The following is a 114925-nucleotide window of genomic DNA, read 5'->3' as shown; positions in this document are numbered from 1 at the left end:
TCCCAGTAGGTAACGGAGTTGTCTGCATAGCTGCGAAAGTTCGCGCTGCTCAGCAGCAGACCCACGGCGTGCAGGTGATGCAGGTAATGGCCGGCGCGGTCCAGCCCAATAAAGTCGTGTTGTACCGCCTCCTCAGCGGTACGCGGCACGCCATGCTCGCGAACCCAGCTTTCGGACGCATAAAAACAGGCAGAACTCTGCCGCACCAAGCGACCAATCAGCTCCGGTTGTTCTGGGCGCACATGGCGGATGGCAATGTCGGCCTCACGCCGCAGCAGGTCACTGAAACCGTCCGAAGCGACCACCTCGACCTGGATGCCGGGTGCGGCCTGGCGGATCTGCAGGAGGATCTTCGGCATCAAGTACGCTGCCACCGCGTCGCTGGTGGCCACGGATACCACACCCTCGACCTCTTCCGAGCGCCCGGTTGCGGCCAGGCCCAGCTCGTGCGCCGCCGCGCCCATCACGCGGGCATGGCCCAACAGCTCCCGCCCTGTGGTGGTCAAAGCCATGGCTTTGCCAACCCGCTCAAACAGCGTCACGCCCAGGGCCAGCTCCAGCGCTGCGACCTGGCGGCTGAGGGTCGGTTGCGACTGCCCCAGCTTACGCGCGGCCGCTGACAACGAGCCGGTCTCTGCCGTCTCGAGAAAGGCACGCAACTGGTTCCAGTCGACCTTATCCATACGTAAATGCATATGTTGTCTGCAATTTATCGCAATACCCCGTGGTGATTCGCAAGGATAGCATCCGCACTGTGTTGGCTTTCGCCTTACATCCATGCACAGGACGCGCCCCATGCACACACCCATCACCTCTACCAGTGAACATTGCGCTGCAGCTGCAACACCGGCTGCCATGGCGGACAAGGCGCGTTTCTGGAACCGGATTGCGCGTAAATACGCGAACGATCCGATTGCGGATCTGGCGGGTTATGAGCGGACGTTGCGGCGCGTACAAGCCTTGCTGTCTAAGGAACATGATGTGTTGGAAATCGGTTGTGGCTCGGGCACTACCGCACTGCGTCTGGCTCCAGCTACGCGGCGGCTAGTGGCTAGCGATGTATCCGAGCAGATGATTGCCATCGCATGCCAGAAGCTCGCCAGCCAACCCATGCCGCAACTGCACTTCAGGCTGGCCGACGCCGACGCACCGGCGGCCGAGCAGGGTACCTACGATGCTGTGCTGGCGTTCAACATGCTGCATCTCGTGACAGATCTGCCGCAGGCGCTGAGTTCAGCCATCAATGCCTTGAAACCAGGCGGCTTATTGATCTCGAAGACGCCGTGCCTGAATGAGATGAACCCACTGATCCCCAAGCTGGCCCTACCGCTGATGCGCGCCATCGGCAAAGCGCCGCCTGTTTTGTGTTTCGACGCCAGCCAGTTACAGGCCGCCATGACCGAGCAAGGTCTGCAAATCCTTTCCGTCGAGCGCCATGGCAGCAAGGGCAAAGACTGGCGGGTGTTTATCGTGGCGCGCAAGCCCGATGCCCCGCCGTTAGGGGCCTGATCAACGCCTGCCTAGCTCGCCCTAACTGACGATTTTCACCACCCGGACCTGCTGGTCCGTCCCTTTGTTGCACCCCAAAAAAACATTGGAGCTTGCCATGTACCTTCGCCCAATCACCGCCTTGACCACTGTTTTACTACTGTCCGGCTGCGCCGCCACCATCAACCAAAGCGGTCTGGAGCAACGTACGGCCCAGGCCATCGGCCAACCCACCGGGCAGTTCACCATCACTGAGCGCACCGAGGAAACCGGCGGGCGCATCAACTACAACGTCAACACCAAGGACGGCGGCACCTACCGCTGCTACATGTACTCGGCCACCGGCTTCCAGAAGGCCATGAGCTTTGGCATGACGCCGCATTCGGACGCTATCTGCACGCCTATGACAGGTACGCCAGCAGCCAGCGGACAACGTAACAACAGTTCCGGCAGCACCTGCAACGCCCTGCTGCAAGCGGCAGGGCGCTGCTGATTACTTGGGTTTCCCGCTGAGCGCTGGCGCAGTCAAGCGCTCAGCGGGAAGTGCGTTCGCTCGTAGTTATGATTCGCGCGGTCAACTATTTGGATGTTGATGCCATGAAAAAACTGTCCGCCCATCTGCCTCTGCTGTTAGTCCTGCTGATACAGACAGAGGCCGACGCTGAGGGATGCGGAAGAGACGGCACTGCGCAATTGTGAAAAGCCTACGACCAACTGCGGTCTCTATTATTTCGCATGCAGTTATGCCGAAAGCGTGCGCTGATGCGCGCTTATAGATGACGTACCCGTTCGCCCATTGAAGCGTTATATCCGCGTAGTCTTCAAACAGAAGGAAAGCACAATGCAAGTACAAAAACTCGTCATCGTTCTATTTGCAGCCATCGCGCTTGCTGGCTGCGCCAGCAGCCAGAACGTCCATATATACACGCCAGAAGAACAAGCAGGGATGACGGCGGACGGCGCTATCGCGACAATGCTCACGCCCTCCGAATTACGCGGCCACTTTGAGAATGCTGGCAAGGTTGCCAAGCCAACCGGGCATGTTTCTTACTGCAACGCAGGGGTCATGAGTGGCTCAGCAAGAGGTGATGCGCTCGCAACCATTGGTGGTGTATGTGGTGGCGCGAATCAATTCACCATTGTACGTGCTGTCCCTATGCTGGACGCAGTGAGCACCGCAGTTGGAACCAGCTGCACGCGCTCCGAGATGATTATTTTCAGATGCGACGGCGTGCAACCTAAGCGCAAGTAACCTTAGGGTGGAATCCACGTAACCAGCCACTATCCATGGCCGCAGTAATAGCGATGTAAATAATATTAACGACGGTCAAGGGCGAGCTGCAGCTGCACGTCATCCTGAGCACTGTCACTCAGCTGCGTCAGCGGCTGCGGATGGCCGATGCAGTAACCCTGGGCATAGTCGAGTCCCAGCGCGCGCACGCATTCGAGAGTGGCCTGGGTTTCGACGAACTCGGCCACGGTACTCAGGCCCAGTTGGCTGGCAATCTGCTGCATCGATCCGACCATCGCCTGATTGATCGGATCGGCCTCGATACCGCTGATGAAACTGCCATCGATCTTGACGATATCCAGCGGCAAATGCCGCAGGTACGCGTAGGAGGCGAAGCCGCTGCCGAAGTCATCCAGCGCCACTTTCAGGCCCAGGCTGCGCAGCTGTTTGATCCATTGCGATGACACCCCCAGTTCACCCAGGGCAACCATTTCGGTCACCTCGATACACAGCTTGTGCGCAGGCAGGTTGTGTCGCAGCAATTCGCTGTGGAGCATCTCGTGGAAGTGCGCGTTAAGCAGCGAGCTGCCAGTCAAGTTGAAGTTCACCTGAGCCAATTGCTGCACATGCCGCGGGTTGTCGGCCAGCCATTGCAGCAGGCGCATCACCACCCAGCGGTCGATGGCGCCGAGAAAGCCATAGCGCTCGGCCGCACCGAGGAACTGCCCGGGGCTGACCCACTCGCCGCTGCGCGGGTCGTGGTAGCGCAGCAGCACTTCATAACGCAGACCGTCGCTGGCACCCTGCAGCGCCATCACCGGCTGATAGAACAGCTCGAAGTGACCCAGCTCGATAGCCTCACGCAAGCGGGTGATCCATTGCAGCTGGCGCTGATGCTCCAGCAACACCCCATCGGCTGGGTTGAATTGCTGCACACGATTGCGACCCAGGTGCTTGGCCAGTTGGCTGGCGCTGTCGGCCCAGTTAAGCGCGGTTTCCCAATCGCTGACGCCGCTGTCCAGCTTCAGCAGACCGATGCTGGCCTGCACGCGGAACGGCCGACCCTGCCAACTGAAGATGAATTGCTCGACACAGTGGCGCAGGCTTTCGGCATGTTCCAGGGCGGCTTCGCTGTTGACGTCACGCAGCAGCACGGCGAATTCATCGCCGCCAATGCGTGCCAGCTCGGCCTGCCGTGGCAGCTGGTGCAACAGGTGGCTGGACAGCTGGCGCAGCAGCTGATCGCCCGCCGAATGCCCGCAGAGGTCGTTGACCTGCTTGAACTGATCCAGGTCCAGACACAGCAGATGGCTGTAGCGCGGCGTGCCGTGATCCTTGAGGCTTTCACGCAGCAGGCGCTCCAGCTCGCGGCGGTTGAGCAGACCAGTCAGCGAGTCATGCGCCGCCAGGTATTGCAGCCGCTCTTCCAAGGCGCGGCGTTCGCTGAGGTCAACCACGATGCCTTCGATGCAATCCTGTGTCGGGCGCAGATGCAGTGACAGGTAAACCCAGTGGCTCTGTCCGTCGCGCCCGTATATCTGGCATTCCTGGCTGATTGCCGGCTGCTCGTTGTGCAGTTGCGCTACCTGCTCAGCCCATGGCTCGGCGCCCAGTAGTTGCTGCATGGACAGCTCGGTGCTGCCGGGATTAAGTCCGAGCAAGGCGGCAAAACTCGGGTTGGTTTCGATCAACGCGCCGCTGCGGGTGCAGCGGAAAATCCCCTCACCGCTGCTGCTGAACAGCGCCTGATATTGCTGCAAATTGCCCAGTGCCTGGGCCTTGCTGTGCAGCAGGGCGCGGCGGATCTGCTCCAGCTGTTTGTCGAGGATGCCGCCAAACAACAGCATGCTCAGTACCGGCAGGTAGGCGTGCATGTAATTGAAGGCCGGCGGTAGCGGAATCACCCCGCTGCGCCCCAGCGGCACCAGCAGCATCAGCAGCAGCGCCGAGCTCCAGCACAGCAGGTAGCCAATGGCGTAAGGCCGGCGCTGGCGCACGCCGAGGATCAACAGCAACAGCTGGAACGCACCGTTGAGCAGGATCAGCACGTTCAGCGTCTGATAGGAGCGGAAGTGGCCGTAGCTGACAATTGTCCACCCGCACACCAGCAGGGTCGCGGCAAACAGCGCGTTGCGCAGGTGGCGCACACGGCCCAGGTCAAGCTTCAGCGAGCTGGCGAGAAACAGACTGCTGAAGATCAGCATGCCGGGGTTGGCCAGATTGGCCAACTGGGCCGACAGCCAGACCCAATGCGGCCATAACAGGCTGGTAACACCATGCAGGCTGGCGTTGTATAGCGCCACGCTGGCCACCGTCAGGCAGAACCACACCAGCGGCCTCTCACGCAGGGCGCTGTACTTCACCAGAAAGAATAGCGTCAGGCTAAGCAACGCACCGAGCAGCAGGCCACTACGCATCCAGTGTTCGGCCAGCAGTAACGGGCTTTGTTCGGCCGCCACCAATTGCATCGGCACACTCACCGCCGAGCCGCTTTGTACGCGCAACAACAACGTGTGTGGCCCTTCGCCGAGGCGCGGCAGGTTGAGTAGAAAGTGTGGCGATGGCGCGCCGCGCTGGAGGAAATCGCGATGATCACCGCTGTAAAAGGGCGAGATCAGCCGTTCGCGGTCATACAACCAGACTTCGATATCGTCGAGAAAGGGCCGATCAATGATCAGGTCGAGGCGCTCGGCCACCGGCGCATCGAGGCGAAACGCCAGCCACCAGGCGCTGGCTGAATAACCCAGGCGCGGCACGCCATCAACCCGCTGGCCCTCGCTGGCGATACGCTGCTGCACCTCGGCAGCGGTCAAATTGCCGCTGGGGTCTTCCAGCACCAAGCTGGCAGAAACCTCCACCGGCTGCTTGAGCTGCTCGCTGCTGAGTACCAGCAGTGGCAGCTGGGCATGCGCCTGGGCACTGCCCAGCGCAAAGCAGAGCAGTGCAGCCAGCAAGGGAAGGTTGAACAGACGGTGCATCCTGGCGCCTCAATTAACTGCAAGGTGCGCCAAGGCTCAGAGTGAGCACGGCCCGCCTGCTAGGCGAGTGACGCTGAAGAATTTTAGCTGAGAACGGGCAATGCGATTGCGCTGACTGTCTCACCCACGGCCGGTCACAAAATGTTCAGGCTGCACACGCCGAAACGATTCTCCGAGACCAATCCGTAACAAAAGCGCTCAGGCAGTCTCTATAGTGCCTACAGAACGGCCGGCAACACGCAAAGCGTTGCCACGTCGCCAAGCAACAAGGAGCCAACCGTGCACGCCATGCTGCCCCTGCTCGACCAACTGGCCTTTCCGGCAATCCGCCGCGGCCAACTGGAAGCGCTGCAGATCAACCTGACCTACCGCTGCAACCAGCGTTGCCTGCATTGCCATGTGAATGCCGGACCGACGCGCACCGAGGCCATGACCGACGAGAGCCTGGCCCTGCTGCATCAAGTGATCGACGCCCACCCGGTGCATACCCTCGACCTCACTGGCGGCGCGCCAGAGATGCACCCGCGTTTTCGCGAGATCGTTATGCATGCGCGGCGCGAAGGCCTGCGGGTGATTGATCGCTGCAACCTGACCATCTTGAGCGAGCCGGGCTATGAAGACTTGGCGCAGTTTCTCGCCGACCTAGGCGTGGAAGTCAGCGCCTCGCTGCCCTGCTATTCGCGTGACAACGTCGACAAGCAGCGCGGCGATGGCGTGTTCGATGCCAGTATCAAGGGCCTGCAACAGCTCAATGCCCTGGGCTACGGCCAACCCGGCAGCGGTCTGATTCTCAACCTGGTGTACAACCCGCAAGGGCCGAGCCTGCCGCCACCCCAGCAGAGCCTCGAAGCTGATTACAAACAGCACCTGGCTGAAGACTTCGGCATCGTCTTCAACCACTTGCTGACCATCACCAATCAGCCGATTGCGCGCTTTGGCAGCACCCTGGTCAGCAAGGGCCAGTTCAACAGCTATATGCAGCTGTTGCGCGACAGCTATCGCCCGGAAAACCTCGAGCCGCTGATGTGTCGCTCGCTGGTCAGCGTCGACTGGCAGGGCTACCTGTACGACTGCGACTTCAACCAGATGCTCGATTTGCCGCTGGAGCTGCAAGGCCAACTGATCGGCCGCGAGCGGGCGCATCTGCGTGATCTGCTTAGCGCATCGCTTGCCGGCAACGCTATCGTCACCCGCGACCACTGTTACGCCTGCACCGCCGGACAGGGATCAAGCTGCGGCGGCTCGTTAACTTCCTAAGGATCGATCCATGCAACCAACCAGTCTCACCGGGCTGTTCTTCTGGGGTTTTCTGCTGATCTACGGCGCGCTGATGCTGGCCCTGGCGCCACGCGCCGTGACCCTCGGGGGCTTCTTCAATGGCGAGGACAACCAGGGCCGCAGCGCCAGCCCCTGGCTGATCACCTCAAGCATCTTTATTAGTTGGATCTTCGCCAAATCGGTGACCAACGCCGCCAATCTTGGGGCGACTTACGGCCTGGTCGGCGGCCTGGCGTATGCCATGTACTGGCTGTCGATTCCGCTCACCGGCTTTGTCATCTACCGCCTACGCCGACGCTTTGCCGCCACTGGCCTGGTGAGCTTCTTGAGCAGCCATTACGGCCGTGGCGCAGCGCTGGCCTTCTCGGCGGCGATTTTGATTCGCCTGTTCAACGAGGTGTGGAGCAACACCGCAGTGGTCGGCGGCTATTACGGCGACTCCGGCAGCTTCGAATTTATTGCCTCAGCCTTACTATTTACTGCCGTAACCCTGGCCTACAGCCTGCGCGGCGGACTACGTAGTTCGATCCTGACCGACGCCGCGCAAGCCGCGATTTTCGTTATCGCCCTGGTCTGGGTGCTCGGCCTGGTGCTGCCGCAGCATTCGCCCAGCGAGCTGGCCAGCACCAGCCACTGGGCGCTGAATGCCGGGGTCGACCTGCTACTGGTCGCAGGCCTGCAAGCCTTTAGCTATGGCTTCCACGACCCGGTACTGACCGATCGCGGCTTTATCAGCGAAGAAAAAACCATGCGTCGCTCATTCGTGATTGCCGGGGTGCTCGGCTTTATCGCCATCCTCGCCTTTAGCCTGATTGGCGTACACGCTCAGCTCGGCGGGCTGGCGGCCTCAAGCAATGTGCCGGCGGACCTGGCCAAAACCATGGGCATCGGCGCGCTGCTGGTGATGACCGTGGTGATGGTCTCCGCTGCTGGCTCAACCCTGGACTCGACCTTCTCCAGCCTGGCCAAGCTGGCCGGTCGTGAGTTGCCGAAACTGGCAGGCCGCGACTTGGGGCAGAAGGCCATCGGCGTCGGCATGGCGGTGATGGTGGTATTCGCCCTGCTCGGCAACCTGCCGATGATAGCCGGCACCGATATCCTCAAGGCCACCACCATCAGCGGCACCATGGTGATCGGCCTGGCGCCGGTGTTCGTCCTGCACGGCCTAACCACACCAACCCGCCTGGGCTTTCATCTGAGCTTCTGGACCGGCCTGGGCCTCGGCGTCGCCCTGACCCTGAACTGGATTCCCCAGAGCTGGGCCATCGGCGACGGCAAATACGCGTTGCTGCTCGGCACTAACCTCTACGGCCTGGGGCTCTGCGTGCTCGGTTATCTGCTGCCCGGCTGGTTGCTGCATCGCAAAGCAGGCAAAGCCTGATGCGCGCCGGCCGCGACTGCCCGCTGGACTACCGTCTGGCGCGGGATGCCTTTAGCGGTGAGCCGCTGTTCGACTGCGACACTCTCTATGTGGTCGGCGGCCTCTATGGCAATCGCCAGGCCCTGGCTGCCCTGCAACGGCGACTGGTTAACGAACCCAATGCCCGGGTGATCTTCAACGGCGATGCGCATTGGTTTGACCGCGACAGCGAAATCTTCCAGCACATCGAAGAAGGTCTGAGCGCGCACCTGGTCTTGCGCGGCAATGTTGAGACCGAGCTGGGCCGCGCCGACGACAGTGGCGCCGGCTGCGGCTGCGCTTACCCGTTGAGCGTGGACGACGGTGTGGTGGAACGCTCCAACGCTATTCAACAAACGCTCAACCAAACCGTGCAGGGCTTACCCGGTATGGCCGAGCGCCTGGCCGCACGTCCGAGTACCGCGCTGGTTAGCGTGGCCGGCCAGCGCGTGGCGATCAGCCATGGCGACGAGCAATCCCTGGCCGGCTGGAGCTGCTCGCGGGAATCGCTCAGCGAGCCGGAGCGCCAGCAGCAGCTGGATAACTGGTTCGCCGCGAACAATGTGCAAGTTCTCGCCACCAGCCATACCTGCTCAGCGGTGGCGTTGAACCTTGAGCACGGCGCGTTGATCAATAACGGCGCCGCCGGGCTACCGAACTTTGCCGGCGGCCGCTACGGCCTGCTTAGCCGCATCGCGACAACGCCACATCCAGCGGCGCTGTATCGCTGCCAGTGCGATGGCCTGTTTATCGAAGCACTGCCGCTGAACTACGACCACCATGCTTTTCTCACCGACTTCGACCGCCAGTGGCCTGCCCACAGCCCGGCGGCGTTGTCCTACCGTTCACGGGTGCTCGGCCAACTGAGCGACCGCCCCGAAACTGCCCTGCTGGCTGGATTCAGCCTGTGCCAAAGCCTGTGCGCCCTGGAGGCGCTGACTGATGAATAGCCGCAAACTCGCCCTGATGGGCCTGATCCTCGCGCTGCTGGGCAGCTTCTTTGTTTTCGACATCGGCCAGTACCTCAACCTTGAGGCGCTGAAAGCGCAGCAAGTCGCACTTAACGCCCAGGTCGCCGATCAGCCCTGGCTGGCGGCGGGGCTGTTCTTTCTCGCCTATGTCGCTGTTACCGCACTGTCGCTGCCCGGCGCGGCGCTGATGACCCTGCTGGCCGGCGCGCTATTCGGTTTGCTCGAAGGCTTTGTCCTGGTGTCCTTTGCTTCCACCCTCGGCGCGACCCTGGCCATGCTCAGCAGCCGCTTTCTGCTGCGTGATTGGGTGCAGAGCCGCTTCGGCCAGCGCCTCGCCGGTATTGATGCGGGTATTGAACGCGAAGGCGCGTTTTACCTGTTCGCCCTGCGCCTGGTGCCGATCTTCCCGTTCTTTCTGATCAACCTGGCCATGGGTCTGACTCGCCTGCCGGCGCGCACCTATTGGTGGGTCAGCCAGCTTGGCATGCTGCCCGGCACCCTGGTGTATGTGAATGCCGGGCGTGAACTGGGCCAGCTGGATTCCCTGGCCGGCATCCTCTCACCGGGGCTGCTTGGCGCCTTTGTGTTGCTCGGGGTATTCCCGCTGATTGCACGCAAACTGCTCGGCCTGATCCAGGCACGGCGGGTGTATGCCGGCTGGCACAAACCCAAAACCTTCGACCGTAACCTGCTGGTGATCGGCGCAGGTGCCGGTGGCCTGGTCAGCGCCTATATCGCCGCGGCGGTGAAGGCCAAGGTCAGCCTGATCGAGAAGCACCAGATGGGCGGCGACTGCCTGAACACCGGCTGCGTGCCGTCCAAGGCGCTGCTGCGTTCGGCCAAACTGGCCAACGAACTGAAAAAGGGCCAGGCGCTGGGCTTTAGCGGCGTGCAGGGCACGGTGGATTTCCCTGCAGTGATGCAGCGCATCCAGCGGGTGATTGCCGATATCGAACCCCATGACTCGGTCGAACGCTACACCGGCCTGGGCGTTGAAGTGCTCACTGGCGAAGCGAAAATCCTGTCGCCCTGGAGCGTGGAGGTAAACGGCCAGACCCTGACGAGTCGCAACCTGGTGATCGCCGCCGGTGCACGACCACTGGTGCCGAAGATTCCCGGCCTGGAGCAGGTGCAGAGCTACACCTCGGACAGCATCTGGAATCTGCGCGAGCAGCCGCGTTGGCTGCTGGTGCTGGGCGGCGGGCCGATTGGCTGCGAGCTAGCTCAGGCCTTTCAGCGCCTTGGCAGTCAGGTGATTCAGGTAGAACTGGCCGAGCGCCTGCTGCCGCGTGAGGATGCCGATGCCAGCGAGTTGGTGCTCAATAGCCTGCGCGCAGACGGCGTGGATGTGCGCTTGCAACACCGCGCCGAACGCTTTGAAGTGGTGGATGGCGAACAGCGTATGGTCGCCCGGCGCCTGGATACCGGCGAGGAGGTGACCATCGCCTTCGACGGCCTATTACTGGCCCTCGGCCGCGTGGCCAATGTCACAGGCTATGGCGCTGAGGAACTGGGCCTGACTGTGCGACCCAACGGTACCCTGGAAACCGACGAATACCTGGCCACGCGATTTCCCAATATCTATGCCGTGGGCGATGTCACCGGGCCGTATCAGTTCACCCATGTCGCCGCGCATCAGGCCTGGTATGCGGCGGTGAATGCCCTGTTCGGCGGTTTCAAACGTTTCAAGGTGGATTACCGGGTAATCCCCGCCTGCACCTTTACCGATCCCGAGGTCGCCCGCGTCGGCCTGAGTGAAGGCGAGGCCAAGGCGCAGAATATCGCCTACGAAGTGACCCGTTATGGCATCGATGACCTGGACCGAGCGATTGCCGATGAAGCTGCTCACGGCTTTGTCAAAGTGCTCACCGTGCCGGGCAAGGATCAGATTCTCGGCGTGACCATCGTCGGCGAGCACGCCGGTGAACTGCTCGCCGAATATGTACTGGCGATGAAACATGGCCTGGGCCTGAACAAAATTCTCGGCACCATTCATACCTACCCGACCATGGCCGAGGCCAACAAATACGCGGCTGGCGAGTGGAAGCGCGCGCATGCGCCGCAAAGGCTGCTGCGGTTAGTCGAGCGCTTCCACACCTGGCGCCGCAGCTGATGCGCGGGTTACTGCTGGCCCTGCTGATGCTGTCGCCGCTGGCCCAGGCCGAGAACCAACTGACGCCCTGGACGGCCGGCCGGCCCAGCGGCGAATGGTCGACGCCCTGGCGCCTGGCAGATATTCCCAAGCTCAAGCCATCTGAGCGCACGCTGGTCGAGCAGGACGGCAAGCACGTATTGCGCATCAAGGCCGATGCCGCCGCTGGCGGCCTGCTGCATCCGCTGGACTTACCTGGCGATCAGCCTTGGCAACTGAGCTGGCAGTGGCGCACTGAGCAGCCATTACAGCAGGCACGCTTTGCCACCCGTGAAGGCGACGACTACGCCGCGCGGGTTTATGTGCTGCTGGATTACCCGCTGGATTCACTGAGCTTTGTCACCCGGCAGAAGCTGCGCCTGGCGCGCACCTTCTTCGATCCCGACCTGCCAGCGGCGACCCTGAGTTACGTCTGGGACAACCGCAAACCGCCGGGCAGCCATGCCCGCAGCGCCTATACCGAAACGGTGGAAATGCACGTGCTGCGTGGCCCGGAAGCGCCGCTGGGGCAATGGCTCACGGAGTCGCGCGATCTACGTGCCGACGCCACCGCCGCCTTTGGCAGCGCGCCACGCAAAATCCTCGGCGTGGTATTTTCCGCTGACAGCGATAACACCGGGGAATCGGCAGAAAGCTATTTCGCCGCACCGCACTTGCAACTGCCAAGACCCTGACAACGTAGGAGCGGGGGACGCCGAGTGCCATGCCCGCGAATTCCTACGACACAAAAGCTTCGCGGGCATGGGTTAGGCACCCCCGCCGCTCCTACAGAGATACCACCCGTATCAGGCGACCTGAGCCTGCTTGGCGGGCTCAACCTGCTCATTCCGCGTCCAGCGATTGGCACGGGCAAAGGTGCCGAAGTCGTTAAAGCGCACACCATGCTCACGCATCACTTTATGGGCGAACGGCACGCTGAGCTGACGGATATAGAAGGGCTCCTTGACCACAAAATGATGGATCGCGTGGCTGCTGCCGAAGTTGCAGCAGAACGCCTGTAGCGGCCACAGCCACCAGGGGTTGAGCACCTGGGTCTGCTGGATCACGTTGCCCGCCTCGACATCGCCGTAGTAGTGCATGTTCGAGCTGACAAAGTGCAGGCAGAAGGTGCGCAGCACGTTGGGCCCAACCAGCACCACCACGGCGATATTCACCACTGCCATGACCTGCAAGGTGGTCGCCGACCAGGCTACCGGCGCACCCAGCGCGCTGGCCGCAAAGTCGATCAGATGGAAGCCGAGAAACACATACCAGGTGCCCCAGTTGAGCAGGCCCAGCGGTGCATAGACCTTGAGTGTGCGGGTCAGGATCAACCGGCGGTGCTTGGGGTTGCTCGCCCGTAGCCAGCGAATAAACGAACTCATCATGTTGTCGCCGACCATCAGCAGGCGGGCAAAGCCCCAGGGCTCGCCGTTGGTGATGGCGCGCTCTTCCATGTCCTGCTCGCTGCCGGAGACCTTGTGGTGGTTGAGGTGCAGGTGGCGGCGCACCCAGGGGTTGATCGTGCTCGGCCGCGCCAGCCAGACCAGCGCCAGCATCAGGTTGTGCGGCACCCGGCGCTTGCGGAAATACATCGAGTGGATCAGGTCATGCTCCAGCTCATGGGTCAGCGAGGCGAAAAATGCATTCAGTAGCAGGCAGGCCCACCAGGCCAGATAACCGCCGATATACAGCGCCGCCGAGCCGATCATCCCGACCAGGGCGAAGGCGAGGATGCCGACACCGAGGGCGTCCTGATGCTTGAGAATGGGGAAACGCTGGCGCAGTTCAACACCGTGGGCCAGCACCTCTTGGCGGATCAGCGCAGCGCGTTGCGCATCATTTAATGCTGCAGTGCTTGCAGGGGAGTGGGGCATGCCTACATCCTCTTGTTGATGAGGTGGCCACTGTGCCGCGAAGCCTGGGGCCGCGCCTGACCCTGAACGCCAACCTGTTGACCGGATCCGCCAATCTGCATGAGTGCCGAACCTACAACCCTGGCCAGCTGGACCCGTGCCCTGCGCAAGCAGCTTGATGCGCTGGGCCTCGACAGTGCCGTGTTGTGCCAGGCCGCCGGGCTGCAGCCGAGCCTGCTCGATGACCCCAACGCACGCTGCCCGTTATCCATCACCACCCGCTTGTGGCAACTGGCGGTTGAAGCCAGCGGCGACCCGGCACTGGGACTTAAGACCTCGCAGTTTGTCAGCCCGACCACCTTTCACGCCCTAGGCTACGCCCTGGGTGCCAGCAGCAGCCTGCGCGAGATGTTCGAGCGCATCGTGCGTTACCACCGGGTGGTCAGCGATGCCCTGGAGCTGGAGCTGCGCGAGGCCGGTGACAGCTACGAATTCTGTTTTCGCGTACCGCCCGGCAGCCCGCCGCCGGCCCCCGAGGCGCTAGATGCCTTTGCCGCGATCTATGTGCGCAGCTGCCGCAATCGCCTGGGTCGCGACTTCGCCCCGCTGGCGGTGCAGCTGCAGCGCGCCGAGCCTGCGGATGCGCAACCCTGGCATGCGGTGTTCCGCGCGCCGCTGACATTTGCTGCGCCAGAAAACCTGCTGCGCTTTCCCCGCGCTGCGTTTGAACAGCGCCTGGACGACGGCAACCCAGAATTGGCCGAGCACAATGAAACAGTGCTCAAACGCACCCTCGAACAGCTGCAACACGCCACCTGGACGCACAAGGTGCGCGCCTGCCTGGAGGCCCAGTTGCCGGATGGCGAGCCGTCCGCCGAGCGCATCGCGCAGACCCTGCACCTGAGCCTGCGCAGCCTGCAACGTCATCTGGCCGATGAGGGCGGCAATTATGAAAGCCTGCTCGCCGACACCCGCCACAGCCTGGCCCTGCAACATATGCGCGACACACGCTGCTCGATCAGCGAGATCGCCTACCTGCTCGGTTTCGCCGACACCAGCAGCTTCAGCCGCGCCTTCAAACGCTGGACTGGGCAGGCGCCCAGCCATTACCGCGATGGGCTGAAATAACTATGAAGCACTATGACCTGCTATTGATCGGTGCCGGCCACGCCCATCTCGGCGTGCTGCGGCGCTGGGCGTTGGTCGAACGGCCGCCGGGGCGTATCGCGTTGCTCAGCGCCGGGCCGGTGGCCTGGTATTCCGGCATGCTGCCGGGGCTGCTGGCGGGGCGGCATCGGCCGGAGGATTGTCAGGTCGAGCTGCAGGCGCTGTGCCGCGCGGCCAAGGTCGAGCTGATCATCAGCCCGGTGGAAAGCCTGTCCGCTGCCCAGCAGCAGGTGCAACTGGCCGACGGGCAAATCCTCAACGCCAGCTGGCTGTCGCTGAATGTCGGCGCTCAGGTTGCCGCACCAGCGCAACAGGGCGATGCGATGCAGCTGCTGGCGGTCAAACCCTTCGCGGAATTTCTTGAAGGATGGCAACGCTGGCAAGCCGAGCCGCAGCCCCTGGCGATTCTCGGCGGCGGCGCGGCGGGGGTCGAGCTGGCGCTGGCCTTGGCCGGAAAAGTGCCGCAGCTGGCGCTGTTCTGCGCCGGGCATTTGCTCGATGGGTTGTCTGCCGGGGTGCGCCTACGCGCCCTCGGCCACCTGCGTCAGCGCGGCGTATGGGTGCGCGAGGATTGCCCGATCAACCGTATCGAAGACGATTGTCTATTCAGTGGCGACGAGCCGGTCTGGCGCGGTCAGCGACTATTGCTGGCCAGCGGTGCCAAGGCCTTTGCCTGGCCGGCGCACAGCGGCCTGGGCTGCGATGAGCAGGGCTTTGTACTGATTGCGCCAACGCTGCAGAGCTACACCCACCCGACGATTTTCGCCGTGGGCGACTGCGCCAGCCTGCCCGGCGCGCGCAAGAGCGGGGTCTACGCGGTGCGCCAGGGCCCGGTGCTGGCGGCCAACCTCAACGCCGCGCTGCGTGGTCTGGCGCTCAAGCGCTACCGGCCGCAACGGCAGAGCCTGGCCCTGCTGGCCACCGGCGACGGCGGCGCGCTGCTGGACTGGCATGGCCACAGTGCCGGTGGGCGCGTTTATGGACGCTGGAAGGATTTTCTCGACAGGGGTTTTATTCAGCGCCATCGTCTTTAAGCACTGAGCCACCTGCGACCAAAGTGCCATGGCCCTCAACGGCCATGGGTGCTCGAATCAACCTCTCAGCAAAGGTTGGCCGCAGGGAGTGTCACCCGCTATGGTCTATAGAATCGCCGACAGCGGCCGATTGCCTAACCAGGCATATCCAGCTGCACGCACACAGGTTCCAGCAGGCATGGCTCGCCCGCTCCACAGCGGCGCGCCACAGGCAGTTTCTGGTAGTGCTTCGACCAGAATAAAAATAATGAGGTTTGTCATGCGCTCTGCGTTTATTACCTATCCCAAGGCCTGCCTGCTGCATGCCATCGGGCTGGCCGGGTTGATGGTGACGTACCAGCAGGTCCAGCTGCCTTGGTTTATCAGCATCCCGTCCTTCTTGCTGCTGGCCCTGTGGCCGTGGCTCGGCCCCTGGCAGCGCCAGCATGAAGTCCAACCGGTGCCAGCCAATGTGCAGCACGACCAGTTCAGCAACCTGAGTCAGAACCTCTCGCGGCAAACCTGTCACAACGCCCTGGCCGCCGCCGAAGTGGCGCACGCCGCGCAGCAGCTGGCCGGCAAACTGCAATCGCAGCTCAGCGCCACCGAGCAGATCAACCAGGCCGCCGAAGCCATCACCCATACCGAACAGGACAATGCCCAGCGCGCCGAACAGACCCTGCTGGCAGCGCAAAGCGTGCGACAGAACAGCAGCAGCGGGCAGCAGGAACTGCGTCAGGCCATCGAAACCATGCAGCACCTGAGCGCACAGACCGCCACCAGCCGCGAACTGATCGACGGCCTCAGCGCTCGCACCGAGCAGATCGAAAAAGTCACCCAGGTGATCCAGTCAATCGCCAGCCAGACCAACCTGCTGGCGCTGAATGCCGCCATCGAAGCGGCCCGCGCTGGTGAACTCGGCCGCGGTTTCGCGGTGGTTGCCGATGAGGTGCGCAACCTCGCCGGCCGCACCAGCAGCGCCACCGAGGAAGTCGGGCAGATCGTCAGCGATATCCGCCAGCAGAGCACGGCGGTGGTCAGCCATATGCAGCAGCAGGCCGAGCAGCTGACCCTGGCCGCGCAGCAGGTCGAGCACACCGGCGAGCAGTTACAGGGGATTGCCGAACTGGCGGTGGACGTGGAAAGCCAGGTTAGCCAGATCGACACGGGCACCCGGCAGAACCACGAACGCCTGGCCGAACTCTCGGTCGCCGTCGGCCAGTTGCGCGGCGATGTCAGCGACAGTGAAGGGCAGACGCGCCAGCTCAGCAGCGCTGCCGAGCGTTTAGTCGGGCAGGCGGAAAGCGTCAGCGAACAGCTCGCCGAAGTCGGCCTGGATGACTACCACCAGCGCATCTATGACCTGGCACGGCAAGGCGCAGCGCAGATTGCCACGCAGTTTGAAGCCGACCTGCAAAGCGGCCGCATCAGCGTCAGCGACCTGTTCGACCGTCACTACCAGCCGATTGCCGGCAGCTTCCCGGCCAAGTACAAGACGCGTTTCGACAGCTATGCCGACCAGATGCTGCCGGCCATTCAGGAGCCGCTGCTCAGCCAGCATGAAGGCCTGGTGTTCGCCATCGCCTGTACTGCCGAAGGCTATGTGCCGACGCACAACAATGCGTTCAACCATGCCGCCACTGGCGACCGCGCCGTGGATACCCTGAAGAGCCGCAGCAAGCGCCTGTTCAACGACCGTACCGGCATCCGCTGCGGCAGCCATCAGAAACCCCTGCTGCTGCAGACCTATATGCGCGATACCGGCGAGCTGATGCACGACCTGTCAGTGCCGATCATGGTTCAGGGCAGGCATTGGGGTGGCCTGCGCCTGGGCTACAAGCCGGAGCCCTAGCCGTCCGCTCCCGCTTTCAACGCCTTAGCGGCGGAACGGCATTTGCCGAGAGCGTGCACAGCAGCGCAAACGATATCCGATGGAATTATCCAGCCGTGCGGGCGTTCTTACGCTGTACGCCATTTACGGGCCTCAGGCCCTCAAGGAGCACGCGATGAAGATTCTGTTGGTATTGACCTCTCACGACCAACTGGGTGACACCGGCCATAAAACCGGATTTTGGCTGGAAGAGTTCGCCTCGCCCTACTACGTATTCAAGGATGCCGGCGTGCATCTGACCCTCGCCTCGCCCAAGGGCGGTCAGCCACCGCTGGACCCAAAAAGTGATGCGGCCGATGCGCAAACGCCGGCCACCGAACGCTTCAAGGCCGACCCTGCCGCGCAGCAAGCACTGGCGAACACCGTGCCGCTAAACGGGGTAAAGGCCGATGACTTTGACGCCGTGTTCTACCCGGGCGGCCATGGCCCGTTGTGGGACTTGGCCGAAGATCGCAACTCCATCGCCCTGATCGAACACTTCCATGCGCACAACAAGCCCGTAGCGGCGGTCTGTCACGCGCCCGGTGTGCTCCGTCACGTTAAAACGGCAAGCGGACAGCCGCTGGTCAGCGGGAAGAAAGTCACCGGCTTCAGCAACAGCGAGGAAGCGGCCGTACAACTGACTGAAGTGGTGCCATTTCTGGTGCAAGACATGCTCATTGCCAAAGGCGGGCACTACTCGAGCGTGAATGATTGGCAAAGCCATGTGGTGGTCGACGGGCGGCTGATCACCGGGCAAAACCCGGCGTCCTCGGACGCCACCGCCGAAGCGCTGCTGCGGTTGCTCAAGGGCCAATAAACGCGGCCGCGGCCGCGGCGGCGCGCCGGGCAGCTGCTCAGGTGCGACTGCCCGGCCAGGTAAACCGAGCGCCAGGCCAACTAGCCAGCGTCTGCCATCAAGCGTTTATAAACCCGGGTGCGTCGTACTGCTTTTAGTTGCTCTAGCAGTAGAGCGCGCAACGGTGAAACCTGTGCATTGGTGCGCTTGCCCCGGCTGAGCTGGCGAAGTTGATATTTCACCGCAGCCATATAGGCCAGTGAGGCAAACGCCTTGTTCTTCCAACGTATGGCCGGCAGCTCGGCACGCGCCTCAACCTGACCCGTCTGCCACTGCGTGGGCAATGCCGGGTTGATCGCCAAAGCCGTGGCGATGCCGGCCATGGCCACGCCGCTGGCTAATACCTGCTCGACCACCGGCAAGCGGCGAATACCGCCCGTGACCATCACCGGCATGCGCGCAACGGCGGCAATCTCGCCGGCAAATTCCAGGAAATACGCTTCACGCGCCAGAGTGCGCCCGTCGCGGGCATCGCCCTGCATCGCCGGCGCTTCATAGCTGCCGCCGGACAGCTCGACCATATCCACAGCCAGCTCATTGAGCAGCTGCACCACACGTTTGGCGTCGGCCGCGTCGAAACCACCGCGCTGGAAATCCGCCGAATTGAGTTTCACTGCCACGCAGAAGCTCGGCGCAACAACAGCGCGCACCGCCTTGACCACTTCCAGCAACAGCCGCGCGCGGTTCTCCAGCGAGCCACCCCAACTGTCCGTGCGCTTGTTGCTCAGCGGCGAAAGAAACTGGCTTAGCAGATAGCCGTGCGCAGCGTGGATCTGCACCCCGGTAAAGCCGGCCTTTTCGGACAGTTGGGCGGTGCGTGCAAAGCGCTGAATGAGGTCCTGAATTTCTGACTCATCCAGCGCCTTGGGCAGCGGGAACATCTTCGACAGGCCGCCCAGCTCCAGGCCCACGGCCGATGGGGCGACGGTCTGCTGGCCGAGGTTGGCCTGCATCTGCCGGCCGGGGTGGTTGATCTGCATCCACATCTGCGCGCCCCGAGCGCGGCCGATACGTGCCCACTCGCGGAATTTATCCAGCTGGCGTTCATCTTCCAGCACCACGCCGCCGGGGCCGGTCATGGCACGGCGGTCGACCATCACATTGCCGGTGAGCAGCAACCCGGCACCGCCCTCGGCCCAGGCCTGATACAGCCGCAGCAATTCGGCGGACGGGCCCTGGGTCGGGTCGGCGAGGTTCTCTTCCATCGCCGCCTTGGCGATGCGATTGAACACGGTGGTGCCGTTGGGCAGTTGCAGCGGTTGGAAGGCAGTCATGGCGTACTCCGGGGTAGCAGGTGGAGCAAGGCTAAGGTTAAAGTCAACTTTAAGGTCAATAGCCCGGAGTGCAGATGATGAAAATTGGTGAACTGGCCACGCGCAGCGGCCTGGCCGCCTCGCGTATCCGCTTCTATGAAGCCAGCGGGCTGATCAGCGCCCAGCGCCAGGCCAACGGTTATCGCAGCTACCCGGAACAGGCGGTACAAACCCTGGGCATTATCAGTTGCGCGCAGCAGGCCGGTTTCAGCCTGGAGGAAATTCGCCACCTGCTACCTGACGCCAACTCACAGGACTGGGCCCATGAGCAGATGCTTGGCAGCCTGCAACGCAAGGTCGTCGAGATCGAGGCCATGCAGGAGCGCCTAGCGCAGAACAAGGCGCAGCTGCTCGGAATCATCGCCAGCATCGAAAGCAAACCCGAGGGCATGCCTTGCGCCGAAAACGCTGAGCGGGTGATGGCGCAATTGCGCGGTAGGTAATGGGCGCCTAATGTTTAGCCCGGCAGCAACCAAGCGTGTAAAAAACAGCATTTAACCAACGCATGGCCCTGTGTGAACCTTGTGCCATGCACTCTTCTCTTGTGTTTTTCCCCACCCCTTTGCACGCAGCCGCGCCGCGTGATCAGGTCACGCTGCCACCAACCCTGGCGTTCTGGGCATTGTGGCATTGCCGTCACGCGCGCCCGCCGGATGACTGGACCGCTCAGCCCTGACCGCTCTGCCCATTCCCGTCATCTACCAGGAAGCTGCTTATGAATGCCGCCATCAAACCCGTAACGCCCGCGGCCGAGCGCTGCCCGTCCTACTACAGCGCCACCCTCAATGAGGAAACCGACTACCCGACACTGCACGGCGAGGTCAGTGTTGATGTGGTGATCATCGGCGGCGGCTTTACCGGCGTGGCGTCTGCCGTGGAGCTGGCCGAGCGTGGCCTCAAGGTAGCGATTGTCGAAGCCAACAAAATTGGCTGGGGCGCTACCGGGCGCAACGGCGGCCAGGTCACCGGCAGCCTGTCGGGCGATGCGGCGATGACCAAGCAGATGCGCAACACCTTGGGCGAGGAGGTGGAAGACTTTATCTGGCACCTGCGCTGGCGCGGCCACGAGATCATCAAGCAGCGGGTGGAGAAGTACGCCATCCAGTGCGACCTCAAGCACGGCCACCTGCACGCGGCGATGAAGCCAGTGCATATGCACGAACTGGAAGCCACCTACGCTGAAGCTGTGCGCCGCGGCATGGCCGACGATGTCACCCTGCTTGACCGCGCCGGCGTGCGCAGCCACTTGGCCAGCGACCTGTACAACGGTGCGCTGAAGAACACCCGCAATATGCACCTGCATCCATTGAATCTGTGCATCGGTGAGGCCAAGGCCGCCGCCAGCCTGGGCGCGCTGATTTTCGAACACTCCGAAGTGCTGGAGATCGTCCATGGCGACAAACCGGCGGTGGTCACCGCCCAAGGCCGAATCAACGCCAAGCAGGTGCTGCTGGCCGGCGACGTGTACCACAAGCTGGAGCCGAAAAAGCTCAAGGGCATGATCTTCCCGGCCATGGGCGGCATCGTCACCACCGCGCAACTGGGCGAGCTAGCGAAGGAAATCAACCCGCAGGACCTGGCCGTGTACGACTGCCGCTTCGTCCTCGATTACTACCGCCTGACCGCCGACGGCCGCCTGCTGTTCGGCGGCGGTTGCAACTACTCCGGGCGTGATTCGCGGAATATCGCCGCCGAGTTGCGCCCCGGTATCGAGCAGACCTTCCCGCAGCTCAAGGGCATCGACATTGATTTCCAGTGGAGCTGCGCCATGGGCATCGTGATCAACCGCATCCCGCAGTTGGGCAAGCTCTCGGACAACGTCTGGTACTGCCAGGGCTACTCCGGCCACGGCATCGCCACTACCCACATCATGGGCGAGATCATGGCCAACGCCCTAACCGGCACCCTGGGCCATTACGACACCTTCGCCGCCTGCAAGCACATCAAGGTGCCGCTGGGCGATGTATTTGGCAACCCGATGCTGGCGGCCGGCATGTGGTACTACCAGATGCTGGAAAAGCTGCGTTAACAGCAGCCCCTGCAAAGCTCGCGGGCATGGCGGAATGCCGCTCAGCCGCTCCTACAGGTTTACATCGGTCGTAGGAGCGGGCCATGCCCGCGATGTTTTTCCGATTGATCTCGATTCGTGAGCAAACCACTCCTCCAAGAGCCAAGCATGTCGACAACCGCCAACTCAGACATCTCCTTTAGCTGTCGCCGGCACGGCTGATGGTTCGCCGGCGGTGGCAGGCGCCTTATCCCGATCATCGACAAAGGCCACCGCCGGCGAGCCATCGGCATTCAGCTGATAGATCGCGCTCGGCTGGCCTTGCTTGTTGAAGAACACCTGACCGAGTCCGGCGCCATTCCACAGGCGTTCGCCAGCCTTGCTGCGCGAGGGGATACGTGGCGTGACCTGCATACGCCGGCGTTTAGTCAGCCAGTTAAGCGGTGACCAGGGCGCGTAGAGCCAGCGGTTGAGGCGGTCGAACCAGTCGAGCAGGCGCGGCGGGAATTCGTTTTTCAGGCCGCTGCTGGTGATCTGCCAGAGTTGCGGCCCACGCTTGCGCTGACGAATCAGTACTTCGTAGACGAACGAATAATGCACATCGCCAGACAGAATCACGTAGTTACCCGGCGTGCGTGAGTGGCGGAAAATATTCATCATCACTCGCGCCGCGCCGCGGTGGGCCATCCAGTTCTCAGCGTCGACCATCAGCGGATGGCCGGCCCAGCTGAAGATTTTTTGCACCGCCTCGATCAGCTTCACGCCAAACATCGGCGCGGCCGAAACGATGATCGCCGACGACTGATCCAGCAGCGCTTGCTGAAGCTCGCACAATGCCTCCCAATCCAGCAGTCCTGAGGGGCGCTTGAGACTGCGCTCGCTGCGCCAGCGCCGCGTGCGGGTGTCCAGCACCACTAATGTCGGGCTGGTCGGCAGGGTGAATTGCCATTGGCGAAAGCTTAGTAACTGGTCAATCAGGTCATCCTGGGCGGCGCAGCCCAGCTGGTTACGCGCATTTCGTCCGGCGCTCATGACCTGAATAGCTTGCAGCGGCTCGGCGAACACATCCGGGTTATTACCCCAGCCCTGGCAAAGCAAATAGGCGATCAACGCGTTGCCGATGATGCGTTTGGAGAACGGGTGACCATAGGCCGTCTCTTCCCACTGGGCAGAGAGGTTCCAGTCATCGGTGATGTCGTGATCATCGAAGATCATCAGCGTCGGCATGTGGGCGAGGGCGCGCGCGACTTGGCCCAGGCCACCGCGAAAGGCTTCGATATGCTCACGCTCAGCCTGATAGCGCGACACCTCATCGCTAGTCAGCGGCGGCATCTCGCTATCGAGCAAGGTCCACGGCACCGGTGACCAGACCAGCAAATACATAGCCAGCACTTCGGCGCAGGTCACCAGGTGGTTATCAGCGCTGCTGGTGGTAAATATTGGTTTCTCCACCCCACCAAAAAAGCGCTCACGCAGGGTTTCGTTGCTCTTCAACTCCGGCAGCAATTGCGCACGCTGATAGTAGCTAGCCGGATGCCGGTACAACGCCTCGCTGTCATCGACCACCGCACCTTCCAGCTGCTCACCGAACAGCCCCAGGCGTTCGATAACCTGATGGATCGCACGCAGCATCGGCCCACTGACATCGTCGGCGTAGACCTGATCGCCGCTCATCAGCAACAACGCCGGGCGCTGTTCTGGCGGGTGCGCTTCGGCCAGCAGGTGGTCGGCGCAGAGCAGGCCATCGGCCGCCGGATGATGCGGCTTGCGGCAGGAACCGTGGAGGATATGGTCGAGCTGCGCGCGCAGAACGAAGTTGACCTGGGTGCCGCCGTTGTACAGCAGGTGTGGTGCCCAGTCGGCGATGCCTTGTGCGGCTTGGCCCGATTGTTCAATCAGCAGGTCATAGTCGATCTGCACATCGCAAGGCAGCGGGGTAGCCAACTGCAGGTCGATCAGGTGGATAAATGCCTGCTCACCGATCTGGATGACCTGACAGCTGTCTCCGGTCAGCGACAAGCGCTGTGGCGCTGATGCGTCACCATGGCTCAGCTGTAAGGTAAGCGCCAGCGACCGGCTGCCAACCAGCCACAGCACCAGACGTTGCGACTCCATGCGGCGCAGCAACGGACCGGCCAGTACCAGGGGCAGGTCGGCTTGGGCGGCAGTGGGTGTCACAGCGGTTATCGGCATCAGCACATCGGACTCTGGCGGCATGCAGTCGACAATAGAGCACTGTTTTGCGCCAGAGGTTCAGCCTTCGCCGCCTGCCAGGCGGGTTTGGCTCACTGCGCCGCCAGGCGCAAGCGCGGCAGATCGAGAAGTTCGATCTCACCATAGGTCAGGTGCAAGATACCCTGGCTTTCCAGCTCCTTGAGGATCTGGTTGGTGGTCTGTCGGGAGATCGCCAGCATCAGCGCCAATTGCTCCTGAGGCAGGTGCAGCACCCGACGCGGCTCGCCTTCGCCGTAGTTTTCCGCGATCAGCAGCAGGCGCCGGGCCAGACGCGGGGCGGCGGGCAGCAGGCTCATCTCTTCCAGGGCGATAAACGCCAGACGCAGTTTCTGGCTCATCAGCAGGGCGAAGTCGCGCCAGTACTGCGGCTGTTGTTTGAGCAGCGCCAGCAGCCGCGCCTGCGGTACCAGCAGCAAAGTAGTCGCGCCTTCGGCAAACGCATCGTGGGTGCGCGGCTGACCGTCAAACAGGGAAATCTCGCCAAACCAGTAGGGCGGCTCGACCAGGGTCAGCAGCGCTTCCTTGCCGGTGGCGCTGACCGCGCCGATGCGCATGCCGCCCTCGACCACCGCATACAGGCCACAGGGTTTGTCGCCCCGGCGAAAAAGCACCTGCCCAGCCGCCAGCTGCTGCACCTGGGCAGCGGCCAGCAGCGCCTCCTGCAAGGCGGCGGGCAGGGCACTAAACCAGTGCCCCTGGCACAGGCGCGCCTGATAGCTGTCGGCGATGTTCATCGCTGGCTCCCGTAGCGGCGGCTTATTTGTCGGCTAGCTGACAGAGCGGTGTGCGGAAGCGGGTTCATGCTGAGCACCTGTTCTGCGTGAGGAAAGCAATAATGAAAACCCTGGTTGATCATCTGGCTCAATACGCGGCGTATCACCGCGATCAACGCAATATTCTCAGCCACTTTATCGGTATTCCACTGATCGTTGTGGCGGTAGCCGTATTGCTTTCACGTCCCGGCTTCGAGCTGCTCGGCCTGTGGCTGTCCCCCGCGCTGCTGGTGGCCGTGGCGGCGGGGGTGTTCTACCTGCGTCTGGACCTGCGTTTCGGCCTGCTGATGGCGCTGCTGCTGGTACTCAGCCTGTGGGCGGCGGCGGGCCTGGCGGTGCAGTCGACGGCGCTGTGGCTAAGCAGCGGCATCGGCCTGTTCGTGATCGGCTGGGTCATCCAGTTTGTCGGCCATTACTACGAAGGACGCAAACCGGCGTTTGTCGATGACGTCATGGGGCTGGTCATCGGCCCGCTGTTCGTCGCCGCCGAAGCGGCTTTCCTGCTGGGCCTGCGCAAAGAAGTTGAACACGCCATCGTCGAGCGCGCCGGCCCGACCTGTATTCGCGAGAAAAAAGCGACTGCCTGAAACTACTAGGCCGCCATCGGCGGCCTGTTAGAACCGATCCGGATCTCGCGAGCTAGAGCGAGACAAGGCGCTACGTTAGTAACAGCCTTCGGCTGGTCAAAATGGCCGAGGGCGCGGAGTTTACGACTGTAAATGAGCAGCCCGAGGCCATTTTTAACGCAGTATCGCCGACGCGCAGCAGATCCATGACAGACCTCAATACATCGCCATCCACTGCGTGGTCAGCGACCGCGTATGGCGATACACGGTGATCGGCGCAAATGGCCGGCCCGAGGCGCTCTGCAAGGCGCTGCTCTGGCTATTGAGGTCGACCAGCGCGGCTTTGAGATAATCCCAACGGGTTTTCAGCTTGCCCACCTGCGGGTCGCTCTTGCCGTCCAGCGCGGCCAGTTGCGCATCCACCGACGGTACGATCTTGCGTTCGTCCTGACCGAGGTAGGTGTCCGGCTGTTCGCGGGCAGTTTCAAAATTGCCGAAGTAGGCACGGCTTAGGTACTGCACCGAGAGGTATTCAAGCTTGGCGGACAGCTCGCTGTCATCCGGGCCAGCCAGCTTGCGGGTTTCTTCGAGCACGCCGAGTAGGGCCTTGCTGAGTTCTTCCGGGTAACGCCAGGGCATGTCATCTTCGCTCGGGCCGAAGGCCACGCCACGACGAATCTGCACCACCAGTTCCTGATGAGCGCTGCGCAGCGCATCGCTGCTTTGCGGCAGGCTCTGCACCGAAGCGGCCAGGGCCTGCAGATCAGCTTCCAAGGCGTCCTGATGTTTCTTTTGGAAACCCTCGCCACGTAACAGCATCAGGCTGCTGGTAACCCGGCTGGCCTGCACTTGAACCTGTTCCTGGGGGGTAACGGCCTGGGCAAACGTCAACGGCGAGAGGCCTGCCAACAGTCCGACAACCGCGAGCAATAGCGAGCGAGACAGCGTTGTAGAACGCATACAAGGGGTGCTCCTTATTATTTTTGTGAGCAGTGCTGAACCAAGTCAGCTTATACAATCGCGCGCCACAGGGTACTGCACTGAATATGGGAGAGAAGCAGCCTAAAGAGTGATTTCGTCGGAAAGATGCGCCTGCTCTGCCAGCTCACGCAGGTACTGCGCGCTGAAGGCATCGGCCGGAAAGAAGGTTTCCAGCGCCAGTTCCGCCAGGGTGATGTCGTTGGCGGTGCCGAATACCGTGGTGGTGCCGATCAGGCTGACCACACCCTGCTCAGTGGCAAACTGCAGCGGCATCAGCACCGTATTGCTGTCGAACTGCGCGGGTGCCGCTGGCCCCGGATAGGCATTCAGCTCATCCCACAGCAACTGCAACTGCGCATCACCGCTGGCCTGGATATCGCGCTGCAAACGCGCCAGCAGGTAGGCGCGCCACGGCCCCAGATTGACGATACGCGGGGCCAGCCCGCCGGGATGCAGACTCAGGCGCATGACATTGATCGGCGCTTTTAATAGCTCCGGCGCAATGCCCTCTAGAAAGGGCGCCAGAGCACTGTTGGCCGCCAGCAGGTTCCAGTGCCGGTCGATGGTCAGCGCCGGGTAGGGCTCATGGGCCTTGAGCAGTAATTCGATGGCGCTGCGTGCAGCCGCCATGGCCGGCTCTGAGAACTCGCGCTGAGTAAACAACGGTGCAAAGCCGGCGGCGCTAAGCAGGCGATTGCGTTCGCGCAGCGGAATATCCAGTTGCTCGGCGAGCAACAGCAGCATCTCGCGGCTGGGTTGGGCGCGCCCGGTTTCGACGAAACTCAGGTGGCGGGTGGAGATATCGGCCTCGCAGGCGAGGTCGAGCTGACTCAAACGACGATGCTGACGCCACTGGCGCAGCAGGGCCCCGACGGGCTGGATTTGGCTGTTCATGGCCATCGACGATAGACCAGTAAGGTCATTGCAGCCATTACCTGTGAGGTAATCGACGCGGCACGCGGATCGGCGAAATCTAAGGGCCAACCCGCCATTTCGGCGGTCCTTTGTGGAGACTTCGCCATGACCACCTTGCAACCTTCGCTGTTACTGCGCCGCACCCTGCTCGCCGATGGGCTGGTCGGTATTGCCACTGCTGCGCAACTCCTGCTGCTGGCCGACTGGCTTAGCGGCCTACTGGTCCTGCCGCGTGAGTTGCTGCTCGGCGCCGCCCTGGTGCTGCTGCCGTTGGCGGTATTTCTGCTCTGGCTATCACGCCGCGAAAGCCTGTCGCGGGCGGCGGTCTACACGGTGATCGGTATGAACGCACTGTGGGTGGTACACAGCCTGCTGTTGCTGCTTAGCGGCTGGGTCACGCCGAGCCTGTTTGGCTACGCCTTCGTGATCTTCCAAGCAGTCGTGGTGCTGGTGTTTATCGAGCTGGAGTGGATCGGCCTAAAGCGCTCGCAAGTCGTTCCCGGCGCGTTTGCCCAGGCATCAGTGAGTGCTCAGTAACGACACCGACTTGACCTGCGCCCACAGCAATTGCTCGCGCTGGATCTGCAGACGGTCGAAGGAGTAACGGGTGATGCGGGCGATCAGTTGCTCGCCACCCACCTGCACGCGGACCAGCACATGGGCTTGCTCGGCGACATTGATCCAGTCCAGCACCCGCGCGGGCAACAGGTTGAGCACGCTGCTGTCCTCGGCCTGCTGCAGGCTCAGGCTGACATCGCGGGCCTTGACCTTGATCCGCACCGACTGGCCCAGCGGCAGCGGCCCGTGCGGCAAGCGCAGGTTGATCTGGCTATCCGGCAACTGCAGGTAGAGCAGCCCGTAAGCCTGGTCATGCGCTGTAACTACGCCGTCGACCACCGCTTCGGCATCGTCCTCGAAGACAAACGGCAGGTCAGCGCGCAGCAGGGTTTCCTTCAACGGGCCGCTGGCGCTGACCTTACCGTCCTCGAGCAACACCAGATGATCAGCCAGACGCGCCACTTCATCCGGCGAGTGGCTGACGTAGACAATCGGAACCTCCAGCTCCTGATGCAGGCGCTCCAGATAGGGCAGCACCTCCTGTTTGCGCTTGAGATCGAGGGACGCCAGCGGCTCATCCAGCAGCAGCAGGCGCGGGCTGGTCAGCAGGGCGCGGGCAATGCCTACGCGCTGCTGCTCGCCGCCGGACAGCTTGTCCGGCAGGCGCTCCAGCAGATGCTCAATACCGAGCAGTTCCACCGCCTGCTCCAGGGCAATCCGCCGCTGCGCTGCGGGGATGCGCTTCAAGCCGTACTGTAAATTGCGCCGCACCGTGAGGTGGGCAAACAGGTTGGCATCCTGAAACACGTACCCCACGGCGCGTTGATGGGCCGGGACGAAAATCCCCTGGGCACTGTCCTGCCACAGCTCGCCATTAATCTGCAGGTAGCCTGCGCTGGGCCGATCCAGCCCGGCAAAGCAGCGCAGGCAGCTGGTCTTACCCGAGCCGGAATGACCGAACAGGGCGCTGACGCCGCGACCCGGCAGCTTCAGCTCAACATCTAGAGTGAAACCGGCGTGCATCACTTTGAAACGTGCGTGGATTTCACCTGCCCCGGCGACTGTGCGAATCGCCGGATTGCGCCGCGACAATGGCCAGATCATTGCCACACCCGCGTACTGCTGCGCCCGCTGCTTCGTCCAGAGTAGAGCGCCAGCAGCACGATAAAGGAGAACAGCACCATGCCGCCCGCCAGCCAGTGGGCCTGGGCGTACTGCATGGTTTCCACATGGTTGTAGATCTGCACGGACGCTACCTGGGTCTTGCCGGGGATATTGCCGCCAATCATCAGCACCACGCCGAACTCGCCCACGGTATGCGCGAAACCGAGAATCGCGGCCGTGGTAAAGCCCGGCTTGGCCAGTGGCAGCACCACCGTGAAGAACGCATCCCAGGGTCCGGCACGCAGCGTCGCCGCCGCCTCCAGCGGCCCCCGACCAATCGCCTCGAAGGCGTTCTGCAGCGGCTGCACAACAAAGGGCAGGGAATAGAACACCGAGCCGATCAGCAGCCCGGTAAAGGTAAACGTCAGGGTGCCGAGGCCGAGGCTCTGGGTCAATTGGCCGATAAAACCGTGCGGCCCCATGCTCACCAGCAGGTAGAAGCCGATCACCGTCGGCGGCAGCACCAGCGGCAGGGCGACAATCGCGCCAATCGGCTGCTTCCAGCGTGAGCCCGTGCGCGCCAGCCACCAGGCAATCGGCGTACCGATCAGCAGCAACAACAGGGTGGTCAGCGATGCCAGCTCCAGGGTCAGCAGGACCGCGGCGAGATCGGCTTTAGTCAGTGGCATCGCAGTGAACCTCTAAAGCGTGTAGCCGTAAGACTGGATGATTGCGGCCGCTTTTTCGCCCTTCAGGTAATCCATAAAAGCCGCAGCGGTGGGATTTTGTTCGCCCTTCCTGAGGATCAGCGCATCCTGCTTGATCGGCGTGTGCAGCTCGGCCGGCACGATCCAGGCCGACCCGCTGCTGAGCTGACCGTCCTGATACACCTGCGACAGCGCGACAAAGCCCAGCTCGGCGTTACCGGTGGCGATAAACTGATACGCCTGGGTGATGTTCTGCCCTTCGACCAGCTTGTCCTTGACCGCCGCACTCAGGCCGAGCTTGTCCAGCACTTCAGTGGCTGCCAGGCCGTAGGGCGCGGCTTTCGGGTTGGCAATCGCCAGATGTTTGTACTGATTGGCCTTGAGCGCCGCGTCGCTGCCATCCAGATAATCCGGCTTGGCCGACCACAGCACCAGGCTACCAACTGCATAGGTAAAGCGTGAGCCGCTGACGCCCAGGTCTTCGCTGTCGAGCCTGGCCGGGGTGCTTTCATCGGCACTGAGCAACACCTCGAACGGCGCGCCGTGCTGAATCTGCGCATACAGCTGGCCGGTGGCGCCGAAGGAGGCAACCACGCTGTGCCCGCTGTCTTTCTCGAACTCGGCGGCAATCGCCTGCAGCGGCGCGGTGAAGTTGGCCGCCACCGCGACCTGCACCTGCTCAGCCAGGGCGTGGCTGCTAAATACCAAGGCGGCGAACAGCGCCGCGATACGAGCGTGCATGGAGAACTCCTGAATGTGCGGCTGCGGGGTAACGGCGGCGCTGTCGACGCGGCCTACTCTACCTTCGCTATATCTCACGATATACAGCGATTTGCGCAATAACCACTTAGCAGAGCAACAAAAACAGGGCTGCCGAGATAATCGACAACCCTGTTACGCAGGCATCAGCGCTGCGAGCTGAGGTGCATAAAGCCAATTACTGACTTAATAGTCAAGTAGCGCCCTATTCAGCTCGCATGCCGAGACTGACTGGCATCCGCACCGCTCCCCATCGCCTTAGCTCAGGCCGATTTCCACCCGATCGCCGTGCAGGCGTACCGGCCAGGTGCGCAACTGCTGCTCGGGATATTCCAGGCAGGTGCCGTCTTCCAGGCGGTAGTGCTGCTTGTACAGCGGTGCGGCGATCACCAGATCGCCACCCAGGCTGCCGACAATACCGCGACCGATGACGTTGGCGCCGGACTTCGGGTCGCGGTTATCGACGGCATACAGCTGCTTGTCACTGGCCTCATTCGGCAGATAGAACAGCGCGACCTGGGCACCATCAACCCAGGCGACCACGCCGGAGTTGGCCACCAGGTCGGCACGGCTGCACAGGGCGCGCCATTGCACGCTGGTTTGCTCGATTGTTGCTGCTGCGCTCGACTGGCCCATCAGACCACCTCCTCGGCTGGAATAAGTTGCAGTTCGGCGGCGCTGATCGGGCGGCGCTGACCGCGCTCCTCGACGAACTGGATATCCGGGTCGCCACCCTGCTGGTTGACGAAGGTGCGGAAGCGTTTGAGCTTCTCCGGGTCCTTCAGGGCGTTGGCCCATTCGCACTCGTAGCGGTCGATCACCAGCTGCATCTGCGCTTCCAGTTCGGCGGCGAGATTGAGGCTGTCGTCGATGATCACTTCCTTGAGGTAATCCAGGCCGCCTTCCAGCGACTCGCGCCACACCGAGGTGCGTTGCAGGCGGTCGGCGGTGCGTACGTAGAACATCAGAAAGCGGTCGATATAGCGGATCAGGGTTTCATCATCCAGATCGGTGGCGAACAGCTCGGCGTGGCGTGGACGCATGCCGCCGTTGCCCGCCACATAGAGGTTCCAACCGTTCTCCGTGGCGATCACGCCCACATCCTTGCTCTGCGCCTCGGCGCATTCGCGGGTGCAGCCGGAGACGGCGAACTTGATCTTGTGCGGCGAGCGCAGGCCCTTGTAGCGGTCCTCCAGCAGCAGCGCCATGGCCACGCTGTCCTGCACGCCGTAGCGGCACCAAGTGCTGCCGACGCAGGACTTCACCGTACGCAGCGACTTGCCATAGGCGTGGCCGGTTTCGAAACCGGCGGCGATCAGTTCGGCCCAGATGTCCGGCAGTTCGTGCAGCTGCGCGCCGAACAAGTCGATGCGCTGGCCGCCGGTGATCTTGGTGTAGAGGTCATATTTTTTCGCCACCGCGCCGATGGCCAGCAGGCCGTCCGGGGTGATTTCGCCACCGGGAATACGCGGCACCACCGAGTAGGTGCCGTTCTTCTGCATGTTGGCCATAAAGGTGTCGTTGGTGTCCTGCAGCGGCACCAGCGCCGGATCGGTGATCGAGCGGTTCCAGCAGGAGGCGAGGATCGAACCCACCGCCGGCTTGCAGATATCGCAGCCGACATGGCCGCGGCCATGCTTGGCCAGCAGCGCCTCGAAGCTCTCGATGCCTTCGACGCGAACGATGCCATACAGCTCCTGACGGGTGTAGGCGAAGTGTTCACACAGGCTCTTGTCCACCACCACGCCACGGGCGGTCAGCTCGTGCTCGAACACCTGCTTGAGCAGCGCCGAGCAGCCGCCGCAACCGGTGGCGGCCTTGGTGCAGGCCTTGAGCCCGGCCAGATCGCCGCAGCCGCCGTCGATGGCGGCGCAGATCGCGCCTTTGCTGACGTTGTGGCAGGAACAGATGGTCGCGGTGTCCGGCAGGGCATCGGCACCCAGCGCTGGGGCGCCTTCGCCTTGCGGCAGGATCAGGCAGGACGGGTCGGCCGGCAGCTTGATGCCGTTCTGCACGTACTGCAGCAGGGTGTCGTAGTAGCTGTTGTCACCGACCAGCACGGCGCCGATGGCCTGCTTGCCGTCGGCGGAGACGACCAGGCGGCGGTAGCTGGCGTTGGCTTCGTCGATAAAACGGTAGCTGCGCGAACCGGCAGTAGCGCCGTGGGCATCACCGATGGAGCCGACGTCGACGCCGAGCAGCTTGAGCTTGGTCGACATGTCCGCGCCCATAAACGGCTCGCTGTCTTCGCCGCACAGCTGGGTGGCAACACTGCGAGCCATCTGGTAGCCCGGTGCGACCAGGCCGAAGATGCCGCCGTTCCACGCCGCGCACTCGCCGATGGCGTAGATGGCCGGGTCGCTGGTGCGGCACTGACTGTCGATGGCAACACCGCCGCGTGGGCCGAGTTCCAGGCCGCATTGCTTGGCGATGGCGTCCTGCGGGCGGATGCCGGCGGAGAACACGATCAGGTCGGTTTCCAGGAACTCCTCACCGGCGAAGTTCATCCGGTAGCGGTACTCGCTGCCGGCAGTGATCGACTGGGTGCCGCGCGACAGGTGCACGCTAACGCCCAGGGCTTCGATCTGCGCCTTCAGCGCCAGGCCGCCGTGGTCATCCAGCTGCACCGGCATCAGCCGTGGGGCGAATTCCACAACATGGGCTTCCAGGCCCAGGGACTTCAGCGCGTTGGCCGCTTCCAGGCCGAGCAGGCCACCGCCAACCACTACGCCACGGCGCGCGCTCTTGGCGGCGGCCTGGATGGTGTCGAGGTCGGCCAGGGTGCGGTAGACCAGGCGCGAATCGCCTTCGGCACCTTCAATCGGCGGCACGAAGGGGTAGGAGCCGCTGGCCAGCACCAGCTGGTCGTAGGGGAAGCTGCCTTCGGCGGTGATCACTTCGCGGCGTTCGCGGTCGATCTCCAGCACCGGCACGCCCAGGTGCAGGGTTACGCCCGGCGTCTGGTACAGCTCGGCACCGCTGAGGGCCAGGGATTCGGCATCGCGGCCGGTGAAATACTCGGAGAGATGCACGCGGTCATAGGCGCGCAGCGGCTCTTCGCTGAATACCTGCACGCGGTACTGCGCCAGCGCGCCACGCTCGATCAGTTGCTCGACGCAATGATGGCCGACCATGCCGTTGCCGATGATGATCAGCCGCTGCTGGTCTGTGGAGGTATCTGTGCTGTTCATGGCATTTCCCGGCCGAAGCTCATCAGGTTTTTCTGCGGCAATAAAAAAAGCGCCTGAAACCTTGCGGTTTCAGGCGCCTTTGCCTGTTCTGTGCGGTGCCTGCGAGTGGCACCTGATTACCCATTGCCTGTGCAGGCTGGCGATCGCCATTGATCGAATGGGCGGCCCGAATGTGGCGGGCTCGCCGGGGCTCATGCAGCGCCTGTGCCAGTTTCCCCGCAGTGGCCTGCGGCCCGCATTGCAGCGGGCTGCAGGCGCAGTTGCAGGCTCACCAGCCCGGCGCGATAAAGACCCAAAAAGAGGCGAGCAGAGCAGCCTGCGCCCCATTATGAGTCGTGCAAAACCGGCCCAGCTGTCCCGCACACACCTCGCCAGGCCTTGCCACGCGGGCGTTCAAGCCGCCCTGGCGAACCCTGGCGCGTGCCTTGCTATAGACCCACCCAGGTAATCAACGCTGATTGCCCATCCACGACAAAGACGCCGTGCCACTCCCGTTTCGACGGAGGGTTGCATGGCGTTTTGCGTTTCAGGTGCAGGAGAGGGGTGTGGCGAACAAAACGGTTCGGAGTGTCTGTCCATATTGCGGCGTCGGCTGCGGCATCGTCATGCAAGTGGAAAACGGCAAGATCGCCAAGGTCAGCGGTGACCAACAGCATCCGAGCAACTTCGGCCGCCTGTGCACCAAGGGCAGCACCTGCGCCCAGCCGCTGAAAGAATCTGGCCGCATGGAACACGCCTACCTACGCAGCGAACGTAGCCGCGACCCTGGGCAAATCGCCATGGAGGCCGCGATCAGCGCCGCCGCCACCCGCCTGCGCGCGATTCTCGACGAACACGGCCCAGACGCCATCGCCCTGTATGTTTCCGGGCAGATGTCGCTGGAGGCGCAGTACTTGGCCAACAAGCTGGTCAAAGGTTACCTGGGCAGCAACCAGATCGAATCCAACTCGCGCCTGTGCATGGCCAGCGCTGGCAGCGGCTACAAATTGTCACTGGGCGCCGACGGCCCGCCCGGCTCGTACCAGGATTTCGACCGCGCCGATGTGCTGCTGGTGATCGGCGCCAATATGGCGGACTGTCACCCGATCCTGTTTCTACGCCTGATGGCGCGGGTCAAGGCCGGCGCCAAGCTGATCGTCGTCGACCCCCGGCGCAATGCTACGGCGGACAAGGCCGATCTGTTTCTGCAGATCAAACCGGGCAGCGACCTGCTGCTGCTCAACGGCCTGCTGCACCTGCTGCACAAGAACGGCCACACCGACCCGGCCTTTATCGCCGAGTTCACCGAAGGCTGGGAGGTCATGCCGGACTTCCTTGAGAGCTACACCCCCGAATACGTCGCCGCCCGCACCGGGCTAAGCGAAGCAGCGATCCGCCAGGCCGCACGTTGGATCGGCGAAGCCGGCGAGTGGATGAGCTGCTGGACCATGGGCCTCAACCAGAGCACCCACGGCACCTGGAACACCAACGCCCTGTGCAACCTGCACCTGGCCACCGGCAAGATCTGCCGCCCCGGCAGCGGGCCGTTTTCCCTTACCGGCCAGCCCAACGCCATGGGCGGCCGCGAGATGGGCTATATGGGCCCCGGCCTGCCAGGCCAGCGCAGCGTGCTGGTGGATGACGACCGCGCCTTTGTCGAGCAGGTCTGGGGCGTGCCCGCCGGCACCCTGCACACCCGCCTGGGCGGCGGCAGCGTGACGCTGTTCGAGGATCTGGCGGCCAGCAAGGTCAAGGCCTGCTGGATTATCTGCACCAATCCGGTGGCGAGCATGGCCAACCGCAGCACGGTGATCGAAGGGCTGAAGGCCTGTGAGCTGGTGATCGCCCAGGACGCCTTCCTCGACACCGAAACCAATCGCTACGCCGACATCCTCCTGCCCGGCGCACTGTGGGCCGAAGCCGAAGGGGTGATGATCAACTCCGAGCGCAACCTGACCCTGATGCCGCAAGCCGTCGAGCCGCCCGGCGAGGCCATGGCCGACTGGCGCATCATCGCCGAGGTGGCCTGCGCCATGGGCTTTGCCGACGGCTTCAGCTACAGCTCGGCCGAGCAGGTGTTCGAGGAGATCAAACGCTTCCACAACCCTAAAACCGGTTATGACCTGCGCGGCGCCAGCTACCCGCGCCTGCGCCAAACGCCGCTGCAATGGCCCTGCGCCAGTGAGGAGGGCGACGGGCGTATGCCGCTGCGCTATATCAACGACGGAATCAGCCAGCATCTGCGCATTCGCGACGATGACAGCACGCCGCGCCTGGCCTTTGCCACGCCCAGCGGCAAGGCGCAGTTTTTCCCGCGCCCGCACCTCGACCCGGCGGAAATGCCCGATGCCGATTTCCCCTTTGTGCTCAATACCGGGCGCCTGCAACACCAGTGGCACACCCTGACCAAGACCGGCAAGGTCGCCACGCTGAACAAGCTCAACCCCGGCCCCTTTATCGAAGTGCACCCGCAGGACGCCGCCGCCCTCGGCGTGCGCGACCGCGACCAGCTGGAAGTCCGCTCGCGGCGTGGCCACGCCGTGCTGCCGGTGCAGATCAGCGACCGCTTGCTGCCCGGCGGCTGCTTTGCACCGTTTCACTGGAATGATGTGTACGGCAACAACCTGGCGATCAACGCGGTGACCAGCGACGCCATCGACCCCATCTCGCAGCAGCCGGAATTCAAGTTCTGCGCCGTTAGCCTGCGGCGTATCGAGCTGATCGCCCATCAACGCCTCGATACGTCCGCCGTCGAGGCCGTCGACAGCACTCGCCTATCTCACCCGCCCGAGGAACTCGCGATGTCGAGCATCGAAACCTTTGCGGCCCTGGTCGGCGTCGATTGCATCGCGCCGCCGCCCCTCAGCGAAAGCGAGCGCACCTATATGGCTGGCTATATCAGCGGCCTGCGCAGCAACCCCGGCGGCGGTGTGCCCAGCCTGCCGAGCCAGGCGCCCCTGGCCGAGCCGACCCGCCTGTGGCTCGACGGCATGCTCGCCGGAATATTCAGCCGCGTAACTTCATCAACGTTGACCGCGAACCCAGCGGTGACTCTGCTGTGGGCCTCGCAAACCGGCAATGCCGAAGCACTGGCCGAACGCCTGGCCGCGCACCTGAACGAAGCCGGGGTTGCCGTGGCGCTCAGCTGTATGGCCGATTACCCACCGCAGCAACTGGCCAGCGCCGGCTCGGTGTTGCTGCTGAGCAGCACCTTCGGCGACGGCGATGCGCCGGACAACGGCCAGGCATTCTGGAGCGCGCTGCAAACCAGCGACCTGCGCCTGGAGAATCTGCGCTATGCGGTACTGGCGCTTGGCGACCCGAATTACGAACAGTTCTGCCAGCACGGCAAAAACCTCGACCGCCGCCTGGCCGAACTTGGCGCCACACCACTGCGGCCCTGCCTGGATTGCGACAGCGATTTCGACGACGCAGCATCAGCCTGGCTAAGCGAGCTGCTGCCACTGCTGCGCCCGGCCGAAACAGCAGTTCCGGCACACCGCGCCGTCGCAACGGAGCCCGTCAGCACGCAGTTAGTCAGCAAGACTCAGCCGCTGCCCGCGCGCCTGGCGCTGAACCTGCGTCTGAACGCAGCAGGTGCGAGCAAGGACACCCGCCAGTTCGCCTTCGCCCTGGGCGACTCAGGCCTGACCTACGAAGCAGGTGATGCCCTCGGCGTATGGCCGCGCAACTGCCCGGAGCTGGTCGAGGAAGTACTCGAACTGGCGCACCTGGACGGCGAGCAACTGGTCAACGTGGCCAAGGTCGGCGAGCTGCCGCTGCGCGAGGCGCTGACCAGCCATTTCGAAATCGCCCGACCGAGCAACGAGGCCCTCGCCCTGGTCGCCGAACGCAGCGCCAGCAGTGAGCTGCGCAGCCTGCTTGGCGAGCGCAAGGCCGAGCTGAAGGACTGGCTGTGGGGCCGCCAACTGGCCGATGTGCTGCAAGCCTTCCCGGCCGAACACACGGCAGGCGAGCTGCTGGGCAGCCTCAAGCGGCTGCAACCGCGCCTGTATTCCATCTCATCAAGCCCCAAGGCGCATGCCGGCGAAGTGCACCTGACTGTGTCCGCCGTGCGCTACGGCAAGCGCAAGGGCGTGGCCTCAACCTTTCTCGCCGACCGTGCGGATAACGCCGAAGTACCGCTGTTCGTGCAGAGCAACAAATACTTCCGCGTGCCGCGCGATGGCGACGTGCCGATGATCATGATCGGTCCCGGCACCGGCGTGGCGCCGTTTCGCGGCTTCCTCCACGAACGCCGCGCGCGCGGCGATACCGGCAAGAACTGGCTGTTCTTCGGCGAGCAGCATGCGGCCAGCGACTTCTACTACCGCGACGAGCTCACGGCGATGCAGCAGGACGGTCTGCTGACCAACCTCAGCCTGGCCTTCTCCCGCGATCAGGCGCAAAAGATCTACGTGCAGGATCGTATTCGTGAACAGGGCGGCGAGCTGTGGCGTTGGCTGGAGGAGGGTGCGCAGCTGTATGTCTGCGGCGACGCCAACCGCATGGCCAAGGATGTCGAGCAGGCGTTGCGGGATGTGGCGCGCAAGCACGGCGGTTTGAGCGAGGAGCGGGCGGCCGAACATATCCGCCGCCTGGCCGAGCAGAAACGCTATCTGCGTGATGTGTACTGAGTAGGGTGGATCACGCTTATCGATCCACCATTGCGGTGGACGTGAAAAGCGACGTCCACCCTACGGACTAGCTAATTAATCAGAGCCTGCGCCATACACTGGCCAGCCAGGGCTGCTGGTCACGCGGCAAGCCTGCCGGGCGGTAGTAATGCTGCAGTTCGACAAATCCAGCGGCGTTGAGCAGCACGCGCCAGTTGGCCAGATCGTGATAGGCGCCATAGCGCTCGCCATTCCAGCCTTCCTCGTTCTCACCACGGGGGTTGGAGCTGAACAGCACGCCGCCGGGTTTAAGGGTGGCATGCAGCTGCTGCAGCACCCGTGGCAGTTCCTGGCGGGGAATATGAAACAGCGAGGCATTGGCAAACACCCCATCGAAGCGCTCAGGCGGCAGATCGAGGGCAAGAAAGTCCTGCTGCCAGGCCTCGCAGCCACTGTCGGCGCGAGCCATTTCGACAAAGCGCCCGCAGCCATCCAAACCGACAGCGCTGTGGCCCATAGCGCCAAAGGTGCGCAGATCGCGCCCCGGCCCGCAGCCGAAATCAAGAATCTGGTAAGGCGCCGTGGCCTGAATATGCGCGAGCAGGGCGGCGATATTCTGGCTGACATCGTGATCGCGGGTGCCCTCGCGAAAGTCTTCGGCGCAGTCCTGATAATGGCGCAGGGTCAATGCGCTGATTTGCGCCAGTTCGTCGGCACTCAATCCCACAGTCTTAGCCCTCGGCCAGCAGGCGGCGCAGTTCGGCCAACACCGGGGCGCTGGCTGGGCGCACATCGCGCCAGAGGGCAAAGGCTTCAGCGGCTTGTTCGACCAGCATGCCGAGGCCATCCAAAGCGCGCGCCGCGCCATGCTCGGCAGCCCAGCGGTTAAAGGCGGTCAATTCCTTGCCGTACATCATGTCGTAGCACAGGGTATGGCCGGGCTGAATCAGGCTTGCGGCAATCGGCGGCAACTCGCCGGCCAGGCTGGCCGAGGTGCCATTGATGATCAGGTCCACCGGCGCGTCGATCCAGTCATAACCACTGGCAACCACCGGGCCCAGATCGGCGAATTCGCGGGCCAGTTGCTCGGCCTTTTCCACCGTACGGTTGGCAATCACCAGCGCCGCCGGCTGTTCGGCCAGCAACGGCTCCAGCACCCCGCGCACCGCACCGCCGGCGCCGAGCAGAAGAATGCGCTTGCCCTTGAGGGTTATGCCAGCGTTGACCGTCAGATCACGTACCAGGCCAGCACCGTCGGTGTTATCGCCAAGCAGGCTGCCGTCGGCGAGCTTCTTCAGGGTATTTACCGCACCGGCGCGTTGAGCACGGGCGCTGAGCTGATCAGCGAGAGCAAACGCCTGCTCCTTGAACGGCACGGTGACATTCGCCCCCAAACCTTGAGCAAAGAACGCGCGGGCAAATCCGGGGAAGTCATCCAGCGGCGCGAGCAGCGCTTCATAGCTCAGCTGCTCGCCGGTCTGCTCGGCAAACAGGCGATGGATCAGCGGCGACTTGCTGTGGCCAATGGGGTTGCCGAATACGCCGTAGCGGTCCATGGAGAGTCCTTATGTAGCAACAGAGCGCGCTCGTAGGTTGGGTTAGCGGCGCACTCGCTCATCAGAAAAATACAGCGGTATAAGCCGCCGCGTAACCCAACAAGGCGTCAGCAGGTACTACGCAATGATGGGTTACGCCGCCTACACACCGCGTTCAACTTCGAGCACGGCGCGGACGGCTAACCCATCCTACGGCCTAGCCCTTACGAATTATGGCGCGACACCTAACCAGTCACGGTCGGTGAGGAAGTACTCGGTCAGACGCGCCTCTTCGCTGCCCGGCTCCGGCTTCCAGTCATAGCCCCAGCGCACATGTGGCGGCAGCGACATCAGGATCGACTCGGTACGCCCGCCGGACTGCAAGCCGAACAGCGTGCCACGGTCGAACACCAGGTTGAACTCGACATAGCGGCCCCGGCGGAAGGCCTGGAATTCACGCTCGCGTTCGCCATAGGGCGTCAGCTTGCGGCGCTGCACGATGGGCAGGTAAGCCGCCAGGTAGGCATCACCGATGGCGCGGATAAAGGCGAAGCTGGTGTCGAAATCCCACTGGTTGAGGTCATCGAAAAACAACCCACCAATGCCGCGCGGCTCGCCACGGTGCTTGAGGTGGAAGTAGCGATCACACCACTCCTTGAACTTCGGATAAACCTCGGCACCGAAGAGCGCGCAGGCGTCATGAGCGACCTGGTGCCAGTGCCGGCAATCTTCTTCATTGCCGTAGTAGGGCGTCAGGTCGAAGCCGCCGCCAAACCACCAGACTGGCTCTTCGCCTTCTTTCTCGGCGCTGAAGAAGCGCACGTTAGCGTGGGAAGTCGGCACATAGGGGTTTTCCGGGTGGATCACCAGCGATACGCCAAGGGCCTCGAAGCCACGCCCAGCCAGTTCCGGCCGATGCGCGCTGGCCGAGGGCGGCAGGCTGTCGCCGAACACGTGGGAGAAGTTCACCCCGCCCTTTTCGATCAGCGCACCGTTCTCCATCACTCGCGTGCGCCCGCCACCACCGGCCGGACGCTGCCAGGCATCCTCGAAGAATTCGGCACCGCCATCTTCGGCTTGCAGGGCAGTGCAGATACGGTCTTGCAGATCCAGCAGGTAGGCTTTGACGGCCTCAGTACGGTCACTCACGGCGGCACCTTGAAAACGGGTAAGGCCAGGCGGCACGTGGCCGCGGGGAAAAATGGGTGGCCAGCATAACACCAGCCACCCCACGGTCGCAGTTGACGACGGTCAATGCAGACGATTGGATAACGGCACATTTCTGCCCGTGCGGGCATCATCCAGGCATTCAATCGCTAAGGAACCTGAAAATGGCCATGCGTATCCAGTTCAGCCGCCACGGCGGCCCGGACGTTCTCGACTACACCGACTACACACCCGCTGCCCCAGGCCCCAATGAAGTTCGCGTGCAGAACCAGGCAATTGGCCTGAACTTTATCGACACCTATTTCCGCAGTGGCCTGTATGCGCCACCAAGCTTGCCATCCAGCCTGGGCACCGAGGGTGCGGGGATCGTCGAAGCCGTGGGTTCTGCAGTGAGCGGCTTTCAAGTGGGTGACCGCGTGGCTTATGCCACCGGACCACTAGGCGCCTATAGCGAACTGCACGTGCTGCCGGCCGAGAAGCTGGTGAAACTGCCGGATGCAATCAGCTTCGAGCAAGCCGCCGCCGTCATGCTCAAGGGCCTGACGGTGCAGTACCTGCTGCGCCAGACCTACCCCCTGCAGGGCGGCGAAACCATTCTGTTTCATGCCGCCGCCGGCGGTGTCGGCTCCTTTGCCTGTCAGTGGGCCAGAGCGCTTGGGGTCAAGTTGATCGGCACGGTCAGCTCCGCCGAAAAAGCCGCACGGGCCATAGAGCAGGGGGCCTGGGCGACCATCGACTACAGCCATGAGAACGTCGCCCAGCGGGTGCTGGAGCTGACCGACGGCAAGAAATGCCCGGTGGTCTACGACGGCGTCGGCAAGGACACCTGGGAAACTTCGCTGGACTGCGTGGCCCCGCGCGGCCTGCTGGTCAGCTTCGGCAACGCCTCCGGCGCGGTCAGCGGGGTCAACCTAGGCATCCTGGCGCAGAAGGGCTCACTGTTTGTCACCCGCCCAACCCTGGCCGGTTACGCCGATACGCCGTCTCGGCTGCAAAGCATGGCGGACGAACTGTTTGCCATGATTGCAAGCGGCCAGCTGCAGGTGGAGATCAGCAATCGCTATACGCTCAAGGATGCCGCGCTGGCACAAACCGCCTTGAGCGCGCGGCAGACCACAGGATCGAGCATTCTGTTGCCGTAAAAATCCAAGGGTGGGTTAGTGACGTATCCACAAAACGTGCATCCCGTGAGGTGCCTGGGCGTCGCGTAACCCACCCTGCATAGGCGCGGCAGCCCTTAGGATGGCCTGACTACATCACCACTGATCAAATCACGAATCAGGCTGGGGTTCTTACGTCCGCCCAAGGCCCCACCCAACACAGCATCCAGCTGACCGGGGAAGTACTGTTCAACCCGCAGCCGCGAACGTGCCGAGGGCCGCCCTGCCGGATTGGCCGAGGTCGACACCAATGGCCCGGTCAACCGGCATAGCGCACGCACTTGTGGATGGTCGCTGACACGCAGGGCCACGCTGCTGTATTGGCCGCTGATCCATTCCGGCAAGCGGTTCTGATGCGGCACCAGCCAGGTATTGGCCCCCGGCCAGCTGCCGGCCAACCGCGCCAGCCAGATTTCCGGCAGGTCTGTGAGAAGAAAGTCGAACTGTTCAATATCGGCGGCCACCAGAATCAGCCCCTTGTGCACAGGGCGATCCTTCAACGCCAGCAAACGCTCCACCGCCTCGTCATTCCAGGGATCACAACCCAGCCCCCATACCGCTTCGGTCGGATAAGCAATCACCCCGCCATTGCGCACCACCTGTGCGGCCTGTTGTATCTGCCAGTTGCTGACCATTCACTGCTCTCCGCTAAACACTGACGGGCAGTGTATCCAAGCCAAGACCCTGTTCAAGGTGCGCGGCCCACCCAGCGGCCATTTTCGCAGGCAACGCGGCCGTCTAACTCTAGCTCTGTCAGCGCCGCCAGCACCTCGGTCAGCGACAAACCACTGGCCACCACCAACGCTTCACTGCTTTGCGGCGCAGCATGCAGCAGGGCCAGCAATGGGTGGTGGGGCGGTTCTGGGGCGCGCGAAGCACTTGCGGGTGGCTGCGCCTGCCAGCCGCGCAAGGCCTGCAGAATATCCTCGAGACTCTCCACCAGCGTCGCCCCTTCGCGGATCAGCTGATGACAGCCGCGCGCGCCGGGATGATGGATCGAACCGGGAATGGCATAGACCTCGCGGCCCTGTTCGGCGGCCAAACGTGCAGTGATCAGCGAACCGCTGGAGGGGCTGGCTTCCACCACCAGCACACCAACGGAAAGGCCACTGATGATCCTGTTGCGCCGCGGGAAATTGCTCGCCTGAGGCGGACAATCCAGCGGCAACTCGGAAACCAGCGCGCCGCCCTGGGCGACAATCGCCGCCGCCAACTGCTTATGCCGCGCCGGATATAAACACTGCAAGCCAGTCCCAAGCACCGCCACCGTCTTGCCGCCGGCATCCAGTGCGCCCTGATGGGCCGCACCATCAATGCCCAGGGCCAAACCGCTGGTAATCACAAAGCCGCCACCGGCGAGGCTGCGGGCAAAACTCTGCGCAGTATCCAAACCCGGGCGTGAGGCCCGGCGACTGCCGACCATCGCCAGCTGTGGCTGCTCGAGCAAACTTGGATCACCCTCAACAAACAACAGCGGCGGGGCATCTGTCAGCTCAGCCAACAACCCTGGATAACCCGGGTCATCCCACATCAGCAGGTGATGCGCATCACCCTCCAGCCAGGCCAGACTCTGGGCTGCTCGCTCACGGACTGCGGGACTGCGCCGTGCCTCACTACACGCCAGTGGTAAACCAAGCGAACGCCAGGCACTGGCTGGTGCGCTAAGCGCCGCCGACGCATTGTCGAAGGCACTGAAGAGTTTGCGAAAGCGCCGAGGGCCCAATTCCGGCAAGCAGTGCAGGCGCAGACGGGCTTCCAGTTCAGCGGGAGAAACAGCAGGGGAAATAGCAGAGGATTGCGACATACGGATCATCCTTGATCGGTCGCGCCGCGTGGCGGCAGGGTGACGGCCAGGAATGGCGCGCCATAAAAAGCCCCGCAAATGCGGGGCTTTTTGGTGTTACGGGTTACGCACTTTGTCCATGATCGCCAGCGAGCGAGACGCTCCCAGCACTAGACCATAACTGAGCTTGTCGTAGGTGCGGAACACCATCAACAGGCCCGAACGCTCGTCCGGAATCTTCACCGACTCACCGGTTATCCGGTCACGTACGGTTTCACCAGTCTTATAGATCGCCAGTACGTTGCCTTCACTCAGGCCGTCACGGACGCCCTTGTTGATGGTGACCACATCAAACTGACCAATCTGGGTCACGCCACGCGGCACATCGAGGATCACGCCGTTGACTTCACCAGCCGGCTCACTCGGCATAAAGGTCGAGTTGATTGCACGCTCTTCGGTGGCAAACAGGCGGTCGCCGAGGCGTACTTCCTGAGTCGAGCGACTCAGAAGCATAGTGCCAACATCGCCCTCCTCGGCAACGATCTCGCCCGAACCAATGTCATCGGCGTTGATACCGAGGAACTCTTGGGTCTCCGGGTCCGTGTAGGTTTTACCCTGACGGAAGATGCCATAGGCCGGCGCCGACTCATCGAAGCTGCCACGGGCATACACACGATCACCTGCGCCACTGACCACACGCTCGGCATTGCCGGCCACGATATAGGGCGCGCCCTGGAACTGCTCAGGGGTATCAACGATGCGGTTGCTCAGCAGGAAGCTGTTGATCGCCTCCAGCGGAATCGCCGGAATGGCTTCGGCCATCGGCGTGCTGCGCACCTGCGGTGACAGTTTGATGGTACCGCGCGACTCGCCACGGTTAAGCATCAGACGTGGCTGACCATCGATATACACCAGGCTCAGTTGGTCGCCCGGGTAGATCAGATGGGGGTTTTCTACCTGTGGATTGGCGTGCCAGATTTCTGGCCACTTCCACGGCTGGCTAAGAAATTTTCCGGAAATATCCCAGAGGGTATCGCCCTTGACCACGGTATAACGGTCTGGGTGACCGTCCTTGAGTTGCACGGCGGCCTGGGCCAAGCCACTTGCCGCAACCAGCAGCAGGGCGAGTAGTGATTTCCTCATGCGGTGAATCCCTTTATTATGTGTCTTCACGTGGAGCGCCCTAGCGCCGCGACAAAACCCAGTCGTGCTGCGGCGTGAAGCCGTTTTTCAATGCTGCTCATCATCTTAGCAGCGGATTTTGACTTTATTCCACAAGTGCATCACAAACGCATATGGCGATCCTGAATATCCTCGAATTTCCCGATCCGCGCCTGCGCACCATCGCCAAGCCGGTGGACGTAGTCGATGACGCCTTGCGTCAGCTGATCGACGACATGTTTGAAACCATGTACGACGCCCCGGGCATCGGCCTGGCGGCGACCCAAGTCAACGTGCACAAGCGTTTGGTGGTGATGGACCTGTCCGAAGACAAGTCCGAACCACGGGTGTTTATCAATCCCGAGTTCGAGCCACTGACCGAGGAAATGGATCAATACCAGGAAGGCTGCCTCTCGGTGCCGGGCTTCTACGAAAACGTCGACCGCCCGCAGAAGGTCAAGATCAAGGCGCTGGACCGTGATGGCCAGCCCTACGAGCTGATCGCCGAGGGCCTGCTTGCCGTGTGCATCCAGCACGAATGCGACCACCTCAACGGCAAGCTGTTTGTCGATTACCTGTCTAATCTCAAACGCGACCGGATCAAGAAGAAGCTGGAAAAGCAACATCGCCAGCAGGCTTGATCCACATCTTTCAAAGGCTTGCTGCGGCAAGCCTTTTTCTTTAGCGAGTCCTCATGACTGAAGCACTGCGTATTGTCTTTGCCGGCACCCCGGAATTCGCCGCCGAACACCTCAAGGCGCTATTGAACAGTTCTCATCAGATCGTCGCGGTGTACAGCCAGCCCGATCGACCGGCCGGTCGCGGGCAAAAACTCACACCCAGCCCGGTCAAACAGCTGGCCCTGCAACACGATATTCCTGTGTACCAGCCGCAGACCCTGCGCGACCCCAATGCCCAAGCCGAACTGGCCGCACTCAAACCCGACCTGATGGTGGTGGTGGCTTACGGCTTGATCCTGCCGCAGGTGGTGCTGGATATCCCGCGGCTGGGTTGTATCAACAGTCACGCCTCGCTGCTGCCACGTTGGCGTGGCGCCGCACCGATCCAGCGGGCAGTCGAAGCCGGTGATGCTGAGTCCGGCGTAACGGTGATGCAGATGGAGGCCGGCCTGGATACCGGGCCGATGTTGCTCAAGGTCAGCACACCGATTGCTGCCGAAGATACCGGTGGCAGCCTGCACGATCGCCTGGCCACACTCGGCCCACAGGCCGTGATCGCGGCCATCAGCGGCCTGGCCGCCGGCAATCTGGTTGGCGAAGTGCAGGACGACAGTCTGGCCACCTACGCACACAAACTGAATAAGGATGAAGCACGCCTGGACTGGAGCCGCCCGGCCATTGAGCTGGAGCGCCTGGTGCGGGCCTTTAACCCCTGGCCGATTTGCCATAGCACGCTGGGCGGCGAGACATTGAAAGTACACGCGGCAGAGCTGGGCGATGGCAGTGGCGCCCCAGGCACCATTCTCGCCGCCGATAAGTCCGGGCTGACCGTGGCCTGCGGCGAAGGCGCATTGCGCCTGACCCGCCTGCAACTGCCCGGCGGTAAGGCGCTGAACTTCAGTGACCTGTACAACAGTCGCCGCGAGCAGTTTGCCGTTGGCCTGGTGCTAGGAGCATGAACCCACGTCTCGCCGCCGCCCGTGCCCTGGCCAGCGTGCTGGCCGGCAAGGCCTCGCTGGGCAGCAGCCTGCCGCCCTTGCTGGACAAGGTCGAGCAACGCGACCGTGGCCTGGCCCAGGATCTGGCCTTCGGCACCGCCCGCTGGCAGCCGCGCCTGGCATTGATCGCCGAGAAACTGCTGCAGAAACCCTTCAAAGCCGCCGACCGTGATGTCGAAGCGCTGCTGCTGATCGGCCTGTATCAGCTGTTCTACACGCGCATTCCGGCCCACGCCGCCATCGGCGAAACGGTGGCCTGCGTCGATAAGCTGAAGAAGCCGTCGCTCAAAGGCCTGCTGAATGCCGTGCTGCGCAATGCCCAGCGCGACGGCGAGGGCATTATTGCCAGCTTGGAACGTGACCCGGTGCTGCATACCGCCCACCCACGCTGGCTGCAGAAAGCCCTGAAAGCTCAGTGGCCGGAACACTGGGAAGCCATTTGCGCGGCCAACAACGCCCATCCGCCGCTGATTCTGCGGGTCAATCATCGCCTCGGCAGCCGTGACGATTACCTGGCCGAACTGCGCCGGGTCGGCTTCGAGGCCGAGCCGTGCACCTTTAGCCGCGACGGTGTCCGCCTGCTGCAAGCCTGCGATGTCACCACCCTGCCAGGCTTTACCGAAGGCCGCGTCAGCGTGCAGGACGAAGCGGCGCAACTGGCCGCTGAGCTGCTTGATCTCGCGCCCGGGCAACGCGTGCTGGACGCCTGCGCTGCGCCGGGCGGCAAGACCTGTCACCTGCTGGAAGCCGAGCCCGCATTGGCTGGCGTAGTGGCCGTGGATCTGGAAGAAAAGCGCCTGGTACGAGTGCGTGAGAACCTCAAGCGCCTGGGCCTGGAGGCCGAGCTGATCGCCGCCGATGGCCGCGAGCTGGCTGCATGGTGGGACGGCAAGCCGTTCCAGCGCATTCTGCTCGACGCGCCCTGCTCGGCCACCGGGGTGATTCGCCGTCACCCGGATATCAAGTTGACTCGCCAGGCCGATGACATCCCCGCACTGGCCAAGCTGCAAGGCGAGCTGCTGGATAGCCTGTGGCAGACCCTGGAAGTCGGCGGCATCCTGCTCTACGCCACTTGTTCGGTAATGCCGGTGGAGAACAGCGAGAATATCGCCGCCTTCCTGGTGCGCACTCCAGGCGCCCGTGAGCTGGATATTGCCGGTGCGTTCGGCCATAAAACCACCCACGGTCGCCAGCTATTCCCGCAAGTCGACGGTCACGACGGCTTCTACTATGCCAAGCTGATGAAAATCGCTGCCGCACCGCGCGGCTGAGGAACAGACTGCATGAAGATCATCATTCTCGGTGCAGGCCAGGTAGGCGGCACCCTGGCCGAACACCTGGCCAGCGAAGCCAACGACATCACCGTGGTCGACACCGACGGCGACCGTCTGCGTGACCTCGGCGACCGTCTGGATATCCGTACCGTCCAAGGCCGTGGCTCGTTCCCTACGGTGCTGCGCCAGGCCGGCGCGGACGATGCCGACATGCTGGTGGCCGTAACCAACAGCGACGAAGTCAACATGATCGCCTGCCAGGTAGCCTACAGCCTGTTCCACACCCCGACCAAGATTGCCCGGGTGCGTGAAGCGGCCTACCTGACCCGCAGCGGCCTGTTCTGCAACGAATCGATCCCGGTCGACGTGCTGATCAGCCCCGAGCAGGTAGTGACCAACTACATCAAACGCCTGATCGAATACCCCGGCGCTTTGCAGGTGATCGACTTCGCCGAAGGCAAAGCTCAGCTGGTGGCGGTCAAGGCCTACTACGGCGGCCCGTTGGTCGGTCAGCAGCTGCGCCAGCTGCGCGAACACATGCCCAATGTCGACACCCGCGTGGCGGCGATCTTCCGCCGCAACCGGGCGATCATGCCGCAGGGCGACACGGTGATCGAAGCCGATGACGAAGTGTTTTTTATTGCAGCCAAGGCGCACATCCGCGCGGTGATGAGCGAAATGCGCCGTATGGAAGACAGCTACAAGAAAGTGGTGATCGCCGGCGGCGGGCATATCGGCGAACGCCTGGCCGAAGCCATCGAAAGCCGCTACCAGGTGAAGATTATCGAGATGAACCCGGCACGCTGCCGCTACCTCTCGGAAACCCTCGACAGCACCATCGTACTGCAGGGCAGCGCTTCTGATCGCGACCTGCTGGTGGAAGAAAACATCAGCGATGCTGACATCTTTCTCGCCCTGACCAACGACGATGAAGCCAACATCATGTCGTCCCTGCTGGCCAAGCGTCTGGGTGCACGCAAGGTAATGACCATCATCAACAACCCGGCTTATGTCGACCTGGTGCAAGGCGGCGAGATCGACATCGCCATCAGCCCGCAGTTGGCCACCATCGGCACCCTGCTGACCCACGTGCGCCGTGGCGATATCGAAAGCGTCCACAGCCTGCGCCGTGGCGCCGCCGAAGCCATCGAGGCAATTGCCCATGGCGATTCCAAGTCCAGCAAGGTGGTCGGCCGCATGATCGAAGACATTGCCCTGCCGCCGGGCACCACCATCGGCGCAATCATCCGCAATGAAGAAGTGCTGATTGCACACGACGATACGGTGATCGAATCCGGCGACCACGTGATTCTGTTCCTGGTCGACAAAAAGTACATCCGCGATGCCGAGCGCTTGTTCCAGGTTGGCCTGACCTTCTTTTAGGAGTTGCCCATGAGCACCGAAGCCCTGGAAAAGATGCTGGCCAAAGGCATAGACAACGCCCTGCTGCGCTTCGGCCTGGGCAAGGGTTATCTGGACGCGGCTGAGTTCGCTCGAGCGGCGGAGCATTTGCAGCGCTGCGTTGAGTTCGATGCGCAGTATTCAGCGGCCTGGAAACTGCTCGGCCAGGCGCTCAACAAACAGGGGCTGCGCGATGAGGCGCGGGCGGCCTGGACGCAGGGCTTGCGGGTGACAGAAGAGAAGGGCGACAAACAGGCGGGCAAGGAAATCAGCGTGTTTCTCAAGCGCCTGGATAAGCAGGCTCAGTAGCCCAGAGAAAATAGTCCAGACTAATCCTCGGTTTGCACAAAGCGTAGGCCAACGCCCAGGACTTCAACGCGTACCACTTCGAGCGTGAGAATCGGCGCTTCCATCGGCAAACCCTGCACCTGGCCCTGCACCTGCTCGCCCATTCTGAGCATATCCTGCGCCTGGTCCATCAGCACATAAACGCCGCATTCGGAAATATCCCGGGTGGTGACCAGCAACTCGCCGTGCACCGGGTGGTCGATACGCAAGCGCACCTTAAGGGGGGTGCGGACATTCTTTCGACTATTGCTCATGCGGCGTCCGTCAGAGTGAGTTCCACCAGCCTAGTCGAGAGCAGGCTCAGCCTGCAACTCAGACCCATTTAATACCATTTGGCCTCGCCAGCTGGTCGCTTTTTGAAGCGCTTCATGCTCCACATGTACTGGCTCGGGTAGGTGCGTACATAACGCTCAATAACCTTGCTCATGCCTGCCACCGCTGTTGCCGTATCGGTGCTGTACATGTCATCCGGCGCAGCCTCAAAGATGACCTTGAACCCAGAGCCGTCCGCCAGGCGCAATGCATGCAAAAAGACACCGCAGGCCTTACCACCGCTCAACATGCCGGCAACAAACTTACTGGTCAGCGCTTCTGTGGCCAGAAAAGGCACGAAGACACCGGACGTCAGGCTCGGCTCAGGATCAGCCGGAATACCCACCACACCGCCTTTGCGCACTTCCTTGATCACACTGAGGATGCCTTCCTTGGTCGACGGCGCAACACGGTTACCCAATTGCACACGCTGCTGGCGCAGCAGTTCATCAACAGCCTTCAGCTTCGGCGGACGGTAGAAGATGATCGGTTTGCACTGCGCGCAATAGAAGTGATTGAGCACTTCCCAGTTGCCCAGGTGGCTGGTGATGCCTACCACGCCCTTGCCACTGGCCAATGCCTGCTGCAGGGCTTCCAGACCTTCGACTTCACGCACTAGGCCAAGGGATTTCTGCGCCGGCCAGATCCAGGCACAGGCGCTTTCGGTCAGGGTTTTGCCGATATCCATCAATGAATCGCGCAACAGACGCTGATGCTCGGTTTCGGTCAGTTCAGGAAAGCACTTGCGCAGGTTGATGCTGGCAACTTCACGCGAGCTGTTCGGCAGCTTCCACATTAACCAGCCAATCGCAGCGCCCAAGGCCTGTACTGCGCGCCATGGCAGCAAGGCAAACAAGCGCAGAAAGCCCACCACCAGGGCACCTTTGAGCTTTTCCACAGGCAACTCCAGCCGATCAAAAGGCGCTTATTGTAACCACCAGAGCTAGCGAGTGGTCAGTTGCGCGTAGCGGTCACAGTCGGTGGTGTGGTCCATGACCATGCCGGCGGCCTGCATATAGGCGTAGCAGATGGTCGGGCCAACAAAGGTAAAGCCAGCCTTTTTCAGCGCCTTGCTCATGGCTTCAGCCTCGGCGGTGACGGCCGGCACCTGGCCGCGCTCAGTGAAATGATTGATCTTCGGTTGGCCGCAGACAAACGACCACAGCAGCGCAGACGGATCTTCCAGTTTCAGCCAGGCCTGAGCGTTCTTGCGCACAGCCTTGAGTTTGAGGCGGTTACGGATGATGCCGGGGTCCTGCATCAGGGTTTCTTCGATGTACTCGTCGCTCAGTGCGGCCAGGCGCTGCACATCGAAACCAAACAGCACCTCGCGGTAGCGTTCACGCTTCTTCAGCACGGTGATCCACGACAATCCCGCCTGAAAGCCCTCCAGCAGCAGCAACTCGAACAATACTTTGGGGTCGCGTTGCGGCACGCCCCATTCTTCATCGTGGTAAGCCTGATAAAGCGGATCGTCGGTGCACCAGAAACAGCGTGGCATGCGGGTTTTCCTGAGCTTCGGTATACTCGCGGACTTTCTCAAGCCGCCAAAGTACGGGTGAAATTTGTGAGCCAGACTACGCCTGCCGTGCGCACCTTCCAAGACTTGATCCTCGCCCTGCAACAGTACTGGGCCGAGCAGGGCTGCGTGGTGCTGCAACCCTACGATATGGAAGTGGGTGCAGGCACCTTCCACACCGCGACATTCCTACGCGCCATCGGCCCCGAGACCTGGAACGCTGCTTATGTACAGCCTTCGCGCCGTCCTGCGGATGGGCGCTACGGCGAGAACCCCAACCGCCTGCAGCACTACTACCAATTTCAGGTGGTGTTGAAGCCTAACCCGGAAAACTTTCAGGAGCTGTACCTCGGCTCGCTGAAAGCCATCGGCATCGACCCGCTGGTGCACGACATCCGCTTTGTCGAAGACAACTGGGAATCGCCGACCCTCGGCGCCTGGGGTCTGGGCTGGGAAATCTGGCTGAACGGCATGGAAGTCACCCAGTTCACCTACTTCCAGCAAGTCGGCGGCATCGAGTGCTACCCGGTGACCGGCGAGATCACCTACGGCCTGGAACGCCTGGCCATGTATATCCAGGGTGTCGACTCGGTGTACGACCTGGTGTGGACCGACGGCCAGTTCGGCAAAGTCACCTATGGCGATGTGTTCCACCAGAACGAGGTGGAGCAATCCACCTACAACTTCGAACACGCCAACGTCGACAAACTCTTCGAGCTGTTCGACTTCTATGAAAGCGAAGCCAACCGCCTGATCGAGCTGGAGTTGCCGCTGCCAACCTACGAGATGGTGCTCAAGGCCTCGCACACCTTCAACCTGCTCGACGCCCGTCGCGCTATTTCGGTGACCGCGCGTCAGCAGTACATCCTGCGCGTGCGGGCCCTGGCCCGCTCGGTGGCGCAGAGCTACCTGCAAGCGCGGCGCAAGCTCGGCTTCCCGCTCGCCGCTCCCGACCTGCGTGATGAAGTACTAGCTAAGCTGGAGGCAGCAGAATGAGTGCGCGTGATTTCCTGGTAGAACTGGGCACCGAAGAGCTGCCGCCGAAAGCCCTGAAAACCCTGGGTGAAGCCTTCCTCGCCGGTGTCGAGAAAGGCCTGAAAAGCGCCGGCCTGAACTATGGCCAAGTGCGCTATTACGCTGCGCCACGGCGTCTGGCCGTGCTGATCGAGCAGCTTGAAGAGCAGCAGGCCGATCGCACTCAGAACCTCGATGGCCCGCCCGTACAGGCAGCCTTCGACAAAGACGGCAACCCGACTCAGGCAGCGCTGGGCTTCGCTAAGAAGTGCGGCGTTGAGCTGGTCGATATTGACCGTAGCGGCCCCAAGCTGAAATTCAGCCAGAGCATTCCCGGCCAGGCCGCAGCCGGTTTGCTGCCGGCTATCGTCGAAACCTCGCTGAACGAGCTGCCGATTCCCAAGCGTATGCGCTGGGGCGCACGCAAGACTGAATTTGTCCGCCCAAGCCAGTGGCTGGTAATGCTGTTTGGTGACGAGGTGATCGACTGCGAAATCCTCGCCCAGCAAGCCGGCCGGGTTTCCCGTGGTCACCGCTTCCACGCCAACCACGAAGTGCGCATCAGCGCGCCGGCCAACTACGCCGAAGACCTGCGCAGCGCCTATGTGATCGCCGACTTCGCCGAGCGCCGCGCGCAGATCATCGCCCGGGTCAATGAACTGGCTGCAGCAGAGCAGGGCAGCGCCATCGTGCCACCGGCGCTGCTGGATGAAGTCAGCGCCCTGGTCGAGTGGCCGGTGCCGCTGGTCTGCTCGTTCGAGGAACGCTTCCTCGAAGTGCCACAGGAAGCACTGATTACCACCATGCAGGACAACCAGAAGTACTTCTGCCTGCTCGATGGCAACGGCAAGCTGCTGCCGCGCTTTATCACCGTGGCCAACGTCGAAAGCAAAGACCCGGCGCAGATTATTTCCGGCAACGAGAAAGTAGTGCGCCCGCGCCTGACCGACGCCGAGTTCTTCTTCAAGCAGGACAAGAAGCAGAAGCTGGAAAGTTTCAACCAGCGCCTGGCCAATGTGGTGTTCCAGGCCCAGCTCGGTTCGGTCTATGACAAGGCCCAGCGCGTCTCGGCCCTGGCTGGTTTTATCGCCCAGCGCATCGGCGGCGACGCCACCCGCGCCGCACGCGCCGGCATCCTCTGCAAGTGCGACCTGGCCAGTGAGATGGTCGGCGAATTCCCGGAAATGCAGGGCATCGCCGGTTACTACTACGCCAAGCACGACGGCGAAGCCGAAGACGTCGCCCTGGCGCTGAACGAGCAATATATGCCGCGCGGCGCGGGTGCCGAGCTACCGAGCACCCTCACCGGCGCTGCCGTGGCCCTGGCCGACAAGCTGGATACCCTGGTCGGCATCTTCGGCATTGGCATGCTGCCCACCGGCAGCAAGGACCCTTACGCCCTGCGTCGTGCGGCCCTCGGCGTGCTGCGCATCCTGATCGAAAAGCAGCTGGATCTGGATCTGGTTGAAGCCGTTGGTTTTGCGATCAAGCAGTTCGCCGACAAGATCAAGCCCGACGGCCTGGCCCCCCAGGTGCAGGACTTTATCTTCGACCGCCTGCGCGCGCGTTACGAAGACGAAGGCGTCGACGTGGCCGTGTACCAAGCCGTGCGTGCGGTCAGCCCGACCTCGCCGCTGGACTTCGATCAGCGCGTGCAGGCGGTGCAGGCCTTCCGTGCATTGCCGCAGGCTGCCGCCCTGGCTGCAGCGAACAAGCGCGTGTCCAACCTGCTGAGCAAGGCCGAAGGCCAGGTCGCGGCGAGCGTCGAAGCGCATCACTTCGACAACCCCAGCGAGTTCGCCCTCAACGCGGCCATCCAACAGGCCGAGCATGCAGTACGGCCGCTGGCTGAAGCCCGTCAGTACAACCTGGCGCTGAGCCAGCTGGCCAATCTGCGCGAGCCGGTGGACGCCTTCTTCGTGGCCGTACTGGTCAACGCCGAAGACGCTGCCGTACGGGCCAATCGTTATGCGCTGCTGGCCAAGCTGCGTGGCCTGTTCCTCGGCGTCGCTGATATCTCGGTACTCGGCTAACGCCTGCCGCGCGTCCGATGGGCTGCACGCAGCCCATCATCACCTTTACCGGCGTGCGGCCATCACCGCGCGCCGGTTACGGATTACCGCATGAAACTGCTGATTCTCGACCGCGACGGCGTGATCAATTACGACTCCGATGCCTATATCAAAAGCCTCGCCGAATGGATTCCGCTACCCGGTGCCATAGAGGCCATCGCGCGCCTGTCGCAAGCCGGCTGGACGGTCGCCGTGGCCACCAATCAGTCCGGAGTCGCCCGCGGCTATTACGACCTGGCCACGCTGGAGGCCATGCACACGCGCCTGCGCGAACTGGTGGCAGCGCAGGGCGGTGAGCTGGGCCTGATCGTGCACTGCATCCACGGCCCGGATGAGGGCTGCGCCTGCCGCAAACCGAAACCCGGCATGCTCGAGCAGATTGCTGCGTACTATGGTGTAGCACTTAAGGGCGTGTGGTTTGTCGGAGACAGCAGCGGTGACCTGACAGCGGCCGGCGCCGTCGATTGTCAGCCTGTTTTGGTAAAGACCGGCAAGGGCGAACGTACCCTGGCGAAAGGATTGCCAGCGGACACCCTGGTATTCGATGATCTGGCGGCGGTTGCCGATCAGCTTCTCCACTTATAAAGCAGGCGCTGCCTGCGACGGTAAAAGCTCCCATGTCGACAGTGCAGACCCTCAGAACCTTCCTCTTCTACCTGCTGCTGGCTTCCACCTCCTTCTTCTGGTGCACCCTCAGCGTCTTCGTCGCGCCCTTTCTGCCGTTTCGTGCACGCTACCGCTTTGTCGTGCAGAACTGGTGCCGCTGCGCCACCTGGCTGGCCAAGGTGGTGGTCGGCATCAACTACGAGATCAAGGGCCTGGAGAATATTCCCGATAAGCCCTGCGTGATTCTCGCCAAACACCAGAGCACCTGGGAAACCTTCTTCCTCTGCGGCTACTTCGAGCCGCTGAGCCAGGTGGTCAAGCGCGAGCTGCTGTATGTGCCGTTCTTCGGCTGGGCGATGGCGATGCTCAAGCCCATTGCGATTGACCGCAGCAACCCCAAGGCGGCCCTCAAGCAGCTGGCCAAACTCGGCCACAAACGTCTGGGGCAGGGCGCCTGGGTGCTGGTTTTCCCGGAAGGCACACGCATTCCACCGGGCCAGATCGGCAAGTTCAGCCGTGGCGGTGCATCCCTCGCGGTGAATGCCAACCTGCCAGTGCTGCCAATCGCGCACAACGCCGGTGAGTTCTGGCCCAAGCAGGGCTGGCGCAAGACGCCCGGCACCGTTCAGGTGGTGATAGGCCCACTGATGTACGCCGAAGGCACAGGCCCACGCGCCATCGCTGAACTCAATGACCGCGCCTTTGCCTGGGTCAGTCAGGCACAACGCGATATCGGCTCGCTGGATGCACAAAGCCAGCCGCTGGAAACCCAAGCGCCGGCCTGAGCAATTGTGGATAAGCTGTGCACCGAATAGCGTCAAAGTGCCATTACTCAATATAAGCAGTTGATTTAACTAGAATTAACGCCTGGAGCGAAATATCAGGCGATGGGGGATAAGTTTCCCCCATAACGCCCCGGTGGCTGCCAACCAGCAAATCCGGGCGTTTGCGCACAGTCTTAGCAGCCTGCGCGCCAGGCAAAGCGGCTAAGCTGGATCGACGTGCCCAAGCAGCGAAAAGGAATTCTTCGCCATGCTCTCCATTTACCAGCTCAAGCCGGCTTTTCAGAACCTCCTGCGCCCGGGTGTCAAGCGCCTCTACGACAAAGGCGTGACGGCCAATCAGGTCACCCTGTTCGCCGCCGTGGTTTCCGTGCTGCTCGGCACCCTGCTGCTGGCCTTACCCGAGCATACCTGGCTGTTCGCCCTGATCCCGCTGTGGATGATTCTGCGCATGGCGTTGAACGCCGTCGACGGCATGCTCGCCCGCGAGTTCGGCCAACAATCGCGGCTCGGCGCCTACCTCAATGAGATCAGCGACCTGATCGCCGACAGCGCGCTGTTTCTGCCCTTCGCCTTGCTCCCCGGGGTCTCGCCGCTGCTGGTCGTGCTGGTGGTGCTGCTGGCCCTGATCAGTGAGTACGCCGGCGTGCTCGGGCCTATGGTCGGTGCCTCGCGGCGTTACGACGGACCTATGGGCAAAAGTGACCGTGCCTTCTGCTTTGGCGTGCTGGGCGCTGGCGTGGCCTGCGGGTTGCTGCCTGCCGCTTGGCTCAACGGCCTGCTCGCGGTGATTCTCGCCCTGTTGCTCTACACCCTCTATAACCGCGTACGCCAGGGCCTGGCCGAAGCGGCACAGCTAACTGACTCGAAATAAGGATGTCTCGATGCGCGAAGCCCAAGAATTCAGCTTTACCACCCATGACGGCGTAGAGCTGTTCTACCGCCACTGGCCAGCCAGCAACCCTGAAGCTTGCGCACCGAAGCGCGCAGTGGTGATGTTCCACCGCGGTCACGAACACGGCGGGCGCATGGCCCATCTGGTCGATGAACTGGAGATGGCGGATTTCGAATTTTTCGCCTGGGACGCGCGCGGCCATGGCCTGTCGCCAGGTGAGCGCGGCGACAGCCCGAGCTTCGCCACCAGCGTGCGCGATGTGCAGACCTTTATCGATCACATCGTCTACAGCCACGGCATGCCGGTGGAGGATATTGCCGTACTGGCGCAAAGCGTCGGCGCGGTGCTGGTCGCCACCTGGGCGCATGATTATGCGCCGAAGATCCGCGCCCTGGTGCTCGCCTCGCCGGCGTTCAAGGTCAAGCTCTACGTACCCTTTGCCAGGCCAGGCCTCAAGTTGATGCGCGCGCTGCGCGGCAACTTCTTCGTCAACAGCTATGTGAAGGCCAAGTACCTTAGCCATGACCCGGAGCGGATTGCCTCCTTCAATAACGATCCGCTGATCGCCCGGCCGATCTCGGTAACTATGCTGCTGGGCCTGTATGACGCCGCCGAACGCGTGGTGGCCGACGCCCAGGCGATCCAGATTCCCACTCAGCTGCTGATTTCCGGCGCCGACTTCGTGGTGCACCGCAAACCCCAGCAGCAATTCTTCGAACGCCTAGGCAGCCTGCGCAAGGAAATGCACATCCTCCCCGGCTTCTTCCACGACACCCTCGGTGAACGCGACCGCAGCCACGCCCTGAGCCGCGCCCAGCGCTTTCTGCTGCGCTGCTTTGAAGAGCCGGTACAACGGCCGTCCCTGCTCGACGCGGATCGCCTCGGCCTGACCTGCGCCGAATCAGAAAGCCTGGCCGCACCGCTGCCGCATAACTCCCTGGACGACCTTTACTGGCGCGCCACCCGTGCCAGTCTGCGGCTCGGCAGCAGTCTGGCCGACGGGGTCAAGCTGGGTTTCGACACCGGCTTCGATTCCGGCAGCACCCTGGATTACGTCTACCGCAACCAGCCCAGCGGTAAATCGCCTATCGGCCGGCTGATCGATCAGAACTACCTCAACTCCATTGGCTGGCGCGGCATTCGCCAGCGCAAGTTGCACGCCGAAGAGCTGCTACGCCTGGCGATGGGCAAGCTGCGCGAGCAGGGCCGTGGCGTGCGCATCGTCGATATCGCCGCCGGCCATGGCCGCTACATCCTCGAAGCCCTGGAAGGCATGGAGCAGAAGCCGGACTCGATCCTGTTGCGTGATTACAGCGATATCAACGTGCGCGACGGCGGCGCACTGATCGAACAGAAGGGCCTCACGGATATCGCCCGCTTCGTCAAAGGCGATGCCTTCGACCGTGCCGATCTCGCCGCGCTTGAGCCCAAACCGACTCTGGCGGTGGTCTCCGGTTTGTATGAGCTGTTCGGCAGCAACCAGATGGTTGGCGACTCGCTCGCCGGGCTGGCGGCAGCCGTCGAGGAGGGCGGTTATCTGGTGTACACCGGGCAGCCCTGGCACCCACAGCTGGAGCTGATCGCCCGCGCCCTGACCAGCCACCGCGGTGGCGAAGCCTGGGTTATGCGTCGGCGTAGTCAGGCAGAGATGGATCAACTGGTCGAGGCCGCAGGTTTTCGCAAGATCACCCAGCGTATCGACGAGTGGGGCATCTTCAGTGTCTCCCTGGCGCAGCGGGTGTCCTGATGGCGGAAGTTAGCCGTAGCCGCGAAGCCGGGTTATGGAAGCGCGGCGTGCTTTGGCTCTTGCTCTTGGCGCCGCTGTTCTTCGCCAGCTACAGCTTCGCCAACTGGCTAAGCGGTCAACGTGACGATGTGGGCACCCTAGTATTTGCCTGGGAAAGTCAGATGCCACTATGGCCATGGACTATCGTGCCTTACTGGTCAATTGACCTGCTTTATGGATTGTCCTTTCTGCTGCCGGCCACCCGCCGGGAAATGGATCGCCACGGCCTGCGCCTGCTTAGTGTGCAAGTGCTGTGCATTGCCTGCTTTCTGCTCTGGCCGCTGCGCTTTACCTTCGAACGGCCCGAACTGGATGGTCTGTTCGGCGGCATGTTCGACGTGTTGATGGGTTTCGACAAGCCATTCAACCAGGCACCTTCCCTGCATATCGCCCTGCTGGTGGTGATCTGGGTGATGTTCACCCGGCATACCAATGGCGTGCTGCTCCGCGGCCTGATGCACACCTGGATGGCCTTGATTGGCTTGTCGGTGCTGACCACCTGGCAGCACCATTTTATTGATGTGCCCACCGGGGTTCTGGCCGGCTGGCTGTGCGTCTGGCTGTGGCCGCTACAAGGTCGCAGTCCGCTGCTGGCCTGGCAACTGACGCGCGAGCCGCAACGCATGCGTCAGGCATTGCACTATAGCCTGGGTGCAGCGCTGCTCAGCGCCCTGGCGGTGAATCTCGGTGGTGCCTGGCTATGGCTGCTCTGGCCGGCGTTCTCCTTACTGCTGGTGGCGCTCAACTACCTGCTGTTCGGCGCGGCTGGCTTTCAGAAGGCGGCCGATGGGCGGCTGAGCAGCGCCGCAACCTGGTTGCTCACGCCCTACCTCGCCGCCGCCTGGCTCAATTCACGGCTATGGACCCGCGCCCATCCGCAGGCGGATAAAGTGGTTGAAGGTATCTGGCTCGGCCGCATTCCAGCGCCGGGGCAGGCTGAGCAGTTCGCCGCGCAACTCGATCTGTGCGCGGAGCTACCGGCAAAAAAGGTGCCCAGCGCCTACCGCGCACTGCCCGTACTCGATCTAACCGCACCCAGCGCCGAAACCTGTCTAGCCGCCGCGCAAGCCATCGAAGAGCTACGCCAGCATGGCCCGCTATTGGTCTATTGCGCGCTGGGCTACTCGCGCAGCGCTACAGCGATCGCCGCTTGGCTACTGCACACTGGCCGTTGCAAGGATGTCGCGGATGCTCTGGCACAGTTGCGCCAGGCGCGCCCGCAAGTGGTATTGGGTGCGGCTCAACAACACGCACTGGCCGACATGCTGTTAATTCCCCATGTACAGACAGCAACCATGGAGGCCATCGTTAATGGCCACTGAAATGCAGCTGTTCACCGTGGCCAGCTTGCTGCGCCGGGGCAAGGCGCTGGATGGCTTTTCCTGCGGGCTCAGTGCCATCGCCTTAGGGGTTGGCCTGGCGCCGCTGCTCGGTGCCACAGCGCAACCGGGCACAGCCATCCTCTGTTCCCTGCTGATACTGCTGGGAGTGATCCAGAAGTATTGGGCACTGCGGGTGGCATTGGACGCCGAGCTGTTCCAGCGCCTGGCCGACAACGCCGAGCAACTGCCGATGCACACCGGCGATCTCGATGAAACGCTGATCAAACTCAAACTACAACCAGCCAATCCGGTCTCCCGCTCATGGGATGAACGCAGCCACGCGGCCCTGCGCTTGTTGCGCCGGCAAGCAGTCTGGCTCTTGTCCCAACTGCTACTGGCCGGGTTAATCATCCTCAGCCTGCCTTGGCTTTCAATCACAGGATAAGGAACCGTCCATGCTCGCTTCCCTGACTGCCTTTGCCATCACCTCAGCTGCACGCCTGCTGACCGGCGCTCGCGCGCTTTGGCTAGGTTGCAGCGCCGAACCGGCACAACGGCTGTATTACGCCAACCACAGCAGCCATGGCGACTTCGTCCTGCTCTGGGCTTCACTTCCAGACAACCTGCGGCGCACCACACGCCCCGTGGCTGGCGCCGATTACTGGCAACGTGATGGTCTGCGGCGCTACCTGATCAACAGCGTGTTCAATGGCGTGCTGATCGACCGCGAACGCAGCTCACCTGAAGCCAACCCACTGCAACCGATGCTTGATGCCTTGGATAACGGTGACTCACTGATCCTGTTCCCCGAGGGCACGCGTAACCTAGAAGACGGTCTACTGCCATTCAAAAGCGGCCTGTTCCATTTGGCGAGCGCCCGACCACAGGTCGAACTAATCCCCGTATGGATTGCCAATCTCAACCGGGTCATGCCCAAGGGCAGGGCGCTGCCTTTGCCCTTGTTATGTACCCTGAGCTTTGGCGAGCCGCTGGAGCAAGTGGAGAACGAAAGTAAAGCTGCGTTCCTCGAACGTGCGCGTAACGCCCTGTTGGCCCTGGCGCCCGAGGAGGTTTGAAATGGATAACAACACGCTGCAGCTGTTCGCCGGGATTGGCGCATTACTGATGCTCGCTTCGGCCATCGGCTGGTTGCTCAAGCGCCGCGCCGGGGGCACAGAAAACCCGGTCATCGACAACCTCAACGCTCGGATTAACGCCTGGTGGGTGATGGTCGTAGTGATCGGGATTGCTTTCCTGTTCGGCAATCTGGGCGTGATCCTGCTGTTCTATTTCGTCTCCTTCTACGCCCTGCGCGAGTTTATGACACTCACGCCCACCCGGCGCAGTGACTACCCGGCATTGGTCGCGGCCTTCTACTTCGCTCTACCAATGCAGTACTTGCTCATCGCCTTCGACTGGTACGGCCTGTTCGCCATTTTTATTCCGGTTTACTTGTTCCTGCTGCTACCAATTCTCGCCTCACTTGGCGGCGACACCACACGCTTCCTTGAGCGCGCGTCCAAAGTGCAATGGGGTCTGATGATTGCGGTGTACTGCATTTCTTCGGTACCGGCGCTGCTGACCCTGGATATCCCAGGCTATGAAGGACGCAACCTGTTGTTGATCGCCTGGTTGATCATCGTGGTGCAAATCTCCGACGTGTTGCAGTACGTCTGCGGCAAGCTGTTCGGCAAACACAAGATCGCCCCACTGCTGTCACCATCGAAAACCGTAGAAGGCTTTGTCGGTGGCGTCAGCCTAGCCTGCCTGGTTGGCGCGCTGTTGTGCTGGATCACCCCATTCAGCTTCTGGCAGGCGGCTTTGATGGCCCTGACTGTCAATTTGCTGGGCTTTGCAGGCGGTCTGGTGATGTCGGCAATCAAGCGTGATCGCGGCGTGAAAGACTGGGGCTATATGATCGAAGGCCACGGTGGCATGCTCGACCGCCTCGACTCCGTATGCTTTGCCGCCCCGGTTTTCTTCCACTTCGTGCGCTATTGGTGGGTACCGCTGGCCTAAAACACAAACAAAAAATGCCCTGTAAATCGGGGCATTTTTTTGCGTCTAACCGTGAGCACTTCCATATTCACGCAACGAAAGCTCAAGGTTAATCCGTCCATAACTTTTCTAGAGGCAACAAAAAACCCGCCGAAGCGGGCTTTTTCCTGACCATTCAACATCCTGTCAATGCATCCTAGCGGTGGTCAATCATCCTTGATACCGAGCAGATCCGTTGCTTGGTGGATGTGTTTAGATTAGTGCGCGCCGGTCAATGTAAACAGCGCCAATCACCACCGAAGTCTGTAAGCCATTCGCTATAACGACTTGCTGAATGCGTTACTCCAGAATGAAAAACCCCGGCACGAGGCCGGGGTATTACCGCTTATTTCGCGACATCAGTTGCCTGTAACACGACAACTTATCTGCCATCGACACCTGATCAGAAGTCCAGGTTAGACACTGCCAATGCGTTGGTCTCGATAAAGTCACGGCGCGGCTCTACAGCATCACCCATCAAGGTGTTGAAGATCTGATCGGCGGCGATAGCATCTTCAATACGCACCTTGAGCATACGGCGCACTTCTGGGTCCATGGTGGTTTCCCAGAGTTGATCCGGGTTCATTTCACCGAGACCTTTATAGCGCTGAATACTGTGACGCTTGGTGCTTTCGGCCATCAACCAGGCCAGTGCATCCTTGAAGGTGGTGACCGCCTTCTTACGCTCACCACGCTGCACGTAGGCGCCTTCCTCAAGCAGGCTGTTGAGTTGGTCGCCCAAGCTGGTAACAGTTTTATAGTCATTACTGGCGAAGAAGTCGCGGTTGAAGATGATGTAGCTGGAAACCCCATGGGATACCAGTTCAACCTGCGGCAGCCAGACGTGACGCTCCTGATCTTCATGCAAGCTGGTTTTATAGATCAGACCGGACTTTTCCATCCCCTTGAGGCGCGCATCGAGCAGGCCCAACCACTGCTCCATGGCTACCTTGTCCGCCAATTGCTCGGCTTCCACACGCGGGATATAGACGAAGTGCTCAGTCAGCTCTAGCGGGTAAAGACGCGACAAACGATTGAGGGTCTTCATCACCAGGCGATAATCGTTGACCAGGCGTTCCAGCGACTCGCCAGACAGGCCTGGCGCGCTTTCATTGACGTGCAGGCTGGCATCTTCCAGGGCCGACTGGGTCATGTATTCATCCATGGCCTCGTCATCCTTGATGTACTGCTCCTGCTTGCCCTTCTTAACCTTGTACAGCGGCGGCTGAGCGATATAGATGTAGCCGCGCTCAACAAGCTCCGGTAGCTGACGGAAGAAGAAGGTCAGCAGCAGGGTACGGATGTGCGAACCGTCGACGTCGGCGTCGGTCATGATGATGATGTTGTGATAACGCAGCTTGTCGATGTTGTACTCATCGCGGCCGATACCACAGCCTAAGGCGGTGATCAGGGTGCCGACTTCCTGGGAGGAAATCATCTTGTCGAAGCGCGCTTTCTCAACGTTGAGAATCTTGCCCTTGAGCGGCAGGATCGCCTGAGTTTTGCGGTTACGGCCCTGCTTGGCAGAACCGCCCGCGGAGTCCCCTTCCACGATGTAGAGTTCGGAAAGAGCAGGGTCTTTCTCCTGGCAATCGGCCAGCTTGCCCGGCAGCCCGGCGATATCCAGCGCGCCTTTACGGCGAGTCATTTCACGGGCTTTGCGCGCCGCTTCACGGGCGCGCGCGGCATCGATCATTTTGCCAACCACAAGCTTGGCTTCGTTGGGGTTTTCCAACAGGAAGTCGGAGAAGTACTTACCCATTTCCTGCTCGACCGCAGTCTTCACTTCGCTGGAAACCAGCTTGTCTTTGGTCTGCGAGCTGAACTTGGGATCCGGTACTTTTACCGAAATAATCGCAGTCAGGCCTTCACGGGCGTCATCGCCGGTGGTGGCAATCTTGTGCTTCTTGGCCAGACCTTCCTGCTCAATGTAAGCATTCAGGTTACGCGTCAGGGCCGAGCGGAAGCCGGCGAGGTGGGTGCCGCCATCGCGCTGTGGAATGTTATTGGTGAAGCACAACAGGTTCTCGTTAAAGCTGTCGTTCCACTGCAGGGCCACTTCTACGCCGATGCCGTCTTCACGCTGCATGGTGAAGTGGAACACCTGATTGACCGCGGTTTTGTTGTGGTTGAGGTATTCAACGAAGGCACGCAGACCACCTTCGTACTTGAACAGCTCTTCCTTACCGCTGCGTTCGTCCTTAAGCAGGATGCCCACGCCGGAGTTGAGGAACGACAGTTCGCGCAGACGCTTGGCCAGAATATCCCAGCTGAAATGGATATTGGCGAAGGTGTCTTCGGACGGTTTGAAGTGGATCTGCGTGCCGGTGACATCGCTGTCGCCAACCGCTGCAATCGGCGCCTGAGGCACGCCATGCACGTAGGTCTGCTCCCAGATCTTGCCGCTGCGGCGGATGGTCAGAATCAGTTCCTTGGACAGGGCGTTAACCACGGACACACCCACACCGTGCAGACCACCAGAAACTTTGTAGCTGTTGTCGTCGAACTTACCGCCTGCGTGTAGCACGGTCATGATCACTTCAGCAGCAGAAACGCCTTCTTCCTTGTGCATATCGACCGGGATACCACGACCGTTATCGCGCACGCTGATCGACTCATCCGGGTGGATGGTGATGGTGATTTCGCTGCAATGCCCAGCCAACGCCTCGTCAATCGAGTTGTCGACCACCTCGAACACCATGTGGTGCAGACCGCTGCCATCGTCGGTATCGCCGATGTACATGCCAGGCCGCTTGCGTACGGCATCCAGGCCCTTGAGGACCTTAATGTTATTGGAGTCGTACGTTTGGTTTTCGCTCATGCCTTCACTCCCGGTGGTCGTGGGTCTGGGTAATGCCACCATGTTCCACGTGGAACATGGCAACTGGCGTATCCGTGCGCCAGCCTTCCCTCAACAATTCATGGTCTACACAGGTGATAAACACCTGGCAGTGCAAGTCTTCCAACAATCGGCACAACGCACGACGATGCTGTTCATCCAGTTCTGACGGCAGGTCATCCACCAGATAGATGCATTGGCCGTGCTTGGCCTGATTGACTAAATGGCCCTGCGCAATGCGCAGTGCACATACAACTAATTTCTGCTGGCCGCGCGAGAGTATCTCGGCGGCATTGTGCGCCCCCAACCGTAGCCTTAAATCGGCACGTTGCGGACCTGCCTGAGTATGGCCCAATTGCTGATCGCGGGAGAGGGTGGAGGCGAGCACTGTATTGAGCTCACGCTCTTTATCCCAACCGCGGTAGTAACTGAGGGTCAAACCTTGCAGCTCAACCAGCTCATTCAGGGTGCGTTCGAAAACCGGTTTCAGGGCCTGAATATAGGCGCGCCGATAACCGTCAATTTCGTCGCTGGCCAGGCACAACTCTCGGTCCCAGGCCGCCTGCGAAGCGGCGTCAAGTGTACCATGCCGCAGCCATGAGTTCCGCTGACGCAGGGCCTTCTGCAGGCGCTGCCAGGCCGGCAGAAAACGAGGTTCCACGTGGAACACTCCCCAATCGAGGAACTGCCTACGAATCTTCGGCGCGCCTTCGAGCAGGCGGAAACTGTCCGGATTGATCAGCTGCAGCGGTAAAGTCTCTGCCAGTTGCGCAGCACTGCGCGCGTTCTGCCCGTCGATACGTATCTGAAACTCGCCCTGACGATCTCGCGAAATACCCAGGTTGCTTTGCCGACCATCAGACATCTGCACCTGACCGAAAATGGTGCAGGCGAGCTGATCGTATTGAATCACCGGAAGCAGGCGAGTGCTGCGAAAGGAGCGAGCCAGACCCAGCAGATGAATGGCTTCGAGCAGGCTGGTTTTGCCGCTGCCATTGTCACCGGAAAGGATATTGATACGCGGGGAGGGTGAGAGGGTCACCGGGTGCAGATTACGCACCGCGGTGACGGTAAAGCGAGTAAGGGACATTAACTAACAGACCGTTGAAGAACGTTACGAGCGCAGTAGTTATTCAACGGTCTGGATTACAGACGCATCGGCATAACAACATAAGACGAATCGTCGTTGTCAGCTTCTTGCACCAGGGCACTGCTGTTGGCGTCAGAAAGAATCAGACGCACCTGGTCGGTTGTCATCACGCTCAATACGTCGAGCAGGTAGCTGACGTTGAAACCGATTTCCAGCGCACTGCCGTTGTAGTCCACAGCGATCTCTTCTTCGGCTTCTTCCTGCTCTGGGTTGTTCGCCTGAATTTTCAGCAGACCGGATTCCAGTTGCAGGCGAATACCGCGGTACTTCTCGTTGGACAGAATCGCGGTACGGCTGAACGCTTCGCGCAGGCCCTGGCGATCGGCAACCACTAACTTATCACCACCACGCGGCAGCACACGCTCGTAGTCGGGGAACTTGCCGTCGACCAGTTTCGAGGTGAAGGTGAACTCGCCCGTGGTAGCGCGGATATGGTGCTGACCGAGAACGATGCTGACGCTGCCATCCTGCTCGGTGAGCAGACGGGCCAGTTCGAGAATGCCTTTGCGCGGCACAATGACCTGGTGGCGCTCAACCTGCTCAATCGCCGCTTCCATCGAACACATGGCCAGACGGTGACCGTCGGTGGCAACCGCGCGGAGGATGCCGGTCTGTACTTCCAGCAGCATGCCGTTGAGGTAATAACGCACGTCCTGCTGGGCCATGGCAAAGCTGGTGCGTTCGATCAGGCGACGCAGCCTGCTTTGCACCAGGCTAAAGTTCAGCGAACCTGGACCTTCTTCAACAGTGGGGAAGTCATTGGCGGGGAGGGTGGACAGACTGAAGCGGCTGCGGCCGGCTTTGACCAGCAGCTTCTGCTCGTCGATACGAATATCGATCAGTGCGTCGCTCGGCAGGCTCTTGCAGATGTCCATCAGCTTACGCGCCGGTACAGTGATCTCACCGGGTTGCGCAGGCTCCTCCAAAGTTACGCGACCAACCAGCTCGACTTCCAGGTCGGTACCGGTCAGCGACAGCTGCTGGCCTTCGACCACCAGCAGCACGTTAGAGAGCACCGGCAAGGTCTGGCGGCGTTCCACGACGCCGGCGACCAGTTGCAGAGGTTTCAACAAGGCTTCGCGTTGAATGGTGAAATGCATGGTCTAGTCCCTTGCCTAGTGGAGTTGCGTATTAGGTTGTCAGCGTACGCAGCAAATTCTTATAGTCCTCGCGGATGTCCGCGTCGGATTCCTTAAGTTCAGCAATCTTACGGCATGCATGCAATACCGTTGTGTGATCGCGGCCGCCGAAGGCATCACCGATTTCCGGCAGGCTGTGGTTGGTCAGTTCTTTCGACAAGGCCATGGCCACCTGACGGGGCCGCGCGACCGAACGCGAGCGGCGCTTGGACAGCAGATCAGAAATCTTGATCTTGTAGTACTCGGCCACAGTGCGCTGGATATTGTCGATGCTGACCAGCTTGTCCTGCAGGGCTAACAGGTCCTTAAGCGATTCGCGGATCAGCTCGATGGTAATGTCCCGGCCCATGAAGTGCGAGTGGGCGATTACGCGCTTCAACGCGCCTTCCAGCTCACGCACGTTGGAGCGGATGCGCTGGGCAATAAAGAAGGCGGCATCGTGGGGCAGATCGACTTTAGCCTGATCGGCCTTCTTCATCAAAATCGCCACACGGGTTTCCAGCTCAGGCGGCTCGACGGCTACCGTCAGACCCCAACCGAAACGCGACTTCAGGCGTTCTTCCAGGCCTTCAATTTCTTTCGGGTAGCGGTCGCTGGTGAGAATCACCTGCTGGCCACCTTCGAGCAAAGCGTTGAAGGTGTGGAAGAACTCTTCCTGGGAACGCTCTTTCTTGGCGAAGAATTGAATGTCGTCAATCAGCAACGCATCCACCGAGCGATAGAAGCGTTTGAATTCGTTGATCGCATTTAGCTGTAACGCCTTGACCATGTCCGCAACAAAACGCTCGGAATGCAGATAAACCACCTTGGCATTCGGGTTCTTCGCCAACAGGTGATTACCCACCGCATGCATCAGATGGGTCTTACCCAGGCCCACGCCACCATAAAGAAACAGCGGGTTGTAACCGTGCTTGGGATTGTCCGCCACCTGCCAGGCCGCTGCGCGGGCCAGCTGGTTGGATTTACCTTCGACGAAGTTATCAAAGGTAAAGGTGCGGTTCAGGTAACTGGTGTGCTTCAACCCACCTTCAACCTGCACCGAACGCTCGGTACGCGCAGGCGCCTGCTGGCTGGCCGCACCAGCCATCGGATCGAAGCTGGCGCGCGAAGGCTCTGCCTGCGTAGTAGAGGTTGCGGCTGTGGTGACTGCCGCAGGTGCTGGCGTGCTCGGCGCAGCGGACGGGGTACTGACAGCTGCGGCACGCGGTGCCGAGCTGCGTTTGCTACCTATTAATAAGGAGAGCGCTGGAACCAGACCGTTGGTCCGTTCAGTGAGTAACTCGAGCAAACGGCTGAGGTACTTCTCATTAACCCAGTCGAGGACAAAACGATTCGGCGCATAGACGCGGAGCTCGTCGCCTTCGGCTTCGACCTGCAGTGGACGGATCCAGGTGTTGAATTGCTGAGCAGGCAGCTCATCGCGCAGAAGCTCGACGCACTGCTGCCAAAGTTCCACAGACACGGACATCCCCTAAATCGCAAGGCGCGAGGCAAAAAACAGCCGTCATTGTAGCCGCCGAGGCTTGAGTTATCCACATGTAAGCTTGCTTATGCGTAAGGAAAATCAACGCGTTATTAGCGTTAGTGGCTTATAACTCGAGTCGGGAAAAAGCTGTGGATAACCACTCATAAGCTCACGGGATAACCCAGGGTAAAAACCAGTGGAAAACCCTATTGTGGGTAAAACGGTATTCCATCCTCAGCTTTTGGACTGCTTCCACACAGTTGCGGCACGCCTTTTCGACAGACTTACCCTTGGCTGAACAGCCATAACCTTTTGGCCTCCAAGCACTTATGCACAGATCGATGACCAGCTAATAGCTACTAACATCACTAAACATCTTTAAATATTCTCTTCTTTATATTTCTTTATTCAGGAAAAGCCTGGTTGGAAATTGACCTGACCCTCGGGTTTCTCTAGAATTGCCGGTCTCTTAAAACGGGGGCCATTCCGGCCCGTAGTCGACCACCCAGGTACCGCATCATGAAACGTACTTTCCAACCCAGCACTATCAAACGCGCTCGCACCCACGGTTTCCGTGCTCGTATGGCCACCAAGAACGGCCGTGCTGTCCTGTCGCGTCGTCGCGCAAAGGGCCGTAAGCGTCTCGCCGTCTAAATTTCGGTCTTGTGGTGAGTCGAGACTTCAGTCGGGAAAAGCGTCTGCTAACCCCCCGGCAATTCAAGGCAGTCTTCGACTCCCCTAGCGGCAAAGCTCCGGGCAAAAATGTCCTGCTGTTAGCGCGCAACAACGAACTTGATCACCCCCGACTGGGATTGGTGATCGGCAAGAAGAGCGTCAAACTCTCTGTTGAGCGCAATCGTCTGAAACGCCAGATCCGCGAATCGTTCCGTCTCAACCAGGACAACCTGGTGGGATGGGACATCGTGGTGGTTGCGCGTAAAGGCCTTGGTGATCTGGAGAACATCGAACTGGCTCGCCAGTTTGGCAAACTCTGGAAACGCCTCGAACGCAGTAAGCCAAGCCCGGAAGCCGTCGCAACACCTGGGGTGAACGACAGTCCCCATGCGTAAACTGGCTTTGCTTCCCATCCAGTTCTACCGCTACGCCATCAGCCCCTTGATGGCCAGCCACTGTCGTTTCTACCCAAGCTGTTCTTGCTACGCACTTGAAGCCATTGAACATCATGGCGTCATGCGCGGTGGCTGGCTGACCCTGCGTCGGCTTGGCCGCTGTCACCCGTGGAATCCCGGTGGATACGACCCGGTTCCCTGCGTGAAAACCTCCCGTTCCTCTTCGATGGCCGAATAATCATGGATATTCAACGCTCGATCCTGATCGTCGCCCTGGCAATCGTGTCCTATATGATGGTTCTCCAGTGGAACCAGGACTACGGTCAAGCTGCCCTGCCGACAGAAATTGCCGCGACCAGCAGCACCGTACCCGGCCTGCCGGATACTACTGCCACCACTTCAACTCCAGCTGGCAGCGACGATATTCCGAGCGCCTCCCCGGCTGTTGAACCCAGCTCCATCAGTGCTGCACCGGCTATCGCCAGCGATGAACTGATTCGCGTGAAGACCGATGTACTGGATCTGGCCATCGACCCGCGCGGTGGTGATGTGGTGCAACTGCGTTTGCCGCAGTACCCGCGTCGTCAGGATCGTCCGGATGTCCCTTTCCAGCTGTTCGACAACGGTGGCGAGCGCACATACCTGGCGCAGAGCGGTTTGATCGGCAGCAATGCACCGGACAAATCCAGCGGTCGTGCTCTTTGGAGCAGCGAGCAGAAGAACTATGAACTGGCCGACGGCCAGGATCAGCTGCAAGTTGACCTCAAACTCAGCGAAGACGGCATCAACTACATCAAGCGCTTCACCTTCAAGCGTGGTCTGAACGCTGAATGTGCGGCCAAGGATCAACAGCAGAAGAAACCCGGCTGCGTTGATCCATCTTCCTATCAGGTAACAGTCAGCTACCTGATCGACAACCAGAGTGCTCAGGCCTGGAGCGGCAACATGTTTGCCCAGCTCAAGCGTGATGGCAGCGACGATCCGTCCTCCACCACTGCTACCGGCACTGCGACCTACCTCGGTGGTGCGCTGTGGACCAGCGAAGAGCCGTACAAAAAAGTGTCGATGAAAGACATCGACAAACAAGCCTTCAAAGAAACCGTTCAAGGAGGCTGGGTTGCCTGGCTACAGCATTACTTCGTCACTGCCTGGATTCCAAGCAAAGACAGCACTAACCAAGTACAGACCCGCAAAGACAGCCAAGGCAACTACATTGTCGGCTTTACCGGCCCGGCCATTCAGGTTGCTGCCGGCGCTCAGGGTGAAACCAGTGCAATTCTGTATGCCGGCCCGAAGCTACAAGGCCATCTGAAGACTCTGTCTCCAGGTCTTGAGCTGACAGTCGACTACGGCATTCTGTGGTTCCTGGCTCAGCCGATCTTCTGGCTGCTGGAAGTTATCCACAACCTGCTCGGCAACTGGGGCTGGTCGATCATCATGTTGACCGTGATCATCAAGCTGATCTTCTTCCCGCTGTCCGCTGCCAGCTACAAATCCATGGCGCGCATGCGTGCCGTTGCGCCAAAACTCGCTCAGCTGAAAGAGCAGCACGGTGATGATCGCCAGAAGATGTCCCAGGCGATGATGGAGCTGTACAAGAAAGAGAAGATCAACCCGCTGGGCGGTTGCCTGCCAATCCTCGTGCAGATGCCGGTATTCCTTGCGCTCTACTGGGTGCTGCTGGAATCCGTGGAAATGCGCCAAGCGCCATGGCTATTGTGGATAACTGACCTGGCGATCAAAGACCCGTTCTTTATCCTGCCGATCATCATGGGCGCCACCATGTTTATCCAGCAGCAGCTCAACCCAACGCCGCCGGACCCGATGCAAGCCAAGGTACTGAAGATGATGCCAATAATCTTCACCTTCTTCTTCCTCTGGTTCCCAGCGGGTCTGGTGCTGTACTGGGTAGTCAACAACGTCTTGTCCATCGCCCAGCAGTGGTACATTACGCGCAAGATCGAAGCCGCAGCCAAGGCCGCAGACGCCTAAGCAGTGATTGCTTCTAAGCTGTAACAAACGCCCCTTTTCAGGGGCGTTTTGCTATGTCGTATTCAGGAGAACCGCATGCCACCCGTTGCTGAAACCATTGCCGCCGTCGCCACCGCCCAGGGCCGGGGTGGCGTTGGCATCGTGCGAGTTTCCGGGCCGCTGGCCGGCACCTTGGCGCAGGCGATCTGCCAACGCGAGCTGCAGCCGCGCTACGCCCACTACGGGCCGTTCTTCGCCGACGCCCAGCAGGTGCTGGATGAAGGCCTGGCCCTGTACTTCCCGGGCCCCAACTCCTTTACCGGCGAAGACGTGCTGGAACTGCAGGGCCACGGCGGGCCAGTAGTGCTCGATCTGCTGCTGCGCCGCTGTGTACAACTCGGCGCACGCCTGGCGCGCCCCGGTGAATTCAGCGAACGCGCCTTTCTCAATGACAAACTCGACCTCGCCCAAGCCGAGGCGATTGCCGATCTGATCGAAGCCAGTTCCGAGCAAGCCGCGCGCAATGCCTTGCGCTCGCTGCAAGGCGAGTTCTCGCGCCGTGTGCACGGCCTGACCGAGCGGCTGATAAGCCTACGCATCTATGTCGAAGCCGCCATCGACTTCCCGGAAGAGGAAATCGACTTCCTCGCCGATGGCCATGTACTCAGCCTGCTTGATACCGTACGCACAGACCTCGCCGACGTGCTGCGTGAGGCCGGCCAAGGCGCCCTGCTGCGCGATGGCATGACCGTGGTGATCGCCGGCCGTCCCAACGCGGGTAAATCCAGCCTGCTTAATGCTCTGGCCGGGCGCGAGGCGGCCATCGTCACCGAGATCGCCGGCACCACCCGTGACGTGCTGCGCGAACATATCCACATCGATGGCATGCCGCTGCACGTGGTCGACACCGCCGGCCTGCGTGATACCGAGGATCAGGTCGAACGCATCGGCGTCGAGCGTGCGCTGAAAGCCATTGGCGAAGCCGACCGCATCCTGCTGGTGGTAGATGCAACGGCGCCGGAAGCCGACGATCCCTTTGCCCTGTGGCCGGAATTTCTCGACCAGCGTCCCGATCCGGCCAAGGTCACCCTGATCCGCAACAAGGCCGACCTGTCTGGCGAGTCGGTGGTACTGGAGGTGTGCAATGACGGTCATGTCACCATCAGCCTGTCGGCCAAATCGACTGAAGGCCTGGATCTACTGCGTGAACACCTCAAGGCTTGTATGGGTTATGAGCAGACCTCTGAGAGCAGCTTCAGTGCGCGCAGACGGCATCTGGAAGCATTGCGCCAGGCCTCGTCTCACCTTGAGCACGGCCACGCTCAGCTGACCCTGGCCGGTGCCGGCGAGTTACTGGCAGAAGACCTGCGCATGGCTCAACAAGCCCTGGGCGAAATCACCGGGGCGTTCAGCTCCGATGACCTGTTAGGGCGGATCTTTTCCAGCTTCTGTATCGGCAAGTAGGATGGGTTAGCGACGCAGGACAGCTAACCTGCGAGCAGCACAAGTCCTCCCGCGCCGCGTAACCCATCATGACGTGGCGCCTTCCTGATGGGTTACGGCGCATCGAATCATGCGCTGCATCCGCAATTTCCTCCCAGCGCCTAACCCATCCTACGTCCTGAAATCCCAACTAATGCCGTTCGGGAAGGCATTCGCCTGGGCGAAAGATGCTGCCAATCCACTTATTGATCCACCTAAGCCCTGTGGAAAACCCGGCCTAAGCCCTGCCGATAACTCGGTGATAAAACAGAGGATAACTGCCTCTGTGGATAACCATCGCTTTCATCCACAGCTTGCGTACGGCAACTGAACAGGCAGATGGCAGGATCAGCACAGACTTTTTAAACGCTGTAGGCACTGAATCCATTGGTCTGTAGCAATCTATCCACAGAAAATCCGTTGCTAAATAATAAACATATAAACAAGGCTTTATAAAAATTCTCTCTTTTATTCTTTATTAACCGACACAGCCGAACAGCGCCCAAGCGAGCTGGCTATTTTTTGTGCAAAAGGCTTCTTTCACACCGGCTAAATCCCTATACTTGCCGCCTTTCCCGCTTTTCAACCCAAAAAGCCCCCCATTTCTCAACAGGCACGAGGTGCGTGGTGGATTTCCCTTCCCGTTTTCAGGTGATCGTCATCGGCGGCGGTCATGCCGGTACCGAGGCAGCGCTGGCAGCTGCACGCATGGGGGTAAAAACCCTGCTGCTGACCCATAACGTGGAAACCCTCGGGCAGATGAGCTGCAACCCGGCGATTGGCGGGATCGGCAAGAGCCATCTGGTCAAGGAAATCGACGCCCTTGGCGGTGCTATGGCTGAAGCCACCGACAAAGGCGGCATCCAGTTCCGTGTACTGAACAGCCGCAAGGGCCCAGCGGTACGCGCCACTCGCGCCCAGGCTGATCGTGTGCTGTACAAAGCCGCGATTCGCGAAACCCTGGAAAACCAAGCCAACCTGTGGATATTTCAGCAGCCAGCTGATGACCTGATCGTCGAAAACGACGAAGTCAAAGGTGTAATCACGCAGATGGGCCTGCGGTTCCTCGCGGATTCCGTGGTGTTGACCACGGGCACCTTCCTCGGTGGACTTATCCACATCGGTCTGCAGAACTACTCCGGTGGACGCGCCGGTGATCCACCTTCGATTGCCTTGGCGCAACGTCTACGTGAATTGCCGCTGCGTGTCGGGCGCCTGAAAACCGGTACGCCGCCTCGCATCGATGGCCGTTCGGTGGACTTCTCGGTAATGACCGAGCAGCCAGGTGATACGCCAACGCCGCTGATGTCCTTCCTCGGTCGTGCCGAGCAACAACCGCGTCAAGTCAGCTGCTGGATCACCCACACCAATGCGCGTACCCACGAAATCATCGCCGCCAACCTTGACCGTTCGCCGATGTATTCGGGCGTGATCGAAGGCGTCGGCCCACGCTATTGCCCGTCGATCGAAGACAAGATCCACCGTTTCGCCGACAAGGACAGCCACCAGGTATTTATCGAGCCCGAAGGCCTGAATACCCATGAGCTCTACCCCAACGGCATCTCCACCTCGTTGCCGTTCGATGTGCAATTGCAGATCGTGCGCAGCATCCGTGGCATGGAAAACGCGCATATCGTGCGTCCCGGTTACGCCATCGAGTACGACTACTTCGACCCGCGTGATCTCAAGTACAGCCTGGAAACCAAGGTGATTGGCGGGCTGTTCTTCGCCGGTCAGATCAACGGCACCACCGGTTACGAAGAAGCCGGTGCACAAGGTTTGCTCGCCGGCTGCAACGCCGCCCTGCGCGCTCAGGGCAAGGACAGCTGGTGTCCGCGTCGCGATGAGGCCTATATCGGCGTACTGGTCGACGACCTGATTACCCTGGGTACCCAGGAGCCTTACCGCATGTTCACTTCGCGCGCCGAATACCGGCTGATCCTGCGCGAAGACAACGCCGACCTGCGCCTGACCGAGAAAGGCCGCGAGCTGGGTCTGGTCGATGATGTGCGCTGGGCGGCGTTCGAGAGCAAGCGCGAAGCCATCGTGCAGGAAGAACAACGCCTGAAAAGCACCTGGGTACGCCCGGGTACGCCCCAGGGCGATGCGATTGCCGCGCACTTCGGCACGCCGCTGACTCACGAATACAATCTGCTCAACCTGCTGGCCCGCCCGGAAATCGATTACGCCGGGCTGGTGACCATCACCGGCGGTGGCGCGCAGGACCCGCAAGTGGCCGAACAGGTCGACATCAAGACCAAGTACGCCGGTTATATCGACCGCCAACAGGACGAAATCGCCCGCCTGCGCGCCAGTGAAGACACCAAGCTGCCGCTCGATATCGACTACGCAGGCATATCCGGGTTGTCCAAGGAAATCCAACACAAGCTAGGCAACAGCCGCCCGGAAACCCTTGGCCAGGCCTCGCGGATTCCCGGCGTTACCCCGGCGGCGATTTCCCTGCTGCTGATCCACCTGAAAAAGCGTACTGCCGGTCAGCAGTTGGAGCACAGCGCCTGATGTCGTTGGTTACCGCACGTCACGCCGAAGAACTGAGCCAGGGCGCTCTGGAGCTGGGTGTCCAACTCAGCGCGCAGCAGCACGAGCAGCTGCTGGCCTACCTGGCCCTGCTGATCAAGTGGAACAAAGCCTACAACCTCACCGCAGTGCGCGACCCGAATGAAATGGTCTCGCGCCATCTGCTCGACAGCCTGTCCGTGGTGCCTTTCGTCACCGAGGCTGGGGATAACTGGCTGGACGTCGGCAGTGGCGGCGGCATGCCGGGCATTCCGCTGGCCATCCTGTTTCCCGAGCGGCAGTTCACCCTGCTCGATTCCAACGGTAAGAAGACCCGCTTCCTGACCCAGGTGAAGCTGGAGTTGAAACTGGCCAACCTGCAAGTTATCCACAGCCGTGTTGAAGAGTTCACCCCAGCTGTGCCGTTAAGCGGTATCTGCTCGCGGGCGTTCAGTTCTCTGGAAGATTTCAGCAATTGGACCCGCCATTTGGGCGATGGCAATACCCAGTGGCTGGCGATGAAGGGCGTACACCCGGATGACGAGCTGCAGGCCCTACCAGCGGACTTTCGTCTCACCGCCACTCATGTACTCAAGGTTCCCGGTTGCCAAGGTCAGCGCCATCTGTTGATACTGCGTCGCTCGGTTTAGGGGGAACGCAGCATGGCTAAGGTATTCGCAATCGCTAACCAGAAAGGCGGCGTGGGCAAAACCACCACCTGCATCAATCTGGCTGCCTCGCTGGTGGCAACCAAGCGCCGCGTGCTGCTGATCGACCTCGACCCCCAAGGCAACGCGACCATGGGCAGCGGTGTGGATAAGCACGGCCTTGAGCATTCGATCTACGACGTACTGATCGGCGAATGTAACTTGGTCGATGCCATGCAGTTCTCCGAGCACGGCGGCTATCAGCTGTTGCCGGCCAACCGCGATCTGACCGCCGCCGAAGTCTCGCTGCTGGAAATGAAAATGAAGGAAAGCCGCCTGCGTTATGCGCTGGCGCCAATCCGCGAGAATTACGATTACATCCTGATCGACTGTCCACCGGCGCTGTCGATGCTGACGATCAACGCCCTGGTGGCCGCCGATGGGGTGATTATCCCCATGCAATGCGAGTACTACGCGCTGGAAGGTTTGAGCGACCTGGTCAACAGCATTCAGCGCATCGCCGAGATACTCAATCCCAAGCTGAAGATCGAGGGCCTGCTGCGTACCATGTATGACCCGCGCATCAGCTTGACCAACGATGTGTCGGCGCAGCTCAAGCAGCACTTCCCTAACCAGCTCTACGACGTGGTGATCCCACGTAACGTACGCCTGGCCGAGGCGCCAAGCTTTGGCATGCCGGCGCTGGTGTATGACAAGCAATCCCGTGGTGCCATAGCCTACCTGGCGCTGGCCGGCGAGTTGGTACGCCGCCAACGCGCAAATGCCCACACCGCAACCGCATAAGGAAATACCCATGGCTGTGAAAAAACGAGGACTGGGACGCGGTCTGGATGCCCTGTTGGGCGGCACCAGTGTCACTGCCTTGCAGGAAGAGGCCGCGCAGGTCGACAGCCGTGAACTGCAATACGTGCCCCTGGACCTGATCCAGCGCGGCAAATACCAGCCGCGCCGCGATATGGACGTTACCGCTCTGGAAGAACTGGCGCAGTCGATCAAGGCTCACGGCGTGATGCAACCGATTGTGGTGCGGCCGATTGGTGAAGGACGTTTCGAGATCGTTGCCGGCGAACGCCGCTGGCGTGCCAGTCAGCAGGCTGGTCTGGACAAGATCCCGGCCATGGTTCGCGAGCTGCCGGATGAAGCCGCCATTGCCATGGCGCTGATCGAGAACATCCAGCGTGAAGACCTCAACCCCATCGAAGAGGCCATGGCCCTTCAGCGCCTGCAGCAGGAGTTCCAACTGACTCAGCAGCAGGTCGCTGATGCCGTGGGTAAGTCGCGGGTGACCATCAGCAACCTGCTGCGCCTGATTGCCCTGCCGGAAGAGATCAAAACCCTGCTGTCCCATGGCGATCTGGAAATGGGTCATGCCCGCGCCTTGCTCGGTTTGCCGGCCGAACAGCAGACCGAAGGTGCGCGACATGTTGTCGCACGCGGCCTCACCGTGCGCCAAACCGAAGCACTGGTGCGCCAGTGGTTGAACAGCAAAGAGAAGCCGGCGGCAGTGGTCAAAGCCGATCCGGACATCACCCGCCTGGAACAGCGCCTGGCTGAGCGCCTGGGCTCGCCGGTGCAGATCAAGCATGGGCAGAAAGGCAAAGGTCAGCTGGTGATCAGCTACAGTTCGCTGGATGAGTTGCAGGGCGTACTCGCTCACATTCGTTGAAACAATTGAGCGTGTAGCGACTAGTCGGAAATCACTACCCGGCAGTTGAATGGGGGGGGAAGCGCCCCTATACTCTGCGCGCATTTCGTCGGCACAAAGTATGCCAAGTTATTGATTTCAGGTGCCGACGCCCGAGTTCAGCTTTCAGGAAAACAAGATGGACGTTCGCACGCCGAATCGCCTGCCTTTCCATCGTCTGGCTGTTTTCCCGGTACTGCTGGTGCAACTGCTGGTACTGCTGTTGCTGGCCCTGGTGGTGTGGCAATGGCAAGGCGCAGTGGCAGGTTACTCCGGGTTGTGTGGTGGTCTGATTGCCTGGCTGCCGAATCTGTACTTTGCCCACAAGGCGTTCCGTTTCAGTGGAGCGCGGGCTGCTCAAGCCATCGTCCGGTCTTTTTATGCCGGTGAGGCGGGCAAACTGGTTTTAACGGCAGTGCTGTTTGCACTGACCTTTGCAGGTGTGAAACCTTTGGAACCGCTGGCGGTATTTGGCGTGTTCTTCCTGACCCAGTTGGTCAATTGGTTTTCGCCCCTGCTGATGAAAACAAGACTTTTAAGACCTTAGCGCTCGAGGGATATATGGCAGCAGCAGAAACCGCTTCGGGTTATATCCAGCACCACTTGACCAATCTGACTTACGGTCAGCACCCGGTTAACGGCTGGAGTTTCGCCCACAACGCAAAAGAAGCTCAGGAAATGGGCTTCTGGGCATTTCACGTCGACACCCTGGCGGTGTCTGTCGTGTTGGGCCTGTTCTTCATCCTGCTGTTCCGTGCCGCTGCTAAACGCGCCACTTCCGGGCAACCGGGCAAGCTGCAGAATTTCGTTGAAGTCCTGGTCGAGTTCGTTGACGGCAGCGTCAAGGACACCTTCCACGGCCGCAACGCCCTGATCGCACCGTTGGGTCTGACCATCTTCGTCTGGGTATTCCTGATGAACTTTATGGACCTGATCCCGGTAGATTGGTTGCCAATGCTGGCGGCAAAAATCTCCGGCGACCCGCACCTGTACTTCCGCGTCGTACCGACCACCGATCCAAACGCCACCCTGGGCCTGGCCCTGTCGGTATTTGCTCTGATTCTGTTCTACAGCATCAAAGTCAAAGGCCTCGGCGGCTTTATCGGTGAGTTGACCCTGCACCCGTTCGGCAGCAAGAACGTATTCGTTCAAGCGCTGCTGATTCCGGTCAACTTCCTGCTCGAATTCGTCACTCTGATCGCCAAGCCGATTTCCCTGGCTCTGCGTCTGTTCGGCAACCTGTATGCCGGCGAACTGATCTTTATCCTCATCGCGATCATGTTTGGCGGCGGTCTGCTGCTGGGCGCGCTGGGTATTGCCCTGCAGTGGGCGTGGGCTGTGTTCCACATCCTGATCATCGTGCTGCAGGCGTTCATCTTCATGATGCTGACCATCGTCTACCTGTCGATGGCGCACGAAGACAACCACTAAGAGCGCTTAGGCGCTCGCAGTGGACGCCCGCAAGGGCAACCAGAAGTACCGATTTTGCTTTACCGCTTTACCTTAGAAAACCTTAACCAATACGACATAAAAAGTCGGGAGGAAAGATGGAAACTGTAGTTGGTCTGACCGCTATCGCTGTAGCACTGCTGATTGGCCTGGGCGCCCTGGGTACCGCAATCGGTTTCGGCCTGCTGGGCGGCAAGTTCCTGGAAGGCGCTGCGCGTCAGCCGGAAATGGTTCCGATGCTGCAAGTGAAAATGTTCATCGTCGCCGGTCTGCTCGACGCCGTGACCATGATCGGTGTTGGTATCGCACTGTTCTTCACCTTCGCGAACCCCTTCGTTGGTCAAATCGCAGGCTAATCCACTCGATTTCGAGTGAATTGGTTTGATGGACAACGAACGAGCGAGGTGTTGGCGTGAACATTAATGCAACCCTGATTGGCCAGTCCGTTGCCTTCTTCATCTTCGTGCTGTTCTGCATGAAGTACGTGTGGCCTCCGGTCATTACGGCTTTGCAAGAACGTCAGAAGAAGATCGCAGACGGCCTGGACGCTGCTAGCCGTGCGGCTCGTGACCTGGAGTTGGCCCAAGAAAAAGCGGGTCAGCAACTGCGCGAAGCCAAAGGCCAAGCAGCCGAAATCATTGAGCAAGCCAAGAAACGCGGTACTCAGATCGTCGACGAAGCCCGTGAACAGGCCCGTGTCGAAGCTGACCGTGTGAAGGCCCAGGCTCTGGCCGAGATCGAGCAGGAACTGAATGGTGTCAAAGACGCGCTGCGTGCCCAACTGGGTAGCCTGGCCGTTAGCGGTGCCGAGAAGATCCTGGGCGCATCTATCGACCAAAACGCGCATGCGGAGCTGGTTTCCAAACTGGCAGCCGAAATTTAAGCGAGGGGCGCGATCATGGCAGAACTGACCACGCTGGCCCGACCTTACGCTAAGGCTGCCTTTGAGCATGCCCAGGCCCACCAGCAGCTGGCCAATTGGTCAGCCATGCTCGGCCTGGCTGCAGCGGTGTCGCAAGACGACACTATGCAGAGCGTGCTCAAGGCTCCGCGTTTGACGAGTACAGACAAGGCCACCACGTTTATTGACGTGTGTGGTGACAAGTTCGACGCCCAGGTACGCAATTTCATTCACATCGTCGCTGAAAACGATCGCCTGGCCCTGTTGCCACAGATCGTTGAACTGTTCGAGCTGTACAAGGCCGAGCAGGAAAAGTCGATCGACGTGGACGTTACCAGTGCCTTCGCATTGAGCGATGAACAGCAAGACAAACTCGCCAAGGTTCTCAGTGCACGGCTCGGCCGAGAAGTGCGTCTGCACGCCGCGGAGGATGCCACCCTGATCGGTGGTGTCGTGATCCGCGCCGGCGACCTGGTTATCGATGGCTCAGTTCGTGGCAAACTCGCGAAGCTGGCCGAAGCATTGAAATCTTGAGTTTGAAGGGGCAGCAGAGCTATGCAGCAACTCAATCCTTCCGAAATAAGTGAAATCATCAAGGGGCGTATCGAGAATCTCGATGTCGCCTCTCAAGCCCGTAACGAAGGCACTGTCGTCAGCGTATCTGACGGTATTGTGCGTATTCACGGTCTCGCCGATGTGATGTACGGCGAAATGATCGAGTTCCCGGGCGGCGTCTACGGTATGGCACTGAACCTGGAGCAAGACTCCGTCGGTGCTGTTGTGCTGGGTGCTTACACCAGCCTTGCCGAAGGCATGAGCGCCAAGTGCACCGGCCGCATCCTCGAAGTTCCGGTTGGTCCGGAACTGCTGGGTCGCGTTGTTGACGCACTGGGTAACCCAATTGACGGCAAAGGCCCGCTGAACAACGTCGCTACCGACGCTGTTGAGAAGGTTGCGCCGGGCGTGATCTGGCGTAAGTCGGTCGACCAGCCGGTGCAAACCGGTTACAAGTCGGTTGATGCCATGATCCCGGTTGGCCGTGGCCAGCGTGAGCTGATCATCGGTGACCGTCAGATCGGTAAAACCGCTCTGGCCATCGACGCCATCATCAACCAGAAGAACAGCGGCATTAAGTGCGTCTACGTTGCTATTGGTCAGAAGCAATCGACCATCGCCAACGTGGTACGCAAGCTGGAAGAAAACGGCGCGCTGGCTAACACCATCGTTGTCGCGGCTTCCGCTTCCGAATCCGCTGCTCTGCAGTTCATTGCACCGTACGCCGGTTGCACCATGGGCGAATACTTCCGCGACCGCGGTGAAGACGCGCTGATCGTTTATGACGATCTGTCCAAGCAAGCAGTGGCTTATCGCCAGATTTCCCTGCTGCTGCGCCGTCCGCCAGGCCGTGAAGCTTACCCAGGCGACGTGTTCTATCTCCACAGCCGTCTGCTGGAGCGCGCTTCCCGCGTTTCCGAAGAGTATGTTGAGAAGTTCACCAATGGCGCCGTGACTGGCAAGACCGGTTCCTTGACCGCTCTGCCGATCATCGAAACCCAGGCGGGCGACGTTTCCGCGTTCGTTCCGACCAACGTGATCTCGATCACCGACGGTCAGATCTTCCTGGAATCGGCCATGTTCAACTCGGGTATCCGTCCTGCGGTCAACGCCGGTATTTCGGTATCCCGCGTGGGTGGTGCTGCACAGACCAAGATCATCAAGAAGCTCTCCGGTGGCATCCGTACCGCTCTGGCTCAGTACCGTGAACTGGCGGCATTCGCCCAGTTTGCTTCTGACCTGGACGAAGCCACCCGTAAGCAGCTTGAGCATGGTCAGCGCGTTACCGAGCTGATGAAGCAGAAGCAATATGCGCCGATGTCGATTGCTGACATGTCCGTATCGCTGTATGCCGCTGAGCGTGGTTTCCTGGTCGACATCGAAGTTGCCAAAGTTGGCGCATTCGAACAGGCCCTGATTGCTTACTTCAACCGGGATCACGCCGCTCTGCTGGCGAAGATCAACGAGAAGGGTGACTTCAATGACGACATCGATGGCCAGCTGAAAGCCGGTATCGAGAAGTTCAAGGCCACCCAAACCTGGTAAGCCGCAGTGGGGACCGTGAGGTCCCCGCTTGCTAACCCGATAGGTGTCAAATGGCAGGCGCAAAAGAGATTCGCAGCAAGATTGCGAGCATCAAAAGCACGCAGAAGATCACCAGCGCCATGGAAAAGGTGGCGGTCAGCAAAATGCGCAGAGCACAAATGCGCATGGCTGCTAGCCGTCCCTACGCGGAGCGTATCCGTCAGGTGATTGGTCATCTGGCCAACGCCAACCCGGAATACCGTCACCCGTTCATGATCGAGCGCGAAGTTAAGCGCGTAGGTTATGTCGTGGTGAGCTCGGACCGTGGTCTGTGTGGTGGTCTGAACACCAACCTGTTCAAGGCTCTGGTCAAAGACATGGCGAGCAATCGCGAGCAAGGCGTTGAGATTGATCTCTGCGTCGTTGGCAGCAAGGGTGCGGCGTTCTTCCGCAACTTTGGTGGCAATATCGTTGCTGCGATCAGCCACCTGGGCGAAGAGCCATCGATCAATGATCTGATTGGTAGCGTCAAGGTAATGCTCGATGCCTACCTCGATGGTCGCATCGATCGTTTGTCCGTGGTCTCGAACAAGTTCATCAATACCATGACGCAAAAGCCGACAGTGGAGCAGTTGATTCCGCTGGTGGCCGATCCGGATAAAGAACTCAAGCACCACTGGGATTACCTGTACGAACCCGACGCCAAAGAGCTGCTCGACGGCTTGATGGTGCGTTACGTGGAGTCGCAGGTTTACCAGGCAGTGGTTGAGAACAACGCGGCTGAACAAGCGGCCCGGATGATCGCGATGAAAAACGCCACCGACAACGCTGGCGATATCATTAAAGACCTGCAGTTGGTTTACAACAAGGCACGTCAGGCAGCGATCACCCAGGAAATTTCGGAAATCGTCGGCGGCGCTGCCGCGGTTTAAGCACGGTTCAAATATTCAGAGGAACCAAAGATGAGTAGCGGACGTATCGTTCAAATCATCGGCGCCGTTATCGACGTGGAATTCCCGCGTGATCAAGTGCCGAATGTTTATGAAGCGCTGAAAGTAGTCGGCGCCGAAACCACCCTCGAAGTTCAGCAGCAGCTGGGCGACGGCGTGGTACGTACCATTGCAATGGGTTCGACCGAAGGCCTCAAGCGTGGCCTGAGCGTTGGCAGCACTGGCGCAGGTATCCAGGTACCGGTTGGGGTGAAAACCCTGGGCCGTATCATGGACGTGCTGGGCAACCCGATTGACGAAGCTGGCCCGATTGGTGAAGAAGAGCGTTGGGGCATTCACCGTCCTGCGCCAACCTACGCCGAACAAGCTGGCTCCAACGAGCTGCTGGAAACCGGCATCAAGGTTATCGACCTGGTTTGCCCGTTCGCCAAGGGCGGTAAAGTCGGTCTGTTCGGTGGTGCCGGTGTCGGCAAAACCGTAAACATGATGGAACTGATCCGTAACATCGCCATCGAGCACAGCGGTTATTCCGTGTTCGCCGGTGTGGGTGAGCGTACCCGTGAGGGTAACGACTTCTACCACGAGATGAAGGACTCCAACGTTCTCGACAAGGTAGCCCTGGTTTACGGTCAGATGAACGAGCCACCAGGCAACCGTCTGCGGGTAGCACTGACCGGCCTGACCATGGCCGAGAAGTTCCGTGACGAAGGCCGTGATGTTCTGTTCTTCGTGGACAACATCTACCGTTACACCTTGGCCGGTACTGAAGTGTCCGCACTGCTGGGCCGTATGCCTTCCGCAGTGGGTTATCAGCCGACCCTGGCCGAAGAAATGGGCGTTCTGCAAGAGCGTATTACTTCGACCAAGACCGGTTCGATCACTTCGATCCAGGCCGTATACGTACCTGCGGACGACCTGACCGACCCAAGCCCGGCGACCACCTTCGCCCACTTGGACGCCACCGTTGTACTGTCGCGTGACATCGCTTCCCTGGGTATCTACCCAGCGGTCGATCCACTCGACTCGACGTCGCGCCAGCTGGACCCGATGGTTATCGGCCAGGAGCACTACGACACCGCTCGCGGCGTGCAGTACGTGCTGCAGCGCTACAAAGAGCTGAAGGACATCATCGCGATTCTGGGTATGGACGAACTGTCCGAAACAGACAAGCAGCTGGTATCTCGTGCTCGTAAGATCCAGCGCTTCCTGTCCCAGCCGTTCTTCGTGGCCGAAGTCTTCACCGGCTCGCCAGGCAAGTACGTTTCCCTGAAGGACACCATTGCCGGCTTTAGCGGCATTCTGAAAGGTGACTACGATCACCTGCCAGAGCAGGCGTTCTACATGGTTGGCAGCATCGAAGAAGCTGTTGAGAAAGCGAAGAAACTGTAATCACCCGTGCGCCCGGCAACGGGCGCTTACGATCTGTTTATCCGCGTAGTAGTGGGTAAACAGATCGATACGTGAGGTTAGACATGGCTATGACAGTCCATTGCGACATCGTCAGCGCAGAAGGCGAGATCTTCTCCGGTCTGGTCGAGATGGTGATTGCGCACGGCAACTTGGGTGATATCGGTATCGCTCCAGGCCACGCGCCGCTGATCACCGACCTCAAACCGGGTCCGATTCGTCTGGTCAAACTGGGTGGCGAAACCGAGGTGTTCTACATCTCCGGTGGCTTCCTGGAAGTTCAGCCGAGTGTGGTGAAAGTTCTCGCCGATACCGTGCAGCGTGCTGCCGATATCGATGAAGCTGCTGCTCAGGAGGCCCTCCGGGCTGCCGAGAATGCCTTGAATGAGAAGGGCGCGGAGTTCGATTACGGTTCCGCAGCCGCTCACCTGGCTGAGGTCGCGGCTCAGCTGCGTACCGTTCAGCAGTTGCGCAAGAAGTTCGGCGGTTAATTCCGACGCTTCATCGCAAACGAGTAAAAGGGTAGCCTTGGCTACCCTTTTTCTTGTCTGTCATTTCATCTTTCCCGTTGGTTGTGTCGTGGACTTATCCACAAGGAACAGCCAGTGACTGCCCAGGATTTGCCCCCATGTCGCTCGATATCGTTATCCTCGCCGCCGGCCAAGGCACCCGCATGCGTTCTGCCTTGCCGAAAGTCCTACACCCGGTTGCTGGCAAAGCCATGCTTGGCCATGTGATCGACACCGCCCGTCTGCTGAAACCGCAAGGCATTCATGTGGTGATCGGACATGGCGCGGAGCTGGTGCGTGAGCAACTGGCGGCGGATGATCTGAATTTCGTGCTGCAGAGTGAGCAACTGGGCACCGGCCATGCCGTGGCTCAGGCGCTGCCTGCATTGAGCGCCGAGCGCGTGCTGATTCTCTATGGCGATGTACCGCTGATCGAAGTGGAAACCCTGCAGCGCCTGCTGCAACAGGTCAGCGAACAGCAGCTCGGCTTGCTCACGGTCAACTTGAACGACCCGACCGGTTACGGCCGTATCGTGCGTGATGAGGCAGGCGTGGTGAAGGCCATCGTCGAGCACAAGGATGCCAGCGCCGAGCAGCGCCTGATCCGTGAAGGCAATACGGGCATCCTCGCCGTACCGGGGAACAAACTGGGCGACTGGCTGGGTCGCCTGTCCAACAGCAACGCCCAGGGCGAGTACTACCTGACTGACGTAATCGCCATGGCCGTGGCCGACGACCTGGTAGTCGCTACTGAGCAGGCGGCTGACGAGATGGAAGTGCTGGGCGCCAATGACCGTATCCAGCTTTCGCAGCTGGAACGCCACTATCAGTACCGCGCTGCGCGTCGGTTGATGCTGCAAGGCGTGACCCTGATCGACCCGGCGCGTTTTGATCTGCGTGGTGAAGTGACGGTAGGCCGTGATGTGTCGATCGATATCAACGTGATCTTCGAAGGCCAGGTAGTGATCGAAGATGGCGTGCAGATCGGCCCGAACTGCGTGATCAAGAACTCGGTCCTGCGCAAAGGCGCCATCGTCAAAGCCAACAGCCATCTGGAAGGTGCTGAAGTCGGTGAGGGCGCCGATTGCGGTCCCTTCGCCCGCCTGCGTCCGGGTTCCGTGCTGGGCGCTCGCGCCCATGTGGGTAACTTTGTCGAACTGAAGAACGCCAAAATGGGCGAGGGCGCCAAGGCCGGCCATTTGAGCTATTTGGGCGATGCCGAGATCGGTGCGCGCAGCAATATCGGCGCCGGCACCATCACCTGCAATTACGACGGTGCCAATAAGTTCAAGACCGTACTGGGTGAGGATGTGTTTATTGGCTCCAACAGCGCCCTGGTCGCTCCGGTGATGCTGGGCGATCGCGCCACCACTGGCGCCGGCTCGGTCGTTACCAGTGATGTGCCGAATAACACCCTGGCAGTCGGCCGCGCCAAACAGCGCAATATCGAAGGCTGGAAGCGCCCGACCAAGAAGTGAGGGCGTCGTAGGATGGGTTGAGCGCAGCGATACCCATGCGGATCGGTGAGGGGTTACGCCTGTGGCTAACCTACGCGGCCCGACCCATTCTACGAGCTGAGCAGCAGTACAAAAGGTGGCCTTGGCCGCCTTTTGTCGTTCTCAGGCTTGACGAAAAAGCTTCATTAGGTTTTGATTCGCGCAATTATCTTTCGAATCGAAACTTAGCATGTCGAAACGCAACACTCCGCAACGTCGTCACACCATTCTTGCCCTGCTCGCCGAGCAGGGTGAGGTGAGTGTGGATGAGTTGTCGAAGGCGTTCGCCACCTCGGAAGTGACCATTCGCAAAGACCTCGCTGCTCTGGAAAAAAGCGGATTGCTGCTGCGTCGTTACGGCGGTGCGGTGCCGATGCCGCAGGAACTGATCAGCGATATCCAGCCTATCTCGCAGTACAAACAGGCCATCGCCCGCGCTGGCGTGGCGCGCATCCGTGAGCACGCGCGGATCATTATCGACAGCGGTACCACCACCGCGGCGATGATCCCGCAGCTTGGCCACAAGCCCGGCCTGGTGGTGATGACCAACTCGCTCAACGTGGCCCGCGCCATCAGCGAACTGGAGCATGAGCCGGTGTTGTTGATGACCGGTGGTACCTGGGACCCGCATTCCGAGTCGTTCCAGGGCCAGGTCGCCGAGCAGGTGCTGCGCTCTTACGACTTCGATCAGCTGTTTATTGGCGCCGATGGCATCGACCTAAACCGTGGCACCACCACCTTCAATGAGTTGCTCGGGCTAAGTCGGGTGATGGCGGATGTGGCGCGCGAAGTGGTGGTGATGGTCGAGAGTGACAAGATCGGCCGCAAGATTCCCAATCTGGAGCTGCCCTGGAGTGGTATCCATACCCTGATAACCGACGAACGCCTCAGCCCTGAGGCCCGTGAACAATTGACCGAGCGCGGCATCAAGCTGATCTGCGCGGCTGTTGAAGCTTAGGAGAAGACTATGTGTGGCATCGTAGGTGCAGTCGCCGAACGTAATATCACCGCCGTGCTGGTTGAAGGCCTCAAACGCCTGGAATACCGCGGTTACGACAGTGCTGGTGTAGCGCTGCTGACGGACAAAGGCGACCTCGACCGTCGCCGCCGTGTTGGCAAGGTCAGCGAGCTGGAAAGCGCGTTGAGTGCCGAACCGCTGGCTGGACGCCTGGGCATCGCACACACACGCTGGGCCACTCACGGCGCACCGAGTGAGCGTAATGCCCACCCGCACTTCTCCAGCCATGATCTGGCGGTGGTGCACAACGGCATTATTGAGAACCACGAAGAACTGCGTGCTCAGCTCAAGGCCTTGGGTTACGTGTTCAGCTCCGACACCGACACCGAAGTGATCGTGCACCTGCTCGACCACAAGCTGAAAACTCAGCCGCATCTCACAGCAGCACTGAAAGAAGCGGTCAAGGAACTGCACGGCGCCTACGGCCTGGCGGTGATCAGCGCCAAACAGCCGGATCGCCTGCTCGCCGCGCGCAGCGGTAGCCCACTGGTGATCGGTTTGGGCTTGGGTGAGAACTTCCTCGCTTCCGACCAGCTGGCTCTGCGCCAGGTCACTGACCGTTTCATGTACCTGGAAGAAGGCGACATCGCCGAGATTCAGCGCGACAGCGTGCAAATCTGGAGCGTCGACGGTCAGCCTGTGACGCGCGAAAGCGTGCAGTATCACGAAGGTGCGGAAGCCGCCGACAAGGGCGAGTACCGCCACTTTATGCTCAAGGAAATCCATGAGCAGCCAAAGGTCGTGCAACGCACCCTGGAAGGTCGTCTCGGTACTGACCACGTGCTGGTTCAGGCCTTCGGCCCGCAGGCCGCCGAGTTGTTCGCCAAGGTCCGCAACGTGCAGATCGTCGCCTGCGGCACCAGTTATCACGCCGGCATGGTTGCTCGTTACTGGCTGGAAGGCCTGGCCGGGATTCCTTGCCAGATCGAAGTGGCCAGCGAGTTTCGCTATCGCAAGGTAGTAGTGCAGCCGGACACCCTGTTTGTCAGCATCTCCCAGTCCGGCGAAACCGCCGATACCCTGGCCGCGCTACGCAATGCCAAGGTGCATGCGCCTGGTCAGGGCGGCTACCTGGCCAGCCTGGCGATCTGCAACGTCGGCATCAGCTCCCTGGTGCGCGAATCCGACCTGACCCTGCTGACCCAGGCCGGCCCGGAAATCGGTGTGGCTTCGACCAAGGCTTTCACCACCCAACTGGTTGCGCTGATGCTGTTGACCCTGTCTCTCGGTCAGGTGCGTGGCACCCTGGATAAAGGTCTCGAAGCCGAGCTGGTCGATGAACTGCGTCGCCTGCCGACCCGTCTGGGCGAAGCCCTGGCCATGGACAGCGTAGTGGAGAAGGTCTCCGAGTTGTTCGCCGAGAAGCACCACAGCCTGTTCCTCGGCCGTGGCGCGCAGTACCCGGTGGCGATGGAAGGCGCACTAAAACTCAAGGAAATCTCCTATATCCACGCCGAAGCCTACCCGGCCGGCGAGCTTAAGCACGGTCCGTTGGCGCTGGTGGACAGCGATATGCCTGTGGTCACCGTGGCGCCGAATAACGAGCTGCTGGAAAAGCTCAAATCCAACCTGCAGGAAGTGCGCGCCCGTGGTGGCGAGCTGGTGGTGTTTGCCGACGAGCAGGCCGGCATGAGCAATGGCGAGGGCACCCACGTGGTGAACATGCCGCATATCCACGACGCCCTGGCGCCGATCCTCTACACCATCCCACTGCAGCTGCTGTCCTACTACGTCGCCGTGCTCAAGGGCACCGACGTCGATCAGCCGCGCAATCTGGCCAAGAGCGTAACGGTTGAGTAAGCAGGAGCCAGCTAATGCGGCGTGAAGATATACAGAGCAAGCAGGCGCAGGGTGTGCTCTTCGATACCCATATCATCGCCAATCCGGCCAATACCCGGGAGTGGATCGTGCTGTTGAAGAAAGGCGCGGGCACCAGCTTCTTTCTGGTCGATGACCAGGAGCAGGTGGAGTCCTTCGCCGACCTTAATGGCCTGATCGAAGAGCTACGCCTACTCGGCATCAAGGCTGCTGAGATTCACCTCTAGCAGGCTATTAGTCGCCCGCTGATCTGAACAGATGATGATGCTCGGCGTTGTATAGCGCAGAGTCGGCGAACTGTTCGGCGTGCAGCACGCGGCCGACGAGGATCAGCGCGGTGCGGCGAAAGCCCTTGGCGCGCACCTGTTCTTCGATGGTGGCGAGGGTGCCGCTGACCCAATCCTGATCCGGCCAACTGGCGCGATGCACCACGGCAATCGGGCAATCCGCGCCGTAATGCGGCAGCAGCTCAGTAACGATCTTGCTCAGATGCACCACGCCCAGGTGGATGGCCATGGTCGCACCGTGGCGTGCCAGGTCGGCCAGCGCCTCGCCCTCGGGCATGTTCGACTTGCTCGCGTAGCGCGTGAGAATCAGCGTCTGCGACACCTCGGGCAGGGTCAGTTCGCTTTCCAGCAGGGCGGCGCAGGCCGCAGTGGCAGTCACCCCAGGGATGATCTCGAAGGCAATGCCCAGCCGGCGCAGATGGCGGATCTGCTCGCCAATCGCGCCATACAGAGACGGGTCGCCGGAATGCACGCGGGCCACATCCTGGCCTTTGCCATCGGCCTGGCGGATCAGCTCGATGATTTCATCCAGGTGCAGCTCGGCGGTGTTGATCACCTGCTCGGCGCTGTGGCCTTCGAGCACCGCTGCAGGCACCAGCGAGCCGGCATAGAGAATCACCGGGCAGCTGCGCAGCAGGCGCTGGCCTTTGACGGTGATCAGCTCGGGGTCGCCGGGGCCGGCGCCGATAAAGTAGACGGTCATGACACATCCTTGGGTGCAATCGACGCCAGGGCGCAGGTGGCGCTGGCGTTGCGGGTTTTCTCGCCGAGCAGACGCGCCGGTTGGCCGCCCAGGTGTTCGGCCAGGGCCAGGGCGCAGGGTTCGGCGACCGCCGGGCTGCCGGTGGCGGCCAGGGTGTGTGGCGAGCCTTGACCGAGGTGCTGATAGGGCTGCAGTTCGGCTGTACTAAAGCAGCTCAGCTGCAGACCGAGGCGTTCGGCCAATGCCAGCAGGCCCGGCTCGCTTTGTTTATGCGCGATGCTGGCCAGTCCGGCCAGGTTATCCACAGTCAGGCCATGCGTCTGCAGGCTGTGCAGCAGCAGGCTGAGTAAGTCCTCCACACCGCAACCGCTGCGGCAGCCCAGCCCAGCGACCACCTGAACGGCGGCAGCGGGGCGGCGAGGGGTGTGGCTGGGGATCATCTGCGGCGCTCGGTGTGTGCGGCGGCGTAGCTCAACATGGCGGCCGGCACCGGTCAACCGCGATTGACCGGCCGCCATGGCCTGCGTAGCCTTGTCGCGTTCGAGGTTCTTCATGGGCATGCCCATGAAGCTAAGAGGGAACAAGGTTGATGCCTTGGCTGCCCCCGCAACTGTGAACGGTCCAAAGCCCTTCAATACACCACTGCCGTATGGCGGGAAGGTGAAGGGTCGCGCAAGGCGCAGACCGTGAGCCAGGAGACCTGCCTCGTCACGCTTTCGACAACCGGGCGGGGTGATCCGGTGGTGTTGGCTGACGCCCCGTGGCTGTCATGTCTGTGCCGCCTGCCTGCTCGTCTTTCTTTCGACGCCATGCAGGACTCGCCATGCAAACCCTCGCCAAACTCCCCGTCACCATCGTTACCGGCTTTCTCGGCGCCGGCAAAACCACCCTGTTGCGTCATCTGCTGACCCATGCGGAGGGACGGCGTATCGCGGTGATCGTCAACGAGTTTGGCGAGCTGGGCATCGACGGCGAAATCCTCAAGCAGTGCTCCATCGGTTGCAGCGAAGAAGAAGCCAACGGCCGTATCTTCGAGCTGGCCAACGGCTGCCTGTGCTGCACCGTGCAGGAAGAGTTCTTCCCGGTGATGCGCGAGCTGGTGGCGCGCCGCGGCGAGCTGGACCATATCCTGATTGAAACCTCCGGCCTGGCCCTGCCCAAGCCGCTGGTACAAGCCTTTAACTGGCCGGAAATCCGCAACGCCTGCACTGTCGATGCGGTGATCACCGTGGTCGACAGCCCGGCCGTGGCCGCCGGCACCTTCGCCGCATTCCCCGAGCAGGTCGACGCGCAGCGCAAGCTCGACCCCAATCTGGATCACGAATCGCCGCTGCATGAGCTGTTCGCCGACCAGCTGGCCAGTGCCGACCTGGTGATTCTCAACAAGGCCGACCTGCTCGACGCCGCCGCTCTGGCTGCGGTGCGTGCGGAAGTGGCGGAAGAGCTGCCGCCGGCGGTGAAAATCATCGAAGCCCATGGCGGCGAGCTGCCGCTGGACGTGCTGCTGGGCCTGAACTGCGAGACCGAGCTGCATATCGACGGGCGCAAGACCCACCATGATCTGGAAGGCCATGAAGACCACGATCACGACGAGTTCGCCTCGTTCCACGTGGAACTACCTGAAGCCGAGGAAGCCCGTCTGCTGCAAGCGCTGAAGGAGGCGGTCAGCAAACACGGCATTCTGCGCATCAAGGGCTTCGCGGCGATTCCCGGCAAGCCGATGCGCCTGCTGTTGCAGGGTGTTGGTCAGCGTTTCGACAAACACTTCGACCGCGCCTGGCAGGCCGATGAGCCGCGCATCACCCGCCTGGTGGTGATTGGCCAGACCCTGGATCAAGCCGCCATCGAAGCCGAGCTAAACGCCGCGCTGGCAGGCTAAGCTCGCATGCACCTGCTGCGCACCCAGCCCGGCAGCCAGCTGCCGCTCGACAGCATTGCCGACCTCGGCCAGACCCCGGCCGAGCTGGTGATTCTCTGTACCGGCGATTCGCACCTGTCGTTGCTGGCCGAAGTCGCGCGGCAGTTGCCTGCGGATTACCCCAGCCTGCGCCTGGCCAGCCCGGCGCAGCTGAGCAATCACGCCTCGGTGGATCTCTACGTCGAGCAGGTGCTGCAGCACGCCAAGGTCATCCTGATCTCCGTGCACGGCGGCGTCAGCTATTGGCGCTACGGCATCGAGCGCCTGGTTGAGCTGGCCGGGCGCGGCGCGTGGGTGATTATGGTGCCGGGCGACGACAGTCCCGATCCCGAGCTGATGGGCCTAAGCAATGTCGACAGCGAGAGCGCCCACAGGCTCTGGCAGTTTCTGCGTCAGGGCGGTGCGGGCAATGCGCTGCAACTGTTTAACTGCATCGCCAGCCAGTGGCTGCAGCGCGACTATGCCTGGGTAGAACCGCAGCCGCTGCCGCGCGTGGGCCTGTATCACCCGCAGTTGGCCAATCCAAGTCTGGCCGATTGGCAAGCCAGTTGGCAGGCTGATGCGCCGGTGGCAGCGCTGCTGTTCTACCGCACCCAGGTGCAGGCGGCGAATACCGGCTTTATTGATCAGTTCTGCCAGCGCCTGCAGGCCCAGGGCCTTAATCCGCTGCCGATTGCCGTGGCCAGCCTCAAGGAGGCCGCCTGTTTGGCCCAGGTTGAAGACTGGCTGGACGCGACCGATACGGCGCTGATCATCAACACCACGGCCTTTGCCCTGTCCAACCCGGAAGCGCCGAGTGCACGACCCTTTCGCCGCGATATCCCGGTGCTGCAAGCCATTTGCGCGCTGGATAACCACGAACAATGGCAAGCCAATGCCCAGGGCCTGGGTTCGCGTGACCTGGCCATGCATATCGTGCTGCCCGAGCTGGATGGCCGGCTGATCACCCAGCCGATCAGCTTCAAGGGCCTGGCCTGGCGCAGCGAGCGCAGCCAGAGCGATGTGGTCTGTTACCAGCCCCATCTGCCGGGGATGGATTTCGTTGGCGAACTGGCGAAGAAATGGATAGAACTGGCGAGAAAAAGTAACGATCAAAAGCGTATTGCCCTGATTCTGGCCAACTACCCGACCCGCGATGGTCGCCTCGGCAACGGCGTCGGCCTGGATACCCCGGCGGCGGCGCTAAATATCCTCCGTGCGCTGCAACAGCAGGGCTATCCGGTGGAAGGCCTACCCGACAGTGGCACCGCGCTGATCCACCAGTTGCTCGGTGGCGTGACCAATGATCTGGACAGCCTCGACGCGCGGCCTTGCGCCCAGAGTCTGGCGCTGGACGAGTACCTGGCGTTCTTCCACAGCCTGCCCGCCGCCAACCAGCAGGCGGTGCGCGAGCGCTGGGGCGAACCGCAGAGCGATCCGATGTACCGCAGCGGGCGGCTGATGATTGCCGGTCTGCGTTTTGGTTTGACCTTCGTCGGCATCCAGCCGGCGCGCGGTTATCAGCTGGATGCGGCGGCGGTGTATCACGACCCCGATCTGGTGCCACCGCACGGTTACTTGGCGTTTTATTGCTGGATCCGTAGGGTATTTGCGGCGAACGCCGTCATACACGTCGGCAAACACGGCAATCTGGAATGGCTGCCGGGCAAGAGCGTCGGCCTGTCCGCGCAATGCTGGCCGAGCGCGATTCTCGGCCCGCTGCCGAATATCTACCCTTTTATCGTCAACGATCCGGGTGAAGGCGCGCAGGCCAAGCGGCGCACCCAGGCGGTGATTATCGATCACCTGATGCCGCCGCTGACCCGCGCGGAAAGCTACGGCCCGCTGCGCGATCTCGAGCGCCTAGCCGACGAATATTACGAGGCCAGCCAGCTCGACCTGCGCCGCGCCGCAGAGCTGCGCGGCGAGATTCTGCTCAAGGTGCGCGAGGCCAGCCTCGACCGCGAACTGGGCCTGCAACTGAATGCAGACCCCAACAGTTGGCTGCCGCAGCTGGATGCCTACCTGTGCGATTTGAAGGAATCGCAGATCCGCGATGGCCTGCATGTATTCGGCGAATCCCCTGCCGGCAGCCTGCGCCGCGACACCTTGCTGGCGCTGTTGCGTATTCCCCGTGGCGACGGCCAGGGCGGCAACGCCAGCCTGCTGCGCGCCCTGGCTCGCGATCTGCAACTGGACTTCGATCCCCTCGATTGCGAGATGGCCGCGCCCTGGCAGGGCCCGCGCCCCGCGCTGTTGCAGCGTCTTAGCGATGACAGCTGGCGCAGCGCGGGCGATACCCGTGAACGGTTGGAGCTGCTGGCTTTGCAGCTGATTGAGGCTACTGACTGCGAATCCGTTGGTGTGGAAAGCACCCAGGTGCTGCAACGCCTGCATGAGCAGATCGCACCGCTGCTGGATGCCTGCGGATCGGCTGAGATACACGGCCTGCTCGCGGCGCTAAGCGGGCGCTTTGTTCCGGCTGGGCCGAGTGGCGCGCCGAGTCGCGGTCGCCTCGATGTGCTGCCCACCGGGCGCAATTTCTACAGCGTCGATGTGCGCAACCTGCCCACGCCGACCGCCTGGCGTATCGGCGTGCAGGCGGCGGATCGCCTGCTGGAGCGACATCTGCAGGATCACGGCGATCATCTGCGTCAGCTTGGCCTGTCGCTGTGGGGCACGGCGACCATGCGCACCGGCGGCGATGACATGGCCCAGGCCCTGGCGCTGATGGGCGTGCGCCCGGTGTGGCAGGCCGGCAGCCAGCGCGTCGAACGTTTCGAGGTGCTGCCGCTGGCGCAGCTCGGCCGCCCGCGGGTGGACGTGACCCTGCGCGTCTCCGGGTTCTTCCGCGATGCCTTTAGCAACCTGATCCGCCTGTTCGATGACGCGGTGCAGGCGGTGGTCGATCTCGATGAGCCGGAAGAGATGAATCCGCTGTCGGCGCGGGTTTGGCGTGAGTCTCTGACCTTGCAGGACAGCGGCCTGGATGAGCACGAGGCACGCAGACAGGCGGGCTGGCGGGTGTTCGGCAGCAAGCCGGGGGCCTATGGCGCGGGCGTGCAGAACGCCATCGAAGAACGCCTGTGGCAAACCCGTGAGGACCTGGCCGAGGTCTACCTGAATTGGGGCGGCTACGCCTACGGCAGCCACAGCGAAGGCACCCCGGCGCGCGCACAGTTCGCCGAGCGCCTGGAGCAGATGCAGGCGGTGCTGCACAACCAGGACAACCGCGAGCACGACATCCTCGACTCCAACGACTACTACCAGTTCCAGGGGGGCATGCTCGCGGCGGTGGAAACCCTGCGCGGGGCCAAGGTGGCGAGTTATCACGGCGATAACAGCCAGCCGGACACGCCGCGCATCCGCACCCTGAAGGAAGAACTCAGCCGCGTGGTGCGCGCCCGTGCGGCCAATCCCAAGTGGATTGAGGGCATGAAGCGCCACGGCTACAAGGGCGCGTTCGAGCTGGCGGCGACCATCGACTACCTGTTCGCCTTCGACGCCACCAGCGAACTGGTTGATGACCACCAATACGCGCTGCTCACCGATGCCTATCTGCTCGACAAAAGCACCCGCGACTTTATCCAGCAGCACAACCCCGGCGCTCTGCAGGATATCCTCGAACGCCTGCTCGAAGCCCAGCAACGTGGCCTCTGGCAGCACCCCGGCGAGTACCGCGAAGCGCTGGAAAATCTGCTGATCGACAGCGAAGAATCGTAGGGTGGATGGCGCTTTATCCATCCACCAAAACACCGTCATGGTGGACGAGAAAAGCGTCGTCCACCCTACGCAAACTTGATGGACTGCAACCATGACCGATAGCCACTTCCCCCTCGCTGCCGTGGTCGCCGCCGATGACCTGAAACTGGCGCTGTGCCTGGCGGCCATTGATCCGGCGATTGGCGGTGTGCTGATCGAGGGGCCGCGCGGTATGGCCAAATCGACCCTGGCCCGTGGCCTGGCCGATCTGCTCGCCAGCGGCACCTTTGTCACCCTGCCGCTAGGGGCGAGTGAGGAGCGTATCGTTGGCACCCTCGATCTGGATGCCGCGCTGGGCGAGGGCCGTGCGCAGTTTTCTCCCGGGTTGCTGGCCAAGGCCAATGGCGGCGTGTTGTACGTCGATGAGGTCAACTTGCTGCCCGATCATCTGGTCGACCTTCTGCTGGATGCCGCCGCCAGCGGGGTCAACCATATCGAGCGCGACGGCATCTCCCATCGGCATGCTGCGCGTTTTGTGCTGATCGGCACCATGAACGGCGAGGAGGGCGAGTTGCGCCCGCAGTTGCTCGATCGCTTCGGCCTTAACCTGGCCCTGGATGCCCAGCCGCAACCGGCCCAGCGCGCCGAAATCGTTCGCCGCCGCCTGGCCTTCGATGCCGACCCGCAGGCGTTTCTGCAGCGCTGGCAGGTGCAGCAAGACGAGCTGCGCGAGCGTTGCCAAAGCGCCCGTGAGCGTCTGGCGGCGATTCCCCTGGATGACGCCGCTCTGGAACAGATCAGCCAACGCTGCTTCGCCGCCGCCGTCGACGGCCTGCGCGCCGATCTGGTCTGGCTGCGCGCCGCTCGCGCCCATGCTGCTTGGCGTGGTGCCGAACATATCGAGGCGGTGGATATCGATGCGGTGGAAGACTTTGTGCTGCGTCACCGTCGCCGGCATACCCTGCCGCCTGCCGCGCAGCCGCCACAATCACAGCCCGAATCGCAGCCAAATAACAGCGCGCCGAGCGAGCAGCCACAAGCGCCGCAAGGCGAAGGCCAGTGGGGCGAGTTGCCCGCCCAGGCACAGAGCCTTGGCGTCCGGCGTGAACCGCCGCGCTGGACAAAAAAGCCCTAGGCATCCGCCCGCGCACAGCCCTAGGCGCGGATGCCCGGGCCGCACCCGGCACACTGGGCAATGGTAGTAACGGCGCCAGTCGCAGTGGCGCTGCGGGCCGTATCGACTGGCCGGCGAGCCTGCTTAAAGGCCGCCCGCGCAGTCGCCAGGATCTCGTGCTGCGTCCGCGCAGCGCCAAGCCAGCGGAGCTCTGGCTGGTGATAGTCGATGCCTCGGCCTCGACCCGCCGCCATGGCGCGTTGAGCAAGGCGAAGGGTTTGCTCAGTGAAGTGTTCGAGCAGGCGCGCCGGCAGCGCGCGCGCCTGGCCTTGTTGCATGCGACTGGCCGTCAGGCGCAATGGTTGTGGCAGGGGCAGAAGCCTTCCCGGGCCTTGCAGCAGTGGCTGGCCGAGCTGGGCGCGGGCGGCGGCACGCCGCTGTTAGATGCTTTGCAGCAGGCCGCCGACTGGCAGGCGCGGCGTCAGCGCCTGCATCCGGCCGAGCGTCAGCGTTTGCTGATCATCACCGATGGCCGCCTGCGCGATTGGCCGGCGTTAGCGCCGAGCGCTTGCCCGGCGCTGTTGGTGGATATCGAAAGCGCACCGATCCGCCTGGGCCGCGCGCGTCAGCTGGCCGCCGAGTTAGGTGCCGACTACCGACATATCGATTCGCTGCCGGTTATAGCCGGCAGCCTGGAGACAGCCTTATGAAAACCCTGTTGATCATCGGCATCGGCGCCGGCGACCCGGACTATCTGACCGTGCAGGCGATCAACGCGCTGAACCGCACGGACCTGTTCTTTCTGATGGACAAGGGCAGCGCCAAGGACAGCCTGATCGGCCTGCGTAAGACCATCTGTGAACGCTTTATCCAGGGCCGCGACTACCGCTTTGCCAGCGCCGACTGCCCCGAGCGGGTGCGCGATGTAGCGGACTATCGCGGCAGCGTGGTCGATCTGAATCAGGACAAGCAGCAGGTGTTCGAAGGCATGATCCGCGAGCAGCTGCGCGATGGCGAAACCGGGGCCTTTCTGGTCTGGGGCGACCCGGCGCTGTACGACAGCACCCTGCGTATCGTCGAGCAGATAGTTCGCAACAGCGCGGAAGAAATCGAGTACGAGGTCATCCCCGGCATCACCAGCCTGCAAGCCCTGGCGGCCAAGCATAAGGTCTGCTTTAACAGCATCGGCCAGGCCTTCCAGATCACCCCGGCGCGGCGCCTGGCCGAAGGCGGCTTCCCAGAGGGCGTGGACAGCGTGCTGGTGATGCTCGACGCCCAGGACACTTACCAGCGCTTTGTCGATCAAAACATGCAGATCTACTGGGGCGCCTATATCGGCACCCCGGATGAAGTGCTGATCGCTGGGCCGCTAAGCGAGGTCGCCGAGACCATCTGCACTCGCCGCGCCGAATTGCGGGAGCAGCATGGGTGGATTATGGATAGCTATTTATTGCGTAAGCTGGGGAAGGAGAGGGCTTGAGGTACTTGGTGGACAAGCGAAGCCTTGTCCACCGTTGGTTATTCAGACTATTTGCTGCCGTCGTCTTCGCGCTCGACAGCCATTGTCAGTCATTATTCCGCTGACTATTCTCGACCGTCCGATGCACGAAAAACTGAGCACATGAACAGCAAGCCTGGCAGGAACGACCCGTGCCCCTGCAATAGCGGCAAGAAATTCAAAAAGTGCCACGGCTCGCCGGAGCAGCTGGTGACAGAGCGGGCTACCGCCCGCATGGCGCTTGAAGCGCCGCATCGTTCGTCTCAATCTCGGCTTGAGGCGCGTGAGTTTCAGCGCCGGGAGCAGCAAGGATTGGGACGGTCCATTATTTCCACGCAGCTCCAGGAGCACCGTGTTGTGGCCGTCGGCCGCCGGTGTCACACGTCGAAGCACTGGAAAACGTTTCACGACTTCTTGCGCGATTACCCCAGGATCGTTCTTGGCGAAGACTGGTGGCAGGAAGAAATACGTAAGCCGGTGGAATATCGGCATCGCATTGTGGCTTGGTTCATGCGTGCCTGCGAGCTGGCGGCTACGCGTCAGGCAAACCGCGAAGAACTTGGATTGGCTGCGACTGGAGCGTTGTCGGCGTACATGCGCTTCGCTTACGACTTGTACGCGCTTCAGCATGCAGTTGACGTTGAGCAGTTGCTCATTGATCGGGTCAGGAGTCCTAGTGGATTTCCGGGGGCGATGTATGAGGTCCGTGTTGCTGCATCGTTGCTACGAGCTGGGTTCACCCTCGAATTGGAGGATGAGACGGACCGCCGTACCACGCACGTGGAGTTCGTTGCCACCCATGTCGCCACTGGTGCCAAGTTCTCCGTTGAAGCCAAACGACGTGAAGGTGCCAGGCTGAAGGTCAATAAGCTTTTGCACAGTGCCTTGACGAAGCACGCCGAGTATCCCCGAATTGTTTTCATCGACACGAACGACGGGCGACTAGAATTCCACCGGCTAGAGGATCTTCCCATCGCTCTGGCAGAGACCAGGCAGCGGCTGAAACGCTTTACGGAGGACCCGGTCGGAAGAACGCTGCCCGCGGCGTATGTAATCGCAACACTCAGTCCCGAAGAGCATCATCTTGACGCAACCGGTCTGCCCTTCAGCTTTCTGCTGTGGGGGTTCCGTGTGAATGACATGCAGCCTGGCTTCAAGACCTTGATAGATGAGGTGCAGACGCGGCGACGCCACTTGCCGGTGTTCGAGCTGATCGAGTCAATGGGGAAGCATCGGGCGATCCCAGTGTCCTTTGACGGCGAGGCGGATGCTTTCGCAAACAACTCGCCTCCGAACCGCTTCCAGATCGGTGAGAGCTATGTGGTGCCGGGGCCTGATGGCGTGGTTGACCGCAATGCGGGCCGCAAGCCATTGAGAACAGCAATGGACTGCTTCAATTTCCTTTGGGAGAGTGCCAGTGACACGCCGAGGGAAAGACTGTTGGACCATATGAAAGCGGCTCCAGACATAGACGAACTGGCTGTGCTTTCTCAGATCGATCTGGCAACGCACTACTGCGTGCGCATGGCAGAAGCGATGATGCGAGATGCTGCGCCGCGACAGTCCTCCGCTGCCGCATCTGGCAACGAGAGTACGTGACGCCTACAGTTGAGCTGCCAACCCATAATCTGTGAACCGTAAAACCCATGCTGCTGCCAGCCCACCATCAGTGAACCGTCAAAACCCTCGATGGGTACCACCTGTGACAATAGGGGACAGACCACGGTTTCGCTTGAATGATCAAGCAGAAGCGAAAAACTGTTGTCTGTCCCCTATTACTGTTTTCAAGGACCTTACCTAGAGAGGCGGCGAGGCGGTGCTTCGCAGGCGGCGGTGGTATTGCCGCATGCAACGCCGATGGCGGAGTATTCTCGGCAGAGCCTCATTTATCTACCGGGAGCAAACCCATGTTTTCCCATATCTGCATCGGAGTGAGTGGCTTCCCGCGAGCGCTGGCCTTCTACCAGCCGATCATGACGCTACTGGGTATCGAGCTGCGTTTTCTCGATGAGCACAAACCCTGGGCGGCCTGGCAATCGAAGCCGGAACCCCGGCCGCTGCTGCTGATCGGCAAACCCCATGACGGTGCCCCGCATCACCCAGGCAACGGGCAGATGGTGGCGCTGTTGGCGCAGAACCGCGCACAGGTCGAGCAGGCCCATCGGCTGGCGCTTGCTCACGGTGGGCGCTGTGAAGGGCCACCGGGGCTACGCGCCGAGTATCACCCGGACTACTACGGTGCCTACTTTCGCGACCCCGACGGCAACAAGCTTTGCGTGGTTTGTCACCAGCCCGAGTGAGGAGCCCCTTAGCGGGGGCCAGGCCAAGCCGCTTGTAGGATGGATTGAGCGTAGCGATACCCATGCTGCCGCAAGCCCATCATCTGTGAGTTGCCAAAACCCGCGATGGCGATTGCAGGTTCAGCTGGCCTGGCCCTGGTTACCCCCACATCACAAACCCTCACGCGCCACCATCGGTACGCAGGGTTTCGTCGCTATCAGCAGTCAAAGCCGTGTTGGCTGCGGTAGAACTCCACCTGCTCAGGGGGCATCTCTTTGAACAATGCACAGATGGTGAAGCTACCAACCTGGCGACCGTTTTTCAGGTAACCCCAGTCGGTGATCTGTTCGCGTGTAAAGCGCAGTTGTTGACCCCAGGTCACGCTTTTGACAATGCGTGGCTCGTTGGCCACGGTGCCGATAAAACCCTGTTCAAGCGCGTGGAAGGGCGTGACCCAGAAGGTTTCAATGCCGTTGCTGTCTTCGGCCATGACCTGAACCTTGTAGTCACGGGTATTGGCGGGCGGTTTGGCGGCCTGTGCCAGGAACTCGGTCAGGCCTGCCTGGGCCTGGCGCACGGCAGCTGAGACGGCCGGGTTTTGCCGGTCAGAGGTGACCACTTCATTGGTGTCGCGCGCGCTGGCGTGGAATGTAGCCAGGCCCAGTGCGAGCAGAGGAGCGATAAGGAAGGGGCGCATGCTGATTCCTTTCGTTAGTAGCTTGCCTGCTGTTCTGTGGCTTGCAGTTCTAAGTCCGGGCATTGGGCGGTTTCATCGATCATTTGCCGCTTGCCCCAGTTTTCCAGGCGGGTGTACCAAGGTAGATCGCTGTCATCCAGTCGCTCCTTGGCCTCTTCACTGCCGTTGTTGGCGGCCAGTTCCAGCCACAGTTGCTGCTGGTCGCGATTGACCGGTACGCCAGTGCCGGTGCTGTAGGCCTCGCTGAGGCTGAATTGCGCGGGGGCATGGTTGCTTTGCGCGGCTTTGCAGATCCAGTAAAGCGCTTTGCTGTCGTCGCTGCTGAAGTGTATGGCGCGCTCATCGCCGCTGGCGGCAAACTCCACACCGCTGTCGCGGCTCCAGTACAGCTCACCCAGCAGGTATTGGCTTTGTATATCGCCCTGGTCGGCCGCTTGTTCAAACCAATGCATGGCTTGGTAGCGCTCATCCTGATCACCGGGGTTGTCCAGATAATCGATGCCCAGTTCAACCTGAGCCTGGGTAAAACCCTGCTCGGCTGCCTGGTTCAGCCAGCGTTTGCGCTCGGAGTCGTCACCCGGCAGAAGTTTGTCGCGGTAGAGCATGGCAATTTCAAATGCCGCGCGGCTGACCCCTTGCTCGGCGGCTTTGGCGTACCAGCGTTCACTCTCGGGATAATCCTGCTGGGTGTAGAACTGGTAGCCCATATTGAACTGGGCACAGGCATCCCCGTTATTAGCCCGCTGCAGGTGATCCAGAATGTTGTCATCGTCGGACTGATCAATCGTCACTGGGCAGTGCTTGATCGCCGCCTGACTGGTGAGCGTGCAGAGCAGCAGGGCGCTGGCGAGCAGCGTGGCGGTAAGGGCGTGGGTGCGTAGCATGTCGATCATCCTTGATGGGTTAACCCGAGCCTGATGCGTCCGGGGCTGATAAACAGTGACGGTTACCTTAGTGACTCATCGTTAAACAAGACAAGTTATGCCTGCCCAGGCTGTCGATTAATCGTCTTTTTGCAGGACTGCCGAGTGCAGTGGTTCCGGCCTATATCTGTGGATAACTACGCGGCGTATACACCCACTCGCCACCCTCGGCGCGGGGGAAGCGGCAGGTTTGGCTGGAGCCGATGATTACCAGGGTGCGCATATCGACCATCTCTGGCGTCAGCTCGCCGAGGGTAAGGCTGCGCAGGGTTTCGCCGGGGCGGCCGATATCGCGGCCTAGCACCACCAGAGTATCTGGCGTGCGTTGCTGGCGGACGATGTCCAGCGCAGAGCCGAGCTGCCAGGGGCGGGCTTTGGAGATGGGGTTGTAGAAGGCCATCACCAGGTCGGCGGCGGCGGCGTGCTCTAGGCGTTTTTCGATAATGGCCCAGGGCTTGAGGTTGTCCGAGAGGGAGATCAGGCAGAAGTCGTGGCCCAGCGGCGCGCCGGCTTTGGCTGCGGTGGCCAGGGCGGCGGAAACGCCGGGGAATACCTGTAGATCGACGCGCTGCCATTCGGCGTCGGTCGATGCGTGCAGGGCTTCCAGCACGGCGGCGGCCATGGCGAACACGCCGGGGTCGCCGGAGGACACCACCACCACACGGCGACCGCTGGCGGCCAATGCAAAGGCATGGCGGGCGCGCTGCATTTCTTCGCGGTTGTCGGTGCAGTGGCGCACCTGCTCCGGGCGCAGCGGGCCGGTCATCTTGATATAGGTTTCGTAGCCGAGCAGGTCCTGCGCTTCGTCCAGCGCCTGGCGTGCGGCGGGCACCATAAACTCGGCGGCGCCGGGGCCGAGGCCTATCACCGTCAGACGGCCGCGGGGTCGGCCGAGTTGGCTGGCGTCGATGGGCGCCGCGGCCAGCAGCAGACGCAGGTTGGCGTGCTGGCTATGCAGCGGCGGCAGTTGCGTGGCGTCATCGATAAAGCGCAGCGGCAGTTCGAGCTGTGCGGCGGCGCTGTGCAGGTCGGCGTTGGCCATCAGTTCTGGCGCGGCCAGCAGGCAGGCCAGGCTCTGCGCGGCCAGGTTGCTGGTTTGCAGCGCCTGTTGCAGTTCGCTGAGTAAATCGGCGCTGGCGCGTTCGATCCACACGGCCACCTGTTGCGGGTGGATCAGCAGTTCGTCGGCATTGGCCGCGCGGTTGAGCGGGCTGATATGGATCACCCGGTTGGCCTGGTTATCCACCGGCAGTTTGGCCTGGGCCAGCCAGGGTGCGTCGCCCTCGATCCTCACCGCCTGGCCGCCGAGCAGGTCGCTGACAAAGCTTTTGCCTTGTTCCAGATCGGCCAGTACATAGCCGGCTGGTGGCTCCAGCAGGCAGGTGCCAAAGCGCAGTTCGCCGCTGGTGGTGATCGCCGCGCTGGTCTGCAAATGCGCGGCAATTTCCCGCGCCATGCGGTTGACCCCACCGAGGCCGCCGAGCAGCGGCACCACGGCGCTGCCATCTTCGGCCACGGCCAGCACCGGTGGCTCGTGGTCTTTCTCGCCGAGCACGGCGGCCAGGCTACGAATCACGATGCCGACGGCGCACAACACAATCAGCGGCGTACCGGCGCGATAGAGCGTGCGCAGGGTGTCGCCGAAGTCGTCATAAAGCCGATCGACATCCGCCACTCGACCGCTCAGGCCGTGGATTTGCGCCTGTGAATAAAGCGCCTGGATGCGCCGAGCGCAGGGCAGGGCGGAGGGGCCGAGGATAATGATGGCGGGAGCAGCGGTCATAAGGTGTTCCGTGGTTGGCGTAGGAGCGGCCTTGGCCGCGATCAATGGGTAGGGTGGATGACGCTTTTTTCATCCACCATCTCGGCGTTGGTGGATGGGTGAAGCGTCATCCACCCTATGGGTCGTTAAGCCCCGGTTAACCGCGCCATTTCTCGCCGGGGATCACGATCATCGAGAAGTACGGCGAGGACATCGGCTCCACTTCATCCAGCGGCACGATGCGCTGGTTGCCCATGGTCGCGCGCTCGACGTAGTGGGCGCGCTGGTCGATGCCCAGCTCTTGCAGCACACGGCGAACTTTCTCGAAATTGCGCCCCAACTTTATGATCACCGCGGCTTCGGCGCTGTGCAGGCGCTGCTTGAGTTCGTCTTCGGGCAACACGCCGGAGAGCACGCTCAAAGATTGATTGCGGTACACCAGTGGGGTGCCGAGCACCGAGGCGCAGCCGAGCATGGAGCAAACGCCGGGCACCACTTCCACCTCGTACTGGCCGGCCAGACGGTCGTGCAGGTACATATAGGAGCCGTAGAAAAACGGGTCGCCTTCGCAGATCACCGCTACATCCTGACCGGCGTCGAGCCGCGCGGCGATCTGCACCGCGCAGGTGTCGTAGAAGTCGCTGATCACATCTTCATAGCTCAGCGGCGCGGCGAGTTTTTCCGTGGTCACCGGGTAGACCAGCGGCAAGCGCTGCTGGGTGTCGGTCAGGTGCTGCTCGATAATGCCGAAGGCGTTACCGCCCTGGCCCTTGTTGGCTTTGGCCTTGGCCACAAAGTAGCCGACCACAGCGGCCGATTGCAGCAGGCGCAAGGCCTTGAGGGTAACCAGCTCGGGGTCGCCGGGACCGACGCCGAGGCCGAGCAGGCGGCCTTTTTGTGTGCTCATCACTCCACCTCCGTGGCCAGGGCGTTGACCGCCGCCACCGCCATGGCGCTGCCGCCACGCCGACCACGGACGATTACATAAGGCACGCCACGGCTGTCGGCGGCGAGGGCGTCTTTGGATTCGGCTGCGCCGATAAAGCCCACTGGCATGCCGATAATCAGCGCCGGTTTTGGCGCGCCGGCGTCGAGCATTTCCAGCAGATAGAACAGCGCGGTGGGCGCGTTGCCGATCACCACCACGCTGTCTTCCAGGTGCTCGCGCCAATGTTCCAATGCGACTGCCGAACGGGTATTGCCCAGTTCGCGGGCCTGCTCGATCACGCCGTCGTTATGCAGGGTGCAGATCACCGGGTTATTCGCGGCCAGGCGCGGGCGGGTGATGCCTTCGGCGACCATCCGCGCATCGCAGAGAATCGCCGCACCCTTGGCCAGGGCCGCGCGGCCAGCGGCACCTGCGCCGGGGGAGAAGCGCAGGTCCTGCACCACATCGACCATGCCGCAGGCGTGGATGATACGCACGGCGAGCTTTTCCAGATCGGCCGGGATCGCTGACAGGTCAGCCTCGGCGCGGATGGTGGCGAAGGACTGACGGTAGATTTCCTGGCCGTCGCGGATGTACTCAAGCATCGCTGTTTCCTGTTGCGCAGTGGGCGGCGAACCAGTCGCCGGCCTCGTCGATAGTCATGGCGCTGGCCTGCAGCTGACCGAAACCGGCCGCCTCGGGCGTGCGTTGATAGAGTTGGTAGTGGCCAGCGCTGCTGGCCAGCAAGGTAAAGGGCGCGGTATGGGCGGCGGCGCAGGAGCGCGGGCAGGCGCTTAGATGCACCTGCGGCCGTGCGCTGCTGGTGCGCAGGCGCTTGGCGAGCTGCAGGGCATCGGCCTTGCTGTCGCTCAGGCCTTTGCTGCATGCGGCTGAGCCGGTACAGGCGATCAGATTGCTTAACGGCTCCTGCGCATCGGTGAGCAGGCCGAGTTCGGCCAGTGCGTGCAGCAGTTTGTCTGCCGATGGCTTGGGGATATTCGGTAGCAACAGGCCCTGCCAGGGCGTCAGGCGCAGGCTGGTATCGCCACAGTGCTCAGCCAGCTCGGCCAGGGTTTTGAGTTGTGCGGCGTCGATCCGCCCCAGCCGCGAGGCGGCGGCGACCATGTACAGGCCGGCCTGCTGCTGTGGATAAATGCCCATCGGCGCGCGTGGGCTGACTGGTTTGCGTTGCCAATCAGCCGGGGCCGCTTGCACGGTAAAGGGCAGGCGCGTTTGCAGCTGTTGCAGCAGTTGGTGGGCGGGAATCACGCTTAGCAGCTGGCGCATCCGGCTGTGTTCGTTGCCAGCCAGATCGAGGAACAGCCTGAGCAGCTGTTCTACCAACGGCACGGCCTGCTCAACGTTGACCATGCCCAGCGGCGGATCACTGGGGCAACCCGCCAGGCCAAACGTCAATCGGGCCGGCGATCCGGGCAGGGCGCTAAGCCAGATATCGTGGGGGTGTTCGAGCATCGCCAGGGCTTCGCCGCCGTCCAGCTGCAAGGCGAACTTGGCCGACAGCCCATGCAGCGCCGGGGTGGTTTGCAGCAGGGCGAGCAGCGCGGCGGCCAGTGGGCGGGTGTCGAGCAGGGCGTGCGGGTCGAGGCCGGCGGCGGGGCTGAGCAGCAGGTTGCGCACATCGTCGGCGGCCGGGTTGCTTGGGCCCAGGCCGGCGGCCAGCAGGCGCTCGATCAGCTCGGCCTGCTGGCCAGCCAATACGCCACGAATCTGCAGATTGCTGCGGTTGGTCAGCTCCAGCAAACCGTTGGCGCAGCGCTCGGCCGCCTCGGCGATGGCGCGTGCCTGTTGGCTGTTAAGCACGCCGCCGGCCAGTTTGACCCGGCAGATGCCGCCGTCCAGCGCCGGAACGATACGCAGCAGGCCGGGACACGCGCTAGGACGTGGGTCGGGCAGGTCGGCGGAGGTTGGACGGTCGCGCAAAAAGGGTCACCAGCAACAAAGACGCGGCGACCGAACCAGCGAAATCCGCCCACAGGGGATTTCATGGCATCGGTACACCCCGCCCGATGTTGGCACTCGCGACTAGCGTCGTCGGCAGGTCTCCTGGCTGACAGGTCATCATCTGCCGCGGCCTTCCCGGTTACCCAGTGGCGCAGTTGCGGCAGACTCGCTGTTTACAGTTGCGGGGGCAGCCACGGTTTAACCGTGTTCCCTCTTAGGCCCTATGCACAATGGCGGCGGGCACCGACGAAGGCGCTATTATGCCCGCTTTGTTTGACGCGCAGACACCCTTGCTCGTCGGGCGGGCGCAGAGGAGTGGGTATGACGGCCTGGTTAACCCTGGTGGGCATTGGTGAAGACGGTTACGCCGGTCTGGGTGAGGCGGCGCGTCGGGCGCTGGGCGAGGCGCAGTGGATTGTCGGCAGCCCACGACAGCTGGCGCTGTTGCCCAGCGATCTGCCAGGGCAGCACGAGCTGTGGCCGAGCCCATTCAGCCTGGAACCCGTACTGGCGCGGCGCGGTACGCCGCTGTGTGTGCTGGCCAGTGGTGATCCGCTGTTCTACGGGGTTGGTGCGAGCCTGGCGCGGCAGCTGCCAGCGGAAGAGTTGCGGGTGTTTTCCGCACCGTCTTCGGTGTCCCTGGCCGCCGCCCGTATGGGCTGGCCGTTGCAGGAGGTGACGGTGCTGTCGCTGGTGGCGCGGCCGTTGGCGGCGCTGCAGGCGCAGATTTTCCCCGGTGCGCGGCTGCTGCTGTTGAGCAATGACGGTGATAGCCCGGCGGCGGTGGCCGAGTTGCTGCGCGCGCGTGGTTTTGGCCTCAGCCGGTTGACCGTGCTGGAGCATTTGGGCGGCGCCAGTGAGCGGCGCATCGACGGCTTGGCCAGTGACTGGTCGCTGCCACGGGTGGCTGACCTTAATCTGCTGGCGGTCGACTGCGTTGCAGATGCCGACGCGCGCTTGCTGCCGCTCACGCCGGGTTTGTCGGACGACACCTATCAGCACGACGGCCAGCTGACCAAGCGCGACGTGCGCGCCATCACCCTGGCGCGCCTGGCGCCGCAACCCGGCGAGCTGCTTTGGGATGTCGGAGCGGGTTGCGGTTCCATCGGTATCGAATGGATGCGCACACACTCCAGCTGCCGGGCGCTTGCGGTCGAGGCCGATGCCGGCCGTCAGGCGCATATCCAACACAACCGCGATGCCCTCGGCGTGCCCGGCCTGCAATTGGTCGCCGGCCGTGCGCCCGAGGCCTTGGCCGGCTTGGCCGCGCCAGATGCGATCTTTATCGGCGGTGGGGTGACCATCCCCGGCGTGTTGGAGCAGTGCTGGGCCAGCCTTAAGCCGGGCGGTCGGCTGGTGGCCAATGCCGTCACTCTGCAAAGCGAAGCGGCGTTGGTGGCCTGGCGCGAGCAGGTGGGCGGCGAGTTGATCCGTATCAGCGTGGCCCAGGCGCAGCCGCTGGGCGGTTTCGACACCTGGCGCAGCGCCTTGCCGATCACCCTGCTGGAGGTGTGCAAGCCGTGAGCCCGCGAATTCTGCTATTGGGCGGCACTACCGAGGCGCTGCGCCTGGCGCGGCGTTTAAGCCCTGAAGCGATCTACAGTCTGGCCGGGTTGGGCCGGGTGCCGGATGACTTGCCCTGTCAGGTGCGCGTCGGCGGCTTTGGCGGAGCCGAAGGGCTGGCGACGTTTATCCGCGAACAGGGCGTCGAACTGCTGCTCGATCTGACCCACCCCTATGCCGCACAGATCAGCACCAATGCCGCCCGCGCCGCCGAGCTGAGCGGAGTTGCCTGCTGGGCGCTGCGCCGCCCCGGCTGGCAGGCTGGCGCCGGAGATGACTGGCGCGAAGTGGGTGACTGGAACGAACTGGTGGCTGCGCTGCAAGACTTTCGTCGTCCGCTGTTTACCCTAGGCCGCGAACCGCTGGAGCATCTGCATGAAATCCCCCCTCATCAACACTGGACGGTGCGTTGCCTAACGGCCCAGGAGGCCGTGCCGCGGGCGACAATTATCGGCGCTCGCGGGCCGTTTGATCTGCACGGCGAGCGCGCACTGTTCGCTCTGTTGGGCAGCGATGTGTTGGTCAGCAAGAACAGCGGCAGCCAGTCCACCGAGCCGAAACTGCAGGTGGCGCGGGAGCTGAGCGTGCCGGTTTTGCTGCTGCGTCGGCCTGATTTGCCGAGTGTGGAGCGCGAGTTTGCCTGCCTGGAAGATCTTGTCGAGGCGCTGCAGTTATAGGGTAGGGTGGATGACGCTTCATCCACCCTACGTGCCAAATGCAAAACATCCCCTGCTAGACTGCCGCCCCGCTTTGGAGGCCGCCATGACCACGCCCGTTTCACCCTACGCCCGCATTTTGTTTGTCGGCCCGGAGCTGACCGAGGGCTCGTTTGCCGAGCTGCTGCGTCGCCGGTTGGTTGAGCTGCGTGGTGAAGCAGCGCTGGCCGATATCGTCGACACCAGCGCAGGCTATGCGCCGCTCTGGCAGCGCGTGGCCGAGGCTGAGCGGCCGCTACTGGTGATCGACCTGGAGCCGCAGAGCAGCAGCCCGCACCTCGATTGGCTGCGCAGCGAACTGTGCCAGCAGGCCGAGCCGGAGCAACTGTTTGTCGCCAGTGCGATTGGCCAGGCCGACGGCTTGCCGGTGGAGGCCGCCTGCGCGTTGATCGAGCGCCCTGAACTGCACCTGCCCTGTGTCGGTGTGGCCGCCGTGCCGGGACATCACGCCTGGTCGCAGATTCCGCCGCACGCGCAACGCCTGCTGCTGTGCAACGGCCCGCGCTGCACCCGGCGTGGTGCGCTGGAGCTGTGGAAGGCCTTGCGCCAGCGGCTCAAGGCTGCGGGCAAGCTGGAGTGCGAGGGCGGGGTGCATATCACCCGCACGCAGTGTCAGTTTCCCTGCGATCTGGGCCCGACGGCCAGTCTCTACCCGGCCGGCGAGTGGTTTCGCGTGCGTGATGAGGCCGAGCTAATCCGTCTGGTCGATGAGCGCCTGGTGGCCGGGCGCGCCGTGCCTGAGCTGCGGATTGATCAGGGCTGAGTCACTGCGCCACGAATGGTGGACAAGCTTCGCGTTGTCCACCCTACGCCTCATCAGAAACCGCCGCTAAAGCGCCTCCCACAGATGTAAAACCTCGCCCTTGAGCGGGTGGCCTTGTCGAGTTCACGCCTTGACTTGTGTCGGCGCGGATGGTCATATCCGCGCCGTTTCAGGTGTCTCACGCCGCCGTGCGTGAGGTTAAACGGGAAGTCGGTGCGCCCTTTTTGGGTTAGTCCGACGCTGCCCCCGCAACGGTAAGCGAGCGACGTCATCACGATGCCACTGTGCAGTTTCTGCATGGGAAGGCGATGACGTCATGACCCTCGCAAGCCCGGAGACCGGCCTGATTCTAAGAACCTGAACAGGTTCTTAGGGATGTTGCACGCTGCCAGTGATGCAGCGGCAACTCCCAACTGTTTGGCAACCCGCGGTGGGCGGGCGTTGACGCCGATCGTGGGTGCCTGTGCGCCCGTGTTTTGCTGTTGCGCGTTTCCATCGGGATTGCCGTGCCTTTTCCCTTTGCGATGGAAGCATCATGGCGCGCTATCCCCTGTCTCAACTCTCTGTTTCCCTTACCCTGTTCCTGGCCGGTACGGCTGTGGCGGGCGAATCTCCGGTCAATCTGCCGGCCACGACCGTGCAGGCCAAGGTTGCTGCGGAGGGTGAAAGCGATCTGCATACGCCCACCAGCAGCGGTTCGCGCCTGGGCCTGACGGCCCTGCAAACCCCGGCTAGCACCAGCAGCCTAAGCGGCGCACAGGTGCGTGGGCGCAACAACCTCAGCGTGCAAGACGCGGTCACCCGCACCCCCGGCATCAGCAGCATCGGCAGCCCCGGCAATGGCGGCACCGCGCTGTCGGCGCGCGGCTTTACCGGGCACAGCGCGATCATGCAGCTGTACGACGGCACCCGTCAGTATGTCGGGGCCGGCACCGTGACCTTCCCGGTCGACACTTGGTCGGTGGAGCGCATTGACGTGCTGCGCGGCCCGGCCTCGGTGCTCTACGGTGAAGGCGCGACGGGCGCGGTGATCAACGTGGTGCCGAAAAAGCCGTTCAGCGGCGCCATCAGCAACCAGCTGCGCCTCGGCTACGGTAGCGACGACCGCCGCCAGGCCGCGCTGGACAGCGGCGGCTCGCTGACCGATACGCTGAGCTACCGGCTCAACCTCAATCAACAGGCCAGCAATGGCTGGGTCGATGACGGCGAGTCGCAGAGCCGGGCGCTCAGCGCTGCCCTGCGTTGGGATGCCAGCGATGCGCTGAGTTTCACCCTGTCCCATGATCAGGGCGATCAGGACCCGCAGCGCTACCTGGGCACGCCGCTGGTCGCGGGCAAGTATCGCGAGAGCCTGCGCGAGCGCAATTACAACGTCGATAACGCCGAGGTTCGCTACAACGACCAGATCACCCGACTGGTCAGCGACTGGCGGATCAATGACGCCCTGACCGCCAGTAACCAGCTCTACTACATCAAGACCCAGCGCTACTGGCGCAATGCCGAGTCCTACCGCTGGCAGCCGGGCGATCAGGTCAAGCGCAGCGACTTCTACGAGATCAAGCACACCCAGGAGCAGGTCGGCGATCGCCAGACCTTCACCCTGGAACACGCCCTGTTCGGCCTGGATAGTCGCACCGTGGTGGGCGTGGATTACAACCGCATCCACTTCGCCCGTCAGCACGATTTTTCCAGCAGCTTCACTGACACGGTGCCGCTTGCCGGCAGCGGTGGCGGCCAGTATCAGAGCACCGATCCGCTGGGTTATGGCCCGCGCGAGCGCAACCTGGCGCGGCAGTTCTCGCTGTTCGCCGAGAACCGCACCCAGCTGACCGACCGCCTGTCGCTGGTCAGCGGTGTGCGCCGCGATCAGGTGCATATCCAGCGCGACAACCTGCTGACCGACAGTAGCGCCGACCGCAGCCTGACGGGCGATAATTGGCGCGCCGGATTGGTCTTCGAGGTTACGCCCGAGCTGTCGCTGTATGGCCAGTACGCCACCAGCACCGAGGGCGTGAGCAACCTGCTGACGCTTAATCCGACGCAGCAGCAGTTCGACCTGAGCGAGGCCAAGCAAACCGAGATCGGCCTCAAGCAGGCGTTCTGGAATGGCCAGGGCGAATGGACGCTGGCTGCTTACCATATCGTCAAGGAGAAGCTGCTCAGCCGTGCCACCCCGACCGCGCCGACCGAGCAGATCGGTCAGCAGTCATCCGACGGTCTGGAAGCCACTCTGGAACTGGCGCTGGGGCAGGGTTGGCAAGTGTCGGCCAACGCCGCGTGGGTGCGTGCCGAGTACGACGACTTCCGCGAGGCCGGTGGTGACCGAAGCGGCAATCGGCCGACCAACGTGCCACGGCGCACCGCCAACCTGTGGCTGAGCAAGGCGCTTAGTGAGCAGGTGCAGGCCGGTATTGGCGCGCGTTATGTCGATGCGCGCTATGCCGACACAGCGAACAGCGTGACGCTGCCGAGCTACACCGTGGTCGATGCCAATATCGGCTGGCAGGTGCAGGCGGACGTGCGCCTGGGCCTGGAGCTGAACAACCTGTTCGACCGCCAGTACGCCACCACCGGCAGCAGCGATGGCCAGCAGTGGTACCTGGGCGCGCCGCGTTCGTTGTTCGTCACTGCCGATTACCGTTTCTGATGCCGCGCTTGCAGATCAGCGAGCTGGCCTGGTCGCCCAGCGGCGAGCAGGCCTTGCTCGATGGCATCGAGCTGGCGGTGGGCGATGGTCAGCTGGTCGGTCTGCTCGGTCCCAACGGCAGCGGCAAGACCAGCCTGCTGCGCTGCGCCTACCGCTTTCAGCGGCCTGATCAGGGCCGTGTCGAGCTGGACGGCGAAGCGCTGTGGAGCCGTTCGCCGCGCTGGTGCGCGCAGCGGGTGGCAGTGGTGCTGCAGGAGTTTCCCCAGGACTTCGGCCTCACCGTGGCCGAAGTAGCCGCCATGGGGCGCACGCCGCACAAGGGCCTGTTCGATGGTGATGATCAGGCCGATCTTGTTCTGGTCGAGCAGGCTCTGGCGCGGGTGGGTTTGACTGAGCACAAGCGCCAGGCGTTCGCCCATCTCTCCGGCGGCGAGAAGCAGCGCGTGCTGCTGGCTCGCGCGCTGGTGCAGCAACCGACGCTGCTGATCCTCGACGAGCCGACCAACCACCTCGACCCGCGCTATCAGCTGGAGCTGTTGCGGCTGATCAAAGCCCTCGGCCTGGCGACCCTGGCCAGCTTTCACGACCTCAACCTGGCGGCAGCCTTCTGCGACCGCCTGTATGTGCTCGACCACGGCCGCGTGGTGGCCAGCGGCACACCCGCCGAAGTGCTGACTGAAGCGTTGCTGGCCGAAGTGTATGGCGTGCAGGCGCTGGTCGACCGTCATCCTTTCGCGGGGCACCCGCGTATTACCTGGATCAATCCATGAAGCGTTTTCTGCGTTACGCCCTGTGCCTGCCGCTGCTGGGCGCGGCCCTGTCCGCCCAGGCGGTTACCGTCACCAGCTGCGACCGCCAACTGACCATCGCGCAGCCGCCACAACGCGCAGTCAGTCAGGACATCAACCTGACCGCCATGCTCCTAGCCCTCGGGCTGAAATCGCGGATGGTCGGCTACAGCGGCATCAGCGCCTGGAAAACCCCAAACCCCGAGCTGATGGCGCAGCTGGCCGATTTGCCCGAGCTGGCCGCGCGGCACCCGTCGTTGGAAAACCTGCTCAACGCCGAGGCGGATTTCTTCTTTGCCGGCTGGAACTACGGCATGCGCGTCGGTGGTGAAGTCACCCCGGCGAACCTCGCGCGTTTCGGCATCCCGGTGTACGAGCTGAGCGAGTCCTGCGCCCACGTCATGCCACGCCGGGTGGCCAGCCTGGAGGATGTCTACAACGATCTGCATAACCTCGGCCGCATCTTCGCCGTGCAGCCGCGCGCCGAGGCACTGGTGCAGAGCATGCAGCAACGGGTGGCGGCGGTGCGTGAGCGCCTGGCCGACAGCGGCCCGGCGCCACGGGTGTTTCTCTACGACAGCGGCGAGGAAAGCCCCTTTACCGCCGGCCGCCTGGCCATGCCACAGGCGCTGATCGAAGCCGCTGGCGGGCGCAATGTCATGGATGTGCTGGCTGCGAGTTGGGTGCGTGTTGGCTGGGAAGCTGTGATCAGCAGCGACCCCGAGGTGATTCTGATCGTCGATTACGGCGAGCGCAGTGCGGCGCAGAAACGCGATTTCCTATTGCACCACCCGGCCTTGCAGGGGCTGACGGCGATCCGTGAGCAGCGCTTTGTGGTGCTGCCCTATCTGGCGGTAACGCCGAGCCTGGATAACGCGCAAGCGATTGAAACGCTGGCCGCCGCGCTGCACCCGCAGGCGTTTGCGCGATGATTCGCAGCCCGCACGCCTATCGCCTGCTACTGGTGCTATTGGCATCGGCCTTAGCGATTTCCTGCGCCGCCTCGCTGGGTTTTGGCGCCGCGCCGGTGCCACTGGCGCGGGTGCTGGATATCCTCGGCCAGCGTCTGTTTGACCTGCAGCCGGCGCAGGCGGTGAGCAGCGCCCAGGACAGCATCGTCTGGCTGATCCGCGCGCCACGGGTGGTGCTCGGTGCGCTGGTCGGTGCCGGGCTGGCGCTGGTCGGCACGGCGCTGCAGGCGGTCACGCGCAACCCGCTGGCCGATCCGCATCTGCTCGGGGTCAGCTCCGGCGCGGCGCTGGGTGCGGTGATTGTGGTGCTGTAT

General features: G+C 61.9%; 103 protein-coding genes and 3 riboswitches (2 of these 106 running past the window's edge). Of the genes, 69 read left to right on the top strand and 34 right to left on the bottom strand.

What is annotated here, in order from left to right; all coding sequences use genetic code 11:
* Window positions 1-695, bottom strand: partial view of a LysR family transcriptional regulator gene (locus tag AACX99_RS03075; RefSeq protein ID WP_339409394.1) — the 5' portion only. It extends 190 nt beyond the left edge of the window; 695 of the gene's 885 nt are visible here — the first part of the coding sequence; it begins with the start codon at window positions 693-695; the stop codon falls past the left edge of the window.
* A 100-nt stretch (window positions 696-795) separates the two neighbouring features.
* Between AACX99_RS03075 and AACX99_RS03070 the strand changes: the two genes are divergently transcribed.
* From AACX99_RS03070 to AACX99_RS03060, 3 genes are all read left to right on the top strand, one after another.
* On the top strand, window positions 796-1509 hold the full coding sequence (locus tag AACX99_RS03070) for a class I SAM-dependent methyltransferase (RefSeq protein WP_339409393.1): 714 nt from the start codon (window positions 796-798) through the stop codon (window positions 1507-1509).
* A 97-nt stretch (window positions 1510-1606) separates the two neighbouring features.
* Window positions 1607-1981, top strand: coding sequence for a hypothetical protein (locus tag AACX99_RS03065; protein ID WP_339409392.1), 375 nt, complete (start codon window positions 1607-1609; stop codon window positions 1979-1981).
* A 348-nt stretch (window positions 1982-2329) separates the two neighbouring features.
* Complete coding sequence (locus tag AACX99_RS03060) at window positions 2330-2740, top strand: hypothetical protein (protein WP_339409391.1); 411 nt, start codon at window positions 2330-2332, stop codon at window positions 2738-2740.
* Between the two features lie 65 nt (window positions 2741-2805).
* Here AACX99_RS03060 and AACX99_RS03055 read toward each other — a convergent pair whose 3' ends face one another.
* Window positions 2806-5697, bottom strand: coding sequence for an EAL domain-containing protein (locus AACX99_RS03055; protein WP_339409390.1), 2892 nt, complete (start codon window positions 5695-5697; stop codon window positions 2806-2808).
* A 288-nt stretch (window positions 5698-5985) separates the two neighbouring features.
* Here AACX99_RS03055 and arsS point away from each other — a divergent pair, with 288 nt between their 5' ends.
* The 5 genes from arsS to AACX99_RS03030 are packed head-to-tail and all read left to right on the top strand — an operon-like array spanning window position 5986 to window position 12171.
* Window positions 5986-6954 (top strand): arsenosugar biosynthesis radical SAM (seleno)protein ArsS, encoded by a 969-nt coding sequence (gene arsS / locus AACX99_RS03050; protein WP_339409661.1) that lies wholly within the window; start codon window positions 5986-5988, stop codon window positions 6952-6954.
* Window positions 6955-6964: 10 nt separating this feature from the next.
* Window positions 6965-8356: a sodium:solute symporter family transporter gene (locus AACX99_RS03045; RefSeq protein WP_339409389.1), complete on the top strand. Its 1392-nt coding sequence runs from the start codon at window positions 6965-6967 to the stop codon at window positions 8354-8356.
* The gene (locus tag AACX99_RS03040) at window positions 8356-9324 is read left to right on the top strand and encodes a hypothetical protein (protein WP_339409387.1); all 969 of its coding nucleotides are present in this window, start codon (window positions 8356-8358) and stop codon (window positions 9322-9324) included. Before AACX99_RS03045 ends, AACX99_RS03040 begins: the two co-directional genes overlap by 1 nt.
* Entirely contained in the window at window positions 9317-11458 is a 2142-nt protein-coding gene (locus AACX99_RS03035; protein ID WP_339409385.1) for an FAD-dependent oxidoreductase, read from the top strand. Before AACX99_RS03040 ends, AACX99_RS03035 begins: the two co-directional genes overlap by 8 nt.
* The gene (locus AACX99_RS03030) at window positions 11458-12171 is read left to right on the top strand and encodes a DUF3047 domain-containing protein (protein WP_339409383.1); all 714 of its coding nucleotides are present in this window, start codon (window positions 11458-11460) and stop codon (window positions 12169-12171) included. Before AACX99_RS03035 ends, AACX99_RS03030 begins: the two co-directional genes overlap by 1 nt.
* 111 nt (window positions 12172-12282) lie before the next feature.
* On the opposite strand, the gene AACX99_RS03025 is transcribed toward AACX99_RS03030, so the two are convergent.
* On the bottom strand, window positions 12283-13353 hold the full coding sequence (locus AACX99_RS03025; RefSeq protein ID WP_339409381.1) for a fatty acid desaturase: 1071 nt from the start codon (window positions 13351-13353) through the stop codon (window positions 12283-12285).
* Window positions 13354-13452: 99 nt separating this feature from the next.
* Here AACX99_RS03025 and AACX99_RS03020 point away from each other — a divergent pair, with 99 nt between their 5' ends.
* The 4 genes from AACX99_RS03020 to AACX99_RS03005 all read left to right on the top strand — a co-directional run bounded on the left by AACX99_RS03020 (window position 13453) and on the right by AACX99_RS03005 (window position 18202).
* On the top strand, window positions 13453-14460 hold the full coding sequence (locus tag AACX99_RS03020; protein WP_339409380.1) for an AraC family transcriptional regulator: 1008 nt from the start codon (window positions 13453-13455) through the stop codon (window positions 14458-14460).
* A gap of 2 nt (window positions 14461-14462) precedes the next feature.
* Complete coding sequence (locus AACX99_RS03015; RefSeq protein ID WP_339409378.1) at window positions 14463-15533, top strand: FAD-dependent oxidoreductase; 1071 nt, start codon at window positions 14463-14465, stop codon at window positions 15531-15533.
* A 28-nt stretch (window positions 15534-15561) separates the two neighbouring features.
* Window positions 15562-17364, top strand: a complete 1803-nt coding sequence (locus AACX99_RS03010) for a methyl-accepting chemotaxis protein (RefSeq protein ID WP_445261826.1) — start codon at window positions 15562-15564, stop codon at window positions 17362-17364.
* 154 nt (window positions 17365-17518) lie between these two features.
* Complete coding sequence (locus tag AACX99_RS03005; RefSeq protein WP_339409376.1) at window positions 17519-18202, top strand: type 1 glutamine amidotransferase domain-containing protein; 684 nt, start codon at window positions 17519-17521, stop codon at window positions 18200-18202.
* 80 nt (window positions 18203-18282) lie between these two features.
* Here the strand turns inward: AACX99_RS03005 and AACX99_RS03000 are convergent, their stop codons facing one another.
* A complete protein-coding gene (locus AACX99_RS03000; protein WP_339409374.1) occupies window positions 18283-19515 on the bottom strand; it encodes an NADH:flavin oxidoreductase/NADH oxidase family protein in 1233 nt (410 codons plus the stop codon).
* A 77-nt stretch (window positions 19516-19592) separates the two neighbouring features.
* Here AACX99_RS03000 and AACX99_RS02995 point away from each other — a divergent pair, with 77 nt between their 5' ends.
* Together AACX99_RS02995 and AACX99_RS02990 are read left to right on the top strand one after the other, a co-directional pair.
* A complete protein-coding gene (locus AACX99_RS02995; RefSeq protein ID WP_339409373.1) occupies window positions 19593-19997 on the top strand; it encodes a MerR family transcriptional regulator in 405 nt (134 codons plus the stop codon).
* Between the two features lie 272 nt (window positions 19998-20269).
* The gene (locus tag AACX99_RS02990) at window positions 20270-21583 is read left to right on the top strand and encodes an NAD(P)/FAD-dependent oxidoreductase (RefSeq protein WP_339409372.1); all 1314 of its coding nucleotides are present in this window, start codon (window positions 20270-20272) and stop codon (window positions 21581-21583) included.
* Window positions 21584-21748: 165 nt separating this feature from the next.
* Here the strand turns inward: AACX99_RS02990 and AACX99_RS02985 are convergent, their stop codons facing one another.
* Together AACX99_RS02985 and AACX99_RS02980 are read right to left on the bottom strand one after the other, a co-directional pair.
* The gene (locus tag AACX99_RS02985) at window positions 21749-23779 is read right to left on the bottom strand and encodes an alkaline phosphatase family protein (RefSeq protein ID WP_445261825.1); all 2031 of its coding nucleotides are present in this window, start codon (window positions 23777-23779) and stop codon (window positions 21749-21751) included.
* 68 nt (window positions 23780-23847) lie between these two features.
* A complete protein-coding gene (locus tag AACX99_RS02980) occupies window positions 23848-24531 on the bottom strand; it encodes a Crp/Fnr family transcriptional regulator (RefSeq protein ID WP_339409371.1) in 684 nt (227 codons plus the stop codon).
* A gap of 101 nt (window positions 24532-24632) precedes the next feature.
* On the opposite strand from AACX99_RS02980, the gene AACX99_RS02975 reads away from it, so the two are divergent.
* Complete coding sequence (locus AACX99_RS02975; protein WP_339409370.1) at window positions 24633-25157, top strand: Mpo1 family 2-hydroxy fatty acid dioxygenase; 525 nt, start codon at window positions 24633-24635, stop codon at window positions 25155-25157.
* Window positions 25158-25352: 195 nt separating this feature from the next.
* Here AACX99_RS02975 and AACX99_RS02970 read toward each other — a convergent pair whose 3' ends face one another.
* Window positions 25353-26096, bottom strand: coding sequence for a hypothetical protein (locus tag AACX99_RS02970; protein ID WP_339409369.1), 744 nt, complete (start codon window positions 26094-26096; stop codon window positions 25353-25355).
* Window positions 26097-26198: 102 nt separating this feature from the next.
* Window positions 26199-27011 carry a helix-turn-helix domain-containing protein gene (locus tag AACX99_RS02965; protein ID WP_339409368.1) on the bottom strand — a complete coding sequence of 271 codons (813 nt, stop codon included), beginning with the start codon at window positions 27009-27011 and terminating at the stop codon, window positions 26199-26201.
* 126 nt (window positions 27012-27137) lie between these two features.
* Here AACX99_RS02965 and AACX99_RS02960 point away from each other — a divergent pair, with 126 nt between their 5' ends.
* Window positions 27138-27569, top strand: a complete 432-nt coding sequence (locus AACX99_RS02960; protein WP_339409367.1) for a hypothetical protein — start codon at window positions 27138-27140, stop codon at window positions 27567-27569.
* Here AACX99_RS02960 and modC read toward each other — a convergent pair.
* The 5 genes from modC to nirB all read right to left on the bottom strand — a co-directional run bounded on the left by modC (window position 27552) and on the right by nirB (window position 33351).
* Window positions 27552-28694: a molybdenum ABC transporter ATP-binding protein gene (gene modC / locus AACX99_RS02955; protein WP_339409365.1), complete on the bottom strand. Its 1143-nt coding sequence runs from the start codon at window positions 28692-28694 to the stop codon at window positions 27552-27554. The genes AACX99_RS02960 and modC overlap by 18 nt on opposite strands.
* Window positions 28691-29383 (bottom strand): molybdate ABC transporter permease subunit, encoded by a 693-nt coding sequence (modB, locus tag AACX99_RS02950; protein ID WP_339409364.1) that lies wholly within the window; start codon window positions 29381-29383, stop codon window positions 28691-28693. Before modB ends, modC begins: the two co-directional genes overlap by 4 nt.
* A gap of 12 nt (window positions 29384-29395) precedes the next feature.
* Window positions 29396-30142: a molybdate ABC transporter substrate-binding protein gene (gene modA, locus AACX99_RS02945; protein ID WP_339409363.1), complete on the bottom strand. Its 747-nt coding sequence runs from the start codon at window positions 30140-30142 to the stop codon at window positions 29396-29398.
* A 276-nt stretch (window positions 30143-30418) separates the two neighbouring features.
* Window positions 30419-30796 (bottom strand): nitrite reductase small subunit NirD, encoded by a 378-nt coding sequence (nirD, locus tag AACX99_RS02940; protein ID WP_339409361.1) that lies wholly within the window; start codon window positions 30794-30796, stop codon window positions 30419-30421.
* On the bottom strand, window positions 30796-33351 hold the full coding sequence (gene nirB / locus AACX99_RS02935; protein WP_339409360.1) for a nitrite reductase large subunit NirB: 2556 nt from the start codon (window positions 33349-33351) through the stop codon (window positions 30796-30798). The genes nirD and nirB overlap by 1 nt, the downstream gene beginning before the upstream one ends.
* A 545-nt stretch (window positions 33352-33896) precedes the next feature.
* On the opposite strand from nirB, the gene AACX99_RS02930 reads away from it, so the two are divergent.
* Window positions 33897-37967 carry a bifunctional nitrate reductase/sulfite reductase flavoprotein subunit alpha gene (locus tag AACX99_RS02930; protein WP_339409358.1) on the top strand — a complete coding sequence of 1357 codons (4071 nt, stop codon included), beginning with the start codon at window positions 33897-33899 and terminating at the stop codon, window positions 37965-37967.
* 79 nt (window positions 37968-38046) lie between these two features.
* On the opposite strand, the gene AACX99_RS02925 is transcribed toward AACX99_RS02930, so the two are convergent.
* From AACX99_RS02925 to hemF, 3 genes are all read right to left on the bottom strand, one after another.
* The gene (locus AACX99_RS02925) at window positions 38047-38673 is read right to left on the bottom strand and encodes a class I SAM-dependent methyltransferase (protein ID WP_339409357.1); all 627 of its coding nucleotides are present in this window, start codon (window positions 38671-38673) and stop codon (window positions 38047-38049) included.
* Between the two features lie 4 nt (window positions 38674-38677).
* On the bottom strand, window positions 38678-39502 hold the full coding sequence (gene aroE / locus AACX99_RS02920) for a shikimate dehydrogenase (protein WP_339409355.1): 825 nt from the start codon (window positions 39500-39502) through the stop codon (window positions 38678-38680).
* Window positions 39503-39712: 210 nt separating this feature from the next.
* Window positions 39713-40630: an oxygen-dependent coproporphyrinogen oxidase gene (gene hemF / locus AACX99_RS02915; RefSeq protein ID WP_339409353.1), complete on the bottom strand. Its 918-nt coding sequence runs from the start codon at window positions 40628-40630 to the stop codon at window positions 39713-39715.
* 182 nt (window positions 40631-40812) lie between these two features.
* On the opposite strand from hemF, the gene AACX99_RS02910 reads away from it, so the two are divergent.
* Complete coding sequence (locus tag AACX99_RS02910) at window positions 40813-41790, top strand: NADPH:quinone reductase (protein ID WP_339409352.1); 978 nt, start codon at window positions 40813-40815, stop codon at window positions 41788-41790.
* 95 nt (window positions 41791-41885) lie between these two features.
* On the opposite strand, the gene AACX99_RS02905 is transcribed toward AACX99_RS02910, so the two are convergent.
* The 3 genes from AACX99_RS02905 to AACX99_RS02895 all read right to left on the bottom strand — a co-directional run bounded on the left by AACX99_RS02905 (window position 41886) and on the right by AACX99_RS02895 (window position 44734).
* Window positions 41886-42443, bottom strand: coding sequence for an L-threonylcarbamoyladenylate synthase (locus tag AACX99_RS02905; RefSeq protein WP_339409350.1), 558 nt, complete (start codon window positions 42441-42443; stop codon window positions 41886-41888).
* 53 nt (window positions 42444-42496) lie between these two features.
* Window positions 42497-43612, bottom strand: coding sequence for a DNA-processing protein DprA (dprA, locus tag AACX99_RS02900; RefSeq protein ID WP_339409349.1), 1116 nt, complete (start codon window positions 43610-43612; stop codon window positions 42497-42499).
* 96 nt (window positions 43613-43708) lie between these two features.
* Complete coding sequence (locus AACX99_RS02895; protein WP_339409348.1) at window positions 43709-44734, bottom strand: LysM peptidoglycan-binding domain-containing protein; 1026 nt, start codon at window positions 44732-44734, stop codon at window positions 43709-43711.
* Window positions 44735-44886: 152 nt separating this feature from the next.
* On the opposite strand from AACX99_RS02895, the gene def reads away from it, so the two are divergent.
* The 5 genes from def to AACX99_RS02870 are packed head-to-tail and all read left to right on the top strand — an operon-like array spanning window position 44887 to window position 49414.
* A complete protein-coding gene (gene def, locus AACX99_RS02890) occupies window positions 44887-45393 on the top strand; it encodes a peptide deformylase (protein ID WP_090254233.1) in 507 nt (168 codons plus the stop codon).
* A 53-nt stretch (window positions 45394-45446) separates the two neighbouring features.
* The gene (gene fmt, locus AACX99_RS02885) at window positions 45447-46391 is read left to right on the top strand and encodes a methionyl-tRNA formyltransferase (protein WP_339409345.1); all 945 of its coding nucleotides are present in this window, start codon (window positions 45447-45449) and stop codon (window positions 46389-46391) included.
* Window positions 46388-47701: a 16S rRNA (cytosine(967)-C(5))-methyltransferase RsmB gene (gene rsmB / locus AACX99_RS02880; RefSeq protein ID WP_339409343.1), complete on the top strand. Its 1314-nt coding sequence runs from the start codon at window positions 46388-46390 to the stop codon at window positions 47699-47701. The genes fmt and rsmB overlap by 4 nt, the downstream gene beginning before the upstream one ends.
* A gap of 12 nt (window positions 47702-47713) precedes the next feature.
* A complete protein-coding gene (trkA, locus tag AACX99_RS02875; protein WP_339409341.1) occupies window positions 47714-49087 on the top strand; it encodes a Trk system potassium transporter TrkA in 1374 nt (457 codons plus the stop codon).
* 9 nt (window positions 49088-49096) lie between these two features.
* Complete coding sequence (locus AACX99_RS02870) at window positions 49097-49414, top strand: hypothetical protein (protein ID WP_339409339.1); 318 nt, start codon at window positions 49097-49099, stop codon at window positions 49412-49414.
* A 20-nt stretch (window positions 49415-49434) separates the two neighbouring features.
* On the opposite strand, the gene AACX99_RS02865 is transcribed toward AACX99_RS02870, so the two are convergent.
* The 3 genes from AACX99_RS02865 to AACX99_RS02855 all read right to left on the bottom strand — a co-directional run bounded on the left by AACX99_RS02865 (window position 49435) and on the right by AACX99_RS02855 (window position 51266).
* Window positions 49435-49707, bottom strand: a complete 273-nt coding sequence (locus AACX99_RS02865; protein WP_339409338.1) for a PilZ domain-containing protein — start codon at window positions 49705-49707, stop codon at window positions 49435-49437.
* A gap of 68 nt (window positions 49708-49775) precedes the next feature.
* Window positions 49776-50663 (bottom strand): lysophospholipid acyltransferase, encoded by an 888-nt coding sequence (locus AACX99_RS02860; RefSeq protein ID WP_339409337.1) that lies wholly within the window; start codon window positions 50661-50663, stop codon window positions 49776-49778.
* 45 nt (window positions 50664-50708) lie between these two features.
* Window positions 50709-51266, bottom strand: coding sequence for a DNA-3-methyladenine glycosylase I (locus AACX99_RS02855; protein WP_339409336.1), 558 nt, complete (start codon window positions 51264-51266; stop codon window positions 50709-50711).
* 66 nt (window positions 51267-51332) lie between these two features.
* Between AACX99_RS02855 and glyQ the strand changes: the two genes are divergently transcribed.
* From glyQ to AACX99_RS02805, 10 genes are all read left to right on the top strand, one after another.
* A complete protein-coding gene (gene glyQ / locus AACX99_RS02850) occupies window positions 51333-52280 on the top strand; it encodes a glycine--tRNA ligase subunit alpha (protein ID WP_339409334.1) in 948 nt (315 codons plus the stop codon).
* A complete protein-coding gene (glyS, locus tag AACX99_RS02845; protein ID WP_339409332.1) occupies window positions 52277-54331 on the top strand; it encodes a glycine--tRNA ligase subunit beta in 2055 nt (684 codons plus the stop codon). Before glyQ ends, glyS begins: the two co-directional genes overlap by 4 nt.
* Window positions 54332-54421: 90 nt before the next feature.
* Window positions 54422-54955, top strand: coding sequence for a D-glycero-beta-D-manno-heptose 1,7-bisphosphate 7-phosphatase (gmhB, locus tag AACX99_RS02840; protein ID WP_339409330.1), 534 nt, complete (start codon window positions 54422-54424; stop codon window positions 54953-54955).
* A 32-nt stretch (window positions 54956-54987) separates the two neighbouring features.
* On the top strand, window positions 54988-55761 hold the full coding sequence (locus AACX99_RS02835) for a lysophospholipid acyltransferase family protein (RefSeq protein ID WP_339409328.1): 774 nt from the start codon (window positions 54988-54990) through the stop codon (window positions 55759-55761).
* Window positions 55762-56008: 247 nt separating this feature from the next.
* Window positions 56009-56632, top strand: a complete 624-nt coding sequence (locus AACX99_RS02830; protein WP_339409326.1) for a CDP-alcohol phosphatidyltransferase family protein — start codon at window positions 56009-56011, stop codon at window positions 56630-56632.
* A 10-nt stretch (window positions 56633-56642) separates the two neighbouring features.
* On the top strand, window positions 56643-58400 hold the full coding sequence (locus AACX99_RS02825; RefSeq protein WP_339409325.1) for a bifunctional alpha/beta hydrolase/class I SAM-dependent methyltransferase: 1758 nt from the start codon (window positions 56643-56645) through the stop codon (window positions 58398-58400).
* Window positions 58400-59761 carry a phosphatase PAP2/dual specificity phosphatase family protein gene (locus AACX99_RS02820; RefSeq protein WP_339409324.1) on the top strand — a complete coding sequence of 454 codons (1362 nt, stop codon included), beginning with the start codon at window positions 58400-58402 and terminating at the stop codon, window positions 59759-59761. Before AACX99_RS02825 ends, AACX99_RS02820 begins: the two co-directional genes overlap by 1 nt.
* On the top strand, window positions 59751-60206 hold the full coding sequence (locus AACX99_RS02815) for a hypothetical protein (RefSeq protein ID WP_339409323.1): 456 nt from the start codon (window positions 59751-59753) through the stop codon (window positions 60204-60206). The genes AACX99_RS02820 and AACX99_RS02815 overlap by 11 nt, the downstream gene beginning before the upstream one ends.
* 10 nt (window positions 60207-60216) lie before the next feature.
* Window positions 60217-60837: a lysophospholipid acyltransferase family protein gene (locus AACX99_RS02810; RefSeq protein WP_339409322.1), complete on the top strand. Its 621-nt coding sequence runs from the start codon at window positions 60217-60219 to the stop codon at window positions 60835-60837.
* A 1-nt stretch (window position 60838) separates the two neighbouring features.
* Window positions 60839-61780: a phosphatidate cytidylyltransferase gene (locus AACX99_RS02805; protein WP_339409320.1), complete on the top strand. Its 942-nt coding sequence runs from the start codon at window positions 60839-60841 to the stop codon at window positions 61778-61780.
* Window positions 61781-62201: 421 nt separating this feature from the next.
* Here AACX99_RS02805 and gyrB read toward each other — a convergent pair whose 3' ends face one another.
* The 4 genes from gyrB to dnaA are packed head-to-tail and all read right to left on the bottom strand — an operon-like array spanning window position 62202 to window position 68388.
* Window positions 62202-64619, bottom strand: coding sequence for a DNA topoisomerase (ATP-hydrolyzing) subunit B (gene gyrB, locus AACX99_RS02800; RefSeq protein ID WP_339409319.1), 2418 nt, complete (start codon window positions 64617-64619; stop codon window positions 62202-62204).
* Between the two features lie 4 nt (window positions 64620-64623).
* Window positions 64624-65727 carry a DNA replication/repair protein RecF gene (gene recF / locus AACX99_RS02795; RefSeq protein ID WP_269382643.1) on the bottom strand — a complete coding sequence of 368 codons (1104 nt, stop codon included), beginning with the start codon at window positions 65725-65727 and terminating at the stop codon, window positions 64624-64626.
* Window positions 65728-65783: 56 nt separating this feature from the next.
* The gene (gene dnaN / locus AACX99_RS02790) at window positions 65784-66887 is read right to left on the bottom strand and encodes a DNA polymerase III subunit beta (protein WP_339409318.1); all 1104 of its coding nucleotides are present in this window, start codon (window positions 66885-66887) and stop codon (window positions 65784-65786) included.
* A gap of 31 nt (window positions 66888-66918) precedes the next feature.
* On the bottom strand, window positions 66919-68388 hold the full coding sequence (gene dnaA / locus AACX99_RS02785; protein WP_339409316.1) for a chromosomal replication initiator protein DnaA: 1470 nt from the start codon (window positions 68386-68388) through the stop codon (window positions 66919-66921).
* Between the two features lie 522 nt (window positions 68389-68910).
* Here dnaA and rpmH point away from each other — a divergent pair.
* The 22 genes from rpmH to AACX99_RS02675 all read left to right on the top strand — a co-directional run bounded on the left by rpmH (window position 68911) and on the right by AACX99_RS02675 (window position 89637).
* A complete protein-coding gene (gene rpmH / locus AACX99_RS02780) occupies window positions 68911-69045 on the top strand; it encodes a 50S ribosomal protein L34 (protein ID WP_002551315.1) in 135 nt (44 codons plus the stop codon).
* A gap of 11 nt (window positions 69046-69056) precedes the next feature.
* Window positions 69057-69461 (top strand): ribonuclease P protein component, encoded by a 405-nt coding sequence (gene rnpA / locus AACX99_RS02775; RefSeq protein WP_372239922.1) that lies wholly within the window; start codon window positions 69057-69059, stop codon window positions 69459-69461.
* The gene (gene yidD, locus AACX99_RS02770; RefSeq protein WP_090254202.1) at window positions 69454-69699 is read left to right on the top strand and encodes a membrane protein insertion efficiency factor YidD; all 246 of its coding nucleotides are present in this window, start codon (window positions 69454-69456) and stop codon (window positions 69697-69699) included. Before rnpA ends, yidD begins: the two co-directional genes overlap by 8 nt.
* Window positions 69700-69701: 2 nt before the next feature.
* Window positions 69702-71453, top strand: a complete 1752-nt coding sequence (yidC, locus tag AACX99_RS02765; RefSeq protein ID WP_339409314.1) for a membrane protein insertase YidC — start codon at window positions 69702-69704, stop codon at window positions 71451-71453.
* Between the two features lie 75 nt (window positions 71454-71528).
* Complete coding sequence (mnmE, locus tag AACX99_RS02760) at window positions 71529-72896, top strand: tRNA uridine-5-carboxymethylaminomethyl(34) synthesis GTPase MnmE (RefSeq protein ID WP_339409313.1); 1368 nt, start codon at window positions 71529-71531, stop codon at window positions 72894-72896.
* A 645-nt stretch (window positions 72897-73541) separates the two neighbouring features.
* Complete coding sequence (gene mnmG, locus AACX99_RS02755; protein ID WP_339409312.1) at window positions 73542-75434, top strand: tRNA uridine-5-carboxymethylaminomethyl(34) synthesis enzyme MnmG; 1893 nt, start codon at window positions 73542-73544, stop codon at window positions 75432-75434.
* On the top strand, window positions 75434-76081 hold the full coding sequence (rsmG, locus tag AACX99_RS02750; protein ID WP_339409311.1) for a 16S rRNA (guanine(527)-N(7))-methyltransferase RsmG: 648 nt from the start codon (window positions 75434-75436) through the stop codon (window positions 76079-76081). The genes mnmG and rsmG overlap by 1 nt, the downstream gene beginning before the upstream one ends.
* 12 nt (window positions 76082-76093) lie before the next feature.
* The gene (locus tag AACX99_RS02745) at window positions 76094-76882 is read left to right on the top strand and encodes a ParA family protein (RefSeq protein WP_339409310.1); all 789 of its coding nucleotides are present in this window, start codon (window positions 76094-76096) and stop codon (window positions 76880-76882) included.
* A gap of 10 nt (window positions 76883-76892) precedes the next feature.
* A complete protein-coding gene (locus AACX99_RS02740) occupies window positions 76893-77765 on the top strand; it encodes a ParB/RepB/Spo0J family partition protein (protein WP_339409309.1) in 873 nt (290 codons plus the stop codon).
* Window positions 77766-77922: 157 nt separating this feature from the next.
* Window positions 77923-78330 carry a F0F1 ATP synthase subunit I gene (locus AACX99_RS02735; RefSeq protein WP_339409307.1) on the top strand — a complete coding sequence of 136 codons (408 nt, stop codon included), beginning with the start codon at window positions 77923-77925 and terminating at the stop codon, window positions 78328-78330.
* 14 nt (window positions 78331-78344) lie between these two features.
* Window positions 78345-79214, top strand: coding sequence for a F0F1 ATP synthase subunit A (atpB, locus tag AACX99_RS02730; protein ID WP_339409306.1), 870 nt, complete (start codon window positions 78345-78347; stop codon window positions 79212-79214).
* Window positions 79215-79330: 116 nt separating this feature from the next.
* The gene (gene atpE, locus AACX99_RS02725; RefSeq protein ID WP_003097235.1) at window positions 79331-79588 is read left to right on the top strand and encodes a F0F1 ATP synthase subunit C; all 258 of its coding nucleotides are present in this window, start codon (window positions 79331-79333) and stop codon (window positions 79586-79588) included.
* 56 nt (window positions 79589-79644) lie between these two features.
* On the top strand, window positions 79645-80115 hold the full coding sequence (locus AACX99_RS02720; RefSeq protein WP_275960033.1) for a F0F1 ATP synthase subunit B: 471 nt from the start codon (window positions 79645-79647) through the stop codon (window positions 80113-80115).
* Between the two features lie 15 nt (window positions 80116-80130).
* Window positions 80131-80667, top strand: coding sequence for a F0F1 ATP synthase subunit delta (locus tag AACX99_RS02715; protein ID WP_339409303.1), 537 nt, complete (start codon window positions 80131-80133; stop codon window positions 80665-80667).
* A gap of 21 nt (window positions 80668-80688) precedes the next feature.
* Window positions 80689-82233, top strand: coding sequence for a F0F1 ATP synthase subunit alpha (gene atpA / locus AACX99_RS02710; protein WP_274088526.1), 1545 nt, complete (start codon window positions 80689-80691; stop codon window positions 82231-82233).
* Between the two features lie 50 nt (window positions 82234-82283).
* On the top strand, window positions 82284-83144 hold the full coding sequence (atpG, locus tag AACX99_RS02705; protein WP_090378658.1) for a F0F1 ATP synthase subunit gamma: 861 nt from the start codon (window positions 82284-82286) through the stop codon (window positions 83142-83144).
* A 30-nt stretch (window positions 83145-83174) separates the two neighbouring features.
* A complete protein-coding gene (atpD, locus tag AACX99_RS02700; RefSeq protein ID WP_339409302.1) occupies window positions 83175-84551 on the top strand; it encodes a F0F1 ATP synthase subunit beta in 1377 nt (458 codons plus the stop codon).
* 83 nt (window positions 84552-84634) lie between these two features.
* Window positions 84635-85060 carry a F0F1 ATP synthase subunit epsilon gene (locus AACX99_RS02695; RefSeq protein ID WP_090254171.1) on the top strand — a complete coding sequence of 142 codons (426 nt, stop codon included), beginning with the start codon at window positions 84635-84637 and terminating at the stop codon, window positions 85058-85060.
* 137 nt (window positions 85061-85197) lie between these two features.
* Window positions 85198-86556 (top strand): bifunctional UDP-N-acetylglucosamine diphosphorylase/glucosamine-1-phosphate N-acetyltransferase GlmU, encoded by a 1359-nt coding sequence (glmU, locus tag AACX99_RS02690; protein WP_339409297.1) that lies wholly within the window; start codon window positions 85198-85200, stop codon window positions 86554-86556.
* A gap of 208 nt (window positions 86557-86764) precedes the next feature.
* Complete coding sequence (locus AACX99_RS02685) at window positions 86765-87532, top strand: DeoR/GlpR family DNA-binding transcription regulator (protein ID WP_160086316.1); 768 nt, start codon at window positions 86765-86767, stop codon at window positions 87530-87532.
* Between the two features lie 9 nt (window positions 87533-87541).
* Complete coding sequence (gene glmS / locus AACX99_RS02680) at window positions 87542-89392, top strand: glutamine--fructose-6-phosphate transaminase (isomerizing) (protein WP_339409291.1); 1851 nt, start codon at window positions 87542-87544, stop codon at window positions 89390-89392.
* A gap of 14 nt (window positions 89393-89406) precedes the next feature.
* A complete protein-coding gene (locus tag AACX99_RS02675) occupies window positions 89407-89637 on the top strand; it encodes a hypothetical protein (RefSeq protein WP_339409289.1) in 231 nt (76 codons plus the stop codon).
* Between the two features lie 7 nt (window positions 89638-89644).
* Here AACX99_RS02675 and cobM read toward each other — a convergent pair whose 3' ends face one another.
* Complete coding sequence (gene cobM, locus AACX99_RS02670; protein WP_339409287.1) at window positions 89645-90400, bottom strand: precorrin-4 C(11)-methyltransferase; 756 nt, start codon at window positions 90398-90400, stop codon at window positions 89645-89647.
* Window positions 90397-90954 (bottom strand): cobalamin biosynthesis protein, encoded by a 558-nt coding sequence (locus AACX99_RS02665; RefSeq protein WP_339409285.1) that lies wholly within the window; start codon window positions 90952-90954, stop codon window positions 90397-90399. Before AACX99_RS02665 ends, cobM begins: the two co-directional genes overlap by 4 nt.
* Window positions 90927-91123: riboswitch (cobalamin riboswitch) on the top strand. Its footprint overlaps the gene before it by 28 nt.
* Before the next feature lie 100 nt (window positions 91124-91223).
* Between AACX99_RS02665 and cobW the strand changes: the two genes are divergently transcribed.
* The 7 genes from cobW (at window position 91224) to AACX99_RS02630 (ending at window position 100911) form a co-directional block, all read left to right on the top strand.
* Window positions 91224-92279: a cobalamin biosynthesis protein CobW gene (gene cobW, locus AACX99_RS02660; protein ID WP_339409283.1), complete on the top strand. Its 1056-nt coding sequence runs from the start codon at window positions 91224-91226 to the stop codon at window positions 92277-92279.
* 6 nt (window positions 92280-92285) lie between these two features.
* Window positions 92286-96020 (top strand): cobaltochelatase subunit CobN, encoded by a 3735-nt coding sequence (cobN, locus tag AACX99_RS02655; protein WP_339409281.1) that lies wholly within the window; start codon window positions 92286-92288, stop codon window positions 96018-96020.
* A gap of 91 nt (window positions 96021-96111) precedes the next feature.
* Window positions 96112-97134, top strand: coding sequence for an ATP-binding protein (locus AACX99_RS02650; protein ID WP_339409279.1), 1023 nt, complete (start codon window positions 96112-96114; stop codon window positions 97132-97134).
* Between the two features lie 2 nt (window positions 97135-97136).
* Window positions 97137-97823 (top strand): vWA domain-containing protein, encoded by a 687-nt coding sequence (locus AACX99_RS02645; RefSeq protein WP_339409659.1) that lies wholly within the window; start codon window positions 97137-97139, stop codon window positions 97821-97823.
* On the top strand, window positions 97820-98593 hold the full coding sequence (cobF, locus tag AACX99_RS02640; RefSeq protein ID WP_339409277.1) for a precorrin-6A synthase (deacetylating): 774 nt from the start codon (window positions 97820-97822) through the stop codon (window positions 98591-98593). Before AACX99_RS02645 ends, cobF begins: the two co-directional genes overlap by 4 nt.
* A gap of 141 nt (window positions 98594-98734) precedes the next feature.
* The gene (locus AACX99_RS02635) at window positions 98735-100210 is read left to right on the top strand and encodes a YecA family protein (protein WP_339409275.1); all 1476 of its coding nucleotides are present in this window, start codon (window positions 98735-98737) and stop codon (window positions 100208-100210) included.
* 308 nt (window positions 100211-100518) lie between these two features.
* The gene (locus tag AACX99_RS02630; protein WP_339409273.1) at window positions 100519-100911 is read left to right on the top strand and encodes a VOC family protein; all 393 of its coding nucleotides are present in this window, start codon (window positions 100519-100521) and stop codon (window positions 100909-100911) included.
* A 197-nt stretch (window positions 100912-101108) separates the two neighbouring features.
* Here AACX99_RS02630 and AACX99_RS02625 read toward each other — a convergent pair whose 3' ends face one another.
* The 6 genes from AACX99_RS02625 to cobG all read right to left on the bottom strand — a co-directional run bounded on the left by AACX99_RS02625 (window position 101109) and on the right by cobG (window position 107142).
* Window positions 101109-101588 carry a YegJ family protein gene (locus AACX99_RS02625; RefSeq protein ID WP_339409271.1) on the bottom strand — a complete coding sequence of 160 codons (480 nt, stop codon included), beginning with the start codon at window positions 101586-101588 and terminating at the stop codon, window positions 101109-101111.
* Between the two features lie 14 nt (window positions 101589-101602).
* Entirely contained in the window at window positions 101603-102472 is an 870-nt protein-coding gene (locus AACX99_RS02620) for a tetratricopeptide repeat protein (protein WP_339409269.1), read from the bottom strand.
* A gap of 160 nt (window positions 102473-102632) precedes the next feature.
* Window positions 102633-104294, bottom strand: a complete 1662-nt coding sequence (cobJ, locus tag AACX99_RS02615) for a precorrin-3B C(17)-methyltransferase (RefSeq protein ID WP_339409268.1) — start codon at window positions 104292-104294, stop codon at window positions 102633-102635.
* A gap of 136 nt (window positions 104295-104430) precedes the next feature.
* On the bottom strand, window positions 104431-105183 hold the full coding sequence (locus tag AACX99_RS02610; RefSeq protein WP_339409267.1) for a precorrin-2 C(20)-methyltransferase: 753 nt from the start codon (window positions 105181-105183) through the stop codon (window positions 104431-104433).
* A complete protein-coding gene (locus AACX99_RS02605; protein ID WP_339409266.1) occupies window positions 105180-105806 on the bottom strand; it encodes a precorrin-8X methylmutase in 627 nt (208 codons plus the stop codon). The genes AACX99_RS02610 and AACX99_RS02605 overlap by 4 nt, the downstream gene beginning before the upstream one ends.
* Entirely contained in the window at window positions 105799-107142 is a 1344-nt protein-coding gene (gene cobG / locus AACX99_RS02600) for a precorrin-3B synthase (RefSeq protein ID WP_339409265.1), read from the bottom strand. The genes AACX99_RS02605 and cobG overlap by 8 nt, the downstream gene beginning before the upstream one ends.
* A gap of 96 nt (window positions 107143-107238) precedes the next feature.
* A riboswitch (cobalamin riboswitch) is annotated at window positions 107239-107426 on the bottom strand.
* A gap of 58 nt (window positions 107427-107484) precedes the next feature.
* On the opposite strand from cobG, the gene cbiE reads away from it, so the two are divergent.
* From cbiE to AACX99_RS02565, 7 genes are all read left to right on the top strand, one after another.
* A complete protein-coding gene (cbiE, locus tag AACX99_RS02595) occupies window positions 107485-108687 on the top strand; it encodes a precorrin-6y C5,15-methyltransferase (decarboxylating) subunit CbiE (protein WP_339409264.1) in 1203 nt (400 codons plus the stop codon).
* On the top strand, window positions 108684-109403 hold the full coding sequence (locus AACX99_RS02590) for a cobalt-precorrin-6A reductase (RefSeq protein WP_339409263.1): 720 nt from the start codon (window positions 108684-108686) through the stop codon (window positions 109401-109403). Before cbiE ends, AACX99_RS02590 begins: the two co-directional genes overlap by 4 nt.
* Before the next feature lie 85 nt (window positions 109404-109488).
* Complete coding sequence (locus AACX99_RS02585) at window positions 109489-110205, top strand: (2Fe-2S) ferredoxin domain-containing protein (protein WP_339409262.1); 717 nt, start codon at window positions 109489-109491, stop codon at window positions 110203-110205.
* A 154-nt stretch (window positions 110206-110359) separates the two neighbouring features.
* A riboswitch (cobalamin riboswitch) is annotated at window positions 110360-110566 on the top strand.
* Window positions 110567-110740: 174 nt separating this feature from the next.
* Complete coding sequence (locus AACX99_RS02580) at window positions 110741-112852, top strand: TonB-dependent receptor (protein ID WP_339409261.1); 2112 nt, start codon at window positions 110741-110743, stop codon at window positions 112850-112852.
* Window positions 112852-113622 (top strand): ABC transporter ATP-binding protein, encoded by a 771-nt coding sequence (locus AACX99_RS02575; protein ID WP_339409260.1) that lies wholly within the window; start codon window positions 112852-112854, stop codon window positions 113620-113622. The genes AACX99_RS02580 and AACX99_RS02575 overlap by 1 nt, the downstream gene beginning before the upstream one ends.
* Complete coding sequence (locus AACX99_RS02570; RefSeq protein ID WP_339409259.1) at window positions 113619-114572, top strand: ABC transporter substrate-binding protein; 954 nt, start codon at window positions 113619-113621, stop codon at window positions 114570-114572. The genes AACX99_RS02575 and AACX99_RS02570 overlap by 4 nt, the downstream gene beginning before the upstream one ends.
* Window positions 114569-114925, top strand: partial view of a FecCD family ABC transporter permease gene (locus tag AACX99_RS02565; protein ID WP_339409258.1) — the 5' end (the start) only. It continues 663 nt past the right edge of the window; 357 of the gene's 1020 nt are visible here — the first part of the coding sequence; the start codon lies at window positions 114569-114571; its stop codon lies off the right edge, out of view. The genes AACX99_RS02570 and AACX99_RS02565 overlap by 4 nt, the downstream gene beginning before the upstream one ends.

The sequence above is a fragment of the Pseudomonas sp. EA_35y_Pfl2_R5 genome (assembly GCF_963970805.1).
Classification (GTDB): domain Bacteria; phylum Pseudomonadota; class Gammaproteobacteria; order Pseudomonadales; family Pseudomonadaceae; genus Aquipseudomonas.
The sequence above is the reverse complement of the archived record's forward strand: the minus strand, read 5'-3'. Positions and strand labels throughout refer to the sequence as shown.

Coding starts and splice junctions, on each gene's coding strand:
- AACX99_RS03070 (WP_339409393.1), top strand. CDS start 796: ATGCACACACCCATCACCTCTACCAGTGAACATTGCGCTGCAGCTGCA.
- AACX99_RS03065 (WP_339409392.1), top strand. CDS start 1,607: ATGTACCTTCGCCCAATCACCGCCTTGACCACTGTTTTACTACTGTCC.
- AACX99_RS03060 (WP_339409391.1), top strand. CDS start 2,330: ATGCAAGTACAAAAACTCGTCATCGTTCTATTTGCAGCCATCGCGCTT.
- AACX99_RS03055 (WP_339409390.1), bottom strand. CDS start 5,697: ATGCACCGTCTGTTCAACCTTCCCTTGCTGGCTGCACTGCTCTGCTTT.
- arsS (WP_339409661.1), top strand. CDS start 5,986: ATGCTGCCCCTGCTCGACCAACTGGCCTTTCCGGCAATCCGCCGCGGC.
- AACX99_RS03045 (WP_339409389.1), top strand. CDS start 6,965: ATGCAACCAACCAGTCTCACCGGGCTGTTCTTCTGGGGTTTTCTGCTG.
- AACX99_RS03040 (WP_339409387.1), top strand. CDS start 8,356: ATGCGCGCCGGCCGCGACTGCCCGCTGGACTACCGTCTGGCGCGGGAT.
- AACX99_RS03035 (WP_339409385.1), top strand. CDS start 9,317: ATGAATAGCCGCAAACTCGCCCTGATGGGCCTGATCCTCGCGCTGCTG.
- AACX99_RS03030 (WP_339409383.1), top strand. CDS start 11,458: ATGCGCGGGTTACTGCTGGCCCTGCTGATGCTGTCGCCGCTGGCCCAG.
- AACX99_RS03025 (WP_339409381.1), bottom strand. CDS start 13,353: ATGCCCCACTCCCCTGCAAGCACTGCAGCATTAAATGATGCGCAACGC.
- AACX99_RS03020 (WP_339409380.1), top strand. CDS start 13,453: ATGAGTGCCGAACCTACAACCCTGGCCAGCTGGACCCGTGCCCTGCGC.
- AACX99_RS03015 (WP_339409378.1), top strand. CDS start 14,463: ATGAAGCACTATGACCTGCTATTGATCGGTGCCGGCCACGCCCATCTC.
- AACX99_RS03010 (WP_445261826.1), top strand. CDS start 15,562: ATGGCCCTCAACGGCCATGGGTGCTCGAATCAACCTCTCAGCAAAGGT.
- AACX99_RS03005 (WP_339409376.1), top strand. CDS start 17,519: ATGAAGATTCTGTTGGTATTGACCTCTCACGACCAACTGGGTGACACC.
- AACX99_RS03000 (WP_339409374.1), bottom strand. CDS start 19,515: ATGACTGCCTTCCAACCGCTGCAACTGCCCAACGGCACCACCGTGTTC.
- AACX99_RS02995 (WP_339409373.1), top strand. CDS start 19,593: ATGAAAATTGGTGAACTGGCCACGCGCAGCGGCCTGGCCGCCTCGCGT.
- AACX99_RS02990 (WP_339409372.1), top strand. CDS start 20,270: ATGAATGCCGCCATCAAACCCGTAACGCCCGCGGCCGAGCGCTGCCCG.
- AACX99_RS02985 (WP_445261825.1), bottom strand. CDS start 23,779: ATGCCGCCAGAGTCCGATGTGCTGATGCCGATAACCGCTGTGACACCC.
- AACX99_RS02980 (WP_339409371.1), bottom strand. CDS start 24,531: ATGAACATCGCCGACAGCTATCAGGCGCGCCTGTGCCAGGGGCACTGG.
- AACX99_RS02975 (WP_339409370.1), top strand. CDS start 24,633: ATGAAAACCCTGGTTGATCATCTGGCTCAATACGCGGCGTATCACCGC.
- AACX99_RS02970 (WP_339409369.1), bottom strand. CDS start 26,096: ATGCGTTCTACAACGCTGTCTCGCTCGCTATTGCTCGCGGTTGTCGGA.
- AACX99_RS02965 (WP_339409368.1), bottom strand. CDS start 27,011: ATGAACAGCCAAATCCAGCCCGTCGGGGCCCTGCTGCGCCAGTGGCGT.
- AACX99_RS02960 (WP_339409367.1), top strand. CDS start 27,138: ATGACCACCTTGCAACCTTCGCTGTTACTGCGCCGCACCCTGCTCGCC.
- modC (WP_339409365.1), bottom strand. CDS start 28,694: ATGATCTGGCCATTGTCGCGGCGCAATCCGGCGATTCGCACAGTCGCC.
- modB (WP_339409364.1), bottom strand. CDS start 29,383: ATGCCACTGACTAAAGCCGATCTCGCCGCGGTCCTGCTGACCCTGGAG.
- modA (WP_339409363.1), bottom strand. CDS start 30,142: ATGCACGCTCGTATCGCGGCGCTGTTCGCCGCCTTGGTATTTAGCAGC.
- nirD (WP_339409361.1), bottom strand. CDS start 30,796: ATGGGCCAGTCGAGCGCAGCAGCAACAATCGAGCAAACCAGCGTGCAA.
- nirB (WP_339409360.1), bottom strand. CDS start 33,351: ATGAACAGCACAGATACCTCCACAGACCAGCAGCGGCTGATCATCATC.
- aroE (WP_339409355.1), bottom strand. CDS start 39,502: ATGGACCGCTACGGCGTATTCGGCAACCCCATTGGCCACAGCAAGTCG.
- AACX99_RS02910 (WP_339409352.1), top strand. CDS start 40,813: ATGGCCATGCGTATCCAGTTCAGCCGCCACGGCGGCCCGGACGTTCTC.
- AACX99_RS02905 (WP_339409350.1), bottom strand. CDS start 42,443: ATGGTCAGCAACTGGCAGATACAACAGGCCGCACAGGTGGTGCGCAAT.
- dprA (WP_339409349.1), bottom strand. CDS start 43,612: ATGTCGCAATCCTCTGCTATTTCCCCTGCTGTTTCTCCCGCTGAACTG.
- AACX99_RS02895 (WP_339409348.1), bottom strand. CDS start 44,734: ATGAGGAAATCACTACTCGCCCTGCTGCTGGTTGCGGCAAGTGGCTTG.
- def (WP_090254233.1), top strand. CDS start 44,887: ATGGCGATCCTGAATATCCTCGAATTTCCCGATCCGCGCCTGCGCACC.
- fmt (WP_339409345.1), top strand. CDS start 45,447: ATGACTGAAGCACTGCGTATTGTCTTTGCCGGCACCCCGGAATTCGCC.
- rsmB (WP_339409343.1), top strand. CDS start 46,388: ATGAACCCACGTCTCGCCGCCGCCCGTGCCCTGGCCAGCGTGCTGGCC.
- trkA (WP_339409341.1), top strand. CDS start 47,714: ATGAAGATCATCATTCTCGGTGCAGGCCAGGTAGGCGGCACCCTGGCC.
- AACX99_RS02870 (WP_339409339.1), top strand. CDS start 49,097: ATGAGCACCGAAGCCCTGGAAAAGATGCTGGCCAAAGGCATAGACAAC.
- AACX99_RS02865 (WP_339409338.1), bottom strand. CDS start 49,707: ATGAGCAATAGTCGAAAGAATGTCCGCACCCCCCTTAAGGTGCGCTTG.
- AACX99_RS02855 (WP_339409336.1), bottom strand. CDS start 51,266: ATGCCACGCTGTTTCTGGTGCACCGACGATCCGCTTTATCAGGCTTAC.
- glyS (WP_339409332.1), top strand. CDS start 52,277: ATGAGTGCGCGTGATTTCCTGGTAGAACTGGGCACCGAAGAGCTGCCG.
- gmhB (WP_339409330.1), top strand. CDS start 54,422: ATGAAACTGCTGATTCTCGACCGCGACGGCGTGATCAATTACGACTCC.
- AACX99_RS02835 (WP_339409328.1), top strand. CDS start 54,988: ATGTCGACAGTGCAGACCCTCAGAACCTTCCTCTTCTACCTGCTGCTG.
- AACX99_RS02830 (WP_339409326.1), top strand. CDS start 56,009: ATGCTCTCCATTTACCAGCTCAAGCCGGCTTTTCAGAACCTCCTGCGC.
- AACX99_RS02825 (WP_339409325.1), top strand. CDS start 56,643: ATGCGCGAAGCCCAAGAATTCAGCTTTACCACCCATGACGGCGTAGAG.
- AACX99_RS02820 (WP_339409324.1), top strand. CDS start 58,400: ATGGCGGAAGTTAGCCGTAGCCGCGAAGCCGGGTTATGGAAGCGCGGC.
- AACX99_RS02815 (WP_339409323.1), top strand. CDS start 59,751: ATGGCCACTGAAATGCAGCTGTTCACCGTGGCCAGCTTGCTGCGCCGG.
- AACX99_RS02810 (WP_339409322.1), top strand. CDS start 60,217: ATGCTCGCTTCCCTGACTGCCTTTGCCATCACCTCAGCTGCACGCCTG.
- AACX99_RS02805 (WP_339409320.1), top strand. CDS start 60,839: ATGGATAACAACACGCTGCAGCTGTTCGCCGGGATTGGCGCATTACTG.
- gyrB (WP_339409319.1), bottom strand. CDS start 64,619: ATGAGCGAAAACCAAACGTACGACTCCAATAACATTAAGGTCCTCAAG.
- recF (WP_269382643.1), bottom strand. CDS start 65,727: ATGTCCCTTACTCGCTTTACCGTCACCGCGGTGCGTAATCTGCACCCG.
- dnaN (WP_339409318.1), bottom strand. CDS start 66,887: ATGCATTTCACCATTCAACGCGAAGCCTTGTTGAAACCTCTGCAACTG.
- rpmH (WP_002551315.1), top strand. CDS start 68,911: ATGAAACGTACTTTCCAACCCAGCACTATCAAACGCGCTCGCACCCAC.
- yidD (WP_090254202.1), top strand. CDS start 69,454: ATGCGTAAACTGGCTTTGCTTCCCATCCAGTTCTACCGCTACGCCATC.
- yidC (WP_339409314.1), top strand. CDS start 69,702: ATGGATATTCAACGCTCGATCCTGATCGTCGCCCTGGCAATCGTGTCC.
- mnmE (WP_339409313.1), top strand. CDS start 71,529: ATGCCACCCGTTGCTGAAACCATTGCCGCCGTCGCCACCGCCCAGGGC.
- rsmG (WP_339409311.1), top strand. CDS start 75,434: ATGTCGTTGGTTACCGCACGTCACGCCGAAGAACTGAGCCAGGGCGCT.
- AACX99_RS02745 (WP_339409310.1), top strand. CDS start 76,094: ATGGCTAAGGTATTCGCAATCGCTAACCAGAAAGGCGGCGTGGGCAAA.
- AACX99_RS02740 (WP_339409309.1), top strand. CDS start 76,893: ATGGCTGTGAAAAAACGAGGACTGGGACGCGGTCTGGATGCCCTGTTG.
- AACX99_RS02735 (WP_339409307.1), top strand. CDS start 77,923: ATGGACGTTCGCACGCCGAATCGCCTGCCTTTCCATCGTCTGGCTGTT.
- atpB (WP_339409306.1), top strand. CDS start 78,345: ATGGCAGCAGCAGAAACCGCTTCGGGTTATATCCAGCACCACTTGACC.
- atpE (WP_003097235.1), top strand. CDS start 79,331: ATGGAAACTGTAGTTGGTCTGACCGCTATCGCTGTAGCACTGCTGATT.
- AACX99_RS02715 (WP_339409303.1), top strand. CDS start 80,131: ATGGCAGAACTGACCACGCTGGCCCGACCTTACGCTAAGGCTGCCTTT.
- atpA (WP_274088526.1), top strand. CDS start 80,689: ATGCAGCAACTCAATCCTTCCGAAATAAGTGAAATCATCAAGGGGCGT.
- atpG (WP_090378658.1), top strand. CDS start 82,284: ATGGCAGGCGCAAAAGAGATTCGCAGCAAGATTGCGAGCATCAAAAGC.
- atpD (WP_339409302.1), top strand. CDS start 83,175: ATGAGTAGCGGACGTATCGTTCAAATCATCGGCGCCGTTATCGACGTG.
- AACX99_RS02695 (WP_090254171.1), top strand. CDS start 84,635: ATGGCTATGACAGTCCATTGCGACATCGTCAGCGCAGAAGGCGAGATC.
- glmU (WP_339409297.1), top strand. CDS start 85,198: ATGTCGCTCGATATCGTTATCCTCGCCGCCGGCCAAGGCACCCGCATG.
- AACX99_RS02685 (WP_160086316.1), top strand. CDS start 86,765: ATGTCGAAACGCAACACTCCGCAACGTCGTCACACCATTCTTGCCCTG.
- glmS (WP_339409291.1), top strand. CDS start 87,542: ATGTGTGGCATCGTAGGTGCAGTCGCCGAACGTAATATCACCGCCGTG.
- AACX99_RS02675 (WP_339409289.1), top strand. CDS start 89,407: ATGCGGCGTGAAGATATACAGAGCAAGCAGGCGCAGGGTGTGCTCTTC.
- cobM (WP_339409287.1), bottom strand. CDS start 90,400: ATGACCGTCTACTTTATCGGCGCCGGCCCCGGCGACCCCGAGCTGATC.
- AACX99_RS02665 (WP_339409285.1), bottom strand. CDS start 90,954: ATGAAGAACCTCGAACGCGACAAGGCTACGCAGGCCATGGCGGCCGGT.
- cobW (WP_339409283.1), top strand. CDS start 91,224: ATGCAAACCCTCGCCAAACTCCCCGTCACCATCGTTACCGGCTTTCTC.
- cobN (WP_339409281.1), top strand. CDS start 92,286: ATGCACCTGCTGCGCACCCAGCCCGGCAGCCAGCTGCCGCTCGACAGC.
- AACX99_RS02650 (WP_339409279.1), top strand. CDS start 96,112: ATGACCGATAGCCACTTCCCCCTCGCTGCCGTGGTCGCCGCCGATGAC.
- cobF (WP_339409277.1), top strand. CDS start 97,820: ATGAAAACCCTGTTGATCATCGGCATCGGCGCCGGCGACCCGGACTAT.
- AACX99_RS02635 (WP_339409275.1), top strand. CDS start 98,735: ATGAACAGCAAGCCTGGCAGGAACGACCCGTGCCCCTGCAATAGCGGC.
- AACX99_RS02630 (WP_339409273.1), top strand. CDS start 100,519: ATGTTTTCCCATATCTGCATCGGAGTGAGTGGCTTCCCGCGAGCGCTG.
- AACX99_RS02625 (WP_339409271.1), bottom strand. CDS start 101,588: ATGCGCCCCTTCCTTATCGCTCCTCTGCTCGCACTGGGCCTGGCTACA.
- AACX99_RS02620 (WP_339409269.1), bottom strand. CDS start 102,472: ATGCTACGCACCCACGCCCTTACCGCCACGCTGCTCGCCAGCGCCCTG.
- cobJ (WP_339409268.1), bottom strand. CDS start 104,294: ATGACCGCTGCTCCCGCCATCATTATCCTCGGCCCCTCCGCCCTGCCC.
- AACX99_RS02605 (WP_339409266.1), bottom strand. CDS start 105,806: ATGCTTGAGTACATCCGCGACGGCCAGGAAATCTACCGTCAGTCCTTC.
- cbiE (WP_339409264.1), top strand. CDS start 107,485: ATGACGGCCTGGTTAACCCTGGTGGGCATTGGTGAAGACGGTTACGCC.
- AACX99_RS02585 (WP_339409262.1), top strand. CDS start 109,489: ATGACCACGCCCGTTTCACCCTACGCCCGCATTTTGTTTGTCGGCCCG.
- AACX99_RS02580 (WP_339409261.1), top strand. CDS start 110,741: ATGGCGCGCTATCCCCTGTCTCAACTCTCTGTTTCCCTTACCCTGTTC.
- AACX99_RS02575 (WP_339409260.1), top strand. CDS start 112,852: ATGCCGCGCTTGCAGATCAGCGAGCTGGCCTGGTCGCCCAGCGGCGAG.
- AACX99_RS02570 (WP_339409259.1), top strand. CDS start 113,619: ATGAAGCGTTTTCTGCGTTACGCCCTGTGCCTGCCGCTGCTGGGCGCG.